The sequence below is a fragment of the Kribbella sp. NPDC002412 genome, from assembly GCF_053592935.1.
In genome coordinates, this window is the sequence record NZ_JBSFBL010000002.1 from 109,380 (window position 1) to 224,158 (window position 114,779).

Annotated in this window: 105 protein-coding genes (2 of these 105 cut by a window edge); 43 read left to right on the top strand and 62 right to left on the bottom strand. The window is 69.7% G+C overall.

What is annotated here, in order from left to right; translation table 11 throughout:
• Window positions 1-91: the 3' end of an O-methyltransferase gene (locus ACWCOV_RS02320; protein ID WP_449827402.1), read on the top strand. It extends 476 nt beyond the left edge of the window; only the last 91 of its 567 coding nucleotides appear in the window; the start codon falls outside the window, past its left edge; its stop codon occupies window positions 89-91.
• A 137-nt stretch (window positions 92-228) separates the two neighbouring features.
• On the opposite strand, the gene serA is transcribed toward ACWCOV_RS02320, so the two are convergent.
• The 6 genes from serA to ilvD form a co-directional block, all read right to left on the bottom strand.
• Entirely contained in the window at window positions 229-1,827 is a 1,599-nt protein-coding gene (gene serA, locus ACWCOV_RS02325; RefSeq protein WP_449827403.1) for a phosphoglycerate dehydrogenase, read from the bottom strand.
• A gap of 117 nt (window positions 1,828-1,944) precedes the next feature.
• Window positions 1,945-3,141, bottom strand: coding sequence for a S1 family peptidase (locus tag ACWCOV_RS02330; RefSeq protein ID WP_449827404.1), 1,197 nt, complete (start codon window positions 3,139-3,141; stop codon window positions 1,945-1,947).
• 105 nt (window positions 3,142-3,246) lie between these two features.
• Complete coding sequence (gene ilvC / locus ACWCOV_RS02335; protein WP_449827565.1) at window positions 3,247-4,266, bottom strand: ketol-acid reductoisomerase; 1,020 nt, start codon at window positions 4,264-4,266, stop codon at window positions 3,247-3,249.
• Window positions 4,267-4,321: 55 nt separating this feature from the next.
• Window positions 4,322-4,951 (bottom strand): acetolactate synthase small subunit, encoded by a 630-nt coding sequence (gene ilvN, locus ACWCOV_RS02340; RefSeq protein ID WP_449827405.1) that lies wholly within the window; start codon window positions 4,949-4,951, stop codon window positions 4,322-4,324.
• Between the two features lie 82 nt (window positions 4,952-5,033).
• Entirely contained in the window at window positions 5,034-6,782 is a 1,749-nt protein-coding gene (locus ACWCOV_RS02345) for an acetolactate synthase large subunit (protein ID WP_449827406.1), read from the bottom strand.
• 279 nt (window positions 6,783-7,061) lie between these two features.
• Window positions 7,062-8,729 carry a dihydroxy-acid dehydratase gene (gene ilvD / locus ACWCOV_RS02350; protein WP_449827407.1) on the bottom strand — a complete coding sequence of 556 codons (1,668 nt, stop codon included), beginning with the start codon at window positions 8,727-8,729 and terminating at the stop codon, window positions 7,062-7,064.
• On the opposite strand from ilvD, the gene ACWCOV_RS02355 reads away from it, so the two are divergent.
• Window positions 8,728-8,868 carry a hypothetical protein gene (locus ACWCOV_RS02355; protein WP_449827408.1) on the top strand — a complete coding sequence of 47 codons (141 nt, stop codon included), beginning with the start codon at window positions 8,728-8,730 and terminating at the stop codon, window positions 8,866-8,868. The genes ilvD and ACWCOV_RS02355 overlap by 2 nt on opposite strands.
• Here the strand turns inward: ACWCOV_RS02355 and ACWCOV_RS02360 are convergent.
• The 5 genes from ACWCOV_RS02360 to ACWCOV_RS02380 all read right to left on the bottom strand — a co-directional run bounded on the left by ACWCOV_RS02360 (window position 8,865) and on the right by ACWCOV_RS02380 (window position 12,765).
• Window positions 8,865-9,803, bottom strand: coding sequence for a hypothetical protein (locus ACWCOV_RS02360; RefSeq protein ID WP_449827409.1), 939 nt, complete (start codon window positions 9,801-9,803; stop codon window positions 8,865-8,867). The two genes, ACWCOV_RS02355 and ACWCOV_RS02360, sit on opposite strands and share 4 nt — an antisense overlap.
• A 63-nt stretch (window positions 9,804-9,866) precedes the next feature.
• Window positions 9,867-10,400, bottom strand: coding sequence for an AAA family ATPase (locus tag ACWCOV_RS02365; protein ID WP_449827410.1), 534 nt, complete (start codon window positions 10,398-10,400; stop codon window positions 9,867-9,869).
• A gap of 57 nt (window positions 10,401-10,457) precedes the next feature.
• On the bottom strand, window positions 10,458-10,724 hold the full coding sequence (locus tag ACWCOV_RS02370; protein ID WP_449827411.1) for a MoaD/ThiS family protein: 267 nt from the start codon (window positions 10,722-10,724) through the stop codon (window positions 10,458-10,460).
• A gap of 1 nt (window position 10,725) precedes the next feature.
• Entirely contained in the window at window positions 10,726-11,823 is a 1,098-nt protein-coding gene (locus ACWCOV_RS02375; RefSeq protein ID WP_449827412.1) for a WD40/YVTN/BNR-like repeat-containing protein, read from the bottom strand.
• Window positions 11,824-11,835: 12 nt separating this feature from the next.
• Complete coding sequence (locus ACWCOV_RS02380; protein WP_449827413.1) at window positions 11,836-12,765, bottom strand: 2-hydroxyacid dehydrogenase; 930 nt, start codon at window positions 12,763-12,765, stop codon at window positions 11,836-11,838.
• Between the two features lie 71 nt (window positions 12,766-12,836).
• On the opposite strand from ACWCOV_RS02380, the gene ACWCOV_RS02385 reads away from it, so the two are divergent.
• The 5 genes from ACWCOV_RS02385 (at window position 12,837) to ACWCOV_RS02405 (ending at window position 18,268) form a co-directional block, all read left to right on the top strand.
• Complete coding sequence (locus ACWCOV_RS02385; RefSeq protein ID WP_449827414.1) at window positions 12,837-14,216, top strand: FAD-binding oxidoreductase; 1,380 nt, start codon at window positions 12,837-12,839, stop codon at window positions 14,214-14,216.
• On the top strand, window positions 14,213-15,499 hold the full coding sequence (locus ACWCOV_RS02390) for a class I SAM-dependent methyltransferase (RefSeq protein ID WP_449827415.1): 1,287 nt from the start codon (window positions 14,213-14,215) through the stop codon (window positions 15,497-15,499). The genes ACWCOV_RS02385 and ACWCOV_RS02390 overlap by 4 nt, the downstream gene beginning before the upstream one ends.
• Before the next feature lie 72 nt (window positions 15,500-15,571).
• The gene (locus tag ACWCOV_RS02395) at window positions 15,572-16,474 is read left to right on the top strand and encodes an LLM class flavin-dependent oxidoreductase (protein ID WP_449827416.1); all 903 of its coding nucleotides are present in this window, start codon (window positions 15,572-15,574) and stop codon (window positions 16,472-16,474) included.
• Window positions 16,475-16,505: 31 nt separating this feature from the next.
• Window positions 16,506-17,654 (top strand): PQQ-dependent sugar dehydrogenase, encoded by a 1,149-nt coding sequence (locus tag ACWCOV_RS02400; protein ID WP_449827417.1) that lies wholly within the window; start codon window positions 16,506-16,508, stop codon window positions 17,652-17,654.
• A gap of 77 nt (window positions 17,655-17,731) precedes the next feature.
• The gene (locus ACWCOV_RS02405) at window positions 17,732-18,268 is read left to right on the top strand and encodes a general stress protein (protein ID WP_449827418.1); all 537 of its coding nucleotides are present in this window, start codon (window positions 17,732-17,734) and stop codon (window positions 18,266-18,268) included.
• Window positions 18,269-18,326: 58 nt separating this feature from the next.
• On the opposite strand, the gene gatB is transcribed toward ACWCOV_RS02405, so the two are convergent.
• The 3 genes from gatB to gatC are packed head-to-tail and all read right to left on the bottom strand — an operon-like array spanning window position 18,327 to window position 21,621.
• Window positions 18,327-19,823 carry an Asp-tRNA(Asn)/Glu-tRNA(Gln) amidotransferase subunit GatB gene (gene gatB / locus ACWCOV_RS02410; RefSeq protein ID WP_449827419.1) on the bottom strand — a complete coding sequence of 499 codons (1,497 nt, stop codon included), beginning with the start codon at window positions 19,821-19,823 and terminating at the stop codon, window positions 18,327-18,329.
• Complete coding sequence (gene gatA / locus ACWCOV_RS02415; RefSeq protein WP_449827420.1) at window positions 19,820-21,325, bottom strand: Asp-tRNA(Asn)/Glu-tRNA(Gln) amidotransferase subunit GatA; 1,506 nt, start codon at window positions 21,323-21,325, stop codon at window positions 19,820-19,822. Before gatA ends, gatB begins: the two co-directional genes overlap by 4 nt.
• Window positions 21,325-21,621 (bottom strand): Asp-tRNA(Asn)/Glu-tRNA(Gln) amidotransferase subunit GatC, encoded by a 297-nt coding sequence (gene gatC, locus ACWCOV_RS02420; RefSeq protein ID WP_360523932.1) that lies wholly within the window; start codon window positions 21,619-21,621, stop codon window positions 21,325-21,327. The genes gatA and gatC overlap by 1 nt, the downstream gene beginning before the upstream one ends.
• Window positions 21,622-21,820: 199 nt before the next feature.
• Between gatC and ACWCOV_RS02425 the strand changes: the two genes are divergently transcribed.
• A complete protein-coding gene (locus ACWCOV_RS02425; protein WP_449827421.1) occupies window positions 21,821-22,468 on the top strand; it encodes an ACT domain-containing protein in 648 nt (215 codons plus the stop codon).
• 63 nt (window positions 22,469-22,531) lie between these two features.
• Here the strand turns inward: ACWCOV_RS02425 and ACWCOV_RS02430 are convergent, their stop codons facing one another.
• A complete protein-coding gene (locus ACWCOV_RS02430) occupies window positions 22,532-22,756 on the bottom strand; it encodes a hypothetical protein (protein ID WP_449827422.1) in 225 nt (74 codons plus the stop codon).
• Between the two features lie 20 nt (window positions 22,757-22,776).
• Window positions 22,777-23,763, bottom strand: a complete 987-nt coding sequence (locus ACWCOV_RS02435; protein WP_449827423.1) for a hypothetical protein — start codon at window positions 23,761-23,763, stop codon at window positions 22,777-22,779.
• A gap of 84 nt (window positions 23,764-23,847) precedes the next feature.
• Between ACWCOV_RS02435 and ACWCOV_RS02440 the strand changes: the two genes are divergently transcribed.
• A complete protein-coding gene (locus ACWCOV_RS02440; RefSeq protein WP_449827424.1) occupies window positions 23,848-24,273 on the top strand; it encodes a hypothetical protein in 426 nt (141 codons plus the stop codon).
• A gap of 70 nt (window positions 24,274-24,343) precedes the next feature.
• Here the strand turns inward: ACWCOV_RS02440 and ligA are convergent, their stop codons facing one another.
• The 5 genes from ligA to ACWCOV_RS02465 all read right to left on the bottom strand — a co-directional run bounded on the left by ligA (window position 24,344) and on the right by ACWCOV_RS02465 (window position 32,605).
• Entirely contained in the window at window positions 24,344-26,476 is a 2,133-nt protein-coding gene (gene ligA, locus ACWCOV_RS02445; protein WP_449827425.1) for an NAD-dependent DNA ligase LigA, read from the bottom strand.
• A 197-nt stretch (window positions 26,477-26,673) separates the two neighbouring features.
• On the bottom strand, window positions 26,674-27,654 hold the full coding sequence (locus ACWCOV_RS02450) for a methionine synthase vitamin-B12 independent (protein ID WP_449827426.1): 981 nt from the start codon (window positions 27,652-27,654) through the stop codon (window positions 26,674-26,676).
• Complete coding sequence (mnmA, locus tag ACWCOV_RS02455; protein WP_449827427.1) at window positions 27,651-28,745, bottom strand: tRNA 2-thiouridine(34) synthase MnmA; 1,095 nt, start codon at window positions 28,743-28,745, stop codon at window positions 27,651-27,653. Before mnmA ends, ACWCOV_RS02450 begins: the two co-directional genes overlap by 4 nt.
• Complete coding sequence (locus tag ACWCOV_RS02460; protein ID WP_449827428.1) at window positions 28,745-29,947, bottom strand: cysteine desulfurase family protein; 1,203 nt, start codon at window positions 29,945-29,947, stop codon at window positions 28,745-28,747. Before ACWCOV_RS02460 ends, mnmA begins: the two co-directional genes overlap by 1 nt.
• Before the next feature lie 69 nt (window positions 29,948-30,016).
• A complete protein-coding gene (locus ACWCOV_RS02465; protein ID WP_449827429.1) occupies window positions 30,017-32,605 on the bottom strand; it encodes an ATP-binding protein in 2,589 nt (862 codons plus the stop codon).
• Between the two features lie 111 nt (window positions 32,606-32,716).
• Here ACWCOV_RS02465 and ACWCOV_RS02470 point away from each other — a divergent pair, with 111 nt between their 5' ends.
• Complete coding sequence (locus tag ACWCOV_RS02470; RefSeq protein WP_449827430.1) at window positions 32,717-33,193, top strand: pyridoxamine 5'-phosphate oxidase family protein; 477 nt, start codon at window positions 32,717-32,719, stop codon at window positions 33,191-33,193.
• A gap of 8 nt (window positions 33,194-33,201) precedes the next feature.
• On the opposite strand, the gene ACWCOV_RS02475 is transcribed toward ACWCOV_RS02470, so the two are convergent.
• From ACWCOV_RS02475 to ACWCOV_RS02485, 3 genes are all read right to left on the bottom strand, one after another.
• The gene (locus ACWCOV_RS02475) at window positions 33,202-34,116 is read right to left on the bottom strand and encodes an NAD-dependent epimerase/dehydratase family protein (protein WP_449827431.1); all 915 of its coding nucleotides are present in this window, start codon (window positions 34,114-34,116) and stop codon (window positions 33,202-33,204) included.
• Between the two features lie 337 nt (window positions 34,117-34,453).
• Complete coding sequence (locus ACWCOV_RS02480; RefSeq protein WP_449827432.1) at window positions 34,454-35,410, bottom strand: electron transfer flavoprotein subunit alpha/FixB family protein; 957 nt, start codon at window positions 35,408-35,410, stop codon at window positions 34,454-34,456.
• A 14-nt stretch (window positions 35,411-35,424) separates the two neighbouring features.
• The gene (locus ACWCOV_RS02485; RefSeq protein ID WP_396356495.1) at window positions 35,425-36,207 is read right to left on the bottom strand and encodes an electron transfer flavoprotein subunit beta/FixA family protein; all 783 of its coding nucleotides are present in this window, start codon (window positions 36,205-36,207) and stop codon (window positions 35,425-35,427) included.
• 168 nt (window positions 36,208-36,375) lie between these two features.
• On the opposite strand from ACWCOV_RS02485, the gene ACWCOV_RS02490 reads away from it, so the two are divergent.
• Window positions 36,376-37,116, top strand: a complete 741-nt coding sequence (locus ACWCOV_RS02490) for a class I SAM-dependent methyltransferase (protein WP_449827433.1) — start codon at window positions 36,376-36,378, stop codon at window positions 37,114-37,116.
• Here ACWCOV_RS02490 and ACWCOV_RS02495 read toward each other — a convergent pair.
• The 9 genes from ACWCOV_RS02495 to ACWCOV_RS02535 form a co-directional block, all read right to left on the bottom strand.
• Entirely contained in the window at window positions 37,091-38,134 is a 1,044-nt protein-coding gene (locus ACWCOV_RS02495) for a hypothetical protein (RefSeq protein WP_449827434.1), read from the bottom strand. The two genes, ACWCOV_RS02490 and ACWCOV_RS02495, sit on opposite strands and share 26 nt — an antisense overlap.
• Window positions 38,127-38,987: an acyltransferase gene (locus ACWCOV_RS02500; protein ID WP_449827435.1), complete on the bottom strand. Its 861-nt coding sequence runs from the start codon at window positions 38,985-38,987 to the stop codon at window positions 38,127-38,129. The genes ACWCOV_RS02495 and ACWCOV_RS02500 overlap by 8 nt, the downstream gene beginning before the upstream one ends.
• A gap of 9 nt (window positions 38,988-38,996) precedes the next feature.
• On the bottom strand, window positions 38,997-39,944 hold the full coding sequence (locus ACWCOV_RS02505; RefSeq protein WP_449827436.1) for a class I SAM-dependent methyltransferase: 948 nt from the start codon (window positions 39,942-39,944) through the stop codon (window positions 38,997-38,999).
• Window positions 39,944-40,723, bottom strand: coding sequence for an enoyl-CoA hydratase/isomerase family protein (locus ACWCOV_RS02510; protein WP_449827437.1), 780 nt, complete (start codon window positions 40,721-40,723; stop codon window positions 39,944-39,946). Before ACWCOV_RS02510 ends, ACWCOV_RS02505 begins: the two co-directional genes overlap by 1 nt.
• Before the next feature lie 88 nt (window positions 40,724-40,811).
• Window positions 40,812-41,849, bottom strand: a complete 1,038-nt coding sequence (locus ACWCOV_RS02515) for a Gfo/Idh/MocA family protein (protein ID WP_449827438.1) — start codon at window positions 41,847-41,849, stop codon at window positions 40,812-40,814.
• Window positions 41,846-42,868 carry a Gfo/Idh/MocA family protein gene (locus tag ACWCOV_RS02520; RefSeq protein ID WP_449827439.1) on the bottom strand — a complete coding sequence of 341 codons (1,023 nt, stop codon included), beginning with the start codon at window positions 42,866-42,868 and terminating at the stop codon, window positions 41,846-41,848. Before ACWCOV_RS02520 ends, ACWCOV_RS02515 begins: the two co-directional genes overlap by 4 nt.
• An 8-nt stretch (window positions 42,869-42,876) precedes the next feature.
• Window positions 42,877-43,707, bottom strand: coding sequence for a carbohydrate ABC transporter permease (locus ACWCOV_RS02525; RefSeq protein WP_449827440.1), 831 nt, complete (start codon window positions 43,705-43,707; stop codon window positions 42,877-42,879).
• Window positions 43,700-44,647 carry a carbohydrate ABC transporter permease gene (locus ACWCOV_RS02530; protein ID WP_449827441.1) on the bottom strand — a complete coding sequence of 316 codons (948 nt, stop codon included), beginning with the start codon at window positions 44,645-44,647 and terminating at the stop codon, window positions 43,700-43,702. The genes ACWCOV_RS02525 and ACWCOV_RS02530 overlap by 8 nt, the downstream gene beginning before the upstream one ends.
• On the bottom strand, window positions 44,644-45,921 hold the full coding sequence (locus ACWCOV_RS02535; protein ID WP_449827442.1) for an ABC transporter substrate-binding protein: 1,278 nt from the start codon (window positions 45,919-45,921) through the stop codon (window positions 44,644-44,646). Before ACWCOV_RS02535 ends, ACWCOV_RS02530 begins: the two co-directional genes overlap by 4 nt.
• Window positions 45,922-46,114: 193 nt before the next feature.
• Between ACWCOV_RS02535 and glgX the strand changes: the two genes are divergently transcribed.
• The 7 genes from glgX to ACWCOV_RS02570 all read left to right on the top strand — a co-directional run bounded on the left by glgX (window position 46,115) and on the right by ACWCOV_RS02570 (window position 52,372).
• A complete protein-coding gene (glgX, locus tag ACWCOV_RS02540; protein ID WP_449827443.1) occupies window positions 46,115-48,202 on the top strand; it encodes a glycogen debranching protein GlgX in 2,088 nt (695 codons plus the stop codon).
• 62 nt (window positions 48,203-48,264) lie between these two features.
• Window positions 48,265-49,035 (top strand): SGNH/GDSL hydrolase family protein, encoded by a 771-nt coding sequence (locus ACWCOV_RS02545; RefSeq protein ID WP_449827444.1) that lies wholly within the window; start codon window positions 48,265-48,267, stop codon window positions 49,033-49,035.
• A gap of 27 nt (window positions 49,036-49,062) precedes the next feature.
• Window positions 49,063-49,473, top strand: a complete 411-nt coding sequence (locus ACWCOV_RS02550; RefSeq protein ID WP_449827445.1) for a MarR family winged helix-turn-helix transcriptional regulator — start codon at window positions 49,063-49,065, stop codon at window positions 49,471-49,473.
• Complete coding sequence (locus ACWCOV_RS02555) at window positions 49,470-49,856, top strand: hypothetical protein (protein ID WP_449827446.1); 387 nt, start codon at window positions 49,470-49,472, stop codon at window positions 49,854-49,856. Before ACWCOV_RS02550 ends, ACWCOV_RS02555 begins: the two co-directional genes overlap by 4 nt.
• A 41-nt stretch (window positions 49,857-49,897) precedes the next feature.
• Complete coding sequence (locus tag ACWCOV_RS02560; RefSeq protein ID WP_449827447.1) at window positions 49,898-50,710, top strand: MerR family transcriptional regulator; 813 nt, start codon at window positions 49,898-49,900, stop codon at window positions 50,708-50,710.
• Between the two features lie 10 nt (window positions 50,711-50,720).
• Window positions 50,721-51,614, top strand: coding sequence for a transglutaminase domain-containing protein (locus ACWCOV_RS02565; protein WP_449827448.1), 894 nt, complete (start codon window positions 50,721-50,723; stop codon window positions 51,612-51,614).
• A 230-nt stretch (window positions 51,615-51,844) separates the two neighbouring features.
• Complete coding sequence (locus ACWCOV_RS02570) at window positions 51,845-52,372, top strand: hypothetical protein (protein ID WP_449827449.1); 528 nt, start codon at window positions 51,845-51,847, stop codon at window positions 52,370-52,372.
• Between the two features lie 209 nt (window positions 52,373-52,581).
• On the opposite strand, the gene glgP is transcribed toward ACWCOV_RS02570, so the two are convergent.
• Entirely contained in the window at window positions 52,582-55,179 is a 2,598-nt protein-coding gene (glgP, locus tag ACWCOV_RS02575) for an alpha-glucan family phosphorylase (RefSeq protein ID WP_449827450.1), read from the bottom strand.
• Between the two features lie 237 nt (window positions 55,180-55,416).
• Between glgP and ACWCOV_RS02580 the strand changes: the two genes are divergently transcribed.
• Both ACWCOV_RS02580 and ACWCOV_RS02585 read left to right on the top strand, forming a co-directional pair.
• The gene (locus ACWCOV_RS02580) at window positions 55,417-57,405 is read left to right on the top strand and encodes an alpha-1,4-glucan--maltose-1-phosphate maltosyltransferase (protein WP_449827451.1); all 1,989 of its coding nucleotides are present in this window, start codon (window positions 55,417-55,419) and stop codon (window positions 57,403-57,405) included.
• 105 nt (window positions 57,406-57,510) lie between these two features.
• Complete coding sequence (locus ACWCOV_RS02585; protein ID WP_449827452.1) at window positions 57,511-57,861, top strand: hypothetical protein; 351 nt, start codon at window positions 57,511-57,513, stop codon at window positions 57,859-57,861.
• Here ACWCOV_RS02585 and ACWCOV_RS02590 read toward each other — a convergent pair.
• Both ACWCOV_RS02590 and ACWCOV_RS02595 read right to left on the bottom strand, forming a co-directional pair.
• Window positions 57,833-58,990, bottom strand: a complete 1,158-nt coding sequence (locus ACWCOV_RS02590) for a threonine synthase (protein ID WP_449827453.1) — start codon at window positions 58,988-58,990, stop codon at window positions 57,833-57,835. The genes ACWCOV_RS02585 and ACWCOV_RS02590 overlap by 29 nt on opposite strands.
• Before the next feature lie 11 nt (window positions 58,991-59,001).
• Window positions 59,002-59,607, bottom strand: a complete 606-nt coding sequence (locus tag ACWCOV_RS02595) for a winged helix-turn-helix domain-containing protein (RefSeq protein ID WP_449827454.1) — start codon at window positions 59,605-59,607, stop codon at window positions 59,002-59,004.
• Window positions 59,608-59,954: 347 nt separating this feature from the next.
• Between ACWCOV_RS02595 and ACWCOV_RS02600 the strand changes: the two genes are divergently transcribed.
• Entirely contained in the window at window positions 59,955-64,307 is a 4,353-nt protein-coding gene (locus tag ACWCOV_RS02600; protein WP_449827455.1) for a S8 family serine peptidase, read from the top strand.
• A gap of 60 nt (window positions 64,308-64,367) precedes the next feature.
• Here ACWCOV_RS02600 and ACWCOV_RS02605 read toward each other — a convergent pair whose 3' ends face one another.
• Together ACWCOV_RS02605 and ACWCOV_RS02610 are read right to left on the bottom strand one after the other, a co-directional pair.
• Entirely contained in the window at window positions 64,368-64,946 is a 579-nt protein-coding gene (locus ACWCOV_RS02605) for a winged helix-turn-helix domain-containing protein (protein ID WP_449827456.1), read from the bottom strand.
• Between the two features lie 182 nt (window positions 64,947-65,128).
• Window positions 65,129-66,352 carry a glycoside hydrolase family 18 protein gene (locus ACWCOV_RS02610; RefSeq protein WP_449827457.1) on the bottom strand — a complete coding sequence of 408 codons (1,224 nt, stop codon included), beginning with the start codon at window positions 66,350-66,352 and terminating at the stop codon, window positions 65,129-65,131.
• Between the two features lie 194 nt (window positions 66,353-66,546).
• Here ACWCOV_RS02610 and arfA point away from each other — a divergent pair, with 194 nt between their 5' ends.
• The 9 genes from arfA (at window position 66,547) to ACWCOV_RS02655 (ending at window position 76,247) form a co-directional block, all read left to right on the top strand.
• On the top strand, window positions 66,547-67,641 hold the full coding sequence (arfA, locus tag ACWCOV_RS02615) for a channel-forming protein ArfA/OmpATb (RefSeq protein WP_449827458.1): 1,095 nt from the start codon (window positions 66,547-66,549) through the stop codon (window positions 67,639-67,641).
• A gap of 103 nt (window positions 67,642-67,744) precedes the next feature.
• Window positions 67,745-68,404, top strand: a complete 660-nt coding sequence (locus ACWCOV_RS02620; RefSeq protein WP_449827459.1) for a sunset domain-containing protein — start codon at window positions 67,745-67,747, stop codon at window positions 68,402-68,404.
• 108 nt (window positions 68,405-68,512) lie between these two features.
• Window positions 68,513-68,725 carry a hypothetical protein gene (locus ACWCOV_RS02625; protein ID WP_449827460.1) on the top strand — a complete coding sequence of 71 codons (213 nt, stop codon included), beginning with the start codon at window positions 68,513-68,515 and terminating at the stop codon, window positions 68,723-68,725.
• A 252-nt stretch (window positions 68,726-68,977) separates the two neighbouring features.
• On the top strand, window positions 68,978-69,187 hold the full coding sequence (locus ACWCOV_RS02630; protein WP_449827461.1) for a hypothetical protein: 210 nt from the start codon (window positions 68,978-68,980) through the stop codon (window positions 69,185-69,187).
• Entirely contained in the window at window positions 69,187-69,423 is a 237-nt protein-coding gene (locus tag ACWCOV_RS02635; RefSeq protein WP_449827462.1) for a hypothetical protein, read from the top strand. Before ACWCOV_RS02630 ends, ACWCOV_RS02635 begins: the two co-directional genes overlap by 1 nt.
• 291 nt (window positions 69,424-69,714) lie before the next feature.
• Window positions 69,715-71,436 (top strand): maltose alpha-D-glucosyltransferase, encoded by a 1,722-nt coding sequence (gene treS, locus ACWCOV_RS02640; protein WP_396387407.1) that lies wholly within the window; start codon window positions 69,715-69,717, stop codon window positions 71,434-71,436.
• Window positions 71,436-72,848, top strand: coding sequence for a maltokinase N-terminal cap-like domain-containing protein (locus tag ACWCOV_RS02645; protein ID WP_449827463.1), 1,413 nt, complete (start codon window positions 71,436-71,438; stop codon window positions 72,846-72,848). Before treS ends, ACWCOV_RS02645 begins: the two co-directional genes overlap by 1 nt.
• Before the next feature lie 249 nt (window positions 72,849-73,097).
• Window positions 73,098-75,350: a 1,4-alpha-glucan branching protein GlgB gene (gene glgB, locus ACWCOV_RS02650; protein ID WP_449827464.1), complete on the top strand. Its 2,253-nt coding sequence runs from the start codon at window positions 73,098-73,100 to the stop codon at window positions 75,348-75,350.
• A 9-nt stretch (window positions 75,351-75,359) separates the two neighbouring features.
• On the top strand, window positions 75,360-76,247 hold the full coding sequence (locus ACWCOV_RS02655; RefSeq protein ID WP_449827465.1) for an NUDIX hydrolase: 888 nt from the start codon (window positions 75,360-75,362) through the stop codon (window positions 76,245-76,247).
• Here the strand turns inward: ACWCOV_RS02655 and ACWCOV_RS02660 are convergent.
• On the bottom strand, window positions 76,228-77,058 hold the full coding sequence (locus ACWCOV_RS02660) for a phosphotransferase family protein (RefSeq protein WP_449827466.1): 831 nt from the start codon (window positions 77,056-77,058) through the stop codon (window positions 76,228-76,230). The two genes, ACWCOV_RS02655 and ACWCOV_RS02660, sit on opposite strands and share 20 nt — an antisense overlap.
• A 42-nt stretch (window positions 77,059-77,100) precedes the next feature.
• Complete coding sequence (locus ACWCOV_RS02665) at window positions 77,101-77,484, bottom strand: DUF4870 domain-containing protein (RefSeq protein WP_449827467.1); 384 nt, start codon at window positions 77,482-77,484, stop codon at window positions 77,101-77,103.
• Window positions 77,485-77,583: 99 nt separating this feature from the next.
• On the opposite strand from ACWCOV_RS02665, the gene ACWCOV_RS02670 reads away from it, so the two are divergent.
• Complete coding sequence (locus ACWCOV_RS02670; protein WP_449827468.1) at window positions 77,584-78,486, top strand: alpha/beta hydrolase; 903 nt, start codon at window positions 77,584-77,586, stop codon at window positions 78,484-78,486.
• The gene (locus tag ACWCOV_RS02675; RefSeq protein ID WP_449827469.1) at window positions 78,470-79,426 is read left to right on the top strand and encodes an RNA polymerase subunit sigma-70; all 957 of its coding nucleotides are present in this window, start codon (window positions 78,470-78,472) and stop codon (window positions 79,424-79,426) included. Before ACWCOV_RS02670 ends, ACWCOV_RS02675 begins: the two co-directional genes overlap by 17 nt.
• On the opposite strand, the gene ACWCOV_RS02680 is transcribed toward ACWCOV_RS02675, so the two are convergent.
• Window positions 79,408-80,844 (bottom strand): DHA2 family efflux MFS transporter permease subunit, encoded by a 1,437-nt coding sequence (locus tag ACWCOV_RS02680; protein ID WP_449827470.1) that lies wholly within the window; start codon window positions 80,842-80,844, stop codon window positions 79,408-79,410. The two genes, ACWCOV_RS02675 and ACWCOV_RS02680, sit on opposite strands and share 19 nt — an antisense overlap.
• Before the next feature lie 24 nt (window positions 80,845-80,868).
• Here ACWCOV_RS02680 and ACWCOV_RS02685 point away from each other — a divergent pair, with 24 nt between their 5' ends.
• Window positions 80,869-81,324 (top strand): MerR family transcriptional regulator, encoded by a 456-nt coding sequence (locus ACWCOV_RS02685; RefSeq protein ID WP_449827471.1) that lies wholly within the window; start codon window positions 80,869-80,871, stop codon window positions 81,322-81,324.
• Here the strand turns inward: ACWCOV_RS02685 and ACWCOV_RS02690 are convergent.
• Both ACWCOV_RS02690 and ACWCOV_RS02695 read right to left on the bottom strand, forming a co-directional pair.
• The gene (locus ACWCOV_RS02690) at window positions 81,293-82,567 is read right to left on the bottom strand and encodes an RNA polymerase sigma factor (protein ID WP_449827472.1); all 1,275 of its coding nucleotides are present in this window, start codon (window positions 82,565-82,567) and stop codon (window positions 81,293-81,295) included. The genes ACWCOV_RS02685 and ACWCOV_RS02690 overlap by 32 nt on opposite strands.
• 29 nt (window positions 82,568-82,596) lie before the next feature.
• A complete protein-coding gene (locus ACWCOV_RS02695) occupies window positions 82,597-82,968 on the bottom strand; it encodes a YciI family protein (RefSeq protein WP_449827473.1) in 372 nt (123 codons plus the stop codon).
• A gap of 148 nt (window positions 82,969-83,116) precedes the next feature.
• On the opposite strand from ACWCOV_RS02695, the gene ACWCOV_RS02700 reads away from it, so the two are divergent.
• Window positions 83,117-84,559 carry a flavin-containing monooxygenase gene (locus ACWCOV_RS02700; protein WP_449827474.1) on the top strand — a complete coding sequence of 481 codons (1,443 nt, stop codon included), beginning with the start codon at window positions 83,117-83,119 and terminating at the stop codon, window positions 84,557-84,559.
• A 73-nt stretch (window positions 84,560-84,632) separates the two neighbouring features.
• Here the strand turns inward: ACWCOV_RS02700 and ACWCOV_RS02705 are convergent, their stop codons facing one another.
• On the bottom strand, window positions 84,633-85,772 hold the full coding sequence (locus ACWCOV_RS02705; RefSeq protein WP_449827475.1) for a citrate/2-methylcitrate synthase: 1,140 nt from the start codon (window positions 85,770-85,772) through the stop codon (window positions 84,633-84,635).
• Between the two features lie 73 nt (window positions 85,773-85,845).
• Here ACWCOV_RS02705 and ACWCOV_RS02710 point away from each other — a divergent pair, with 73 nt between their 5' ends.
• Entirely contained in the window at window positions 85,846-87,045 is a 1,200-nt protein-coding gene (locus ACWCOV_RS02710) for a citrate/2-methylcitrate synthase (protein ID WP_449827476.1), read from the top strand.
• Here ACWCOV_RS02710 and ACWCOV_RS02715 read toward each other — a convergent pair.
• From ACWCOV_RS02715 to ACWCOV_RS02775, 13 genes are all read right to left on the bottom strand, one after another.
• Window positions 87,026-88,396, bottom strand: a complete 1,371-nt coding sequence (locus ACWCOV_RS02715) for a hypothetical protein (protein ID WP_449827477.1) — start codon at window positions 88,394-88,396, stop codon at window positions 87,026-87,028. The two genes, ACWCOV_RS02710 and ACWCOV_RS02715, sit on opposite strands and share 20 nt — an antisense overlap.
• 60 nt (window positions 88,397-88,456) lie before the next feature.
• Entirely contained in the window at window positions 88,457-89,341 is an 885-nt protein-coding gene (locus ACWCOV_RS02720) for a MurR/RpiR family transcriptional regulator (protein ID WP_449827478.1), read from the bottom strand.
• Between the two features lie 127 nt (window positions 89,342-89,468).
• Window positions 89,469-90,428: a co-chaperone YbbN gene (locus ACWCOV_RS02725; RefSeq protein ID WP_449827479.1), complete on the bottom strand. Its 960-nt coding sequence runs from the start codon at window positions 90,426-90,428 to the stop codon at window positions 89,469-89,471.
• A gap of 52 nt (window positions 90,429-90,480) precedes the next feature.
• Window positions 90,481-92,127 (bottom strand): NAD-binding protein, encoded by a 1,647-nt coding sequence (locus ACWCOV_RS02730; RefSeq protein ID WP_449827480.1) that lies wholly within the window; start codon window positions 92,125-92,127, stop codon window positions 90,481-90,483.
• A gap of 76 nt (window positions 92,128-92,203) precedes the next feature.
• Complete coding sequence (locus ACWCOV_RS02735; RefSeq protein WP_449827481.1) at window positions 92,204-93,877, bottom strand: acyl-CoA mutase large subunit family protein; 1,674 nt, start codon at window positions 93,875-93,877, stop codon at window positions 92,204-92,206.
• A 157-nt stretch (window positions 93,878-94,034) separates the two neighbouring features.
• Window positions 94,035-95,663, bottom strand: a complete 1,629-nt coding sequence (locus tag ACWCOV_RS02740; RefSeq protein WP_449827482.1) for a dipeptide ABC transporter ATP-binding protein — start codon at window positions 95,661-95,663, stop codon at window positions 94,035-94,037.
• Window positions 95,660-96,163: a GbsR/MarR family transcriptional regulator gene (locus ACWCOV_RS02745; protein ID WP_449827483.1), complete on the bottom strand. Its 504-nt coding sequence runs from the start codon at window positions 96,161-96,163 to the stop codon at window positions 95,660-95,662. Before ACWCOV_RS02745 ends, ACWCOV_RS02740 begins: the two co-directional genes overlap by 4 nt.
• Window positions 96,163-97,617, bottom strand: a complete 1,455-nt coding sequence (locus ACWCOV_RS02750) for a serine hydrolase domain-containing protein (protein ID WP_449827484.1) — start codon at window positions 97,615-97,617, stop codon at window positions 96,163-96,165. Before ACWCOV_RS02750 ends, ACWCOV_RS02745 begins: the two co-directional genes overlap by 1 nt.
• Entirely contained in the window at window positions 97,618-98,499 is an 882-nt protein-coding gene (locus tag ACWCOV_RS02755) for an ABC transporter permease (protein WP_449827485.1), read from the bottom strand.
• Window positions 98,492-99,418 (bottom strand): ABC transporter permease, encoded by a 927-nt coding sequence (locus tag ACWCOV_RS02760; protein ID WP_449827486.1) that lies wholly within the window; start codon window positions 99,416-99,418, stop codon window positions 98,492-98,494. The genes ACWCOV_RS02755 and ACWCOV_RS02760 overlap by 8 nt, the downstream gene beginning before the upstream one ends.
• Window positions 99,418-100,794, bottom strand: coding sequence for a M14 family zinc carboxypeptidase (locus ACWCOV_RS02765; protein ID WP_449827487.1), 1,377 nt, complete (start codon window positions 100,792-100,794; stop codon window positions 99,418-99,420). The genes ACWCOV_RS02760 and ACWCOV_RS02765 overlap by 1 nt, the downstream gene beginning before the upstream one ends.
• Window positions 100,794-102,380, bottom strand: coding sequence for a peptide ABC transporter substrate-binding protein (locus tag ACWCOV_RS02770; protein ID WP_449827488.1), 1,587 nt, complete (start codon window positions 102,378-102,380; stop codon window positions 100,794-100,796). Before ACWCOV_RS02770 ends, ACWCOV_RS02765 begins: the two co-directional genes overlap by 1 nt.
• A 160-nt stretch (window positions 102,381-102,540) precedes the next feature.
• A complete protein-coding gene (locus ACWCOV_RS02775; protein WP_449827489.1) occupies window positions 102,541-103,044 on the bottom strand; it encodes a MarR family winged helix-turn-helix transcriptional regulator in 504 nt (167 codons plus the stop codon).
• A 32-nt stretch (window positions 103,045-103,076) separates the two neighbouring features.
• Between ACWCOV_RS02775 and ACWCOV_RS02780 the strand changes: the two genes are divergently transcribed.
• The 4 genes from ACWCOV_RS02780 (at window position 103,077) to ACWCOV_RS02795 (ending at window position 105,965) form a co-directional block, all read left to right on the top strand.
• Window positions 103,077-103,535: a DUF4231 domain-containing protein gene (locus tag ACWCOV_RS02780; RefSeq protein WP_449827490.1), complete on the top strand. Its 459-nt coding sequence runs from the start codon at window positions 103,077-103,079 to the stop codon at window positions 103,533-103,535.
• A 33-nt stretch (window positions 103,536-103,568) separates the two neighbouring features.
• Complete coding sequence (locus ACWCOV_RS02785; RefSeq protein WP_449827491.1) at window positions 103,569-104,303, top strand: maleylpyruvate isomerase family mycothiol-dependent enzyme; 735 nt, start codon at window positions 103,569-103,571, stop codon at window positions 104,301-104,303.
• Window positions 104,304-104,380: 77 nt separating this feature from the next.
• Window positions 104,381-104,728, top strand: a complete 348-nt coding sequence (locus ACWCOV_RS02790) for a YciI family protein (protein WP_449827492.1) — start codon at window positions 104,381-104,383, stop codon at window positions 104,726-104,728.
• Window positions 104,729-104,735: 7 nt separating this feature from the next.
• Window positions 104,736-105,965, top strand: a complete 1,230-nt coding sequence (locus ACWCOV_RS02795; RefSeq protein ID WP_449827493.1) for an RNA polymerase sigma factor — start codon at window positions 104,736-104,738, stop codon at window positions 105,963-105,965.
• Here the strand turns inward: ACWCOV_RS02795 and ACWCOV_RS02800 are convergent.
• From ACWCOV_RS02800 to ACWCOV_RS02820, 5 genes are all read right to left on the bottom strand, one after another.
• Complete coding sequence (locus tag ACWCOV_RS02800) at window positions 105,962-106,681, bottom strand: PH domain-containing protein (protein ID WP_449827494.1); 720 nt, start codon at window positions 106,679-106,681, stop codon at window positions 105,962-105,964. The two genes, ACWCOV_RS02795 and ACWCOV_RS02800, sit on opposite strands and share 4 nt — an antisense overlap.
• Before the next feature lie 88 nt (window positions 106,682-106,769).
• Window positions 106,770-106,928 carry a hypothetical protein gene (locus ACWCOV_RS02805; protein WP_165949072.1) on the bottom strand — a complete coding sequence of 53 codons (159 nt, stop codon included), beginning with the start codon at window positions 106,926-106,928 and terminating at the stop codon, window positions 106,770-106,772.
• Between the two features lie 296 nt (window positions 106,929-107,224).
• Complete coding sequence (gene meaB / locus ACWCOV_RS02810; protein ID WP_449827495.1) at window positions 107,225-108,181, bottom strand: methylmalonyl Co-A mutase-associated GTPase MeaB; 957 nt, start codon at window positions 108,179-108,181, stop codon at window positions 107,225-107,227.
• The gene (locus ACWCOV_RS02815) at window positions 108,181-109,395 is read right to left on the bottom strand and encodes an acetyl-CoA C-acetyltransferase (RefSeq protein ID WP_449827496.1); all 1,215 of its coding nucleotides are present in this window, start codon (window positions 109,393-109,395) and stop codon (window positions 108,181-108,183) included. The genes meaB and ACWCOV_RS02815 overlap by 1 nt, the downstream gene beginning before the upstream one ends.
• Window positions 109,396-109,454: 59 nt before the next feature.
• Window positions 109,455-110,756, bottom strand: coding sequence for a class I adenylate-forming enzyme family protein (locus ACWCOV_RS02820; protein ID WP_449827497.1), 1,302 nt, complete (start codon window positions 110,754-110,756; stop codon window positions 109,455-109,457).
• 65 nt (window positions 110,757-110,821) lie between these two features.
• Between ACWCOV_RS02820 and mce the strand changes: the two genes are divergently transcribed.
• The 4 genes from mce to ACWCOV_RS02840 form a co-directional block, all read left to right on the top strand.
• Window positions 110,822-111,256, top strand: coding sequence for a methylmalonyl-CoA epimerase (gene mce / locus ACWCOV_RS02825; protein ID WP_449827498.1), 435 nt, complete (start codon window positions 110,822-110,824; stop codon window positions 111,254-111,256).
• A 138-nt stretch (window positions 111,257-111,394) separates the two neighbouring features.
• Window positions 111,395-112,297 (top strand): anti-sigma factor RsbA family regulatory protein, encoded by a 903-nt coding sequence (locus ACWCOV_RS02830; RefSeq protein WP_449827499.1) that lies wholly within the window; start codon window positions 111,395-111,397, stop codon window positions 112,295-112,297.
• A 136-nt stretch (window positions 112,298-112,433) separates the two neighbouring features.
• On the top strand, window positions 112,434-113,765 hold the full coding sequence (ccrA, locus tag ACWCOV_RS02835) for a crotonyl-CoA carboxylase/reductase (protein WP_449827500.1): 1,332 nt from the start codon (window positions 112,434-112,436) through the stop codon (window positions 113,763-113,765).
• Window positions 113,766-113,859: 94 nt separating this feature from the next.
• Window positions 113,860-114,779: the 5' portion of a transposase gene (locus ACWCOV_RS02840; RefSeq protein WP_449827501.1), read on the top strand. Its footprint extends 823 nt past the window's final position; only the first 920 of its 1,743 coding nucleotides appear in the window; it begins with the start codon at window positions 113,860-113,862; the stop codon falls past the right edge of the window.

A 114,779-nucleotide genomic window follows, 5' to 3' on the forward strand; every position in this document is an offset into this window, starting at 1 on the left:
GCGCCAGGAGTGGCTGATGGACAAGCGGTTCACCACCGTCGAGGTGATGGTCGCCGCGGACGCCGCCGTCCTGCTCGCCACCCGCCGCTGAGCTGCCACTCCGTCGCTGACATGCCACCCCGCCGCTGACATGAAGGCGGGCCCGAGTCATTGGACTCGGGCCCTGATCGGCCGCCATGCGCCTGCGGGCGGCTGACTACCTCCTAGTAAAGCAGTCGTTGTTTTGAATCAGTCGTCCAGGTCCACGGTCCGGGCGGTGTCGGCCTGGACCGCGGTGGCGATGTCGTCCAGTACGGCGGTCGGGATCGCGGAGTCGACGGCCAGCGCGACCAGCGCCTTGCCGCCCTTGCGGTCCCGGCTGACCTGCATGCCGGCGATGTTGACGTCCGCGTCGCCGAGGATGCGGCCGATCTGCCCGACGATGCCCGGCCGGTCCTCGTAGGTGAGGAAGGCCAGGTGCGCCGACAGCTCGATCTCGACGTCGAACCCGTCGATCTCGACCAGCCGCTCGGACTGCTTGACTCCGATCAGCGTGCCGCTGACCGAGACCTGGACACCGTCGGCGAGGGTGCCGCGCAGGGTGATCAGGTTGCGGTGCTCCGGGCTGTCGTGGTCGGTCACCAGGCGGACCTCGAGGCCACGCTCGGCCGCCAGCAGCGGCGCGTTCACGTACGAGACGTTGTCCTCGACCACGTCGGCGAACACGCCCTTGAGCGCGGCCAGCTCGAGCACCTTCACGTCGTACTGCGTGATCTCGCCGCGGACCTCGACGTCGAGTTGCTGCGCGACGCCGCCGGCCAGCGCGGTGAAGATCCGGCCGAGCTTCTCGGTCAGCGCGATGCCGGGCCGTACATCTTCTGCGATCACGCCGCCCTGGACGTTGACCGCGTCCGGGACCAGCTCACCCGACAGCGCCAGCCGGACCGACTTCGCGACCGCGATGCCGGCCTTCTCCTGCGCCTCGTCGGTGGAGGCGCCCAGGTGCGGGGTGGCGACCACGTTCTCGAACTCGAACAGCGGCGAGTCGGTGCACGGCTCGGTCGCGAACACGTCGAGGCCGGCGCCGGCCACCCGGCCCTCCTTGAGCGCGCTGTGCAGCGCCTGCTCGTCGACGATGCCGCCGCGGGCCGCGTTCACGATGATGACCTCGGGCTTGACCTTGTGCAGCTCCTCGTCGCCGATCAGGCCGATCGTCTCCGGGGTCTTCGGCAGGTGCACCGAGATGAAGTCGCTGACGGACAGCAGCTCGTCCAGCGTCGCGAGCCGGACGCCCATCTGCGCGGCCCGGCCGGCCTGCACGTACGGGTCGTAGGCGATCACGTTCATGCCGAAGGCGGCCAGCCGCTGCGCGACCAGGACGCCGATCTTGCCCAGGCCGACGATGCCGACGGTCTTCTCGAACAGCTCGACGCCGGAGTACTTGCTGCGCTTCCACTCGCCGTTCTTCAGCGACTGGTCGGCGGCCGGGACCCGGCGCGCGGCGGCCAGCAGCAGCGCGACCGCGAGCTCGGCGGCGGAGACGATGTTGGAGGTCGGCGCGTTGACCACCATCACGCCCGCCTGGGTGGCGGCCTTCACGTCCACGTTGTCCAGGCCGACACCGGCCCGGGCGACGACCTTGAGCCGCTTGGCCGCGGCCAGCGCCTCGGCGTCCACCTTGGTGGCGCTGCGGATCAGGATGGCGTCGACGTCGGCGATGGCCGGGATCAGCTCGGCGCGGTCGGCGCCGTTGGCGTGCCGGATCTCGAAGTCGGGACCGAGGGCCTCGACGGTGGCCGGGCTGAGCTCTTCGGCGATCAGGACGACGGGCCGGGTTACGTCAGTCATGGGAGAAGTCTCCTGCAGAAGCGGTAGGGGCTCGTGACATCAGAGCACCGCGCTGTGCCCGCTGTCACTGATAGTACCTTGTCGCCCCAACCACCCGCCTGGGCACCCAGGATCCGGTCAGTCGGAGTCGCAGCTCCGCGCGGGGACGACCTCCTTGCCCCCGCCGAGGCGGAGCCGGCCGCCCTCCCGGACGAGCCGGTAGCGCACGTCCAGCTGGTTGCAGGTCCCGCCGTTGGCGCCCTTGGCGTTCGGCGAGAACAGGACGTTGAAGGTCAACCGGACGTTCGCGCCGTCGGGGCCGAACCGGGTCACCTCGATGATCTTGGCGCCGAAGAAGTACGACGTCTGGTGGTTCTCGCGGTCTCTGTTCTCCGAGTAGCCACGAGCCATCGCTTCCGAGTACACCTGCTCCTGCAAGGCGGGGAAGTCGTGCCGATTCTCCAGGGTCAGGTAGTTGCCGAGCGCCTTCTGCGACTCCACCGCGAGCGGGGTCGCCGCGACCAGCAGCTCCGGGAGCATCGCGTTCTGCGGGCCGCGCGACCGCTCGCAGGTCCCCGGAGGTTCGGCGGTGAGGCCGACTGGCCTCGCCGCGACGTAGTCCTGCAGCTTGTCCAGCGGGACGATCGTGCTGGTGGTGATGGTGTCGCCGGTGACCAGGCCGACGACCTGGCCGGACTTGTCGACGACCGGGCCGCCGAGTTTGGCCGTGTTCAGCACCGAGCTGAGTGCCTGCGGCTGCTCCGTCGTACCGACCGATCGCGAGGTCAGCTGGCCCGCGGCGGTGTAACCGATGAGGGCCCGCTCGGCCTTCGGGTCGGGGTTCGCCGGCGCGAGCGGGACCGGCTCGACGTCCAGCCGCGTGATCATCTGCAGTACGGCGACCCCGTCCGCGCTGCTGCCGAGCTGGTTGGCCCGGCGGACCCGGCCGTCCTCGGTCTCGATCGCGATCGACAGCGGCTGCCTCAGCGCGGACGCGGCGGTCAGGATCTTGTTGTCACCGATCAGCACCCCGGTCGCCTCGCCGGTGCCCTCGCAGGTCGTGGCCAGGACGCGGACGACGCCGGGCTTGACCGAGTCGAGGACCTGCTCGGTGTCGAGGCGCAGGCTCTGGGCGCGGACGTACCAGCCGGCGCTCGCGCCGGCGCCCAGGATCAGCAGCACGATGACGAACCCGGCCAGGAACCGGCCGAACTTCCACGGCTGGCGCGGTGGCGGCTGCGGCGCCCGCGGCGTGCTGACCTGGAGCTGGGTGAGCGGCGGCGCGCCCGCGGGGACCCGCCGAGGCGGCCGCGGCAGCTGTCTGCCGTCCTCCACCACCGGTCACCTCCCCCACACCCGCATCGGACTCGTCACTGATTGTGCCAAAAGCACAGGTCCGGGCCACCCACCTGGGCGCCCCGGACCTGTGTTTGTCGCGCGTCAGCGGGCTGCGGTGCCCTCGACGTAGTCCTCGTCGTGCGACTTGACCCATGCCATCAGGCCGCGCAGCTCCTTGCCGACAGCCTCGATCGGGTGCGACTCGCTCTGCTTGCGGAACTCGGCGAACTCCGGCGCGCCGGCGTCCTGGTCGGCGATGAACCGGGCGGCGAAGGTGCCGTCGGTGATGTCCGCGAGCACCTCCTTCATCCGGGCCTTCACCGACGCGTCGATGATCCGCGGGCCGGACACGTAGTCGCCGTACTCGGCGGTGTCGGAGACCGACCAGCGCTGCTTGGCGATACCGCCTTCGTAGATCAGGTCGACGATCAGCTTGAGCTCGTGCAGGCACTCGAAGTACGCGACCTCGGGCTGGTAGCCGGCCTCGGTCAGCGTCTCGAAGCCGGCCTGGATCAGCGCCGACACACCACCGCAGAGGACGGCCTGCTCACCGAACAGGTCGGTCTCGGTCTCCTCGGTGAAGGTGGTCTTGATGCCGCCGGCCCGCAGGCCGCCGATGCCCTTGGCGTAGGAGAGCGCCAGGTCCCAGGCCTTGCCGCTGGCGTCCTGCTCGACCGCGACCAGCACCGGGACGCCGCGGCCCTCGGAGAACTCGCGGCGGACCAGGTGGCCCGGGCCCTTCGGGGCGACCATGAACACGTCCACACCGGCCGGCGGCTTGATGTAGCCGAACCGGATGTTGAAGCCGTGGCCGAAGACGAGCGCGTCGCCGTCGACCAGGTTCGGCTCGATCGCCTCGGTGTACAGCTTGCGCTGGGCCGGGTCCGGCGCGAGGACGACGATCACGTCGGCTTCCTCGCAGGCCTCGGCCGGGGTGACCACGCGCAGGCCCTGGGCCTCGGCCTTGGCCCGGCTCTTCGAACCCTCGGGCAGGCCGACCCGGACGTCGACGCCGGAGTCGCGCAGCGACAGCGCGTGGGCGTGGCCCTGGCTGCCGTACCCGAGTACGGCCACGTGGCGGCCCTGGATCACCGACAGGTCGGCGTTGTCGTCGTAGAACATTTCAGCTGCCACTTTGGGCTCTTCTCCTCTGTAGTGAAAATTCGGCGTGGTCGACTCAGCTGTGCCGGGCCACGGATCGGCCCGGCGGCGGCGCCGGGACCGGGTGCGATCGATCGGCGGCGGGCTGTGCCTGCACGTTCGGGGTGCCCGAAGCGACGTGCGGCGGTGGCACCGGGACCGGCCGCAGGGTGCGGTCGGAGATGGAGCGGCTGCCCCGTCCGATCGCCACCATGCCGGACTGCACCAGCTCGCGGACGCCGAAGGGTTCCAGCACCCGGAGCATGGCCTCGAGTTTGTCGGGATTACCGGTCGCCTCGATCGTGATCGCGTCCGGAGCCACGTCCACCACCTTCGCACGGAACAGCTGGACGGTCTCCAGCACCTGTCCCCTGGTCAGAGTGTCCGCCTTGACCTTCACCAGCAGCAGTTCGCGCTGCACCGTCTGGCTGGGCTCGAGTTCGACGATCTTGATCACGTTCACCAGCTTGTTCAGCTGCTTGGTGATCTGCTCCAAGGGCTGCTCGTCCACGCTGACCGCGATGGTCATCCGGGACACTTCCGGATGCTCGGTCGGGCCGACCGCGAGCGAGTCGATGTTGAACCCGCGCCGCGAGATCAGCGCCGCCACCCGGGCCAGCACCCCGTGCTTGTTCTCGACCAGGATGCTCAGTGTGTGCTTGCTCATCGACGTCCTCGCTTCGCTCCGGGCGCCGGCGCGCAAGCGGTTTGGCTCTGCTTTCTGATGCCTTCGCTTCGCTCAGTCATGTCTACAGCTCCTCGCTGTCCCAGGCCGGCGCCATGTCACGGGCGATCTGGATCTCGTCGTTGCTCATGCCGGCCGCGACCATCGGCCAGACCATCGCGTCGCGGTGCACGACGAAGTCGACCACGACCGGCGCGTCGTGGACCGCCATCGCCTTCTCGATCGTCGCGTCGACCGAGTCCCGGTCGGAGCAGCGCAGCCCGACCCCGCCCATCGCCTCGGCCAGCTTGGCGAAGTCCGGGATCCGGGCCGAGTGCAGGTCGGTGTTGGAGTAGCGCTGGTCGTAGAACAGCGTCTGCCACTGCCGGACCATGCCCAGCGACTGGTTGTTGATCACGGCAACCTTGATCGGGATGCCCTCCAGCGCGCAGGTGACCAGCTCCTGGTTGGTCATCTGGAAGCAGCCGTCGCCGTCGATCGCCCACACGGTCTTGTCCGGCCGGGCGACCTTGGCGCCCATCGCGGCCGGGACGGCGTACCCCATGGTGCCGAGGCCGCCGGAGTTCAGCCAGTGGCCGGGTTTCTCGAACGGCAGGTAGTGCGCGGCCCACATCTGGTGCTGACCGACGCCGGCGGTGTAGACGGCGTCCGGGCCGGCGATCTTGCCGATCCGCTCGATCACGTACTGCGGCGACAGCGTGCCGTCGTCGGGCTCGTCGTACGCGACCGGGTACTTCGCCCGGACCGCCTCGAGCTGCTTGCGCCAGCTGTCGTACGACGGGGTGCGGCCGGTGTTCGCGATCTCGGTCCGCAGGGCCGCGATCAGGTCGGTGATGACCTCCTTGCAGTCGCCCACGATCGGCACGTCGGCGGCCCGGTTCTTGCCGATCTCGGCCGGGTCGATGTCGGCGTGGATCACCTTCGCCTCGGGGGCGAACGAGTCGAGCTTGCCGGTCACCCGGTCGTCGAAGCGGGCGCCGAGGCAGATCAGCAGGTCGGACCGCTGCAGGGCGCCGACCGCGGACACCGAGCCGTGCATCCCCGGCATGCCGAAGTGCAGGTCGTGGGTGTCGGGCAGCGCGCCGCGGGCCATCAGCGTGGTGACCACCGGGATGCCGAGCAGCTCGGCGAGCTCCTTCAGCTCGGCGTCGGCCTGGGCCCGGATCACACCGCCGCCGACGTACAGCACCGGCTTCTCGGCGGCCGCGATCAGCCGGGCCGCCTCACGCACCTGCTTGGGGTGCGGGCGGGTCACCGGCCGGTAGCCGGGCAGCGAGAGCTCGGTCGGCCAGTGGAAGTCGACCCGGGCCTGCATCGCGTCCTTGGTCACGTCGACCAGCACCGGGCCGGGCCGGCCGGTGGCGGCGATGTGGAACGCCTCGGCGACCGTGGTGGCGATGTCGTTCGGGTCGTTGACCAGGAAGTTGTGCTTGGTGATCGGCATCGTGATGCCGCGGATGTCGGCCTCCTGGAAGGCGTCCGTGCCGATCGCGGCGCTGGCCACCTGGCCGGTGATCGCGACCAGCGGCACCGAGTCCATGTACGCGTCGGCGATCGGCGTCACCAGGTTGGTCGCGCCAGGGCCGGAGGTGGCCATGCAGACGCCGACCTTGCCGGACGCCGAGGCGTACCCCTGGGCGGCGTGGCCGGCGCCCTGCTCGTGACGTACCAGGATGTGGCGGATCTGGGTCGAGTCGAGCATCGGGTCGTACGCCGGGAGGATCGCGCCACCCGGGATGCCGAAGACGGTGTCCACTCCGGCATGTTCCAGTGCGCGGATCAGAGCCTGTGCCCCGGTCAGCTGCTCACTCATGAGTGCCTTCCTCTGTCCTGTCACGATTGGCTTGTCGCGACCGATCCATCCTCGCTCTTGCTTGTCGTCGTTGCGCATCTGGGTCGCAGATAGTCGCATTGGCAACAAAAAACCCCTTCCGCCGGGTTGGCTGAAGGGGCGCGCTCGACTCTGTGGTCGCGTCAGTCGGCGCGCCGCACAAGTACGAGGAGAATCGATCGCATGTAGGCAACATTCGCCGACACACCGCGACCGGGTCAAGTTCGACGGCTAACCGTCCCATGATCTGAGATGACTGTCTTAGATACAGACAGCGCCCTCAGAAGCTGAGCGGACCAGCCGGGTGTACTTGCCGAGGACGCCCTTGGTGATGTTCGGTGCTTTCGGGGTCCAGCCGGCCTTGCGCTGCTCGAGCTCCGCGGGGCCGACGTGGAGCTCGAGGGTGCGGTTCTTGACGTCGAGGGTGATCCGGTCGCCGTCGCGGACGAACGCGATCGGTCCGCCGTCCACGGCCTCCGGCGCGACGTGGCCGACGCAGAGTCCCGTCGTACCGCCGGAGAAGCGGCCGTCGGTGAGCAGCAGGACGTCCTTGCCGAGACCGGCGCCCTTGATGGCGCCCGTCACGGCGAGCATCTCGCGCATGCCGGGGCCGCCCTTCGGGCCTTCGTAGCGGATCACCACGACGTCGCCCGGCTTCAGGGAGGCGACGGCGTCCATCGCACCACGCTCGCCGTCGAAGACCCGCGCCGTACCCTCGAAGACGTCGGAGTCGAAGCCGGCGCTCTTCACCACCGCGCCCTCCGGCGCCAGCGAGCCGTGCAGGATGGTGATCCCGCCGGTGCCGTGGATCGGCTTGTCCAGGGCGCGGATGATCACGCCGTCGACGTCCGGCGGGGCGATGTCGGCGAGGTTCTCGGCCATCGTCTTCCCGGTCACGGTCAGGCAGTCGCCGTGCAGCAGGCCCGCGTCGAGCAGCGCCCGCATCACCACCGGGATGCCGCCGACCCGGTCGACGTCGGTCATCACGTAGCGGCCGAACGGCTTGAGGTCGCCCAGATGCGGCACCCGGTCGCCGATCCGGTTGAAGTCGGCCAGCGACAGGTCGACCTCGGCCTCCCGCGCGATCGCGAGCAGGTGCAGTACGGCGTTCGTCGAGCCACCCAGCGCCATCACGACGGCGATGGCGTTCTCGAAGGCTTCCTTGGTGAGGATCTGACGGGCCGTAATCCCCTTCTGCAGCAGGCCGACCACGGCCTCACCGGACTTGCGGGCGTACCCGTCGCGGCGCCGGTCGACCGCGGGCGGGGCGGCCGAGCCGGGCAGCGACATCCCGAGCGCCTCGGCGGCGGCGGCCATCGTGTTCGCCGTGTACATCCCGCCGCAGGCGCCTTCGCCGGGGCAGATCGCGCGTTCGACCGCGTCGACCTCGTCCTGCGTGATCAGGCCGCGCACGCAGGCCCCGACCGCCTCGAAGGCGTCGATGATCGTGACATCCTTGTCGCCGAGCCGGCCAGGCATGATCGACCCGGCGTACAGGAAGACCGACGCGAGGTCGAGCCGGGCCGCGGCCATCAGCATCCCGGGCAGCGACTTGTCGCAGCCGGCCAGCAGCACCGAGCCGTCGAGCCGCTCCGCCTCCATCACGGTCTCGACCGAGTCGGCGATGATCTCCCGGCTGACCAGGGAGTAGTGCATGCCGACGTGGCCCATCGAGATGCCGTCGGACACGCTGATCGTGCCGAACTCCAGCGGGTACCCGCCGGCGGCGTGCACGCCCTCCTTGACCGCCTTCGCGAGCCGGTCCAGGGACAGGTTGCACGGGGTGATCTCGTTCCAGCTCGATGCGACCCCGACCTGGGGCTTGGCCCAGTCGTCGTCACCCATCCCGACCGCCCGCAGCATCCCGCGGGACGCGGTCGCCTCGAGTCCATCGGTCACTGTCCGGCTGCGTGGCTTCACATCGACCATGGCCTCACTCTATGCAACAGCCGAGGAATGGATGCACGCGTGGTTCGCCTTGGCCCGGCTCGCGGACGGCCGGATCAGCTACCTGCGCGAGTACGCGACAACCGCCCCGCTGTACGACTGGACCGGCACCTGGCGTTAGGCCATTTGGCGGGTGACGGCGTTGGCGAAGGCGGTCAAGGGGTCGGGGTCGGCGGTGTAGCCCCAGGGGAGGGATTCGACGCGGCCTTGGGTGAGGGCTGCGTGTTCCATGGCGGCGGATCGCGCGCCGGCGACCTTGAGCGCGAAGGCCATCGCGCCGTGGGCGGAGACGTCGGCGGCTTCGGCGGGCCGGCCGCAGAGCAGCCATTTCTGGCGGGCCGCAAGGAGTTCCTCCCGGCGGTTGGCGACCTCGCGCGTCTCGACCCACACCTCGTTGACGACATGCGCGAACAGCGAGCAGAGCACGCTGCCGGGCTGCGCGTTCGTCACCACCTGACGGCCGAACCGGACGATCTGGGCGAGCTTCAGACCGGACCACTTCGGGGCCAGCGCCTGCACTCGCCCGCTGTGCGCCTGATAGCTGACCGGATTGCGTTCCATGGCCGAGCGGAAGATGTCGTTCTTGTCGTCGACTGACGCGTGCAGGCCGATCGCGACCCACTGCAGCACCTCCCACGGCACCGCGTCGTCCGGAGCCGACGCGATCGCGTAGTCCAGCACCTCGGCCGCCGTACGCAGTATGTCGTGGAAGGTCGCGATCCGCTGCTCGGAGACGTACTGCGCGAGTTGCCCGGTACGCACGCCCCACGCCTCGAAAACCAGGGTGTGACCGAGCCACACCAGCAGGTCCGGGTCGCCCGGAGCCGCTTCCAACCGCAGCTCGAGCTGCTCGCTGTGGCCGACCGCCGCCTTGCCGAGCCCCATCACCCGGATCGATCGCAGATCGGTGCTGTACGGCGTCGCGCTCAGCAAGGCGTGCCCGGCCGACAGATCCCCACCGCGCACCGCGGCGTACGCCGAGTCAAGCTCCGAGTCGGCCCAGGCTTGATCCAGCCGCAGCCCGTGCACCGCCTGCTTGCGCGAAAAGATCCCCATGGCCGCGATGGTAGGCCCGATTCCGCCCGCCGGAACGAGCTTTGCACCTTCGTGCAACGGGCTTCAGACGCGGTACGTGCCCGCGGCGACGGCCTCGCGGACGGCAGTGGCGGTTTGCTCGGCGGTCAGCTGAGTGGTGTCGAGGATGTGTCGTTCCAGGTCGCCCAGGTCCGTGAAGGCGGTGTAGAGGCCGGTGATGGCGTCCACGTCCTTCAGTTCGCTGGCGGCCCGGCCATGCGCACGGTTGAGCGTCGTCTCCAGGTCGGGCCGCAGGACGACGTACGACATCGTCCACTGCTCGTCGGCCGCGGCCTTCAGGAACGGCGGCAGGAACCACGGGCCGATGACGCCGTCGACCACCACGTCGTAGCCGCCGCGGGCGTAGACGGCCACCGCGGCGACGATGGCGTCCACGACCACGTCGTTCTGCCGCGCGGACTCCGGCAGGTACGGCGCGATGAAGCCGGTGCGGATGGCGCGGTAGAACTCGTCCGTCGTCACGTGCACGGTCGGCCGCTGGGCGTCGGTCGCGACGAGGCGGGCCACGGTCGTCTTGCCGGAGCCGGGTGAGCCGGTCAGGAGGAGTACGTCGGTCATGCCGCCCGACGCTAGCCAACCTGACCGGCGAACTGCAGTCCTTTCTTTCGGCCGCCGTCAGCCGCCCGCCACGCTCGGCAGGATCACGAGCTCGTCGCCGTCCTGGACCGCCGTGCCGAGGCCGTCCAGGTCGCGGATGTTGTCGTTGCCGAGGTAGATGTTCACGTGCCGCCGGACGGCGCCCTGCTCGTCGGTCAGCCGTCGCCGCAGGACCGGGTCCAGGGCGGCGACGACCTCGCCGACGGTCGCGCCGTTGGCCTCGACCCGCTCGGCGCCACCCGCGAACGGCCGCAGCACGGTCGGCAGCTTCACCGCGATCGCCATGTCAGCCGATCACCGCCGCGCGGACGGTGAGCACGTCCGGCAGGTGCCGGGCGACCTCGGTCCAGGTGTCGCCGGCGTCCGCGCTCGCGTACACGCAGCCGTCGCGCGTGCCGACGTACACCCCGGCCGGGTCGGCCGCATCCGTGGACATCGCGTCCCGCAGCACCGGCGCGTACGACGGCACGTCGGGCAGCCCCTCCGACAACGGCTCCCACGTGGATCCGGCGTCGCGGGACCGGAAGACCCGGCACTTGGCCTCGGTGGGGATCCGGTTCCCGTCGGCGACCAGCGGGAAGACGTACACCGTCTCCGGCTCGTGCGGGTGCACCGCGATCGGGAACCCGAAGTCCGACGGCAGCCCGTCCGCGATCGACTTCCAGACCGCCCCGCCGTCGTCGGACCGGTAGACGCCGTGGTGGTTCTGCGCGAACATCCGCTCCGGTACGTCGGGATGCGCGGCCAGCTTGTGGACACACTGCCCGAACTCCGGGTACGGGTCGGGGAAGAAGTACGCCTTGATGCCCTGGTTCGCCGGCTCCCACGACGCGCCGCCGTCCGTCGTCCGGTACACCCCGCCGGTCGACATCGCGACGCTGACCCGATCCGGATCGGTCGGGTGCGGCAGGACGGTGTGGATCGCCTGGCCGCCGAACCCGGCGCCCCACTCCTTGCGGTGCGGGTGGTCCCACAGCCCGCGGACCAGCTCGAACGTCACTCCCCCGTCGGTCGACTTCCACAGCGCCGACGGCTCCGTCCCGGCGTACACGACGCCCGGCTGCGCCGCGGGACCCGGCTGGATCTGCCAGACCCGCTCGAGTGAGGTCTCGGAGTCCTTGGGGAAGCCGATCGAACCCTCCGGCGGCTCGTCCCAGCTCGCGCCGAGGTCATCGCTGTGGAACACGGCCGGTCCCCAGTGCTCACTCGTCCCACCGGCGAACACGCGCGGCCGGTCGCCGCGGGTATCGATCCCGACCGCGTACACACCCTGCATCTCGAACTGCTTCACCGGACCGTCCAGCGTCCAGTCCTTGCGCGCAGCGTCACTGCGGCCGATCCAGAGCCCCTTCTTGGTCCCGATCAGCAGTACGGCCTCGGACATCGTTGTCCTCCTCTACCGCGGTGGACCCCCCACCACGTTGATCAATGGCTCGCCGGCCGCGTACCGCTCCAGCTGCGCGCGGACCAGGCGGGCGACACGCGGCGCGAACGCCGTCGAGGCGCCGCCGCGGTGCGGGTTGACGAGCACGTTCGGAGCTGACCACAGCGGGTGCCCGGCGGGCAACGGCTCGGGATCGGTCACGTCCAGCGCGGCGCGGATCCGGCCGCCCGCCAGCTCGGCCAGCAGCGCGTCGGTGTCCACGATGACACCGCGCGCGACGTTCACCAGCAGCGCGCCGTCCTTCAGCTGGGCCAGGAACTTGCCGTCCACCATCCCGCGGGTGTCGGCCGTCGCGGGGGTCAGCAGCACGACGACGTCGGCCAGCGGCAGCAGGTCGGGCAGCTCGCTGATCGGGTGCACACCCTCCCGCGGCCGCCGCGCGACCCGGATGATCTCGCACTCGAACCCGGTCAGCCGCCGCTCCAGCGCCTCCCCGATCGACCCGTACCCCAGGATCAGCACCGTCCGGTCCGCGAGCGAGTCGTCCATCTCGTCGTACGACGCCGGCCAGACCTGCTGGTCCTGGTTGCGCACAGCACGCGGCAGGCGACGGTACGACGCCAGGATCAGGCCGACCGCGAGCTCGGCGGTCGACGCGTCGTGGACACCCCGCGCATTGCACAAGGTGACGTCATCGGCCAGATGTGGCAGCACGTTCTCAAAACCGGCGGTCTGCAGCTGCACCACCTTCAGCGCGGGCATGTCGCGGACCACCTCGACCACGTCGGAGCCGCCCATGTACGCGGGCACGTAGAACTCCACCCGGTCCAGCGACTCCGGCCGGGCGCCGCCGGCGAACCACTCCACGTCGAAACCCGCGGGCACCCCGCCGAGGGTGGATTCCGCGTCCTCCCACGGCAACCACGCCTTCACATCAGCCATGTCCCCGAACCTACTCGCCCGGCCGGACATTTTTCATCCCGTCGTCCACAGGATCGTCGTACATTGGATCGGTGCCTTCGACATCGGATCTGGCCTCTACCCTCGATCACGATCAGGCCGTAGGGCGACTGCGTTCGTCGTACCAGCGCATCCCGCAGGGGGAGCCGGTCCGGCTGGCGAAGCGCAGCTCGAACCTGTTCCGGCCGCGGACCGAGGTCGACCGGCCCGGGCTCGACGTGTCCGGGCTGACCGGTGTGATCAGCGTCGATCCGGCCGCGAGGACCGCCGACGTGCAGGGAATGTGCACGTACGAGGACCTGGTCGCCGCGACCCTCCCGCACGGCCTGACGCCGATGGTCGTGCCGCAGCTGAAGACGATCACCCTGGGCGGCGCGGTCACCGGGCTCGGGATCGAGTCGTCGTCGTTCCGGGCCGGCCTGCCGCACGAGTCCGTGCTCGAGCTCGACATCCTCACCGGCGCCGGCGACATCGTCACCGCGCGGCCCGAGGGCGAGCACGCGGACCTGTTCCGCACGTTCCCGAACTCCTACGGCACGCTCGGGTACGCGACCCGGCTGCGGATCGAGCTCGACCGGATCTCGCCGTACGTCGCGCTCCGGCACGTCCGGGTCGGACTCGACCGGCTGGCCCCGGCGATCGAGGAGATCGTTGCCTCCGGCATGTATGAGGGCGAGCCGGTGCACTTCGTCGACGGCGTCGCGTTCAAGCCGACCGAGGCGTACCTGACGCTGGGCCGCAACAGCGACGCGGCCGTGAAGACGAGCGACTACACGGGGCAGCAGATCTACTACCGCTCGATCCAGCAGCGGCAGACGGACTTCCTCACCGCGCACGACTACCTGTGGCGCTGGGACACCGACTGGTTCTGGTGCTCGGCAGCCTTCGGCGCGCAGCAGCCAGTGGTACGGCGGCTGTGGCCGAAGCGCTGGCGGCGCAGCGACGTGTTCCACAAGATCGTCGGCTTCGAGAACCGGCACCAGATTGCCGCCCGCATCAACCGCCGCCGCGGCAAGCCCGATCGCGAGCGCGTCGTCCAGGACGTGGAGATCCCGGTCACCCGGCTGGCGGCGTTCCTGCGCTGGTTCGACGCCGAGGTCGGGATGCGCCCGGTGTGGCTGTGCCCGCTGCGGCTGCGCGGTACGACGGCCTGGCCGCTGTACCCGCTGACGCCGGCGACGACATACGTGAACGTCGGCTTCTGGGGCACGGTGCCGATTGCTCCGGGCGCGGCGGACGGCGACGTCAACCGCCGGATCGAGACAGCCGTCGCCGACTTCGACGGGCACAAGTCGCTGTACTCCGACGCTTACTACGACCGAGACACCTTCGACCGGCTCTACAACGTCCCGGCCCTGACAGAGGTCAAGAAACGCTACGACCCCGACGCCCGGCTCACCGGGCTCTACGAGAAGGCGGTGACACGCCGATGACCACCCTCGAAACCCGGGTCTCGATCGCCGAGGCGCTGACCGCTGTGACACCGGACGGGCTGCCGTTCCGGTTCACGGCGTACGACGGCAGCGCGACCGGGCCGGAAGACTCGCAGATCCACATGCATCTCGCGTCCGAACGCGGCCTGTCCTACATCCTGACCGCACCGGGCGACCTCGGCCTGGTTCGCGCGTACGTGATGGGCGACCTGGAGATCACCGGTGTGCACCCGGGCAACCCGTACGCCCTGATGCAGATGATGCTCAACCAGGTGCACTTCCACCGCCCGACGCCTGCCGAGGCGCTGCGGATCGTCCGCGGGCTGGGCTGGAGCCACCTGAAGCCGCCGCCTCCGCCGCCCCAGGAGCACCTGCCGCGGTGGCGCCGTACCTTCGAAGGCCTGCGGCACTCGCGGACCCGGGACCGCGCGGCCATCCACCACCACTACGACGTGTCGAACCGCTTCTACGAGTGGATCCTCGGGCCGTCGATGACCTACACCTGCGCCGTCTACCCGTCGCTCGACGCGACGCTGGAGCAGGCGCAGGCGGAGAAGTACGACCTGGTCGCTCGCAAACTCGATCTGCGCCCTGGGCAACGACTTCTCGACGTCGGCTGCGGCTGGGGCGGCATGGTCCGGCACGCGGCCCGCGAGTACGGCGTCAAGGCGCTCGGCGTCACGTTGTCGTCGGCGCAGGCGCAGTGGGCGACCGAGGCGATCAAGCGTGAGGGCCTCGAGGATCTGGCCGAGGTGCGGTTCCTGGACTACCGCGACGTCCCCGAACGGGACTTCGACGCGATCAGCTCGATCGGCCTGACCGAACACATCGGCGTGCGCAACTACCCGTCGTACTTCGGCTTCCTGCTCGACCGCTTGAAGCCGGGCGGCCGGCTGCTCAATCACAGCATCACCCGGCCGGACAACCGCTACCGCTCGGTGGGCGCGTTCATCGACCGCTACATCTTCCCCGACGGTGAGCTGATCGGCTCCGGCCGGATCATCGTCGAGGCCCAGGACGCCGGCTTCGAGGTCCGCCACGAGGAGAACCTCCGCGAGCACTACGCCCTCACCCTCGCGGCCTGGTCCGACAACCTCGAGGCGCACTGGGACGAGGCGGTCGCCGAAGTCGGCTACCCCACCGCCAAGATCTGGGGCCTCTACCTGGCCGCCTGCCGGGTCGGCTTCGAACGCAACAACACCCAGCTCCACCAGATCCTCGCCGTGAAGCTGGACCCCGACTCCAACGCCCACTTCCCACTCCGGCCGACCTGGCTGAGCTGATGCCGCCGGCGCATCAACTGTGCGCCGGATCGGCATTGGACGCCGTCGCGCGGGCGGGCGAGGGTGGGTTGGGTGATCGAGTTCGGCGTGTTGATGGATGTCCGGGAGGACGGGTACGGCGCGGACCGGGTCGCTGAGGTGGTAGTCGCCGATCGGCTGGGCTTCGACGCGGTGTGGTTGTCGGAGCATCACCTGACCGGCGACGGGATGCTGCCGTCGCCGCTGGTGATGGCCGGGGTGCTGGCGGCGCGGACCTCGCGGATCCGGGTGGGGACGAACATTCTGGTGTTGCCGCTGCACCACCCGTTGCGGCTCGCGGAGGACGCGGCCGTGGTGGACCAGGTGTCGAACGGGCGGATGATGCTCGGGGTCGGGCAGGGGTACTCGGAGCGGGAGTTCGCCGCGTTCGGGGTCGACCGGCGGCGGCGCGGGAAGCTGCTGGAAGAGGGTGTGCGGGTCATCCGGGACGCCTGGGCGGGTGCGGTGACGCCGAAACCTCTCGGCGAGCTCCCGATCTACGTGGCCGGGGTGACCGCGGCCGGGTTGCGGCGGGCGGTGCGGCTGGGTGACGGGGTGATCATCTACTGCGCCACGCCGGCCGACCTGATCGCCCGGCGGCAGTTGCTGGACGAGGTGGTCGCCAATCCACCGCCGCTGATCTGCACCGGGATCATGCACGTGGACGACGACGCCGACCGCGCCTGGTCCGACGCCGCGCCGGGAATCGCCTACCTGGAAGGCGAAATCGCGTCGTACGGCGGGACCGAACCGCCGCCACTGCGCCGCGAGGACTACCTCGTCGGCACGCCGGACGACATCGCCACCCGGTTGATCGCGCTGCACGAGGCGACCCGGTTCGCGCACTTCGCGCACTGGCTCCGGCTGCCGACGCTGCCGCACAAGGCCGCGATGCGGTCTCTCGAATTGGTTGCAGGTCGGGTGATTCCCGCCGTACGGGCTGGTGTGAGCCGCTAACTTGGGAGGCATATCGACCTGAGGAGACGGCGTGAAGGCTCGTGCTGCAGTGGTGGTGACCGCGCTCGCGCTCGTCGCCGGGTGCTCCGGGGACGACGGCGAGCCGTCCGGCTCGGGGACGACGGCAACCAGTCCCAGCACCACGACACCGGCGCCGACCAGCCCTGGTACGACGTCCGCCCCGCCACGGACCACCGCCACCGCGCAGGGGCCGGTGAAGCTGGCCGTCGCGTCGACCGTGGCGACCGGGATCGAGGTGCCGTGGGGCCTGGCGTTCCTGCCGGACCAGAGCGCGCTGGTGAGTGAGCGCGACTCGGCGAAGATCAAGCGGATCGCGGGCGGGCAGGTGAGCGAGGTCGGCGAGGTCGACGACGTGGACCCGTCGTCCGAGGGCGGCCTGCTCGGGCTGGCCGTCGACCCGCAGTACCCACGCCGCCCGTACATCTACGCCTACTACAGCGCCGGCGGCGACAACCGGATCGCCCGGATCACCTTCCAGAACAACCGGCTCAGCGACCAGCAGGTGATCCTGGACGGGATCCCGGAGGCGTCGATCCACAACGGCGGCCGGCTGCGGTTCGGCCCGGACGGATTCCTGTACGCCGGGACCGGCGACGGCGCCGACCGGCCCAACTCGCAGGACGACGGGTCGCTGGGCGGCAAGGTGCTGCGCATCACCACCGACGGCAAGGCCGCGCCGGGGAACCCGGGCGGGCGGCTCTGGTTCACCAAGGGCCACCGGAACGTGCAGGGCCTCGCCTTCGACGGAAACCAGCTGTACGCCGCCGAGTTCGGCCAGAACACCTGGGACGAGCTGAACACGATCACCTCCGGCGCGAACTACGGATGGCCGGCCGCGGAGGGCATCGAGAACCTGGACGGGATGACGAACCCGATCGCCCAGTGGCGGACGAGTGACGCGTCGCCCTCCGGGATCGCGTTCGCCCAGGGGCACGTGTTCATGGCCTCGCTGCGCGGTGAGCGGTTGTGGGCGATTCCGGTTGCCGGAGGCAAGCGAACGGGTGAGCCGCAGGCGTTCTTCGTCGGGCAGTACGGCCGGCTGCGCACGGTCGAGACAGCGCCGGACGGGTCGCTGTGGCTGACCACCTCGAACACCGACGGCCGCGGCGGCACCCGCGACGGCGACGACCGGATCCTCCGGGTCACGATCAGCCGCTGATCCCGCCAACCGTTTAGCGGCTTTGGTCGTCTGGTACTTGTGGAGGAAGCCCACAGGTCAGAGGAGGACTGATAGTCATGCGGCCCGACCAGGTGTCCGTCGTACCCAGCAGTGTGATCGCATCGGCGAGCAGCTTCGAGAATGCTCAGCGGACAGTGGATTACCTGCGAAGTTACGGGATGGACTCCGGGTCGATGAGTATCGTCGGCGCCGATCTCCGGCAGGCGCGACAGCGGCAGAGCGTCCCGGTGGTCAAGCTGACCGCGACCGGCGCGCTGCAGGGCGCCGTACTCGGGCTGCTGACCGGGGTCTTCGTCACGCTGGTCGCCGAGACGACGCTGACCGGGCTGGTGGTCGTGATCTGGGGACTCGTGTACGGCGGGTTGCTCGGGACGCTGTGGGGTCTGTTCCGCGGGCTGATCCGGAACCGTCCGGAGGCCGAGACCACCGAGGTGGTGCCGACCCGCTACGAGGTGCGCTGCCCGGTCGAGGAGCTCTCGGTCGCCCGGACGCTGCTGGCCGACGCCTCCGACGTCGACGACGACGGCCGGGTCGAGCGCGAGGTCATCGCCGACGCCCCGCAGGAAGACACCCAGCACAAGAACGCGGCCTGAAACACCCTGAGCACGACCTCGGGGCCGGCCAGGCGGCCGGCCCCGAGGTTCAGAGCGCTCAGATCCCGAGCTTGGCGTTCAGCAGTTCGCGGACCTTGGCCGCGTCCGCCTGACCGCGCATGTCCTTCATGACCGCGCCGATCAGCGCGCCCGCCGCGGCCGGCTTGCCCGAGTTGACCTTCTCGACCACGTCGGGGTTGGCGGCGATCGCCCGGTCGATGGCTTCGATCAGGGCGGAGTCGTCGGAGACGAGGGCCAGGCCGCGCTGCTCGATGATCTCGGCGGGCGTGCCCTCACCCTTGACCAGGCCGTCGAAGACCTGCCGGGCCAGCTTGTCGTTGAGCGAACCGTCGTCGACCAGCTTCTGCACCTCGGCGACCTCGGCCGGGCCGACGCCGAGCGCGTCGAGCTCCTGGCCCGACTCGTTCGCCGCCCGGGCCAGCTCACCCAGCCACCACTTTTTCGCCGCCGCCGGCGGCACCCCGAGCTCGACCGTCTTCACGATCGGCTCCAGCGCGTTGCCGTTCACGACGTCGCGCATCTCCAGGTCGGTGAAGCCCCACTCCTGCTGCAACCGGACCCGGCGCAGCGACGGCGCCTCCGGCAGCGTCGACCGGATCTCCTCGACCCACTCGCGGGACGGGGCGACCGGGACCAGGTCCGGCTCGGGGAAGTACCGGTAGTCCTCCGCGTCCGACTTCTCCCGGCCGGACGTGGTGATGCCGGTGTCCTCGTGCCAGTGCCGGGTCTCCTGCACGACCTTGCCGCCGGACGACAGGATCGCCGCCTGCCGGGTGATCTCGTACGTCACCGCGCGCTCGACCGAACGGAACGAGTTCACGTTCTTGGTCTCGGTGCGGGTGCCGAACACCGTCGACCCGGACGGCTTCAGCGAGACGTTCGCGTCGCAGCGCAGCGAGCCCTGGTCCATCCGGACGTCGGAGACGTCCAGCGCGAGCAGCAGGTCCCGCAGCATGCTCACGTACGCCCGCGCCACCGCGGCCGCCTTGTCACCGGGCACCTCGATCGTCTTGGTGACGATCTCGATCAGCGGGATGCCGGCCCGGTTGTAGTCGACCAGCGAGTGCGAGGCGCCGTGGATCCGGCCGGTCGCGCCACCGACGTGGGTGGACTTGCCGGTGTCCTCCTCCATGTGCGCGCGCTCGATCTCGATCCGGTACGTCTCGCCGTCGACGACGACCTCGGTCCAGCCGTTGTACGCGATCGGCTCGTCGTACTGGGAGGTCTGGAAGTTCTTCGGCATGTCCGGGTAGAAGTAGTTCTTCCGGGCGAACCGGCACCACTCGGCGATCTCGCAGTTCAGCGCCAGGCCGATCTTGATCGCGGACTCCACCGCGCGGGCGTTCACCACCGGCAGCGCACCCGGCAGGCCGAGGCAGACCGGGCAGGTCTGCGTGTTCGGCGGCGCGCCGAACTCGGTCGGGCAGCCGCAGAACATCTTCGACCTGGTGTTCAGCTCGACGTGGACCTCGAGGCCCATCACCGGGTCGTACTGCGCCAGCGCGTCGTCGATCTCGAGGACGTCTGCGGTCATCGGGTCACCTCCAGCTCCGGAGCCTTGGTCATCAGGACGCCACCCCACTGGTCGGCCAGCGCGGCCTCGAGCGCGGAGCCGACCTGGTACAGCAACTCGTCACGCATCACCGGGGCCATCACGTGGAAGCCGACCGGCATGTTGTCCTCGTCGGCCAGGCCGCACGGGAACGACGCGGCCGCGTTGCCGGCCAGGTTGACCGGAATCGTGCACAGGTCGTTCTTGTACATCGCGATCGGGTCGTCGGCGCGGTCGCCGATCGGGAACGCGGTGGTCGGCGTGGCCGGCGACACCAGCACGTCGACCTGCTCGTAGGCGTTGGCGAAGTCGCGCTGGATGAGCGTCCGCACCTTCTGCGCCTGGCCGTAGTAGGCGTCGTAGTACCCGCTGGACAGCGCGTGCGTGCCGAGCATGATGCGCCGCTTGACCTCGTCACCGAAGCCGGCCTCGCGGGTCATGCTCATCACCTTCTCGGCGCTGTTCTCGCCGTCGTCGCCGACCCGCAGGCCGTACCGCATCGCGTCGAACTTGGCCAGGTTGGACGAGGCTTCGCTCGGCAGGATCAGGTAGTACGCCGGCAGCGCGTACTCGAAGTGCGGGCAGGACACCTCGACGACCTCGGCGCCGAGCTTGGTGAGCAGCTCGACCGACTCGTGGAAGCGCGCCTCGACGCCCGGCTGGTAGCCCTCGCCGCCGAGCTCCTTGACCACGCCGATGCGCAGCCCGTTCACATCCGCGCGACGGGCCGCCTCGACCACCGGCGGGACCGGCTGGTTGATCGACGTCGAGTCCATCGGGTCGTACCCGGCGATCGCCTCGTGCAGCAGCGCGGTGTCGAGCGTCGTCCGCGCACACGGGCCGGGCGTGTCCAGGCTGGAGGCCAGCGCGATCAGGCCGTACCGCGACGTCCCGCCGTACGTCGGCTTGACCCCGACCGTCCCGGTGAACGCGCCGGGCTGCCGGATCGAGCCACCGGTGTCGGTGCCGATCGCGAGCGGCGCCTCGTACGACGAGATCGCCGCCGAGGACCCACCGCCGGAGCCGCCCGGGATGCGGCCCAGGTCCCACGGGTTGTGGGTGGTGCCGTACGCCGAGTTCTCCGTCGACGAGCCCATCGCGAACTCGTCCATGTTGGTCTTGCCGAGGATCACGATGCCGGCCGCCTTCAACCGCTTGACCACGGTCGAGTCGTACGGCGGCTTCCAGCCCTCGAGGATCTTCGAGCCGGCCGTGGTCGGCACACCCTCCTGGGTGAGCACGTCCTTCAGCGCCAGCGGGACACCGGCGAGCGGGCCGAGCTTCTCCCCCGCCGCGCGCTTCTTGTCCACCTCGGCGGCCTGCGCGAGCGCACCCTCGGTGTCGACGTGCAGGAACGCCTTGACGGCGCCGTCGACGGCGCCGATCCGGTCCAGGTGGGCCTGGGTGATCTCCACCGAGCTGGCCTGCCCGGACGTCATCAGCTCCGAGAGCTCGACCGCGGTCTTGCGGGTGAGGTCGCTCATCAGTCCTCCTCCAGAATCCGAGGCACCCGGAATCGCTGCTCCTCGGCGGCCGGCGCGCCGGACAGCGCCTGCTCCGGCGTGAGGCACGGCACGTTCTCGTCCTGGCGCATCACGTTGGTGATCGGCAGGGCGTGCGAGGTCGGCGGGATGTCGTCCGCGGCCACCTGGCTGACCTGCCCGACCAACGTGATGATCTGGTCGAGCTGAGGTGCGAGGTGGTCGAGCTCGGCGTCGGTGAGCTCGATCCGCGCCAGTCGCGCCAGGTGCGCGACCTCTTCGCGGGTAATCGATGGCATGAACTGATCCAATGGTTTCGCTGGACGCCCGGCTATTTCCGACCGGACCCGGCCATCCTAGTGGGCGGGTGTGACGCTGGTGTTGCCTCGGTCCTGACCGTCTGGTGGATGGGCCGGGCGTGTCCCCGTGCTTCGCTCTGTAACATTGGCCGCGACAAGGCGTTACGCGCATGGTGCTCGGCTGGGAGATGATCGTTCGGTGTTCCTGCTGCGATTGATCATCCCGGACCGTCCCGGTTCGCTGGGGACGGTGGCCACCGCCCTCGGTGAGGTGAACGCCGACATCCACGCGATCGAGATCGTCGAGCACCGGCGCGAGAACGGCACCGCCGTCGACGACATCGTGGTCGACCTGCCACCGGGCGTGCTGCCCGACCGCCTGGTCTCCGCCTGCAACGGCGTGCCGGGTGTCGAGGTCATCTGGTTCTCCCGGTACGGCGCCGGCGGCGGACTGCACATGGACCTGGAAGCCGTCGAGCAGATGACGTCGGCTCCGGCGGACGCGATCGACATCCTGGTCGAGCAGTCACCCGCCGTCCTGCACGCCGACTGGGCCGCGTTGCTGGACGGCACCGGCAGCGAGGTGAAGGTCGCGCTGGAGACGAGCGCCACCCCGGAGTTCGGCGACGTGGCCGACGGCTGGCTGCCGCTGGACAAGGCGACCACGATGGCCGCGCCGGACCAGCACAAGGGCCTGGCCGAGTCGGTGCTGGTCGCCGCCCCGCTGGAGTCCGGCCGTCGCATCCTGGTCATCGGCCGGCGCGGCGGGCCCGAGTTCCTCGGCTCCGAGGTCGCCCGGCTCAGCTACCTGGCCTCACTGGCCGTCACCATCCGCGCCACCGCGTAACCGCCGTACGCACGAAAAGGCCTCCCTCGCCACACCAGGTGGTGAGGGAGGCCTTTCAGCGCTCTAGCTGAACCGGAAGTAGGCGAAGACCCACAGACCGGCCAGGACCAGCAGTACGGCGACGCCGACCAGGATCACGATCAGCACCGACTGGCTGTTGCTCTCGCTGCGGTCCGGGAGGTCGAACTGGGTCGGGCCCCACGGACCGCCGCCGTCGACGCGCTGGAGCGCCTCGGGTGGTGGCGTGACCACCGTCCGCGACTCCCGCCTCTCCTTGGGGAACTTCATCCGACTCCCGACTCGCGTGCTCAGACGTAGAAGGTCTCGTAGCTGATCGAGATCCGCGAGGACGAGTAGGAGTCCTCGTTGTTGGCGATGATCTCGACCCGCCATCCGGCCACGTAAGAAGCGTACGACTTCCCGTCGCTGTGCGCCTGGACGTACGCCTTCAGCGCCGCGACGTCCTCGCCCTTCAGCGCGCCGAACGCGTCGTTCACCGCCGCCGGGAGCGCCTTCTTGACGTCCTCCGGGTCACCCGACGAGCTCATCTCCAGCGACCGGATGCCCTCGCCCTTGCTGGCGTAGGAGTAGATCCGCTGCGAGCCGTACTTGCCGACCTGCTTGCTGCAGGAGCTGGTGCAGACGTACTGCTTCGCCTTCAGCGCGGCGATCAGCTGGTCCTCGGTGGTGCTGAAGCTCTTCCGCGGCAGGTCGAACGAGTCCGACCCGGACTTGCCGCCGGACAGCTGGTACTGGTCACCGTCGTTGCGCAGCTCGAACTCGCCCCAGGTGCTGCCGACCTTCTGCGACTTCTGGCCGGTGCCGACCGCGTCCTGGATCTTCTTCACCTCGCTGCCGCCGAACGTGTCGTTGCCGATCGCCTGCAGCGCCGCGTCGAAGGTGACCTTGGCGTTGTTGACGTTGTCCTCGTTCTCCGACTTCACCAGCACGCCGATGATCGTGCCGTCCGGCGAGAACTGGAAGACCGCCTCGGCCTCGGTCGGGCCGTCGTACTTGAAGCAGCCGCGGTGCGCGCCCTGGCCGGTGTTGAACAGGTCACTGCACTGGAAGCCCTGGCCCTGCAGCTTCTCGGTCGCGTTCTTGGCCTGGCCGCTCGCGTTGCCGAGCGAGCCGTTGTCGCCGCCGTTGGACGGGTTGCCGGTCGGCTCACCGGTCTGCGAAGTGGTCGGGTTCGCCTCGGGCTCCTCGTCACCGCCGAGTGCCTTGATGCCGAGGAACACGAGCAGGCCGATCAGCACGATGCCGACGATGCCACCGCCGATCAGCAGCGGCATCTTGTCCTTGCCCGGTCCACCGGGACCCTGGTTGCCACCGCCGCCCGGCTGCCACTGCTGCTGCCCGGGCTGGCCCTGCTGCTGGTGCCAGCCACCCTGCTGCTGGGAGCCCTGCTGACTCCCCTGCTGACTCCATGGCTGCTGCTGGTAGGAGCCACCGCCCTGCTGCGGGGAACGCTGCCCCCAGCCGCCCTGACCGCCCTGCTGGCCCTGCCCCTGTCCGGGGCGCTGGTCCTGGGCCGGCTGGCCCGGCTGCGGCCGGCCAGGCTGCTGCTGACCCCAACCACCGCCGCCCTGCTGCGGCGGCTGCCCCTGCTGCGGCGGCTGCTGTGGCTGCTGCGGGCGTTGACCCCAACCGCCACCACCCTGGCCGGGAGGCTGCTGCTGTCCCCAGCCGCCCCCTTGACCGGGTTGGCCTCCCTGCCCCGCTTGCTGCCCGCCAGACTGGCCCCCCGGCTGCCCAGGACCCCACGGTCCCTGTGGCGGCGTCGTCATATTCGCTCCTTTTGACCCACGTTGAGACGTGCAAAGTTAACAGTCCGACGGCTCAGCGCAGCCGCCGGATCCACCAGGGTGTTCGTTATCCGTCGCCGGGCTCAGGGGTGCTGGCGACCTTGGCGGCGGCGTCGGCGCCCTCGGCGAGCAGAACCTGGAAGCCGGCCCCGTCCAGGATCGGTACGCCGAGCTGGACGGCCTTGTCGTACTTGGAGCCCGGCGAGTCGCCGACGACCACGAACGAGGTCTTCTTGGAGACCGAACTGGCGGCCTTGCCGCCGCGGGAGACGATCGCCTCGGTGGCCTCGTCCCGGCTGAACCCCTCGACCGTGCCGGTCACCACGATGGACAGGCCGCTCAGCGTCTGCGGCACGCTCGGCCCGGTGCGCTCCTGGCGCATCTGCACGCCGGCGGCCTTCCACTTGTCGACGATCGCCTGGTGCCAGTCGACGGCGAACCACTCGATCACCGCGTGCGCGATGGTCGGGCCGACACCTTCGATCTCGGACAGCTCCTCCTCACTCGCCGCCCGGACCGCCTCGATGTCGTCGTACACCGCGGCCAGCGCCTGCGCGGCGGTCGGGCCGACGTGCCGGATCGACAGCGCGACCAGGCCGCGGGCCAGCGGCTGGGTCTTGGCGGTCTCGAGGTTCGCGAGCAGGCGCTGGGCGTTCGCCGACAGCGCCCCGGCCTTGGTGGTGAAGAACGCGCTGCGGGACAGGTCCTCCTCGGTCAGCCCGAACAGGTCGCCCTCGTCGGTGATCAGGCCGTCGCCGATCAGCGCGTCCGCGGCCTTGAAGCCGAGCACCTCGATGTCGAACCCGGACCGCCCGGCCAGGTGGAAGATCCGCTCCCGCAGCTGCGCCGGGCAGGACTGCGAGTTCGGGCACCGGATGTCGACGTCGCCTTCCTTCATCGGGCGCAGCGCCGTACCGCAGGAGGGGCACTCGGTCGGCATCACGAACTCGCGGGCGTCGTCCGGGCGCAGCTCGACCACCGGGCCGAGGATCTCCGGGATCACGTCGCCGGCCTTGCGCAGCACGACGGTGTCGCCGATCCAGACGCCCTTGCGCTTCACTTCCTGCGCGTTGTGCAGGGTGGCGAACTCGACGGTCGACCCGGCCACCCGGACCGGCTCCATCTTCCCGTACGGCGTGACGCGGCCGGTGCGGCCGACGTTCACCTCGATGTCGAGGAGCTTGGTGGTGACCTCCTCCGGCGGGTACTTGTACGCGATCGCCCAGCGCGGCGCGCTCGACGTCGACCCCAGCGCGCGCTGCAGGTCGACCTCGTCCACCTTGACCACGACACCGTCGATCTCGTGGTCGACGGAGTGCCGGTTCTCGCCGTAGTACGCGATGAACTCGTTCACCTGGTCGAGCGTCTCGACCTTGCGGGCGCGGTCGCTGACCGGCAGGCCCCAGGCCTTGAGCTGCTCGTACGCCGACGACAGCCGGCCGACGTGGTAGCCGTCGACGCGGCCGAGACCGTGGACGACGAACCGGAGCGGGCGGCTCGCGGACACCCGCGGGTCCTTCTGCCGCAGCGAGCCGGCGGCGCTGTTGCGCGGGTTGGAGAACGGGTCCTTGCCCGCGCCGACCAGCTGCGCGTTCAGCTCCTCGAAGTCCTCGACCCGGAAGTAGACCTCGCCGCGGACCTCCAGGAAGGCCGGCAGGTCCTTGCCCTTCAGCTCGTTCGGGATGCTCTTGATGGTGCGGACGTTCAGCGTGACGTCCTCGCCGGTGCGGCCGTCGCCGCGGGTCGCGCCGCTGACCAGCTTGCCGTTCTCGTACACGAGGTCGAGGGCCAGGCCGTCCACCTTCAGCTCGCACAGGAAGCCGCTGTCGTGGATCTGCTGCAGGGTGACCTCGCGTTCGAGCCGCTTGGCCCAGGCCTCCATCTGCTCGGCGGAGAACGCGTTCGCCAGGCTCTCCATCCGGGTCGGGTGCTGCACCGGGGTGAACAGCGTGGAGATCGGCACGCCGACCTTCTGCGTCGGCGAGTCCGGCGTCCGGAGCTCGTTGTACTGCTCCTCGAGGTCCTGCAACTCGTGCATGAGCGCGTCGAAGTCGGCGTCCGAGATGGTCGAGGTGGCCAGGTAGTACCTGACCCGGTGCTCCTCGATCTCCTGGCTCAGCGCGGCATGCCGCGCCCGCACCTCAGCCGGCGCGGCCGGCTGCTCAGCAGCAGTAGTCTCGGGAATCTCCTCCGTGCTCATAGGCAAAACCTACAACCGAGCACCGACGTTCCGAGGGAAGAAAGACAGCCGCCTCCGGCGGCGCTGTGAGAGGACGACACCGACGTTCCGGGGCAGAGCACAGCCGCCTTCGGCGGCGCTGTGAGAGGACGACACCGACGTTCCGGGGCAGGGGACAGCCGCCTCCGGCGGTGCGGTGCGGGGTGCTCTACCGACGTTTAGGTGTTGTCGGCGGCCTCGGCGACTGCTTCTGCGGTGCGACGCAGGAGGTCGAGGCGACTGCGGGCATCTTGAGGTGACGGTGAGGCTGCGAGGCCGCAGGCGGGGGTGATGACGACCTTCTTCAGGAGCTCGGGGTCGAGGCCCAGCTCTCGCCAGCGGCGGATCAGCGGGCCTGCGGCCTGCTCGGGGTTGGGGAGTGGGCCTGTGGTGGCGACGAGGCCCGCGTAGATGGTGGTGCCGGCTTCGGCCGCCAGGGCCAACTGCTCCCAGCCGGGCTCCGTCAGGAGCGATACGTCGACGGCGACCCCGGTGGCACCGGCTTTGGTGAAGACCTCGATGGGCGGCCGGGCAGCGCAGCAGTGGACCACAGTGGATGCTGCACCCGTCACCAGGCTCAGCAGCTCCACAGCCCCCGGACCGTCCACCGACCGGTGCTTGCTCCACCCAGAGGCCGTAGGAACAGCACCAGCGAGTACGGCGGGCAGACCCGGCTCATCCACCTGTACGACGAGCTCAGCCCCAGGCACCCGCCGCCGTACCTCGGCCACATGGTCACCAAGCCCCAGCGCCAAGGCCTCAGCCAAGTCCCGCCGGGCGCCGTGATCCGCCAGCACCTTGTCGCCCCGCGGCAGCTCGACAGTCGCCGCCAGCGTCCACGGCCCAGTCAACTGCAACTTCAGTGGCCCGGTGTAACCGTCCGCTAGCTCTTCGAGCACATCCAGATCCTCGGCAAGCAGCGAACGCGCCCGCCGCTGGTCCAGACTGGCCCGCGGATCGCTCCCACCCGTCAGCCGCCACCCAGCCGGCTGCAGGTCAGCAGCCAGCTCGGTCAGTACGGCGATCGCCCGGCTCACCATGTCGCCGTACGGACGCACCGGAAGCTCAGCCAGGAACGGGATGTCCACAGCCTCGAGCAGCACCTTCGTCCACTCGCGAATGTCGTCCCCCGGCAGCGACCCGAGGCCCGTTGTCGTCATGCGTGTTGCGCCGCCACCCGTGAGACGGTGTCGATTGTCGCCGAGCCGATCACGCGCGTGCCGTCGTACAGGACGACCGCCTGACCGGGGGCGACCGCTGACGCCGGCTCGTCGAAGTCGACCACGACCTGGTCGCCCTCGACGCGCGCGGTGACCGCGACCTCCTCGCCGTGCGCTCGCAACTGCGCCTTCACGTGCAGCGTGGTGGTCGGCGCCGGGCCGCACCACCGCGGCTTGGAAGCAACGAGTCGGGATGCCGCGAGCTCCTCGCGCGATCCGACGGTCACCGTGCGGTCGACCGGGCTGATGTCCAGGACGAACCGCGGCTTGCCGTCGGCGGCCGGCGTACCGATCTTCAGGCCCTTGCGCTGCCCGACGGTGAACCCGTGCGTGCCCTTGTGCTCGCCCAGCTTGTTGCCCTGCGCGTCGACGATGTCACCGGGCGCCTCGCCGAGGTGCTTGCTGAGGAAGCCCGGAGTGTTGCCGTCGGCAATGAAGCAGATGTCGTGGCTGTCCGGCTTGGCCGCCACCGACAGCCCCAGTCGCTCGGCCTCGGCCCGGACCTCGGTCTTCGGCGTGTCCCCCAGCGGGAAGAACGCGTGCTGCAGCTGCTCCTGCGTGAGGACGCCGAGCACGTACGACTGGTCCTTGGCCGGGTCGACCGCCCGGTGCAGCTCGCGGGCGCCGTCCGGCGTGTCCACGATCCGCGCGTAGTGCCCGGTCGCGACCGCGTCGAAGTCCAGCGCCAGCGCCCGCTCCAGTACGGCGCTGAACTTGACCTTCTCGTTGCAGCGCAGGCACGGGTTCGGCGTGCGGCCGGCGGCGTACTCGCTGACGAAGTCCTCGACTACGTCGGCGTGGAACCGCTCGGCCAGGTCCCAGACGTAGAACGGGATGCCGATCACGTCCGCGGCCCGGCGGGCGTCCCGGGAGTCCTCGATCGTGCAACAGCCGCGGGCGCCGCTGCGGTACGACTGCGGGTTCCGGCTCAGGGCCAGGTGCACGCCGACCACGTCGTGCCCGGCCTCGGCCATCCGCGCCGCCGCGACGGCGGAGTCGACTCCGCCGGACATGGCTGCGAGTACCCGCATCAGGTGTTCCTTCCCACGTTCTGCAGCCCGGCGGACTTGGCCCGCTCCACGACCGGCACGATGTTCTCCAGTACGGCGTCGATGTCCGCCCGGGTGCTGGTGTGCCCCAGGGTGAACCGAAGCGAGCCGCGCGCCCGCTGGTCGTCGTACCCCATCGCCAGCAGGACATGACTCGGCTCGGCGACGCCGGCGTTGCACGCGGACCCGGTGGAGACCTCGATGCCGCGTGCGTCGAGCAGCAGCAACAGCGAGTCGCCCTCGCAGCCGCTGAAGGACAAGTGTGCATTGTTGGGCAAGCGGTCCGTCGGATCACCGGACAGCTGCGCACCCTCGACGGCGCTCACGACGCCGCCGATCAGGGCGTCCCGGAGCTCGGTCAGCCGGCTGGCCTCGTCGGCCTGGTGCTTGATCGCGTGCTCCGCCGCGACCGCGAACCCGGCCGTCGCGGGCGCGTCGAGCGTGCCCGACCGCACATCGCGCTCCTGGCCGCCACCGTGCAGCACCGGGGTCAGCTTCGTCTCCTTGTGGACCACGAGCGCGCCGATGCCGTAGGGGCCGCCGAGCTTGTGGGCGGACACGGTCATCGCGTCGACGCCGAGCTCGGCGAAGTCAACCGGCACCTGCCCGATCGCCTGCACCGCGTCGGTGTGCACGGGGATCTCGTACTCACCGGCCAGCGCGGCGATCTCGCGGACCGGCTGGATCGTTCCGACCTCGTTGTTCGCCATCATCAACGTGACGAAAGACACGCTCTCCGGGTCCTGCTCGACGGCCCGCCGTACGTCGTCCGGCTGCACCCGGCCGAGCTCGTCGACCGGCAGCCACTCGATCTGGGCGCCCTCGTGCCGCGCCAGCCAGATGGCCGGGTCCAGCACGGCGTGGTGCTCGATGCCACTGAGCAGGATCCGGCGGCGGCGCGGGTCCTCGGCCAGGCGGGCCCACCACAGGCCCTTCAGGGCGAGGTTGTCGGCCTCCGTGCCACCTGACGTGAACACGACCTCGCTGGGCTGCGCGCCGAGCGCGGCGGCGATCGTCTCGCGGGACTCCTCGACCGTCCGGCGGGCAGCGCGACCGGAGCCGTGCAGGGACGACGCATTGCCGGTCCGCGCGAGGTGATGGCTCATCGCCTCGATCGCCGCCGGCAACATCGGAGTCGTCGCCGCGTGGTCCAGGTACACCGTGCGACGGTCGGAAGCAGTCATATCGGATTCAAGGGTATGTCCGCGGCGGTTGTTCCCGCTCCTCGGGCCTCAGCGGTGGGACGGCAGCCGTCAGCGGCGGGACAGCAGTTCCAGCGTGTGGGCGTGCTCGAACCGCGCCCCGATCCGCTCGAACCGCTCGGCCGCCTGCTCCAGCGGCGCCCGCTCACCGGTCAGTCGCCCCCTGGCCCGCAGCAGTACGGCGTCCGACCAGGCGTTCTCGCTCACGGCCCGCTCGAGGTACTGATCGGCGTCCGGGTAGCGGAGTGCAGCCGCCAGCTCCGCCCCGGAGGCCCACGCGTACGGCGCCCACCACGGCTCAGGAAAGTCCGCGAACGCCTGCTCGACCGATGCGGCCAACGTGGCCGTCAACTGCCCGGCGTCGAGCCGGTGCAGGGCCAGCCGGGCGTCGACGAAGGCCGCACTCGCCATGAGGCTTGGCGAATCGGATGCAGTAGAGACCTGGGCGATCTCCAGGGCGCGGGCCTGCCAGACGCCGTCCTGGCCGGTGCCAAGCAGCCCGTGGGCCAAGGCTGCACAGGTAGCGGCTGAGGCCATCCACGCCCGAGGCGGGCAACCCGCCGCGTTCCAACCGTTCCACATGACGTCCGCGGCCTGCACTGCCTCGTTGAACAGGCCGCTGAGGGCGAAGGCACGGATCTTGCGCGGGGCGGTGATGTACGGGTGCCCGTGCACGGGGTCGTCCGTCAGCCGGGCGAGCCGGACGGCCTCCGGCAGGTCGCCGACCGCTACGGCCGTCGTGGACGCGACATGGAACGCGTCGGTGATCTCCGCGACCGCCCGCGGCTCGTGGTCCGGCAGTGTGGCGGCGAGCTCGAGCCGCTCCTCGGCGGATCGCCGTGCATCGCCGAGGCGGCCTGCGGTCGCGACTGCGACGCCGTACGCGTCCAGTGCGTTCATCAGGTCGAGCGGATCGCCGGCCTTGCGCGCTGCGTCGAGTGCTGCCTCTGCTGGGCCGACCTCCTGGTTGGACGCCCACGCCCGTGCGATCAGGACTGGCACGGTGTCCGCATTCGTTGGGAGCAGGCCGACCCCGCGGTCCGGTGGGAGCGGCAGTGCCTCGTAGCGGTTGAGGATGGTGACTGCGTAGGCCAGTGCGTCCTGGTGGTTGTTCTCCGCGGCCGACCGCATCATCAGCTGGTAGGCGTGTGCACCGTCGGCCACAGCCAGTGCGGCGTCGGCTGCGTCGCGGAGGTCGTCGTACAGCTGAGTGGCATCAGAGGCGTGCGCTGCGGCGGTCAGGTAGTGCTCGCGGGCCTCGACGAACCGCTTGCGGGCAAAGGTCAGGTGCGCGAGTCGGCGCGCCAACCGCCGTACGTCGGTGTCGGACCGGCTCACCGCTGCCCGCAGGTCGGCGGTCACCTGGTCGAACTCACCCTGCCAGTCCTCGTGGTGCTCCAGCCGCTCCTCCAGCCGGGCGGCGGCGCTGTCGGCCCAAGCAAGGTGCAGTACGGCGACGGCGTCGTACTCACCGCATCCCTTGAGCTCGTCCAGCGCGAAGGCGCGGACCGTCTCGAGCATGCGCCACCTGCTCGTGCCGGCGAGCTGACTGCGGTGCAGCAGGCTCTTGTCGGTCAACCGACCGAGCAGATCACTGACCGCACCGCGACTGCTGCCCGGACTGATCGCTTCTGCCGCGCTGAGGTCGAAGCCGCCAACGAAGACGCCCAACCGTCGGAAGAGCGCTCTTTCGGCATCGTCGAGGAGGTCGTAGCTCCACCCGATGACCTGCGCCAGCGAGTGATGCCGCTCGTTAGGCCCGCGTCCGCCCGCCGCCAGCCTCAGCCGGTCGTCCAGCGCGGCCAGCAACCCGTCCGGGCCCAGCGAGCCGGCACGGGCGGCAGCAAGCTCAATGGCCAGCGGTACGCCGTCCAGACCAGCGCACAGCTGCGCCGCCACCTCGTCGTCGACGGCGAACTCCGGCGCCACTCGATCCCGGAACAGCTGCTCTGCCTCGGACCCGAGCGCCAGCGGCCCCAACTGCACCGAACGCTCCCCCGTCACCCCGATCCGCTCCCGACTGGTCACCAGTACGGCGGTCGGCGGCGCCTGAGCCAGGATGCGGGCGACCAGGTCGCCGACGTCCAGCACCAGGTGCTCGCAGTTGTCGAGGACGAGCAGAGTCCGCCCGCGCCGCAGTCGGTCGAGCAGTGCGTCGAGGAGGGTGTGCGGAGGTTGCTCACGTACGCCGAGCGCCTCGGCGACCGCCGCCACGACGAAACCCGGCCGGACCGGGACCAGGTCGACGAAGGCACCGCCGTACGGATAGTTGCCGGCGGCGTCGGCTGCGACGCGCAGGGCCAGCCGCGTCTTGCCGACACCACCTGGGCCCAGCAGGCTGACCAATCTGTTGGTCTCCAGCGCAGCCAGCAGATCGGCCTGCTCCTGCTCACGGCCGACGAACGTGGTCCCCGGACCGGCCAGGGTGGTGAACTCGCGGCTCTCCTCCGCCAGCTCGGCAAGACCCGCCAGCTCGTGGCGATCGGACACGCCGTACTTGCGCAGCAACGAGGAGACGTGGCTCTCGACCGTGCGGACGCTGATGTGGAGCTGCCGCGCGATCTGGGCGTTCGAGCGACCGCCGGCGAGCGCGGCCAGCACCTCGGCCTCGCGGGCGGACACCTCTGGCGCACGGGTCACGGGCCCATCATGCCCGCTGCCCGGCCCGTCAGTGGTGGTTCCGTGGCGAGCACGGATGACATTCGGTGCGGGGAGCTCGCAGGCTGGACGACGTACCCGAAAGGAGCTGACATGGCACAGGAGATCCTCGACCAGCGCGCGACCGCGGTCATCGAAGCGAACAAGTACATGACGCTGGCAACCGTCGACGCGGACGGCCGGCCGTGGGTGACGCCGGTGTACTTCACCCCGGACGGGCACACCGACTTCTACTGGGTGTCGTCACCGGAGGCCGAGCACTCGCTGAACATCGCGCGGAATCCGGACGTGAGTATCGCCATCTACGACTCGAGCGTCGCGGTCGGCCAGGCGTCGGCTGTCTATCTGCGCGCCAGCGCCGAACTCGTCCCCGACGACGAGCTCGAGCACTACGCGTCGTTCTACTCGGGCCGCCTCGCCGGGTTGCGCAGCTTCACCGCCGACGAGCTCCGTGCGCCCGCCGACCTGCGCCTCTACCGAGCCCGCGCCACCGACCACTGGCTCCTGATCCGAGGCCGTGACCCCGAGTACGGCACCGGCATCGACTCCCGCCGCCCGGTCTGGATCTGATCCGCCTGCTACTCAGGCCGATCGTTGTTTGTCGGCTGCTCGCGCCAGCGGCTGTGGTGGGTCCAGCCGATGACGTCCGCGGCTCGGCGGGAGTTGTAGAGGCAGGCGGTCGCGGGGAGGTCGGTGCGGATCTCGGTGTCGGGGAGGTACTGGGCGAGGAGGTCGGTGGTGGGCTGGAGCATGCCGGTGTCCTCGGCTGCGATCAGCAACGCGGCGTAGCGCTCGGACTCCGGGCGGGGGTTGAGGGACAGTACGCAGGCACGGGCCGCCTCGGCGAGGTCGACGTACCCCCAAAGGTTGCGGCGGTTGTCCTCGGGTGGCGCGCTGGTGATGTAGCGGCGTACTTCGTCGGGTGTGAGGATCCAGTGGAAGCGCAAGGCGGTGACCTGCATGCCGCGGCGGGCGTACATCTCGCCGGTGCGCTCCAGGACATCCTTCGTCAGCGCGTAGGGATCGACGTACCGCAGTGGAGTCTCCTCGTCGATCGGCACGGCCGGCACGGGCAGCTCCTCCGGCGACCAAGCCGTCCCGTAGATCGACCCGCTGGACGCGAGCACCGCGGTCCGGATCCCCTGCTTCCACGCCTCCTCCAGCGCGTTGAACGTGGTGATCGCGTTGATCCGCAGCAACTCCGCCGGCTCGATGTTCTCCGGACTGGCGATCCCCGCACAGTGCACGACCGCGTCCACCCCACCCAACGACCCCGCCACAACCTCCCGATCCAGCAAATCAACGGGACCCGCCCCACCCGCGTGAGCGGACCCCGACCCACTCGCGTCAGCTCGCGATCGCGGCGTCGGCGTCACCGGCCCCGATCCCGGCTCGACGACGTCGGCTTCGACGACCTCGTGTCCGGCAGTAGACAGCTGCCGGCAGACCTCGCTGCCGAGCTTGCCTCTCGCACCACTCACCCAGATCCGCACCCCGCGGATGCTAGCCGCCGGCGGCCGAACCTCGGCGCGGTACGGCGCAGATGGCCGGACGCGCCGGCACGCGCGTCGGCCCGGCTCGGGAGGGGATCCGAGCCGGGCCGTTGCGAGTCCCGGAGGTCGAGGGGTTACCTCCGGGCGTGACCGGCTCCCAGGAGGAAGGCTCCGGTCAGGCGACCAGCTCCCAAGGGCTCCGGTCAGGCGACCAGCTCCCAGGGGCTCCGGTCAGGCGACCGGCTCCCAGGAGGAAGGCTCCGGTCGGGTGACCGGGTCCTGGTGAGGGGCTGGTCGGGGTGGCTGGGTCCCCCGGGGGTGGGGACCCAGCGCAGGGTCAGGACTTGCGGGTGGTGATTTCTTGGGTGGCTGCGGGGAGGACCTTGTGGAGGTCGCCGACCACGCCGAAGTCGACCAGCTCGAAGATCGGGGCTTCCTCGTCCTTGTTGACGGCCACGATCGTCTTCGAGGTCTGCATACCGGCCCGGTGCTGGATCGCACCGGAGATACCGGCCGCCACGTACAGCTGGGGCGACACGGTCTTGCCGGTCTGGCCCACCTGGTAGGCGTGCGGGTACCAGCCCGAGTCCACCGCCGCACGGGACGCACCCACCGCGGCGCCAAGCGAGTCAGCGAACGCCTCGACCGGACCGAAGTCACCACCGGTCCCACGACCACCCGACACGATGATCGCGGCCTCGGTCAGCTCCGGACGACCGGTCGCCTCCCGCGGCTTGGACTCGGTGATCCGCGCGGTCTTCGCGGCGTCGGAGATCGACACGTCGAATTCCTCGACCTCCGGCGAAGTCTCGGCCGCCTCCGGGGTGGCCGCATTCGGCTTGACCGTGATGATCGGCGTGCCGTGGGTGACCTTGGCCTGCACCGAGAAGTTGCCTGCGAACACCGACTGCGTGGTCACCGGACCACCGTCGCCGGCGGTCACGTCGACGGCGTCGGTGATCAGGCCGGAGTCGAGCTTGACCGCCAGCCGGGCGGCGATCTCCTTGCCCTCGGCATTCGACGAGATCAGGATCGCGGACGGCTCGATCTTGGCCGCGACCTGCTGCAGCGCCTCAGCCTTCGGGGCCACCAGGAACTGGGTCAGCTCCGGGTTGGACAGTGCGATCACCTTGGTCGCGCCGTACTGCCCCAGCGCCGGCAGCGCGTCCTGCACGCCGTCGCCGACGTAGACCGCGACCGGCTCGCCGAGGCGGCGGGCGATGGTGAGGAGCTCAGCCGTGGTCTTGCGGACCTTGCCGGCGGTGTGGTCGACGAGAACCAGAACGTTGGACATGAACTGATCGCCCCTCAGAGGAACTTGTTGGTGGACAGGAACTCGACGAGCTGGGTAGCGCCGCTACCGTCCTCGTCGGTGACGATCGTGCCGGCGGTGCGCGGCGGACGGGCGGTCACCTCGACCACCTCGGTCCAGGCCGCGGAGCCGCCCACCTGGTCCGCCGAGAGCTCCAGGTCGGCCAGCGACCAGGTCTGCACCGGCTTCTTCTTCGCGGCCATGATGCCCTTGAACGACGGGTACCGCGGCTCGTTGGCCTGGTCGGACACGCTCAGCACCAGGGGCAGCGTGCCCTCGATCGTGTCGCTCGCGGTGTCGCCGTCGCGGCGGATCCGCACGGTCTGACCGTCGACGGTGACCTCGGAGCCCAGCGTCACGGCCGGCAGCCCGAGCCGCTCCGACACCATCGCCGGCACCACACCCATCGACCCGTCGGTCGAGCCCATCCCGAACACGACCAGGTCGGCCTCGAGCTTGGCCAGCGCCTTCGACAAGATCAGCGAGGTGGCCACCGCGTCGGAACCGTGGATCGCGTCGTCGAGCACGTGGACGCCGGCGTCGGCGCCCATCTGCAGACCCTTCTTGACCGCGTCGGCGGCCTGCTCCGGGCCGACCGTGAGAACGGTCACCTCGGCGTCACCGGCTTCCTTCACGGTCAGCGCGGTCTCGACGGCATATTCGTCCAGCTCGGACAGCAGCCCGTCGACACCGGCGCGGTCCACCGTGTTGTCCTCCGGGCGGAAGCGGCGGTCCGCGGTGGCATCCGGCACGAACTTCGCGCAGACGACGATCTTCATAGCGTGTGGGACCCCTTCTGGTTAACGGTCTCTCCCAAGCCTGCCACGGATGTTACTCACGAGAAACATAATCCCGTGCGAGTCCCATCACACCGTGCTTATCCGAGCCCGGGGCACAGGACAAGTGGACACGGCTGTGACGTGGAAACAGACACTAGGCTGACTCAGGTGACCGAGACGTTACCGCTCACCGGCGAGAGAACAGCGCCCGGGATCTGGCACGAGAACTACTGGTTCGCGCGCCACGACACCGCCTACCGCTGGATCACGGCCAACCTGTCGGCGACCGGTCGCGTCCTCGACGCCGGCTGCGGCGAGGGCTACGGCGCGGAGTTGCTCCGTCTGGCGGGTGCGGACTCCGTGACCGGTCTCGACTATGAAGATACGACTCTTCGGCACGTCCGCCGGGTTTATCCACAGATCAATGTGGTGCGGGGCAACCTCGTCCAGACCGGCTTCACCGACGCCACCTTCGACCTCATCACGTCGCTGCAGACGATCGAGCACCTGTGGGAGCAGCCGCGGTTCGTCACCGAGTGCGCGCGCATCCTGAAGCCGACCGGCGTCCTGGTCCTGAGTACGCCGAACCGGCTGACGTTCCCGAGCGGGAACTGGTACCACACCCGCGAGCTGACGGCCGCAGAGTTCACCGAGCTGCTCGAGCCGCACTTCGAGATCACGCACGCGCTCGGACTTCACCACGGCGCCACGCTGCGCGAGTGGGAGCAGCAGCACGGCCCGTGCGTCGACGCACAACTGGCCACCGGGCACGACGATTGGGCACCGGACCTGAAGCACCTGGTGACCAGCACCACGCACGAGGATTTCGAGATTCGCCCAGGGGACCTGGACGAATCTCTCGATCTGGTGCTTGTCGCGAAAGCTAAGGGCGCACGAAGCGTTCGATGATCTTGCCGGCGATCAGGTAGACCAGCGCCGCGATCCCCCAGTTCACCAGCAGGGTGTTCTTGGCGGTCTCCAGCCGGAACAGGTCCTTGAACGGGCCCACCAGGTCGTGCCCGCGCTCCAGCACCCAGCGCACGATCTCGTTGCTCTGGTTCGTCTGATCCAAGGCCGTGAACAGCGCGCCGAGCGCCAGTACGGCGGCCGCGAGCACCGCTGCCAGCCAGATCAGCGAGGCGATCAGGTTCCGCAGCCTCCGCACTCCGGAGCCCACCGAGCTCAGCGCCTGCTTGCCCTTACCTGAAGAGGAAGCCGCTTTGTTGCCCGCAGCACCAGTCTTGGCCGGAGCCGAGGCGGAAGCGGCGGTCGCAGCCGGAACCTTCGTCACCGGGCTGGTCACAGCGGTCTCCGCCGGATCCTTGGCGCCGGCGTCCTGCTCGGCGGCACTCTCGGCCGCAGCCTTCTCCCGGGCCCGCTGCTCGGCGACGATCTCCGCCGCGGTCTTCGGCCGGGCCGGCTTGGTCGCCGTCGCGGTCGACCCGCGGCCACTCGCCTCGCCGGCGTCGCCGCTGCTGCCCGCTGCGTCCTCCGGCGGTTTCACCGCCTTCTCCGCGTCCGCCGCCTTCTCGTCGTGCGTACCCACGTCGTCCATCTCCTCAGCCGGGGTCGGTTCCTCGTCCGCCGCCGTCGCGGTCGTCGTGGCCGGCGGTCTCCTGCGCCGGCTGACCGGGACCGGGCGGGGCGACAGCCTGCGCCGGGCGCCCGCGAGCGGGGCCGGTGCCGCCGTCCTGCCGTCCACTGCCTGCACTTCCGGGTCCAGCCTTCGGTTCACACCCACGTCCCGAACCGCCGCCGGCGATCCAGCGCTCGTTTCAAGCGCTGGTTCCAACGTAGCGCTGCCGGGTTCCGCCACGATCGGCACCGGGTCGACGGCGCGGGTGCGCGCCCGCGTGATCGAGTCGTCGGCGGCCGCCTGGTCGAGCAGCGACGGCGCCGGCTGCCCGCTCCCGGTCTGGTCAGCCACGCTGAATCTCCTCTCCGACGGTCAACCGGTCGGCCTCCGGCCGAACGTGGGGGACATAGTGCCCGACTGGTGAGTAACTTGAGAACCCCTCGTCGCCAACTCCCTCACCAGCCGCACCGTCGCCATCACCCTCAGCTTCCCCCGGTACGCCGTTCCTACTCGGCGGCACCGGATCGCCGCCGGCGAGCAACCGGGCCGCGGTGCGGTCGTTCGCCGCGGCCAGCCCGGCCAGGTAGGCCCGGCGGGCCGCGTCGGCGGCGTACCGGGCGGTGCGGTCGGCGACCACCACGGCCGGCACCCCGGCGGCGACGGCGTACGAAGGAATGTTGCCACGGGCAACGCTGTTCGCGCCGATCACCACGCCGCGGCCGATGTCGGTTCCGCGGGTCACGGTGACCTTGGTGGCCAGCCAGCAGTCCGGGCCGATCCGGACCGGCGACTTCACCAGGCCCTGGTCCTTGATCGGCAGGTGCAGGTCCTCGGTCTTGTGGTCGAAGTCGCAGATGTAGGTCCAGTCCGCGATCAGCGTGGACGCGCCGATCTCGACGTCCAGGTAGCAGTTCACCGTGACCTCGCGGGCGAACACCACCTTGTCGCCGATCCGCAGCGTGCCCTCGTGCGCGCGCAGCCGGGTCTCGTCACCCAGGTGCACCCACTTGCCGAGGATGATCCGGCCGTGCCCGGGCCGCGCCACGATCTCCAGCTTCTTGCCCAGGAAGACGAATCCCTCGGTGATCACGCCGGGGTGACGCAGCTTGAACCAGGCGAACCGCAAGTAGCGCTTCAGGTAGTACGGCGTCCAAGCCCGATGGCGCACCACCCAGCGCAGATTCGCCGCGGTCAGCAACCGCATCCAGTCACCCTACTGCGCGCGTCCAGTGATCGAGACGTTGTAGTACAGCTCGTCAGGCACGACCGCCGACAGCGCCTTGTCCACCTTCGACAGCTGCAGCCACGACTTGTACGCGAACATCCGCCACCCGAACCCGAGCTTCTGCTCCGGTACGGCGGCCTCGAACGTCCGGATCGGCCACCCGACCCATGCCGCCAGCAGCTCCTCGGTGACCGTTCGTACGTCGGCAGCGCCCGCACGGGACGCCATCCGGGCCAGCGTGTCCGGGTCGAACGTGTGCAGGTCGACCACTGCCTCCAGCGCGGCGGCCCGAGAGGACTCGTCGAGCTCCGACTGCGGCCGGCGCCACTCGGCCAGGGCCGGCAGCTTGGTCAGGTTCGTGGTCGCCCACCAGGTGAAGCGCGACAACCGCCGGGCCACGTAGTCGCCGTACCGGGTGGGTTCGCCGCAGATGACGAACCGGCCGCCCGGCTTGAGTACGCGCAGCATCTCGCGGAAGGCGAGCTCGACGTCCGGGATGTGGTGGATGACCGCGTGCCCGATGACCAGGTCGAAGGTGTCGTCGTCGTACGGCAGCTTCTCGGCGTCGGCGACCTTGCCCTCGATCGCGAACCCGAGCGTCTTCGCGTTCTTCTTGGCCGCCTCGACCATGCCCGGCGACAGGTCGGTCACGTGCGCCTCGTCCAGGACGCCGGCCAGCTTGAGGTTCAGCGTGAAGAAGCCGGTGCCGGCGCCGATCTCGAGCGTCTTGCCGTACGGCCAGCCGTCCGGTCCGGCGATCGCGACGAAGCGGTCGCGGGCGTAGCTGACGCAGCGTTCGTCGTACGAGATCGACCACTTCTCGTCGTACGTCGACGCCTCCCAGTCGTGGTAGAGCACCTGGGCGAGCTTGTTGTCGTTCCAGGCCGCCTCCACCTCTTCGGCGGTGGCGGCGGGCTTCTCAGCGGAGGTGGTCATCAGATTCCCTTGAACTCGGCCTTGCCCGGGCCGTTCTCGACGAAGGACTTCATCCCGATGGAGCGGTCCTCGGTGCCGAACAGCGCGGCGAACTGCTGCCGCTCGATCTCCAGCCCGGTGTGCAGGTCGACCCCGAGCCCGGCGTCGATCGCCTCCTTGGCGGCCCGCAGCGCCAGCGCGGCGCCGTTGGCGAACTGCGACGCCCACGCGACCGCCGCGTCGTACACCTCGGCCGCCGGGACGACCTTGTCGACCAGGCCGATCGCCAGCGACTCGGCGGCGTCCACGAACCGGCCGGTGTAGATCAGGTCCTTGGCCTTGGACGGGCCGACCAGCCGGGACAGCCGCTGCGTGCCGCCGGCGCCGGGGATGATGCCGAGCAGGATCTCCGGCTGGCCGAGCTTGGCATCCTCGGCGGCGATCCGGTAGTCCGCGCACAGCGCCAGCTCGCAGCCACCACCGAGGGCGTACCCGGTGATGGCCGCGACCGTCGGCTTCGGGATGGCGGCGACCGCGGACAGCGAGGACTGCAGCGGACCGGAGCGCTTGACCATGTCGGCGTACGACATGTCGGCCATCTCCTTGATGTCCGCGCCGGCCGCGAACACCCGTTCGCCGCCGTAGATCACCACCGCGCGTACCTCGTCGGACGCCGTGGCCTCCAGCGCCGCGGCCCGGATCTCCTCCTGGACCTGGACGTTCAGCGCGTTCATCTTCGGCCGGTCCAGCCGGATCGTGCCGACACCGTCACTGACGGTGAGGTTGACGAACTCGCCCATCGTCTCGCTCCTAACATCCAGGTCCTACCCGCCGGTCACATCCCCGGAACCGTACCGGACCACCGCGCGCACTTGTACTGCGGGGAGGCTACAGATCGACCGGTTGACCCGAGACCGCGGACCGCCGCGCGGCGTCGACGATCCGCAGTGTCCGCAGGCCGACCGCGCCGTCGGGCTGCGGTACGACGGCCGGCGTCGCACCCCGCACCGCCGGGCCCGACTCGCGGACCGCGTGCAGGAACGTATGCAGCATCGACTCGTCCAGGTTGGTGCCGATCGGCAGGAACACCTCACCCGACGCGTCCGTCCCGCCGACGTGCGGGAGGAACGGCTCGATCTCCACCGACCCGTTGGTCCCGGTCACCTGCAACGACACACCACCCCAGGTCGGACCGTTGTCCGGCACGCTCCAGGAGCAGTCGATCGTTGCCAGGAGCCCGTTGTCGTAGGTGATCGTGACCAGACCACCCGTCTCCACCTTGACGCCCTTGTCCTGGTGCAGGACGTGGTTCGCGGCCGCGTAGACCCGGGTGGCGGACGCACCACCGGTCAGCCCGTCGATCAGGTCCGCACAGTGCACGGTGTGGTCGACCAGCGCTCCCCCACCGGCCAGCTCGGCGTCGGTGAACCACTGCCGCTGGTCATACGGGATCTTCCCGTTGTTCGTCCCCAGTACGGCGAACACGTCGCCGAGCAGCCCGGCCTCGACCGAGGCACGCAGCCGCAGGTACGACGGCGCGAAGCGGACCGGGTACGCGATCATCAGGATCACCCCGGCCTCGGAGCACGCGGCCAGCATCGCCTCACCGTCGGCGACCTCAGTGGCCAGTGGCTTCTCGCAGAGCACGTGCGCGCCGACGGCCGCGGCGCGCTCGACCAGCTCGCGGTGGTAGGCGTTCTCGCTGGTCACCACGACGGCATCGGGGCCCCAGGCGAACAGTTCGTCGTACGAGTCGACGTACGCGACTCCGTGCTTCTCGGCGAACTCCGCGCCACGCGGTCCGGCGTCCGGTGCGGACGCGCCGTCCGGGTCGGCCGTCAGTACGTCGACGTCCGGCATCGCACCGAGCAAGGACGCGTACGACGAGGCGTGCGTGTGCGCGAACGAGGCGATAGCGACCTTCATGCCACTGCTCCCGAGGGGTCGAAGGTTGTCATGTCGATGGTGCGGCCGGTCGCCATGGACGAGCGGGCCGCCTCGGCCAGGTAGACCGCGGTCGCGCCGTCAGAGGCCAGCACGCGAGGCTCCGGTCCGCCGCGCAGCCCCACAGCGAGCTCGCGAAGCTGTGTCAGGTACGGGCTCTCCCCCAGCGTCGACGCCGGGATCAGCAGGTCGCCACCGATGGCGCCGTCCTGCAGTTCCTCGGCGTAGCCGGAGTCGGCCTCGGACGTGTACTTCAGTACGCCGGTCGAGCCCGCCACCTGGAACCCGGACTGGAACTTGGTCCCGGTCGCACCCCAGGTCGCACGGCAGTGGCTGATCGAACCGCTCTCGTGGGTGAGGGTGACGTGCGCGGCCACGTTGACCGGGCTGATCCCGTCCACGGTCGGCGGGTTCTGTACGGCGTACACGCTGGTGACCTCGCCGCACAGCCAACGGGCCTGGTCGAGGTCGTGGACCATCAGGTCCATGATCACGCCGCCGGAGCGGGCCACGTCGCGGTACCAGCCCGCACCGGCCGGCGACGACGCCTGGCGGAAGAACCGGGCCACCGCGACGGCACCGATCCGGCCGGCGCGGACCGCGTCGTACGCCGCGCTGTAGGCCGGGAAGTACCGCACGACGTGGGCCGGGTAGACCTTCACGCCGGCCGCGGCAGCGGCCGCGATCACCTCGTGCGAGTCAGCCGCGGTCAGGGTCAGCGGCTTCTCGCAGATCACGTTCCGGCCGGCCTTGATCGCGGCCAGCGCGATCTCCTTGTGCGTCGGCGACGGTGTCACGATGTCGACGAACTCGACCTGCTGCAGCACGCTGTCCAGCGACGGCGCGACCTCCAGCCCGTACTGCTCGGCGAGCTCGGCCGCACCGGCCTCGGAGTACACCAGGACGCGTGCGCCGAGTGCCTTCCAGGCCGACACGTGCACGTGCGCGATGTTGCCCGCGCCGATCAGGCCGACGGTCAGATCGGCCAACTGTTCCGACATGAGGTCCCTTACTTGAGTCCGGAGAATGCGATGCCTTCGACCACGCGACGCTGCAGGAGGACGAAGATGATCAGGACAGGTGCCATCGCCATCAGCGCCGCTGCCATCATCACACCAGGCGAAATACTGCCTTGGTAGCCGCTGAGCGTGGCCAGGCCGACCGCGAGCGGCATCTCCTCGGGCGAGGAGGTGACCACCAGCGGCCAGAGCAGGTCCGCCCACGAGGTCAGCACGGTGATGATCGCCAGCGAGATCAGGCCCGGCTTGGCGACCGGCAGCACGACCCTCCAGAAGGTCTGCCACGGGTTGCAGCCGTCCAGCCGGGCGGCCTCCTCGAGCTCGGCCGGGATCGAGCGGAAGAACTGCATCATCAGGAACGTGCCGAACGCACTGAAGATGCCGGGGGCAACGATGCCGTGGATGGAGTTCAGCCAGCCGAGCTGCTGGATGATCTGGTACTGCGGGATCAGGTAGACCTGGCTGGGCACCATCAGGATGGACAGGATCAGCGCCAGCAGCACGCCCTTGCCCGGGAACCGCATCCGGGCGAACGCGTAGCCGGCCATCGAGCACAGCACCAGCTGCCCGGCCGTGCGGCCGACGGTGACCGCCACCGACACCCAGAACTGGTCCAGGAACGGCAGCCGCTGGAACACCTCGGTGAAGTTGCGCCACTCCAGGCCCTTCGGCAGCAGGTCCGGCGGGATCGCCTGGATCTCGGCCTGCGTCGAGACCGCCATCTTGAGCTGCCACAGGAACGGGAACATCATCACCAGGCTGCCCAGCGCGAGCACCACGTGCGCGACCCGGTTGCTTCCCACTCGAGCGTTCTTAGTCATAGTTCACCCACCGGCGCTGCAGACGGAACTGGACGACGGTCAGCAGGCCGACGATCGCGAGGATCAGGACCGCGATGGCCGCGCCGTACCCGCGCTCGTTGTCGACGAACGCGGCGTCGTAGAACAGGAAGACCAGCGACTGCGTCTTCGGCATCACCGGGTTCGTCGGGCCGAGCAGCGCGTACAGCTGGTCGAACAGCTGGAACCCGGCGATCGTGGTGATCACGGACAGGAAGAAGATCGACGGCGTCAGCAGCGGCACGGTGATCGAGCGGAACTGCTGCACCGAGCCGGCGCCGTCGAGCGACGCCGCCTCGTACAGCTCGCCCGGGATGCCCTTCAGGCCGGCCGACAGCACGATCATGTTGAACCCGATCGACAGCCACAGGCCGAGCAGCGCCACCGCCACGAGCGCGAACCACGGCTCGGTGATCCACGACGGCCCGTCGATCCCGATCACGCCGAGCGCCTGGTTCAGGACGCCGTAGTCCTTGTTGTAGATCAGCCGCCAGACCAGCGAGATCGCGGTCGGCATCGCGACGTACGGCAGGAAGAACAGCGTCCGGTAGACCATCGCGCCGCGCAGGCCGGGACGGTTCAGCAAGCTGGCGAACAGCACCGCGAGCGGGATGCCGAGCAGCACGATCCCGGTGTAGACGACGGTGTTCAGGATCGCCCGGTAGACCTCGCCGTCCCCGACCAGAGTGCTGTAGTTCTCCGCGCCGACCCAGGTGCTGCCGCCGAACGGGCCGGTCTCGGTGAAGCTGTCGTACAGCGTCTTGACCAGCGGCCACAGGTAGAAGACCAGGACGCCGAGGAACGTCGGCAGCACGAACACCCAGGGCCAGCCGCCGTCACCCGGCCGGCGCCGCCGCGGGCTCACCGCCGGCCCGGGACGCTCGGTCCCGGGCCGGCGCTGCGTTGTGGTCGCCGAGCTCACTGCTCTTTGCCCAGCGCCTCGTCCATCTTGGTCGCGACGTCCTTGGCGACGTCCGCGATCGGTTTGTCACCGCCGATCGCCGGGGTGAGCTCGTTGATCTCGAGGTTGTTCCAGACCGCGGTGTCCTTCGACACCGGGTACGGCTCGGAGTACTGCTCGGCCGCCTCGATGTAGGTCTTCAGGTTGTACTGCGGCGCCGAGTTCACGAAGTCGGTCTGGGTGCCGGTGAAGGCCGGGTTGGCCGCCCCGAGCTTGGCCTGGATCAGCGCGGCGTCCTTGGTGCCGAGGAAGGCCAGGAACGCGGCCGCGGCCTGCGGGTTCTTGGTCTTCGCGCTCATCACGTTGCCGATGCCGTGGATCACGGTCTTGCGCTCGCCGTTCGGCGCCTTCGGGATCGGCACCACGGTGAAGTCGTTCTTGTACGGCGACTTCAGCGCCGCCGACACCACCCAGTTGCCGTTCCACATCATCGCGGCCTTGCCGTCGAAGAACCGGTCCTGGCTCTTGGTCTCGGCGTTCTGCGCCGCGGTCGGGGTGTAGCCGTTCTTCACCATGTCGGACCAGAACTGCAGCGCCTCGACCGACTTCGGGTCGCCGTACCCGGACTTGCCGTCCTTGACCACGTAGCCGCCGTTGCTGAGCATCGCCGGGTAGAAGTCGGCCTGGGTGCCGAGGGTGTCACCGGTGGCCCAGATGTTCTTCGGGCCGAGCGCGGCCTTCAGCTTGACCGCGGCGGCCTTGTAGTCGTCCCAGGTCCAGTCCGCGGTCGGCGGCGCCACCTTGGCCTCGGTGAACAGGCGCTTGTTGTACCACAGCGCGATCGTGTCGAAGTCCTTCGGAATGCCGTACTGCTTGCCGTCCAGCGAGTACAGCTCGTTCAGCGCCTTCGGGTAGTTGGCCGGGTCGACCTGCTTCGCCTCGGTGAGGCCCTCCAGGGTCGCGAGCTGCTTGTTCGCGGCGAACAGCTGGAAGTTCGGGCCGTTCATCCAGAACACGTCCGGCAGGTTGTCCGAGGAGCCCTGCGTCTTCAGCTTGGTGAAGTACTGGTCGAAGGTGGCCAGCGAGATCGAGACCTTGACGTTCGGGTACTTCTGGTTGAACGCCTTGACGATCTCCTGCATCGCGGGCTGCTGGTTGACGTCCCAGATCGCGTAGGTGATGTCGCCCTGCACCTGCGCCGGGTCGTCGGGGACCTTCGCGTCGGATCCGGCACCGGATCCTCCGTTGTCTCCACAGGCGGCCAACGAGGTGGCCAGTACGGCGGCGGCCAGCACGCCGGCCAGGAGTGGGGGCCGGCCACCGAATCACCTGCAGAGGGTTTCGTCAGGTAACTTAGTAACGGTTCTTGCGTTTGTATCATTGCGCAGAGTCGTTCGCAACTACCCTCTCATGAGCACAACCAACATTGTTATCGATAACTCACCCCGCACCCGCGACGGTTTGAGAGGTCTTGTGCAGAATGTGCCGGTGACCGAAGCGACCGCCGCCCCGAGTGCTCTCGACACCGGGCTCCAGCTGGGGGCAGTGGTCCAGACCGATGGCACGACCTTCACCCTGTGGGCCCCCGCCGCCGAGCGCGTCGAGCTGGCGCTGATCGCCGACGACGGCAGCCAGCGGAACCTGGATCTGGCCCATACCGGTGAGTTCTGGACCGGCTTCGTGCCCGGAGTGGGCCATGGGCAACGGTACGGCTACCGGGTGCACGGTCCGTTCGACCCGTCCCACGGGCTGCGGTTCAACCCGTCCAAGCTGCTGCTCGACCCGTACGCGCGGGCCATCGACGGATCGCTCGACTACTCCAGTCCGCTGATCTACGACTCCTCCGACGGCGACTCGGCCGGCCACGTCCCGGTCGGCGTGGTCGTTGCCGGGTCGGAGCCGCCGCCGCCGATCAGCCGACCGGTGCACTGGGGCGAGACGGTCATCTACGAGCTGCACACCAAGGGGTTCACGAAGCTGCACCCCGACGTACCCGAGCACCAGCGCGGCACGTACGCCGGGCTCGCGCATCCGTCCGTGATCGCGTACCTCACCGACCTCGGGGTCACGTCGGTCGAGTTGCTGCCGATCCACCACTTCCTCACCGAGCCGGCGATCGCGGCCCGCGGGCTGCCGAACTACTGGGGGTACAACAGCCTCGGGTACTTCGCGCCGCACGCGCCGTACTCGTCGTCCGGAACCCGCGGTGAGCAGGTCGCGGAGTTCAAGGCGATGGTGGCCGCGTTCCATGCCGCCGGCATCGAAGTGATCCTCGACGTGGTCTACAACCACACCGCCGAGGGCGGTTTCGACGGGCCGACGCTGAGCTTCCGCGGGATCGACAACCGGGCGTACTACCGGCTCGGGCACGGCGGGACGATGTACGACGTCACCGGCACCGGCAACTCGGTCGACACCTCGCACCCGCAGGTCCGGCGGCTGATGATGGACTCGCTGCGGTACTGGGTCGAGGAGATGGGCGTCGACGGGTTCCGGTTCGACCTGGCGGTGACGCTGATCCGCAACGAGCGGCACGAGGTGGACACTGTCGACCATCCCTTTCTGGCCGAGGTCGCGGCGGATCCGGTGCTCGGCCGGGTCAAGCTGATCTCCGAGCCTTGGGACATCGGCCCGTTCGGCTACCAGGTCGGCAACTTCGGCACGCCGTGGTCGGAGTGGAACGGCAAGTTCCGCGACAGCGTGCGCGACGTCTGGCGGAACACTTCCGACGGCGTCAAGGACCTCGCGTACCGGCTGTCCGGATCCAGCGACCTGTACGGCGACGACGGGCGCTACCCGTACGCGTCGATCAACTTCATCACCGCCCACGACGGCTTCACCCTGCGCGACCTGGTCAGCTACGACCACAAGCACAACGAGGCCAACCACGAGGACAACCGGGACGGCACCGACGACAACCGGTCCTGGAACTGCGGGGTCGAGGGCGAGACCGCGGACCGGGCCGTGATCGCGTTGCGCAAGCGGCAGATGGCGAACCTGATGTCCACGCTGATCCTGTCGACCGGCGTGCCGATGCTGACCGCCGGTGACGAGTGCGGGCGGACGCAGCACGGCAACAACAACGCGTACTGCCAGGACAACGAGCTCTCCTGGTTCGACTGGTCCTTGCCTGAGACCTGGTCCGACCACCTCGAGCTGACGAAGAAGCTGATCGCGTTGCGGGCGGCGCATCCGGTGCTGCGGCAATGGCACTACTTCTCCGGGCAGCCGGTGATGGAGGGCGGCGGCCGCAAGGACCTGTCCTGGATCGCACCGCACGGCGGCGAGATGACCGAGGCCGACTGGTACGACGGCAACCTCCGGACGATCGGGATGTTCCTGGCCGGCGACGCCCTCCGCGCCACCGACGCCGCAGGCAACGCGCTGACCGACAACTCGTTCCTCCTCGCCCTGAACGCGACCCCCGAGACCCGGCAGGTCGTCGTGCCGGATGCTTCCTGGGCCCCGGCGTACGAGGTCGTCCTCGACACCAGCAACTCGATGGTGACCGAGGTGGAAGCCGGCGCCACCGTCCCCCTGGCCCCTCGCTGCCTGGTGCTGCTGCGCGCGCTCTGAGGGTCGTTAACCTTCCTCCAGTACATTCGTTGGTCACCTTCTGTTCACGTCTGGGGGGACCGATGTTTTTGCTGCGTCGTGGGCCGGTTCGCGAACGGACGACGCCGATCGGCGTGCTGCATCGAGCCGTGACTCGGTGGGGCGAGGCCGAGCGGACGAGCTCGCGCTACGCCTTTCAGAAGTGGGTCGACGGGGTGGCGCTGCTCGACGTGCAGGCGCGGACCTACGCGGACTTCTGGCGGCGGCAGAACGAGCAGGCCCTCGCAGCCGACGGGCCGCTGTGGGTCGTGCTCGGCGACTCGACCGCACAGGGGCTCGGCGCGTCGTCGCCACTGCACGGGTACGTCGGGCAGGTGCTCAACGCACTGCGCCGGACGGGCAGTCCGTGGCGCGTGGTCAACCTGTCGCGATCGGGTGCGCAGACTCGGCACGTGCTGGATGACCAGCTCCCGCTGATCGAAGGGCTGCGCGCCGATCTGGTCACCTGTGGGATCGGGAACAACGACATCCTCGCCACGCCGCCGCGGCGGTTCCGGACGCATCTGCGCTCGGTGATCGACCGGCTGCCGTCGTCGTCGGTGGTGATGGACCTGACGGTGCCGGACCGGTTCTGGCGGGTCGGCGGGGTGTGCAGCCCGTACGTCACCGGGATCAACCAGTTCATCAGCACCACCGCCACCGGGCGCGGCCTGCGCGTTGCCGAGGTCTCCCGGCACGCGCGTCCGCCGTGGCGCGGCCTGCTGGCCGCGGACAGCTTCCACCCCAACAACCTCGGCTACCGCCGGCACGCCGACGCCCTGCTCGCTGCCCTGCCCGCGAACACACTTGGCTAATACTACGGATCCGGATAATCTGGATCCGTGGAAGATGCGTTGTTGCTGGTGTTGCTGCAGCGGGCCACGCACGTGACGCTGCAGGTGCTGGGGACGGAGCTGGCGGACCTGGGACTGACGGCTTCCGAGGTGAACGTGCTGGCGAACCTGGCCGACGGTCGCGGGCGGACCGTGACGGAGCTGGGCGCTGCTGCCGGAGTGCGGCCGACGACGCTGACCGGCGTACTGGATCGGCTGGAGCAGAAGGGGCACATCCAGCGAGCGCCGCGGCCGGGTGACCGGCGGGCGGTGGAGATCTCGCTGACCTCGGTCGGTGTGGAGAGCGCGGGGCGGGTGCAGCAGGCCTTCGCGGAGTTGGAGGAACGGGCGCTGGCTGGGGTCGCGACCGGTTCGGTGAAACAGGCACGGCGGGTGCTGACGGCATTGGGGGCGGTATGAGCGAGTTCGACGAGTTGATGGGTGAAGTGATGGCCGGCGCGGAGCGCTTCGGTCACCGGGAGCACGTGCAGCTGACGTGGCTCGCCGTACGGCGGTGTGGGACCGCGGCTGCGGTCGCGCTGATCAGCGATGGGATCCAGCAGACGGCGCGGTATGCCGGGGTGCCGCAGAAGTACAACGCCACAGTGAGCCGCGCTTGGGTCGAACTGACGGCCTACCACATGGCCGAAGCCCCGGGCGAGTCCTTCGACCAACTGTTGACCCGCAACCCCGGTCTGCTGGACAAACGCCTACTGACCCGCTTCTACCACTCCCGCACCCTGGCCTCACCCGCCGCACGCCGCGGCTGGGTCGAGCCGGACTTGCACGCATTCCCCACCTGATTTCTTTACTTTGCCCCTGGGGCAGGGGGTTTGATGGGCGCGTGTTGACGATCAGCGAGTTCGGGCGCCGTACCGGGCTGTCTCACAAGGCCCTGCGGTTGTACGACGTGTCCGGGCTGCTGCCACCCGCGCAGGTCGACCCGTCCAACGGGTATCGGCTGTACAGCGTGGAGCAGCTCGAGCGGGCACGCCGGATCAGCGTGCTGCGGCAGCTCGACATGCCGCTCACCACGATCGCCGAAGTACTCGCGGGATCGGACGAGGAAGGCCTGATCCGCCTGGACCGCTGGTGGGCGGCCGAGGAGGCGACCACCGCAGCCCGGCGCGCCACGCTCGAGTACATCCGGGATCGTCTCGCGCGGTCGGGTTCGCCCGGTCTGTCACCCCGGCCGGTGCTGACCCGCGCCGTACCGGAGACGAAGATCGCGACAATCCGGGACGACACCGACCAGCAGTCGCTGATCGGCGTGATCGTCACCTCGACCGACACCATCCGCCGGTACCTCACCGACGCCGGCGCGACGCTGACCGGCGGGTCGTGGGTGATCTACCACGGCGCGGTGACACCGGAGGCCGAGGCGACCGTCGAGGTGTGCGTGCCGTTCGAGGGGCTCGTGGATCCGTCCGGGTCGATCGCGATCCGGGTCGAGCCGGCCCATCGGGAGGCGTACTGCACGATCACCATGGACGAGTGCGCGTACCCGCGGATCATGCTCGCCTACGACCTGGTCACCGACTGGGTCCGTACGTCGCGGGCCGCGACCGCCGGTCCGCCGCGTGAGGTGTACCGGCCCGACTGCCACCTGATTCCGCGCGACCAGCCGGCCGTCGACATCGCCCAGCCCATTCTCTGAGGGAGCTTTGATGGACTACGCCGTACAGACCTCGTACAGCGACCCGGGTGCGCACGCGCACCTGTACGACGCTTTGCCGGACGACGTCGCCGGGATCGCCGCGGTGGTCCGCAACCTGGTGATCCACTACCGCGGCAGCGGGATCGAGTTCACCGGCGAGCGGCTCGCCGAGATCGACCACCGGTGGGTCTCGTCGATGCTGACCACCGACCAGAAGCGCAACGGCACCGCGCTCGCCGAGCCGCGCGAGCCGTTCGACCGGATCGTCGGCTGCTGCCGCGACTTCACCCTGCTGACCGTGTCGGCCCTTCGGCACAAGGGGATTCCGGCCCGCAGCCGCATCGGGTTCGGGGACTACTTCCGCGACGGCTACCACCACGACCACGTCGTGGCCGAGTACTGGAACGGCGACCGCTGGGTGATGATCGACGCCCAGCTCGACCCGGCCGGCGACCACACGTTCGACCTGCAGGACATGCCGCGCGGCCCGTTCCTGAAGGAGCCACGCGGGCCGTTCCTGTCCGCCGCGGAGGTGTGGCTCGGGGTGCGCTCCGGCGACCTCGACGACTCGCTGTTCGGCATCGGCCCGGAATCGCCCATCGGCGGCGGCTGGTTCGTCCGCAACTACGTCCACTACCAACTGGCCCACCTGCAAGGCGACGAGCTCCTGCTCTGGGACAACTGGGGCACGATGACCGACACACTCGACGGCGCCGACGTCGCCCTCACCGACCAGATCGCCACCCTCTTGATTGCCTCCGACAACGGGGACGAATCCGCCACCAAGGAGTTGGCCGAGCGCTACCAAGCCGACCCGGACCTGCGCCCCACCGGCCGCTCCTACATCACCTCCCCCACCGGCGCCCCACACGCGTGGGTCGACCTGGTACGCCCAGCGGCGTAGGTCCGGGGGCCGCTGGGACGACGGTCGGGAGTGACCACCTTCTGGGGACCGGAGACAGGTTGTGACCTGTTCGGTCACCCCAGTAGGTGTTCAAGCCCACGCCTGATGACCTGCACCTCGGTGGCAGTACGTCGTCTGTCGTACGCCGGATGCCTCCGCCGAGCCGACGCGCGGTGTGGGCCCTGTCGCTCAGGATCTAGGTAAGTGATCCGAGCTGACGGGAGAGGGAGATGAGTAGCGCGACGTTGCAGGGCTCGACTGCGGCGATGCAGCCGTGGCGATTGGGCGGCAGGACCCGAAAGGCCGTGCTGGTGCTGCACATCGCGTCTGTCGGGTCATGGCTGGGCATCGACGTGGTGATGGCAGTCCTGACCTTCACCGCCCTCGGCACCGATGACGAGAGCACGAAGGTTCTGTGCTTCCGGGTGCTGGAACTGGTGACGGTGTGGCCGATGACGGTGTCCGGGCTGACGTGTCTGGTGACCGGGGTGCTGCTGGCGGTCGGCAGCAAGTACGGCCTGACGAAGTACTGGTGGGTCGTCGTGAAGCTGTTCCTCAACTTGCTTCTGAGCACGCTGGTGCTGGTCTCACTACGCCCAGGCGTGGCGGAGATCGCCGACCGCGCGGAGGCAGGCGACGTCGGCATCCCACTCGGCGACATGATCTACCCACCGATCGTCTCGCCGACGTTGCTGATGGTCGCGGTAGTCCTGTCAGTCTTCAAACCGTGGGGGCTGTTGCGAAAGAAGAGCAAATAGCAGGCAAGCACACCTGGTACGGCGGCCGCCCCGGAGCACCTCGCCCACGGGGCGCTCCGGGACAACCAAGTGGCACGACCAGCGTGCCCAAGCGGAACCGCCCGCTCCTCACAGTGCAGCAGTCGCGAGCACGCGACGTAGGAGCGGGCGTAGCTGTGCGTGGGAAAGAAACAGGCCCCGCCTGGTGAGGCAGGCGGGGCCCTTGGGGGTTAGAACTCGGAGCCGGCGGGCAGGTCCGGGGTGGAGGGGTCTTCCGGGTCGGAGGGGCCGGCGGCGAGGCCTAGTTCGGCTGGGCTTGCCAGTCCCTTGTGCTTCGGGACGACGCGGACCGTGTAGCCGAACGGCCCGGTGCGGTCCAGCTTCAGCTCGCCTTCGTAGCGGTGCCGGTTGCCGTCGTACGTCTCCGCGAGCGAGAGCGAGGCCCGGACCGGGTCCTTGATCTCGTCGTTGGAGTCGACCCGGCCGTGCAGCACCTCGACGTCGATGTCCTCCGGCGCCAGGTCACCCAACGCGGCGAAGGCGCGGATCCCGACGGTCGTCCCGAGCTGCGGTACGTCGCCCAGGCCCTGCAGCTCCACGTGGTCGACGCGGATCTGCGGCCAGGCGGTCCGGACCTTCTTCTTCCACGCCGCCAGCTCGCGCGCACCGTCGTACGTCGCGTTCAGCGAGCGCGAGGACAGCGCGGACGGGACGTACAGCCGCTCGACGTAGTCGCGGACCATCCGGGTGGCGAGCACCTTCGGGCCGAGCTCCTTGATCGTATGCCGCAGCATCTCGATCCAGCGGCTCGGCACGTCGCCGTCGTAGAAGCGCGGCGCGACCTGCTTCTCGATCAGGTCGTACAGCGCGTGCGCCTCGAGGTCGTCACGCCGGTCGGTGTCCTCGATCCCCTCGGCGGACGGGATCGCCCAGCCGAACTCGTCGTCGTACCACTCGTCCCACCACCCGTCGCGGATCGACAGGTTCAGGGCGCCGTTCAGCGCCGCCTTCATGCCGGACGTGCCGCACGCCTCGTACGGGCGGAGCGGGTTGTTCAGCCAGACGTCGCAACCCGGGTACATCGGCTGGGCCAGCGCGATGTCGTAGTCGGGCACGAACACGATCCGGTGCCGGACCTCCGGGTCGTCGGCGAACCGGACCATCTCCTGGATGAGCTTCTTGCCGCCCTCGTCGTGCGGGTGCGCCTTGCCCGCGATGACGATCTGGATCGGCCGCTCCGGGTGCGTCAGCAGCGCCTTCAGCCGGGCCGGGTCGCTCAGCATCAGCGTCAGCCGCTTGTACGACGGAACGCGCCGCGCGAACCCGACGGTCAGCACGTCGGGGTCGAGGATCGAGTCGACCCAGCCGAGCTCGGCCTCGGAGGCGCCGCGGTTCAGCCAGGACTGCCGGACCCGGGCCCGGGTGTCGTCGATGAACCGCTGCCGCAGCAGCCGCTTGGTCTCCCAGATCTGCGCGTCGGTGGTCTTGTCCAGCCCGGCGAAGATCCCGTCGGTGTCCGCGGTGTCGGTGGTCGCCAGCGTGAGGTCGTTGATCTCGCGCGCCACCCAGGTCGGCGCGTGCACGCCGTTGGTGATCGAGGTGATCGGTACGTCGGACGCGTCGAAGCTCGGCCACAGTCCGGCGAACATCCCCCGGCTGACCACGCCGTGCAGCTTGGACACGCCGTTGGCGCGCTGGGCGAGCCGCAGGCCCATGATCGCCATGTTGAAGACGCCGGAGTCGCCGCCCTCGAAGTCCTCGGCGCCGAGCTCGAGGATCCGCTCGACCGGGACTCCCTCGCCGAACGCGTCCGGCGAGAAGTGCTGCTGGATCAGCTCGACCGGGAACCGGTCGATACCGGCCGGCACCGGGGTGTGGGTGGTGAACACGGTGCCGCCGCGGGCCACCTCGAGCGCGGTGTCGAAGTCGAGGCCCTCGTTGGCGGCGAGCTCGCGGATCCGCTCGATGCCGAGGAAGCCGGCGTGGCCCTCGTTGGTGTGGAACACCTCGGGCGCCGGGTGGCCGGTGATCCGGCAGAAGGTGCGGACGGCGCGGACACCGCCGACGCCGAGGAGCAGCTCCTGGAGCAGCCGGTGCTCGGTCGTGCCGCCGTACAGCCGGTCGGTCACCTCGCGCTCGGCGGGCTCGTTCTCCTCCATGTCGGAGTCGAGCATCAGCAGCGGCACCCGGCCGACCTGGGCCACCCAGATCTGGGCGTGCAGCTGCCGGTTGCCGGGCAGGGTCAGGGTGACGGTCGCGGGCGCGTCACCGTCGCGGAGCAGGCTGATCGGCAGCCCGTCCGGGTCCACCAGCGGGTACCGCTCCTGCTGCCAGCCCTCGCGGTTCAGCGACTGGGCGAAGTACCCGTGCCGGTAGAGCAGGCCGACACCGATCAGCGGCACGGCGAGGTCGCTGGCCGCCTTGAGGTGGTCACCGGCCAGGATGCCGAGGCCGCCGGAGTACTGCGGCAGCACGTGGGTGATGCCGAACTCCGGGGAGAAGTAGGCCACCGAGCTGACCGGGGAGCCGGCTTCGGTCTGGAACCAGCGGTCGTCGGTCACGTAGCCGTTCAGGTCGGCTACGGCCAGCTCCAGCCGGCGCAGGAAGGCGTTGTCGTTGGCCAGCTCGTCGAGCCGGGCCGCCGGGACCTCACCGAGAAGCTTGACCGGGTCACCGCCGGTGCTCCGCCACAGCTGCGGGTCGACGGCCTCGAAGACGTCCTGCGTCTCCGGGTGCCAGGCCCAGCGGAGGTTGTTCACCAGGGTGCCCAGCCCGGTCAGCGGCTCGGGCAGGACAGGGCGGACGGAGAATCGTCGTATCGCTCGCACCGGGACACCGTACAAGCCCTGCGCCGGCACGGCACGTCCGGCATGCATCGATCTTGCAACGCGAGCAAGATTTTGCAGACGCTTTTCAAAGGCTGGTCACTCAGGTTCCACGCTGTGGACCGAACCGTGACCACTACATGTCACAGAGTTGGGTACGGAGCAGATAACGTTCCTCAGGTACGCCGCCTCACCCACCCACCGAATCCGCACATCGGAAAGCGAAGGTTCGTCAACGCCATGACTGGGCGCATCCCGATCACCGACGTCACCCCGACCGTCGACGCCGGAGCGTATCCGGCCAAGGCAGCGGTAGGCGAGACGTTCACCATCGCGGCAACGGTCTTCCGCGAGGGCCATGACGCGGTGAACGCGAACGTCGTGCTGACCTCGCCGAGTGGGCAGACCAGACGGATGCTGATGACCCCGGTCGGCCAGGGCAGCGACCGCTGGACCGTCGACGTGACGCTGCAGGAGCAGGGCGCGTGGACGTTCGCGGTCGAGGGCTGGAGCGACCCGTACGGGACCTGGCGGCACAACGCCGAGATCAAGGTGCCGGCCGGTCTGGACGTCGACCTGATGTTCGCCGAGGGAGCCGCGTTCTTCGACCGGGCGGCCGCCGGCGTGCCCCCCGCCGTACGCGCCGACCGGGCCACGCTGGGCGACGCCGCGCAGGCCCTGGCCAACGGCGCGTTGCCGCCGGAGGCGCGGCTGGCCGCGGGTATCTCGCCGCAGGTCCGGGCCGCGCTCGGGCGCTACCCGGTGCGTGAGCTGATCACCTCGTCGGAGACGTTCCCGGTGTGGGTCGACCGGCAGCGCGCGCTGTTCGGCAGCTGGTACGAGTTCTTCCCGCGGTCGGAGGGAGCGACGTACAACGAGGAGACCGGGCAGTGGAGGTCCGGCACCTTCCGTACGGCGGCCAAGCGGCTGGACGCGGTCGCCGGGATGGGCTTCGACATCCTCTACGTGCCGCCGATCCACCCGATCGGCCACTCGTTCCGCAAGGGCCCGAACAACACCCTCGACCCCAAGCCGGGTGACCCCGGCTCGCCGTGGGCGATCGGCTCCGAGGAGGGCGGCCACGACGCGATCCACCCCGAGCTCGGCACCTTCGAGGACTTCGAGTACTTCGTCGGCCGGGCCCGCGAGGTCGGTCTCGAGGTCGCTATCGACCTGGCCCTGCAGGCCTCGCCGGACCACCCGTGGGTGAAGGACCACCCGAAGTGGTTCAGCGTCCGCGCCGACGGCTCGATCGCGTACGCCGAGAACCCGCCGAAGAAGTACCAGGACATCTACCCGATCAACTTCGACAACGACCCCGAAGGCATCTACGCCGAGGTGCTGCGGATCGTGAAGCTGTGGATCTCCCACGGCGTGACGGTGTTCCGGGTCGACAACCCGCACACCAAGCCGGTCAACTTCTGGGAGTACCTGCTCGGCGAGATCCGCAAGACCGACCCGGACGTGGTGTTCCTGTCCGAGGCGTTCACTCGGCGGCCGATGATGCGCGAGCTGGCCAAGGTCGGCTTCCACCAGTCCTACACCTACTTCACCTGGCGCAACGAGAAGTGGGAGCTGGAGGAGTACCTGCAGGAGCTGACCCAGGAGACCGCGCACTACCTGCGGCCGAACTTCTTCGTCAACACGCCGGACATCCTCACTGCCTACCTGCAGTACGGCGGCCCGGGCGCGTTCAAGATCCGGGCGGCGATCGCGGCGACGTCGTCACCGACCTGGGGTGTGTACGCCGGCTTCGAGCTGTTCGAGCACGTCGCGCTGCGGCCGGGCTCGGAGGAGTACCTGGACACCGAGAAGTTCCAGCTCCGGCCGCGGGACTGGGACGCCGCTGCCGCCGAGGGGCGCACGCTGGCGCCGTACCTGACCCTGCTGAACAACATCCGCCGCCGGCACCCGGCCCTGCAGCAACTGCGCAACCTGTCGCTGCACTCGGTCGAGGACGACGCGATCATGTGCTACTCCAAGCGGGTCACCGCGCCGGACGGGCACAGCGACACGGTCATCGTGGTGGTGAACACCGACCCGCACTCGGTCCGCGAGTCCATGGTCCACCTCGACATGGCCGCCCTCGGCATGCGCCCCGAGGACACCTTCACCGTGTACGACGAGATCAGCGGCGCCACCTGGCGCTGGGGCCAGCAGAACTACATCAAGCTGGACCCCAACGGCGAGCCAGCCCACATCCTCGCCGTCCGCCGCGGCCAGGCCTGATCCACCTGGTGTGAGATCCTCGCCCCGACAACGAAGGGGGCGAGGATGTCGGTTCTGGACCGGGTAACGGCGGAAACCCGCCGCAGGACAGGGTGGATCCTGCCGGTGGCCATCAGCGCGCTGGTCAGCGCGCTGCTACCGGAAACCGCGGAGCGGGCGATCAGCCAGTCGGAGCGGCTCTGGACAGGCGGGATGGCGTTGGCCGGGTTCGCGGCCGGGCTGCTGTGGCAGTGGTACAGCCCGCGAGACCTCGTCGAGCGCCTCCGCTATCCGGCCGCCGGAGCGATGGCACTCGCCGTGATCTTGATGGTGCCCGGAGAGTGGTCCAGCGACTCGCCGGCTTTCGGGCTCTGGTTTCCGCTCGGCATCATCGCCGGGCTGGTGGTCATGACGTCGGTGCAACGCGACCGCGCCGCGGACGACGAGGTCACAGCGGGACGGTCTCCGGGTACTTGATGCCGGTGCCGGTGTTGAGGGCAACGACCTGGTCGTCCTCCTGGATCCAGCCTGAGGCGCGGAGGTGGCGTACGGCGGCGAAGGTGGCGGCGCCTTCGGGGCAGATGAAGGCGCCTTCGAGCCGGGCGAGGCGGTGCTGCTCGGCCAGGATGGACTCGTCGTCGACGGCAACGGCACAGCCGCCGGTGTCCGCGATCGCTTGCAGGACGAGGAAATCGCCGAGCGCCTTCGGGACGGTGATGCCAAAGGCAATGGTCTGCGCGTCCGGCCACGGCTCGCTCTCGGGCAGACCTTTCTCGAAGGCTTGGACGATCGGCGCACAGCCCGTCGACTGTACGGCGACCAGCCGCGGCAACGGCCCGTCCACCCAGCCGAGCTCGCGAAGCTCGACCAGCGCCTTCCAGATGCCGATGATGCCGACCCCGCCACCGGTCGGGTACAGGATGACGTCGGGCATCCGCCAGCCGAGCTGCTCGGCGATCTCCAGGCCCATCGTCTTCTTGCCCTCGATCCGGTAAGGCTCCTTCAGCGTCGAGACGTCGAAGTACCCCTCCTGCTCGCGGATGTACGCCGCCGCGTCCCCGATCAGCCCGTCGACCAGGTGCAGCCGCGCGCCGACCACCTTCACCTCGCGCCGGCAGATCTCGGGAGCCGCGACCGGCATCGCGATCAACGCCTCCATCCCCGCGCGAGCGGCGTACGCGGCCCACGACGAGCCCGCGTTCCCGTTGGTCGGCATCGCGATCCGCCGTACGCCGACCTCGTACGCGCGAGACACACCAACCGCCGCGCCACGCGCCTTGAAGGTGCCGGTCGGGATCAGCCCCTCGTCCTTCATCAGCAACCGGTCGACGCCGACCTCGCGCCCGTACCGCGGCAGCGGCAGCAGCGGCGTCATCCCCTCCCCCAGGGTCACCACGTTCTCCGGCGCCCGCACCGGAAGCAGCTCGTGGTACCGCCACAGATCCGGCGGCCGCGCGGCCAGCTCGTCCTTGGTCAGCGTCACCGCAGGTACGTCGTACCGCGCCAGCAAAGGTGATCCGCACGGGCACAGCCCGATCACCTGGTCGGCGTCGTGCACGGTTCCGCATCGCGGGCATTCGAGGTGGCTCAGCGCTGAGAACGTCACAGCTGCAGAAACTACCCCGCCCGCAGGTTGGTGACCGTCGGCCGCTGGTGATCGGTGAGCCGGAACCCGATCCCGCGGACCGCGTCGATGGTGACCGTGGTCCCGAGCTCGTCGAGCTTGCGGCGCAGCCGCTTCACCACCGAGTGGATGTCGGCGGTCCCGCGCAGGTGCCGGTTCCGCCACACGGTCTGGTGCAGGGCGTCGTACGTCCAGACCCGCAGCGGCGCCGACATCAGCCGGCTGAGCAGGTCGTGCTCGAGCTCGGTGAGCTGCACCTCCTGGTCGCGCCACCGGGCGACCGAGCGCAGCCGGTCGATGGTCAGCACGTCGGCGTCGGGATCGCCGTCCGTCGCCTTGGCGGATGTCGAGTCGACCTCGGCGGGCTCCGGCGGTTCGGGTTGCTCGGGGGCGGGCGGTGGTTGCCGGCCGGGGACCAGCAGCCGGCGCAGTTCGTCCAGGCTGGACACGAGGAGCAGCGGCGCGACGTCGTCGACACGTTCGGCGAGCCGGACACGGTCCTCCGGTGAGGCCGCCACCGCGATCAGCAGTGGGAACGCCTTCCGGTCGGTCGTGGTCAGATCGACGTCCGCTGGGGCGGGGACACGGGCGGTGACCATCTGATCACGATGTCAACCTCTGCCTTGGATCGTCAACGAACTGCCAACGTTTGACCACTTTGCCCGGATCGGTGCGACGGCTAGTCACATGTTGCTCACGAAGTGTGCTTGTTACCACGTTGTTCTGACACATAAGGTCCACGTCAGGCTCTCGGTGTCACATGCCGCGACCTGGGGGGCACGCAGCGTTCGCACCACGGACCAACCGCCCGTGTGGACCCGCCTGCACCTCTGCACCAGATGACTCGGGGGAGTCAACTCGGGGTCGTTACCAGTGAGGGGCTGCAGAGATGTCACATCAACGAAGAAGGGGCCTTGCCAGATCCCTGGTGGGCGCCCTGGCGACGGTGGCCGTCGTCGCGACCGGGATGGCCGCCGCCGGCCAGGCCCAGGCCGCACCGCCCACCAAGCCCGAACAAGCGGCGAGCAAGATCAAGCCGGACCTGATGGCCAAGCTGGACGGCAAGGACGCCAAGGCCGCGACCGACTACTGGGTCCGGTTCGCCGCCAAGGCCGACCTGACCGCCGCCAGCCGGATCACCGACTGGAACGAGCGCGGCACCGCAGTCGCGGCGGCGCTGAAGAAGACCGCGGCCGACAGCCAGGTCAAGGTTCGCGCCGAGCTGGACGCGCAGAAGGTCAAGTACCAGTCGTTCTGGGGCACCAACGCGATCCGGATCAACAGCGGCACGCTCGAGCTGGCCCAGAAGCTGGCCGGCCACGCCGAGGTCGAGGGTCTGTACAACCCGGTCGCCATCGAGGTGCCGCCGGTCACGCCGGGCCAGCAGAACCACGAGATCAACGCGGTCGAGTGGGGTATCGCCAACATCAACGCCGACGACGTCTGGTCGCAGTACGGCGACAAGGGCGCGGGCATCGTCATCGCCAACATCGACACCGGGGTGCAGTACGACCACCCGGCGCTGGTGAACAGCTACCGCGGCAAGAAGGCCGACGGGACGTTCGACCACAACTACAACTGGTTCGACGCGGCCGGCACCTCGCCGACCGCACCGTCGGACGGCAACGGCCACGGCACCCACACGATGGGCACCATGGTCGGCGACGACGGCGCGAGCAACCAGATCGGCGTCGCTCCGGCGGTCAAGTGGATCGCCGCGAACGGCTGCTGCCCGAGCGACGCGGCCCTGATCAACTCCGGTCAGTGGATGCTCGAGCCGACCGACCTGAACGGGCAGAACCCGGACGCGAGCAAGCGGCCGGACATCATCAACAACTCGTGGGGTTCGCAGCTGCCCTCCAACGACCCGTTCATGGAGGACATCACCAACGCCTGGAAGGCGTCCGGCATCTTCGGCGCGTGGGCGAACGGCAACAGCGGTTCGCTCGGCTGCCAGAGCAGCGGGTCGCCGGGCTCCCTGGCCAGCAACTACTCGGTCGGGGCCTACGACATCAACAACAACATCGCGTCGTTCTCCGGCCGTGGTGTCGGCCAGAACAACACGATCAAGCCGAACATCTCGGCCCCGGGTGTGAACGTCCGGTCCAGCCTGCCGGGCAGCACCTACGGCAACTTCAACGGCACGTCGATGGCCACTCCGCACCTCGCGGGCGCCGTTGCCCTGCTGTGGTCGGCCGCGCCGGCGCTGAAGAGCGACGTCGACGCGACCCGCGCGTTGCTGAACAGCACCGCGATCGACAAGGCCGACGCCCAGTGCGGTGGCACGGCGGAGAACAACAACGTCTACGGCCAAGGCCGTCTGGACGCGCTGGCTCTGCTGAACGCCGCTCCGATCGGTGACACCGGCACCCTGGCCGGCACGGTCACCGCGGCGACCGGCGGCTCCCCGCTGGCCGGCGCGAGTGTGACGGTGAAGGCGGACGGCCAGCCCGACCGCGTCCTCACCACCAGCAGCACCGGCGCCTTCTCGTCGGTTCTTCCGGCCGGCAGCTACAACCTGACCGTGGCGTCGTTCGGGTACGTGACCCAGACCGACACCGCCACGATCACCACCGGCGCCACCACCACGAAGAACTACGCCCTGGCCAGCGCTCCGCAGGTCAACGTCGGCGGCACCATCTCGGACGGCTCCGGCCACGGCTGGCCGCTGTACGCGAAGGTGAGCGTCGAGGGTCCGGGCGGAGTGTTCGACTACACCACCCCGACCAACGGCCGCTTCAGCCTGAAGGTGCCGTCCAGCGCGGCGTACACGCTGAAGGTCGAGGCGCAGTACCCCGGTTACCAGACGGTCAGTGAGCCGATCACGGTCGGCACCGGCAACCTGACCAAGAACATCGCGGTCCCGGTCCGCACCGACGCCTGCAGCACGGCGCCCGGCTACCGGTACGGCTCCGACGGCGTCTACGAGACGTTCGAGTCCGGCGCCGCGCCGAGTGGCTGGACCGTCGTCGACAACAAGGGCAACGGCCAGGTCTGGAAGTTCGACGACCCGGGCAACCGGGGCAACCTGTCCGGCGGCAGCGGCAAGTTCGCGGTCGTCGACAGCGACGAGTACGGCGGCGGTGGCCAGCAGGACACCTCGCTGGTCAGCCCGGTCGTGGACCTGACCTCGGTCACCGCTCCGGTGATCCGGTTCAACCAGGACCTGAACTACCTCAGTGGCGAGAAGGCCGACGTCGACCTGTCGATCGACGGTGGCGCCACCTGGACCAACGTGCTCGCCCAGGCCGCGGACCTCCGCGGTGTCAAGGAGATCGCGATTCCGCAGGCGGCCGGCAAGTCCGCCGTGCAGGTCCGGTTCCACTACTACGACGCGCAGTACGAGTGGTGGTGGATCGTCGACAACGTGCTGATCGGCAGCCAGATCACCTGTGAGCCGACCGGCGGCGGCATCGTCGTCGGCAACGTGAAGGACGCCAACACCAACGGCGCCGTGAACGGTGCGGTCGTCACCCGCGACGGCAACGCCGCGGAGACCGCCACCACCGTGGCGACGCCGGAGGACACGGGCCTGGCCGACGGCTTCTACTGGCTGTACTCCTCGGAGTCCGGCGCGCAGGGCTTCACCGCCAAGGCCGGCAACTACGTCAGCTCGCAGCAGAGCGTGGACGTGGAGGCCGACTGGACCACCGCGGCCGACTACACGCTGGCAGCCGGCAAGCTCTCCGTCGCTCCGGGCAGCATCAGCGGCAACCTGAAGCTGCCGACCGGCAAGGTGACCAAGTCGTTCACCGTCACCAACACCGGCGGCGCGCCGGTCGAGGTGAAGTTCGGTGAGCGCGACGGCGGCTTCGTGCTGCAGAACGCGAACGGCACCACCACCAGCAAGACCCAGGTGCTGAACAGCACCGGCGCCCCGCTGCAGCGGCTCGAGGTCCCGACCTCGTTCGGCAGCAGGCTGTCGGGCAAGATGGCCGGCTCGCCGGCTGTCGCGAAGCCGCTCGCGGCTCCGTGGACCGACATCGCCGACTACCCGTCGACCGTGATGGACAACCGGGTGGTCAACCTCGAGGGCAAGATCTACTCGATTGCCGGTGGCAACGGTAGTGCGTCGACCGGGAACAGCTACGTGTACGACCCGGCCACGCTCGCCTGGACCGCCATCGCCCCGCTGCCGGGTGCTCGCAACGCCATCACCGTCGGCGTCGTGGGCGGCAAGATCATCGCCAGCTCCGGCTGGGGCGCCTCCGGTCCGGCCGCGGACACCTGGTCGTACGACCCGGGCGCCAACGCCTGGACCGCAGTCGCTCCGAACCCGGCTCCGCGGGCCGCGGCCGGTCAGGCTGTCGTCGACGGCAAGCTGTACGCCGTCGGTGGCTGCACGACCTCCGGCTGCCTCCCGATGAGCAACAGCGTCGTGCGGTACGACGCGACGGCGAACAGCTGGGAGACGCTGCCGAACTACCCGAAGTCGGTCGCCTTCGCGTCCTGTGGCGCCATCGACGGCAAGCTGTACTGCGCCGGCGGCAACGACGGCACCACCTCGGAGAAGTCGGCGTACGTCTACGACCCGGGCACCAACGCCTGGTCCCCGATCGCCCAGGCCCCGGCTGACCACTGGGCGGCGTCGTACGCCGTCGCCGGTGGCAAGCTGCTGGTCGTCGGCGGTGTCCAGGCCGGCGCGGTGACCAACGCCGGTATGGCGTACGACCCGGCGGCCGACGCCTGGTCGGCGCTGCCGAACTCCAACCTGCCGCGGTACCGCGGTGGCGCGGCGTGCGGCTTCTACAAGGTCGGCGGTTCCTCCGGTGGCTTCACCGCCACGGTGGACAGCGAGGCTCTGCCGGGTCTCGAGGACTGCGCCGAGTCGTCGGCGGACGTGAGCTGGCTGTCCATCGACAAGACCGAGGCCACGCTGGCCCCGGGCGCGTCGACGACGGTCAAGGTCACGCTCACCGCGAGTGTCGACCAGCCGGGTACCTACAGCGGGTCGGTCACAATCGGCGAGAACACGCCGTACCAGGTCGCCCCGGTGGGCGTGACGATGAACGTCACCCCGCCGACCACCTGGAGCAAGCTGCAGGGCACCGTCACGGGCGTCAGCTCGACCGGTGTCACGGCTCCGCTCCCGGGGGCGATCGTGCAGGTCGACTCGTGGGCCCAGTCCTACACCTTCATCACCGATGACGACGGCAAGTACGCCTACTGGCTGGACCGTCGCAACAACCCGCTCACCCTGATCGCCGCCAAGGACGGCTACAAGCCCCAAACCCGCACCACCCGCCTGCTCGCAGGCGAGCCGGTGACGGAGGACTTCGCGCTGAAGTCCATCAGGTAGTCCGGTAACGCAAGGACCGGCCCCACCCGGAAGTTCCGGGTGGGGCCGGTTCTTTGTGCCTCAGGTGGTGGGGAGGAGGTGGAAGCCGACGCCACGGACGGCGTGGATGGTGACGGTGGCGCCCAGGTTGGCCAGCTTCTGGCGGAGGCGCTTGACGACCGAGTGGATGTGGGAGCCGTGGCCCAGGTGCTCGTTGCCCCAGACGGCGTGGTGCAGGCGCTGGTAGGTCCAGACCCGGCCGGGCTCCTCGACCAGGCAGTGCAGGAAGTCGTGCTCCAGCCGGGTCAGCGGCACCTCCCGGTCCTTCCACCGCACGACCCGCCGGTCCACGTCCAGGTACAGCTCGGTCTCGGCCGCAGCCGGGCGCACTGCCTCGATCTGGGCAACGGAGGCAGTCGCAGAGACAGGCACTGAGACAGGCACGGCTGCCGGCTCGGCTCCGGGCAGCACAGCCGGAGTCAGTACGACGGGTCCCGCGGGTGACTCGAGCGCGGTGAGCTCGAGGAACGCCCGCGCCTGGTCCGCGCTCGACACCAGCAACAACGCCTCCGCACCCCCGAGCAGCCGGACGAGTTGCACCCGCTCGGCCGTGGACGTGGCCACCCCGATGATCAACGACGAATCCGACGACCTCTCCATCAGAGTCCCCTCCTGGTCAAACGCCAGGCACAAGTACCTTTTACGACGCGAAGTAAGTCAAGGGATTCCCCGCACCCTGGGCTGGCACAAATGCGACCTGTCCGAGACAGGACAAACGCAAGAGTGCGTCCGGGGCCGCCGCGGGGAACGGCGCGGCGGACCCGGACGCAGTACTGGGAGGGTCAGCCGACCGTCTTGACCGCGCTGATCAGGGTGCCGTTCGAGGTGTCACCGGACAGCTCCCAGAAGAAGGCGCCGCCCAGTCCCTGCTGGTTCGCGTACGTCATCTTGCTGCGGATCGTGGCGGGGGTGTCGTACCCCCACCACTGGCCGTTGCAGAACGCGTACGCCGTACCGCCGACGGTCCCGGTCGACGGGCAGCGGGTCGAGATCAGCTTGTAGTCCTCGATGCCGGCCTCGTACTTCCCCGGCGCCGCGCCGGTGGCCCGGCCGCCTGGTGCGGCCTGGGTGACCCCGGTCCAGCCGCGGCCGTAGAACCCGATCCCGAGCAGCAGCTTCGAGGCCGGGATGCCCTTCGACTTCAGCTTCTGGATCGCCGCGTCGCTGTGGAACCCGGCGGTCGGGATCCCGTTGTACGACGTCAGCGGCGAGTGCGGCGCGGTCGGGCCCTGCGGGCTGAAGGCGCCGAAGTAGTCGTACGTCATCGGCATCAGCCAGTCGAGCTTGCCGGCCGCGGCGGCGTAGTTCGTCGCGTCGATCTTGCCGCCGTTGGTGCCGTCGGCGGTGATCGCCGCGGTGACCAGGGCGGACGAGCCGAACCGGTTGCGCAGCGCGGTGACCACGTTGTTGAACGCGTTCGGCCCGGACGTGTCGCAGGTCAGTCCACAAGCGTTCGGGTACTCCCAGTCGATGTCGATCCCGTCGAACACGTCGGCCCAGCGCGGGTCCTCGACCAGGCTGTGGCAGGAGTTGGCGAACGCGGCCGGGTTCTTGGCCGCCTCGGTGAACCCGCCGGACCAGGTCCAGCCGCCGAACGACCAGACCACCTTGATGTTCGGGAACTCGCGCTTCAGCTTGCGCAACTGGTTGAAGTTGCCGCGCAGCGCGCCGGTGTCCCAGGTGTCGGCCACGCCGTCGACCGACGACGCCGCGTCGTAGAACTTGTCGTACGCCGCGTACGAGTCGCCGACCGCGCACCGGCCGCCGGCGGTGTTGCCGAACGCGTACACGATCGTGGTCAGCTTGGCCGCCGACCCGCTCGTCCTGATGTTCTTCACGTGGTAGTTGCGGTCGTAGACACCCCACTCGGTGAAGTAGCCGACCACGCGCTTGCCGGCCGTCACGGCCTGGGTGTCACTCGGTGCGGACGACCGGGCGGCGGCCGGCACGGCGCCCGCGCCCAGCAGGGCCATCGCGGCGGCGACGGCCAGGATCCGGATTCTCATGTGCGTGCCTCCATGGGGGCGGAAGAGGAACTGTCCGCACACTACCGAGCACGTCGGGTTAAGAAAAGAAGAAACCTGAATAAAAATGATCCCGTGATCATCACGACGCTCCCTGGACCGGCGTGCAGACTGCGCGCCGCGCGGAGTAATGTCCTCGCGCACGGTCATTCTTGACCGCATCCGACGGAGGAACAGTGCCCGGACTCGTTCGGCGGCCGATCGTCGTCTGGCTGCTCGCGGCCCTCGCCGTACCCGTGCTGCTGACAGCTGTGCTCATTCCGGCCAAGGCGGGCACCACCGAGGACGACCTCCGGGACCGGTCGGTCGCGGCGCTGCAGGCGCGCGGGATCAACGGCGCCGAGGTCGACGTGGACGGCCGGGACGCGACGGTCGCCGTACCGGCCGGTGTCGATCCGGGGCTGGTCGAGCAAGTGGTCGGAAGCGTCGAGGGCGTCCGCGCCGTCCGGGTCGAGGGTGGTACGCCGTCGCCGTCGCCAACGGCCACCGAGGCGCCGGTCGAGGAGTCCGCGGTGGGGCCGTTCGAGGTGGGCCGGACCGACAACTCGATCCGGGTCCGGGCCGCGGTCAAGGACCAGAACGTCAAGGACGCGATCGCCGCGCAGGTCGACAAGGTACTCGGCGCGGACCGCGAGTTCGACGACCGGACCACGATCGACCCGGCGACCGGGCTCGCCGACGCAACCGCGCTGGGGGCGCTCATCCACGCGCTCGCGATCGGGACCGGCGACGCGTCCGTGCGGTACGACGGCACCACGATCACGCTGACCGGGAAGGTGCCGGACCAGGCCACCAAGGCCACCGTCGCGCGGGCGGCGGCGAAAGCGGTCCCGGGTGCGGTGATCGCGAACCAGCTGCAGACGCCGGCGCCGCCGAAGACCGAGCTCAGCGAAGCGTGCCGGACGTTCCAGAGCCGGCTGTCGGAGTTCGGCCGGCAGCACACGATCATCTTCCTGTCCGGGACGTCGATCGTGAACAACGCCTCCAAGCCGACGGTCGTCAAGGCCGCTGCGCTGCTGAAGTCCTGTCCGACCGCGCGGGTCGAGATCGCCGGCCACACCGACAACCTCGGCTCCCCCGCCAGCAGCCTGCCGCTGTCCGAGCGGCGCGCGGCGGCGGTCAAGGCGACGCTGGTGCGACTTGGGGTCCCCCAGCGCCGGCTGCTCGCGCACGGGTACGGCGAGGCCTTCCCGGTCGCCTCCAACAGCACCCCGGACGGCCGGATCGCCAACCGCCGGGTGGAGCTACGAGTACTGCAAGGGAACTCATGAGTTGGCTGATCGCACAGACCTGGATCCTGCTGCTGGTCGCGTTCGTGCTCGGCAGCGCGAGCGCGTGGCTCCTGCACCGCCTGGTCTCGAGAGGGGCGCGCTGATGAGCTGGCTGCTGCGCCACAACTGGCTGTGGTCCCTGCTCGCCTTCCTGCTCGGCGCGGCGATCACCTGGTTCCTGCTGGTACGGCGCGAGCAACCTGCGCCGGCCGTGGTCGAGGAGCCGGCGGAGGAGAAGGAAGAGGTCTTGGTCGGCGCGAGCGTCGGCGCGGACACGGCGGCGGACACCAGGCCGGACACCAGGTCGGGCACCGCGTCGGACACCAGGTCGGGCACCGCGTCGGACACCAGGCCGGGCACCGCGTCGGACACCGTGTCGGATACCGGGTCGGCGCCCGTTGCCGACGTACGGCCCGAACCGGGGCCCACGTTCAGCCGGCGGATGGACGCCGAGCGGGTGGCCGAGCCGACTCTGTTCGACGACGAGCCGGCCGACACAGACGCGACCGAGCCGCAGCTGCCGGACGCCGTACCGCCTGGACGGTACGGTGAGGGCTCGGCCGATGCGGTGCCGCACCAGGGGCCGCCGGACGGGTTCACCATCAAGGGCAACGCCCAGTCGATGCTGTTCCACACCCCCGACTCGCCGTACTACGGCCGGACCAAACCCCAGGTCTGGTTCCGCACCGAGTCCGACGCCGAACGCGCCGGCTTCACCAAATACACCCGCCGCCCCCGCAAGTCAGCCAACCCCCACGACTGACCCCTGAGGAGACGCGCCGCCCGGCTTCACGTCCCGTCCGTGGTCGAGCAGGACGAGGACCCCGAGCGTGACTACGATCGCCCGAACACAGAGTAACCAGGAGGCGTGGTGCAGCGCGATATCACAGTTCCTTTCGTCATCACAGAGGACACCGTCGACGGCGGCTGGACCGCCTCCGCGGCGCTGACGCCGGATGCGTTCGCCAACGGTGAAGGTGAGACCCGAGAGGCGGCCATCGAGGACCTCAAGGCCGCGATTGCCTTGCTGGCCGAAGAGGTCGGCGTGCCCGAACAGCTCGTCGTGACTGTCGAGGTCCCGTAGTGGCGAAGAAGTTCCGCGACGCCGAAAGAGAGTCGAAGAAGGCAGGATTCAGGCCGGCCTGAACAACCCCAGCAGGACAGTGCGCAGCAGGCGCGGCGGCTGGCCAACGAAGGCGTAGCCCGCCCGGGCGGCGGGCAAGGCCGCAGCGGCTCCGGCGCACAAAACCGCCAGTCCGGCAAACAACAATCCCGAGGCAGACGCACCGGCCGAGACGGCCGAAGCTGACTGCCCGACGAAGAGGAGTACCGGCCAGTGCAGCAGGACGTAACCGTCCCCTACACCGTCGAGCAGGACGAGAACGGCGTCTGGTGCGCGTATGCCCTGCTGAAGCACGACGCCGGGGCGAACGGTGAGGGCGCGACGCCGGACGAGGCCGTGGACGATCTCCGCGAGGCGCTGACCGGGCTGATCGAGGTCGTCGGCGTCCCCGAGACGATCACCGTCACCGTCGAGACGCCCTGATGGGATCCGAAGGGGCGCTCGAGGGCGGCGAGGACAGTCGCCCGCAGTCGGCCGAGGACGTGCAGAAGAAGTCGCCGGCGCCGGCCGCTGACCTGGAGAAAAGCGTCGACGCCGCCCGGACCGGGATGGCTGACGCGCGCGGGGCGACAGGCGCGAGAGGGGTCCGCGGACGGGCTGGTGGGCGGCGGCGTGCGACGTCTGCTGCCCGGGAGAACAAGGGGCGGACGCCGCGCTGACGCGGCGGCTCGGGCAGTGCCGGATAGGGCGATGAGGCCCCTATTTGCTTGTACTGGCAAACGGGCGTCAGACTGAGCGCAACGCCTGGCCGGAGCCGCCCACCCCATGGCGTCACCACATCACCCGGACGACAACCGGACACATCGTGCGGTCCTCCCAATTCGACTGCGACCGAGTACGAACCCCGAGACGGGGTATGGGAGACCAGTGCACGCCCGGGAAAGTCCACCCACGCTGCCGCCACGGTCCGTGGCGGCAGGCCGCAGTACCGCTAGGTTTGGAGACACCCGATGGAGGTGAGCGTGACCGACATGCTGCCGGAGCAGCACCACGGACTGACGAAGAGTGACCCGCTGTGGTTCAAGCGGGCCGTCTTCTACGAGGTCCTCGTGCGGTCCTTCAAGGACTCGAACGCCGACGGCATCGGCGACCTGCAGGGCCTGACCGAGAAACTCGACTACCTCGAGTGGCTCGGTGTGGACTGTCTCTGGTTACCCCCGTTCTACCCGTCGCCGCTGCGCGACGGCGGCTACGACATCTCCGACTACACCGGAGTGATGCCCGAGGTCGGCACGATCGCCGACTTCGCCGCGTTCATGGAGGCCGCGCACGCGCGCGGGATCCGGATCATCGTCGACTTCGTGATGAACCACACCTCCGACCAGCACCCCTGGTTCCAGGCCTCCCGGGAGGACCCGGACGGCCCGTACGGCGACTTCTACGTGTGGTCCGACACCGACGACAAGTACTCCGACGCCCGGATCATCTTCGTCGACACCGAGTCGTCGAACTGGACCTGGGACCCGGTCCGCGGCCAGTACTTCTGGCACCGGTTCTACTCCAACCAGCCCGACCTGAACTTCGAGAACCCGGCCGTCGGCGACGCGATGATCGAGGCGCTGAAGTTCTGGCTCGACCTCGGCGTGGACGGCTTCCGGCTGGACGCGGTGCCGTACCTGTTCGAGACCGAGGGCACCAACTGCGAGAACCTGCCGCGCACCCACGAGTTCCTCAAGCGGGTCCGCAAGGAGGTGGACGCGAACTACACCGACCGCGTCCTGCTCTGCGAGGCGAACCAGTGGCCGGCCGACGTGGTGGAGTACTTCGGGGACCGGTCCTCCGGCGGTGACGAGTGCCAGATGGCGTTTCACTTCCCGGTGATGCCGCGCATCTTCATGGGGGTACGGCGCGAGTCGCGGTTCCCGATCTCGGAGATCCTGGCCCAGACCCCGGAGATCCCGGACACCTGCCAGTGGGGCATCTTCCTGCGCAACCACGACGAGCTCACGCTCGAGATGGTCAGCGACGAGGACCGCGACTACATGTGGGGCGAGTACGCGCAGGACCCGCGGATGAAGGCCAACATCGGCATCCGCCGCCGGCTGGCCCCGCTGCTGGACAACGACGTGAACAAGATGGAGCTGTTCACCGCGCTGCTGCTCAGCCTGCCCGGCTCGCCGATCCTGTACTACGGCGACGAGATCGGGATGGGCGACAACATCTGGCTCGGCGACCGCGACGGCGTCCGGACCCCGATGCAGTGGTCGCCGGACCGCAACGCGTCGTTCTCCACCGCGACGCCGGGCAAGCTCAGCCTGCCGGTCATCATGGACCCGGTCTACGGCTACCAGGCGGTCAACGTCGAGGCCGAGATGGAGAACGCCTCGTCGCTGCTGCACTGGACCCGGCGGATGATCCAGACCCGCAAGCAGCACCCGTGTTTCGGCATGGGTACCTTCACAGACCTGGGGGGCTCCAACCCCAGCGTGCTGTCGTACGTCCGCGAGTTCGGTGACGACGTGGTGCTGTGCGTGAACAATCTGTCGAGGTTCCCGCAGCCGATCGAGCTGGACCTGCGGCAGTGGCAGGGCGTGGAGCCGGTCGAGCTGCTCGGCGGGGTGCACTTCCCGACCATCGGGGAGTTGCCCTACCTTTTGACGCTCGGAGCGCACGGTTTCTACTGGTTCCGGCTGCCGGTGCACAAGCCGGCTGACCACGAGGAGAGCATGTAGTGACTTCCCATCTGGACCAGGTCCAGTCCTTCTGCGCGAGCCAGCGGTGGTTCGGTGAGAAGGGACACGACGTCCATGTCGACGCGATGGCCACCTCGGTGTGGCTGTCCGCCGAGGACGCCTGGCCCGCGGTCCGGATCGGTTTCGTCTACTGTTCCGGTCCGCCCGGGTCGGACATCCCGATCCGGGTGTACCAGCTGCCGCTCAGCTACCACCGCGAACCGGTCGAGAACCTCGGCCACGCGCTGGTCGGCGAGTGGGTCGAGCAGGACCTCGGCGACGCCGAGGTCTGGGTGTACGACGCCCTGCACGACAAGGAGGCCACGCCGTACTGGCTGGAGGGTCTCACGCACGGACGGCAGCTGGACGGGCTGGAGTTCCATCCCGTCCACGCTCCGGAGCACGCGACCGTCGTTCCGGAGGACGCGCGGTCGCTGGTGCTGACGGTGGAGCAGAGCAACACGTCGCTGGTGTTCGGCGACGTGGCGCTGCTGAAGGTGTTCCGCCGGCTCGAGCCGGGCAGCAACCCCGGGGTCGAGATCGAGTCGGCGCTCACCGAGGCGGGGTCGGAGCTCGTCCCGGAGGTGCTCGGGTCCGCGCGGGGCAGCTGGCCGCGTGCGGGCGGCGGGACCGACTCCGGCGAGCTGGCGATGATGACGGCGTTCCAGAAGAACGCGACCGACGGCTGGTCGTTCGCGACCTCGTCGGTGCGGGACCTGTACGCCGAGGCGGACCTGCACGCCGAGGAGGTCGGCGGTGACTTCGCGGCCGAGTCGCACCGGCTCGGCGCGAGCACGGCGCAGGTGCACTCGGAGCTGGCCAAGGCGCTCGGGACCGACATCTGGGAGCCCGCGAAGCTGGTCGAGCACGCCGCGGCGATGCGGCGCCGGCTCGACGCGGCGGCCGCGGCGATCCCTGAGCTGACGCCGTACGCGCCTGGTCTGGCCCGGGCGTTCGACGCGCTCGCGGCGTACGACCAGCCGGTCACGGTGCAGCGGATCCACGGTGACTTCCACCTGGGCCAGGTGCTGCGCACGATCGACGGCTGGAAGCTGATCGACTTCGAGGGTGAACCGGCCAAGTCGCTGGTCGAGCGGAGGGCGCTGGACACCCCGATCAAGGACATCTCCGGAATGCTGCGGTCGTTCGACTACGCGGCCCGGTCGCTGCTGGCCGACCACATGGGCGACCAGCAGATCGCGTACCGGGCAGCCGAGTGGGCGAGCCGGAACCAGCAGGCCTTCTGCGACGGGTACGCCGAGGTCGCGGGCACGGATCCGCGGCAGCAAGGGGTGCTGCTGAGCGCGTTCCTGGCCGACAAGCTGGTCTACGAAACGCTGTACGAGGCCCGCAACCGGCCGTCCTGGCTGCCGATCCCCCTGGCCGCGGCCGCGCAGCTGGCCGAACAGTGATACCCCCGCTGCGCTGAGAGTTACAGAGCGTGGGCGAGCGACGACTGCAACACTTGCCGGTCTGGACACCGCGGCGATGGAGCTGCGGCGGCTCCGGCAGGACCCGAACTTGTTGCTCCCGGCCCCTTCCTCGACCCCGCCCGCTCCGCAGCCGTCCGGACAGCGCTCACGGGCTGACTTTGTGTACGTCGGGCATCGACGGGTACGGGGGTGCGGTAGATGGCCGAGTGATCGGGCAGGATGGGGTTCATGGGATCGAGTGAGCGGAATGCCGGACCGGCGGTGGAAGCTTTCGAGCAGCCGGTGGTCGCGGCGGACAAGCCTGTGGTGACAGCGGTTCCGGTCGATCGGGCCGCGCTGGAGCGGCTGGTCGGCGGGACGTTCCACGATCCGCACCAGGTGCTCGGGCCGCATCTCGGCGAGAGCGGTGTCACAGTCCGGGTGCTGCGGCCGTTCGCCCAGTCCGTCACTGTGCTGTACGACGACCAGCGCCAGGAGCTGCGGCACGAGTTCGAGGGCGTCTGGGTCGGCGTGCTCGACCTCGACAAGGTGCCCGACTACCGCCTCGAGGTGCGCTACACCGACGGCCCGGCGATCGAGCTCGACGACCCGTACCGCTACCTGCCGTCGCTCGGCGAGGTCGACCTGCACCTGATCGGCGAAGGCCGGCACGAGCAGCTGTGGACCGTGCTCGGCGCGCACGTTCGCCGGTACGAAGGCCCGTCCGGCGCCATCACGGGGACGTCGTTCGCCGTCTGGGCGCCGAACGCGCAAGGCATCCGGCTCACCGCGGACTTCAACTTCTGGGACGGCCGGGCGCATCCGCTGCGGTCGCTGGGTTCGTCCGGCGTGTGGGAGCTGTTCGTGCCGGGCGTCGGCCCGGGCACGCGGTACAAGTTCGACATCTGCGGCCGTGACGGCGTCTGGCGGCAGAAGGCCGACCCGATGGCGAACCTGGCCGAGACTCCCCCGGCGAACGCGTCCGTCGTGCACGAGTCGTCGTACGAGTGGGACGACGCCGCGTGGATCGAGCGGCGCGCCGCCTCGCACGCCTACGCCGAGCCGATGAGCGTCTACGAGGTGCACCTCGGCTCCTGGCGCAAGGGCAGGTCCTACCGGGAGCTGGCCGACGAGCTCGTTGCCTACGTCAACGAGATGGGTTTCACCCACGTCGAGCTGATGCCGGTGATGGAGCACCCGTTCGGCGGCTCGTGGGGCTACCAGGTGACGTCGTACTTCGCCCCGACCTCGCGGTTCGGCGACCCGGACGAGTTCCGCTTCCTGGTCGACAAGCTGCACCAGGCCGGGATCGGCGTGATCGTCGACTGGGTGCCGGCGCACTTCCCGAAGGACGCCTGGGCGCTGGCCCGCTTCGACGGCACCCCGCTGTACGAGCACCCGGACCCGCGGCGCGGCGAGCAGCCGGACTGGGGCACGCTGGTGTTCGACTTCGGCCGGCCGCAGGTGCGCAACTTCCTGGTCGCGAACGCGATCTACTGGGCCGAGGAGTTCCACATCGACGGCCTCCGGGTGGACGCGGTCGCGTCGATGCTCTACCTCGACTACTCCCGCAACGAGGGCGAGTGGGTGCCGAACCAGTACGGCGGCCGCGAGAACCTGGAGGCGGTCTCGTTCCTCCAGGAGATGAACGCGACGCTGTACAAGCGGGTCCCCGGCGTGATCACGGTGGCCGAGGAGTCCACCTCGTGGCCCGGTGTCACCCGCGCGACGCACCTGGGCGGGCTCGGCTTCGGGTTCAAGTGGAACATGGGCTGGATGAACGACTCGCTGCGCTACCTCGAGCACGAGCCGATCCACCGGCAGTACCACCACCACGAGCTGACGTTCTCGATGATGTACGCCTACTCGGAGAACTTCGTGCTCCCGCTGTCGCACGACGAAGTTGTCCACGGCAAGGGTTCGCTGCTGCGGAAGATGCCCGGCGACCGCTGGCAGCAGCTGGCGAACCTGCGCGCGTACCTGGCGATGATGTGGGCGCACCCGGGCAAGCAGCTGCTGTTCATGGGCTGTGAGTTCGGCCAGGAGTCGGAATGGTCCGAGAAGGGCGAGCTCGACTGGTGGCTGCTGGACCACGCCGACCACCGCGGCCTGCAGCAGCTGGTCCGCGACCTGAACGGCGTCTACCGCGACACCGCGGCGCTGTGGCGCACCGACCACGCGCCGGAGAAGTTCACCTGGATCGACGCCAACGACGCCGGCAACAACGTGTTCTCCTTCGTCCGGTACGGCGACGAGGGCGAGCCGACGATCGCGTGCGTCGCCAACTTCTCCGCGGTCCCGCACCACGGCTACCGCCTGGGCCTCCCGTACGGCGGCGAGTGGCAGGAGGCGGTGAACACCGACGCCGACGTGTACGGCGGTTCCGGGGTCGGCAACTTCGGCAGCGTCACCGCCGACGGGCCCAGCTGGCACGGCATGGAGACCAGCACCGAGCTGACCGTCCCACCCCTGGCGACGGTGTACTTGCGCCACACCGGGTAGCGTTCAGGGGTGACCGCCGTTTCCCCACTGACCGATGGTGAGTTGACGCTGCGCGTGTCGCGGCAGAACCAGCAGACGGTGACCTTCGACGTCGAGCACGACGGCCCGGTGGGCACTGTCGAGGTACGGCGGACTACGCAGGGTGTCGGCCTGGTCACCTGGGCGATGGACGGCGGCCCCGAGACCGCCCAGCGCGCGGTCCGGCTGGTGTCCGAGTACGCCTTCGACGAGCTCGGCCTGGAGCGGTTGCAGGTCGAGGTGGATCCGGAGATCCACGCGTCGGCGCGGGTCGCGATCCGGTCCGGCTTCCGGCGCGAGGGGATCCTGCGCGGCGCCGCCCTGGTCGAGGACGAGCGCCGCGACGTGGCCGTCTACGGGATGCGCAAGGACGACCCGCGCCCGGACACGCTGACCGGCTGGACGGCTCTGATGGACTCCGCGCTGCCGAAGAAGCGGGTCATCGCGCATGTGGTCGTGCGGGACACCGCCGGCCGGGTGCTGCTGTGCCAGGTCAGCTACAAGAAGGACCTGGAGCTGCCCGGTGGTGTGGTCGAGCCGGACGAGGATCCGGCGACCGGGGCGTTGCGGGAGATGGAGGAGGAGGTCGGAGTCGCGCTGCCGCTGGTCGGCGTACTCGCGATCGACTGGCTGCCGCGCTGGGAGGGCTGGGGCGACGCCATCGAGATCCTGTACGACGGCGGCGTCCACGACCCGTCGCTGATCGACACCCTGCAGCCGGACGGCTTCGAGATCCGCAGCGTGGCCTGGCACGAGCCGGACGCCCTGGCAGGGCTGGTGTCCCCGCTGAACGCGCGCCGGCTGCCGCTCGTCCTCGCCAAGCCGACGATCCTGCACAACCTGCGCGACGGGAACCCGATCAGCCAGCCAGCCGGTTGAGGTTGCCGACGCACCAGGCGTAGTGGCCGTCGCCGGCGTCGGCGTCGTAGATGGTCGCGGTGGTGATGGCGTACGCCGCCCGGTACAGGTACATCCGTTCCCGGTCGTGCCCGAGTGCCTCGAAGCGGTCGAGCAGCAGGTTGTCGAGCCGCTGCGCGTCCGGGCCGTACATGTCGAAGAACCCGGCGGCCAGCGCGGCGTCGAAGGTGTTGTCACCGGCCGTCGAGTAGAAGCCCCAGTCCAGTACGGCGGCTGTCCGCGGACCGTCCATCAGCAGGTTCGGCGGGCAGATGTCACCGTGGACGACACTCAGCCGATCCGGCTCGATCGTTGCCAGGCGGGTCGTGAGGCGTTCCAGACGCTCGTCGAAGTCGGGGACGTCGCGCTTGAGGTGGTGGTGAGACTCGGCGGCGCGACGCCGTACCAGAGCTGCCAGCGCCTCGCCCCAGGACAGGTCGGCGCGCCAGAACGGCTGGTTGAGCACGGGCAGCGCCTTGCTCGCCGGGCCGGCTGTGGTCGTGCCGAGCGCCTCGACCACGGCGACGAACGCGTCGAGCGCCTGCTGCTCGGTGAGTCCGGCGTCCTGGAGCGCCGTACCGGTCAGCTTGTCCTCGACGCTGACGGCCAGCCCCTCGTCGTCCGCGCTGATCTCGCGGAGCCGCGGCGTACGGAACGGGAGCGGCGGCAACTCGTCGAGAAACGCCTGCAGCGGGCGTACGTCGTCCGGCCGCCGGTCGAACCAGGTCTTGCGCACCCGTCCGTCACCGAGGTCGTAGACGGCGCCTTCCATCCCCTGGCCGATCAGCTCCACCTGGGGCACTCTGCCAAACCCGAGGCGGCCGGGCCAACTGGATTAGCGCACCAGGCGGATCGTCAGCGGGTAGCGGTACTCCCGTCCGCTGGACGCGGCCATGGTGGCCAGGACGATCACCACCAGCGCCGCGACCGCGCCGATCAGCACCAGCGGGATGATGATCAGCACGCCCAGGCCGAACGTGATCAGGATCAGCACCACCGCGACCGCGGTGTAGATCAGCAACGACAGCTGGAAGTTCAGCGACTCCAGCGCGTGCCGCCGGACGAAGTCGGACCGGTACCGGTACACCAGCCAGATCACCAGCGGGCACAGGAATCCCATCGCGAACCAGGCCGCGACCAACACCCCGACGTGGGCCACCATCCCCCACGTCCGCTCTTCCGAGGCCGACAGCGGCGGCCCGGCTCCAGGCGCACTCATACTCCAGTCAAACACGCCTGACAACGCCGGTCACCGATTCCTTTCCGGCCGCACGCCGGTCTGTATGCCGAACGGTTTGTCGACGGAAGGGCGGCGAGGATGCCGAGCAAGGAGTCGGAAGCGGTACGGCGGCACTGGGAGGCGGCCCGCGTCACGCAGGCGTCGGACCGGGAGGCGGGCGACCACGCGTGGGCGGGCCTGACCAGCGAGCCGCCGGGGGTGGACTACCTCGCGGTGGACGACCTGCCTGCGCTGTGGGCCGTGCCGAAGGACGCACCACCGGACCGGGTGCTGCTGTGCATGCACGGCGGCGGGTTCGTCGGCGGGTCTCGGTACTCGCACCGGAAGCTGTTCGGGCACCTGGCTCGGGCGGTCGGGGCGCGGGCGCTGGTCTTCGACTACCGGCTGGCGCCTGAGCACGTGCATCCGGCGCAGGTCGAGGATGCGGTCGCTGCGTATCAGTGGCTGCTGGAGCAGGGCGTCGAGGCGGTCGCGTTCTGCGGCGACTCGTGCGGTGGCGGCCTGGCGATCACCACGCAACTGCGAGCCCGGGAGCTCGGGCTGCCACTGCCGGTTGCCACGCTGGCGATCTCTCCGTGGGTGGACATGGAGGTGAGTGGTTCGTCGTACGACGCCAACCGGGAGCGGGACGCGTTCTTCCACCGGGAGCTCGTGCTGGGGCTGGTGGACACGTTCCTCGGGCCGGACGGGGATCCGCGGGATCCGCTGGCCAACCCGCTGTACGGGAAGCTGGCCGGGTTCGGGCCGATCTACATCCAGGTGGGCGGGGACGAGGTGCTGGTGGACGATGCTCGGCTGCTTGCCTCGCACGCCCGCGCGGCCGGGGTCGACGTACGGCTGGATGTGTTTCCGGACATGCAGCACACCTTCCAGATGGCGGCCGGGCGGGCGCCGGAGGCCGACGACGCGATTCACCGGCTGGCCGAGTGGGTTCGGCCGCGCTTGCTGTACACAGGGAAGCGTGATGACGGGCAGGTCTGAGTTCGAGCGCCGTACCGAGCCGTTCCGGAAGGAGCTGCTGGCGCACTGCTACCGGATGCTCGCGTCGGTCGACGAGGCCGAGGATCTCGTCCAGGAGACCTATCTGCGCGCGTGGCGCTCGTACTCGTCCTTCGAGGGGCGGTCGTCGCTGCGGGTCTGGCTGTACCGGATCGCGACCAACGCCTGCCTGACCGCGCTCGAGCAGCGCGGCAGGCGGGCGCTCCCGTCCGGCCTCGGGGCGCCGGGTCACGACCCCACCGGTCCCGCGTCGCCGACGGACGTCGCGTGGGTCGATCCGCTTCCGGACTCGCTGGCGTCCCTTGATCCCGAGACCGTCGTGACCACGCGGGAGAGCCTCCGGCTGGCACTCATCGCGGCGCTGCAACACCTCGCGCCGAAGCAGCGCGCCGTACTGATCCTGCGCGAGGTGCTCGCCTTCCCGGCCGCGGAGGTCGCGGTCATGCTCGACACCACGGTCGCGGCCGTGAAGAGCACCCTGCAACGAGCCCGCGCCCGCCTGGACGAGGCCGCACCGGACCGCTCGTCGGTCATCGAGCCCACCGACCCGCGGGCCCGTGCGCTGCTCGACACCTACATCGAGGGCTTCGAGAAGGCCGATGTCGCCGCGCTTGAACGCGCCCTCCGCGTGGACGCAGCCATCGAGCTGGTCGGCACCAGCACCTGGTTCGCCGGCCGCGTAACCTGCCTGCGCTTGCTGGAACAGGCAGTCGGCTCCCCCGGCGACTGGCGCATGATCGGTACGACGGCCAACGGCCAGCCGGCCGCGGCTGCCTATGTCCGGGACGCCGATGGGGTCCATCAGGCCTTCGGTCTCGCCGTCCTCACACCCACGCCCACGGGTCTGACGCACATCTACGTCTTCAGCGCGCCTGAACTCGTGACCAGGTTCGGCCTGCCGCTTCAGCTGTCGTCGGCGTGAGTGAGGACAGTCGACTGCGCCCAGGAGGTCGTGCTGAGGATGGCCAGGGCAAGGATTGCGAGACCTAGGACTGCGACCGGCCACCAGACCCGGTGTTCGGCCATCGTGAATGCTTGCGGGCCGGCCGAGGCCGTGGAGCCGATGATCGCGCCCGCGACTGCTACGCCGAAGGTAGTGCCGGTCTGGCGGGCCGCCGAGGCGACGGAGGCGGCCAGGCCGACCATCGAGGTGGGCATGCCGGAGACTGCCGAGTTGGTGATCGGTGGATTGACCGTGCCGAGGAAGATGCCGAAGAGCAGGTAGACGGCGAGCACGATCGGCAGCGGAGTCGTCGCGCCGATCCAGAGCGAGGCGCCGGCGCCGAGGGCGAGCGCCGTACCGGCCACTGCGAGCGGAAGCCGAGGACCTCGGCTGCCCACGATGCGGCCGGTGAACGGCGAGAGCACCATGATCAGCGCTCCGACCGGGAGCAGGCAAAGCCCGGCGGTGAGGGCCGGCAATCCGCGGATGTTCTGCAGGTAAAGCGTGGTGACGAACAGGAACGCGCCGAAACCGCAGAGCGCGAACAGCGCCATCAGGATCGCCGAGCTGAACGGGACACTGCGGAACAGCCGCAACTCCAGCAACGGATCAGCTCTGCGCGCTTCGTAGCCGAGCAGGCTCACCGCCGCGAGTACGGCGAGGCACAGCAGGCCGATGATCACCGGGGACGTCCAGCCCAGACTGCCTGCCTCGATGATCGCGTACACGACGCTGCCAAGGAGCAGTATCACCAGCAACTGGCCGATCGGATCGACGCGGCGTGCGCGGGTCGCGCGGGACTCCGGCACGAACAGGGCGGTGGAGACGATCGCCGCCGCGACGATCGGCAGATTCACCCAGAACACCGCCCGCCACCCGAACCCGTCGACCAGCGCACCACCGAGAATCGGACCCAACGCCAGTGCCAGCCCGGACATCGCGCCGAACACCCCGATCGCCCGAGCCCGCTCCACCCGGTCCGGGAACGTCGTGGCCACGATCGCCATCGCCACCGGATTCAGCATCGTGCCGCCGATCGCCTGCAGCGCCCGTGCCCCGATCAGCCACCCGATCCCCGGCGCCAGCCCACACACCAGCGACCCCAGCCCGAACAACGCCAGCCCGGTCAGGAACACCCGACGCCGCCCGACCCGGTCGGCGGTGGACCCGGCCAGCAACAGAAAGCTCGCCAGCACCAGCGTGTAGGCGTCCACCGTCCACTGCAGCCCGGACATCGAGGCGCCCAGATCACTCCGGATCGACGGCAACGCCACGTTGACGATGGAAATGTCCATCACCACCACGACGATGCTGGCGCAGCAGATCGCCAGCACGCCCCGCCGGCGCCGCCGACTCAGCTCACCGGACGCCGCCAGTTGGACCGCTGGAGCACTCATATCCACGACGCTAGGATTTGGAGCGTGCTCGAAGTCAACCGATCCACATCATCCGAAGCCGGCGTGAGTATTGCCGAGGCGGCTCGGCGGACCGGGGTGAGCGTGCACACCCTGCGGTACTACGAGCGCGCCGGGCTGGTCGTCACCACCGTGGACCGGACGGCCGGCAACCGCCGCCGCTACCGGCAACTCGACCTGGACTGGATCAACGTCTGCACCCGCCTGCGCGCCACCGGCATGCCGATCCGAACGATCCGCGCGTACGCCGACCTCGTGTCCGCCGGCCGGGGCAACGAGAAGGACCGGCTGGAGCTCCTCGAGACCCACCGCGCCGAGGTCCTCGCGAAACTCGCCGAGCTCCAGGACAACCTCGAGCTCATCGACCACAAGATCGACGTCTACCGGGGCCGCCTGCAAGCCGGCACCGCCGACATGCTCTGGGCGGGTCTCAGTCCGGAAGACCAGCCAAGCGGTGGCTGAGGAAGCGCCGTTCAGTCTCGTTCGCCGTCAGCGTGATCGCCAAGTGGTACGCGTCGGCCGCTTCGGCCACCCGGCCGAGGCGAGCGAGGACATCGGCTCGCGCCGCGGGCAGGTACGCGTAGGACTTCAGCGCAGACTCGTTGCTGAGAGCATCTAGCTCGGCCAGGACCTGGTCGAGGTCGGCCCCCGGGACGAGACTGCGCGCGGCAGCCCGGTTGAGCGCGACGATGGGCGTCGGCCAGCTGATCATCATCGCGTCGTACATCCGCACGACCTGGCCCCAGTCCGTCTTCTCCCACGACGGCGCGGTCACGTGCAGTCCCGCCACAGCTGCCTGCAGCGCGAACCTCCCCTGTCCCCGCTCCAGCGCGGCCGTCGCCCGGGACACACCTTCGGCCAGCATCCGGATGTCCCACCGCGACCGGTCCTGGTCCGCCAGCAGCACCAGCTCCCCGTCCTCGCTCACCCGCGCGTCCCCCCGCGCCTCCGTCATCAACAGCAAACCCAGCAACGCCTGCGGCTCCGCCTCGTTCGGCATCAACCGCACCAGCATCCGTGCCAGCTCCACCGCCCGCCCGGTCAGGTCCGTCCGCGTCAACTCGGACCCAGCCGCCACATGCCCAGCCGTGTAGACCAGATGCACCACCGTCAGTACGGCGTCCAGCCGCGCCGGCAACTCCTCGTCGGCCGGGATCCGGTACGGGATCGAGGCCGCCGCGATCTTCTTCTTCGCCCGGGTGATCCGCGCAGCCGCCGTCGGCTCGCTGATCAGCAGGCCGGCCGCCACCTCGCGCGTGGTCAGGCCGCAGATCAGCCGCAACGTCAACGCCACCTGCGAGTCCCGCGCCAGCGCCGGGTGGCAGCAGGTGAACACCAGCCGCAGCGGGTCCGTCGGCTGCTCCACGTCGTCCGGCGCGACCGGATCCTCGACCAGCAACGGAAGCTTCCGCCGCAGGTTCGTCTCCCGCCGCATCCGGTCCAGGGCGAGCCGCCGCGCGACCGTGGTCAGCCAGCCACCTGGGTTGGCGGGGATGCCGTCCGGCCAGGTCCGCAATGCTTGGACGAACGCGTCCTGCGTGCAGTCCTCGGCCAGGTCCAGGTCCCGCGTCAGCCGCACCACCGACACGAGCACCGTGGACCAGCTCTCCCGATGCGCCCGGTCGACTACTCGGGCCACCTCGACCGGCGCAGGCGGGTACGCCGACGGTGGAAGGTCCGTCGGGGCACCCGGCTGCTGCGCCATGTCAGGCCGGTTCTGTCAGGCCGGCGGGGTCAGGCCGGGGGCTCGGCGTCGCCCGAGGTGGGCATCACGGGGCGGACCTCGACGTTCCCCGACGGGCAGATCTTGGCGAGCTCGAGCGCCTGGTCGAGGTCGCGCGCCTCGATCACGTAGAAGCCGCCGAGCGCCTCCTTGGTCTCGATGAACGGCCCGTCGGTGACCAGCGGCTCGGCGCCCTCGCGCTGCCGCACCGTGCTCGCGGTGCTCGACCGCTCCAGCGCCTCGCCACCGAGGATCCGCGCCCCGGCCTTCTCCACTGCCTCGGTGAACGCGCCGTGCAGCTTCATCGCCTGCTGCCAATCCTCCGGCGTGATGTTGTCGTACCACTCTTCGCTGTCGAACAGCAGGAACATGTACTGCGCCATCTCCGGCTCCCTCGTCTAGGGCTTGTACTGAACATCTTGCTGACGATCGGCACCCGGCGGAATCGACAACACCCGACAGGACTTTTCCAATCCTGCCCTTCCCGTACTGTTGACTGGGTACTCAACACGGTGACTCAGGAGGCGGCTCGTGGAGCATCTGGATGTGCTTGTCGTCGGTGCCGGGCTGTCCGGGATCGGGGCCGGGTACCGGATCCAGACGCAGAGTCCGGAGCGCTCGTACGCGATCCTCGAGGCGCGGGACAGCATCGGCGGCACCTGGGACCTGTTCCGCTACCCCGGCGTCCGGTCGGACTCCGACATGTTCACGCTCGGCTTCCCGTTCCACCCCTGGAAGGCGGCCAAGGCGATCGCGGACGGTCCGGCGATCCTCGACTACCTGCACGAGACCGCGGCCGCCTACGGCATCGACAAGCACATCCGGTTCGGCGAGCGCGTCGTACGGGCGTCGTGGTCGTCAGCGGATGCGCGGTGGACCGTGGAGACGACCAAAGCGTCGTACACCTGCTCGTTCCTGTATGTGTGCAGCGGGTACTACGACTACGACTCGGGCTACGTGGTCGACTTCCCCGGGCAGAATGAGTTCCAGGGCCAGGTGGTGCATCCGCAGCACTGGCCGGAGGACCTGGACTACTCGGGGAAGCGAGTAGTCGTGATCGGCAGCGGCGCGACGGCTGTGACACTCGTACCCGCCATGGCGAGTACGGCGGAGCACGTCACGATGCTGCAGCGCTCGCCGAGCTACGTCGCGTCGAGGCCTGCCCATGACGCGTTGTCCGACCGGCTGCGCGCCGTACTGCCGGAGAAGCTTGCGCACCGGCTGATCCGGGGCAAGAACGTTGCCTTCAGCTCAGCGGTCTACAGCGCGTTCCGGCGGTGGCCGGCGCATGCTGCGTGGTTCCTGAACAGCACAGTGGCCAAGCAACTGCCCGCCTCGATCCCAGCGGATCCGCACTTCACCCCGCGCTACAAGCCGTGGGACCAGCGGCTGTGCCTGGTCCCGGACGCCGATCTGTTCAAGGTACTGCGCAAGGGCTCGGCCACTGTGGTCACTGACGAGATCGAGACGTTCACGCCGACCGGTCTGCGACTGCGGTCCGGCCAGGAGCTGGCGGCCGACGTGGTCGTCACCGCGACCGGACTGCGCATGGTTGCCCTGGGCAAGATCCAGCTGACGGTCGACGGTCGCGCTGTGGATCCGCACGACACGTTCGTCTACAAAGGCATGATGCTGAGCGGCGTACCCAACCTTGCTTGGTGCATCGGCTACACCAACAACTCCTGGACGCTCCGCTCGGACCTGACGTCGCAGTACGTCTGCCGTCTGCTCAACCACCTCACCGCCACCGGCACCAGCATCTGTGTGCCCGAGATCGACCAGTCCGAGTACGACGCTCCACGCCGACCGGTCGTCGATCTGTCCTCCGGCTACATCCAGCGCGCCGCGTCGATTCTTCCCCGCCAAGGCGCCCGCGGCCCGTGGCGCCTCCGCCAGAACTACCCCCGCGACCTCGTCCTCCTGCGCTTCGGCCCGATCACCGACGAGGCCATGCGCTTCAAGCCGGCTGCCTGACCGGGGTGGTGCGGCCGCTGGACGACCGCACCAGGCCGGCTACGGCAGCGGATGGGTTACGGGACCGGGCAGGCTACGGGACCGGGGCCGGAGGCTGCGGGCCGACGTACGTGGCGATCGGCCGGATGATCTTGGGGTCGGTGGACTGCTCGAGGATGTTGGCGGACCAGCCGATGACACGGCTGACGGCGAAGGTGGGGGTGAACATCGCGCGCGGCAGGCCGCAGAGCTCCATCACCACGCCGGCGTAGAACTCCACGTTGGCGTAGAGGTTGCGACCCGGCTTGAGCTCGGCGAGTACGTCGACGATTCGCTGCTCGACCGTGGTGGCGAAGTCCACCAGGTCCCCGCCCAGGCCGCGGGCGATGTCCCGCAGCATCAGCGACCGCGGGTCCTCGGTCCGGTAGACCGCGTGCCCGAACCCCATGATCCGGTCCCCCGCCGACACCTTTGCGCGAACCCACGCGTCGATCCGGTCCGGAGTGCCGATCTCGTCCAGGCTGGCCAGGGCCCGGTCCGGTGCGCCGCCGTGCAGCGGACCGGAGAACGCCCCGATCGCACCCGCGATGGCGGATACCACGTCGGCGCCGGTCGACGCGATCACCCGCGCAGTGAACGTCGACGCGTTGAACCCGTGGTCAACGGTGGCGACGAGGTAGTGCTCGATCGCGGCGGCCTGTACGGCGGTGGGCTCGGCGCCGGTCACCAGGTAGAGCCAGTTCGCCGCGGCAGTCAGGTCGGCGCGTGGCTCCAGCGGCTCCTGCCCCTCGCGGAGGCGGTACAGCGCGGCCAGGATTGTCGGCGTCACCGCGCACACCAGCATCGCGTCGGCCTTCCGGCGTACCGGATCCGCGTCCCACAGCGGCGGGAGACGCCGGACGGCGGCCAGGAGCGACAGGGCAGTGCGGAGACCGGCGAGCGGGTTGAACACCGGGCCGGCGGTCGCGATCGCGGGCAGCACGGCGCGGACCTCGTCCGGGAGCACCCGCAGCCGCGCCAGCTCGGCAACGAAGCGGTCCCGCTCGGCCGTGGTCGGGAGCCGGCCCTCGAACATCAGGAACCAGACGTCTTCGAGCGTCTTCGACTTGGCGAGGTCGATCGCCGAGTACTCGCGGTAGTGGTAGAACCCCTCGTCACCGCGGACGTCGCCGAGGGTCGTCTCGGTGACGACGACGTTGCGCAGACCAGGCGGCACATTGATCGTGGTTGACATATCTTCAGAGTTGACAGGCGATCAATGATTGTCAATATTGATCCAGTCAACATGGAGCTCGGAGGAGCGCTGGATGGGCCCGCAGAGTGACGAGAATTACCTGACGACGGCGGAGGTCGCGCGGCGGCTGAAGGTCAAGCCGGAGACGATTTACGCGTACGTGAGCCGCGGTTTGCTGACGAGTGTGCGGGCTCGGGGGCGGCGCGGCAGCTTGTTCGCGGCGGCCGAGGTCGAGCGGCTGGCGAGCAAGTCCGTCGAGCACTCCGGGGTGGTCGAGCAGATCGAGACCGAGCTGACGCTGCTGAACGACGACGAGCTGTACTACCGCGGGCATTCGGTGCGCGAGCTCGCGACCAGCCGGACGGTCGAGTCGGTGGCGCACCTGCTGTGGACCGGTGAGCTTGCCGACCAGCAGCCGTTTCCCGTCACACGCGCCTCCGTCCAGCTGGCCAGGTCGGCGATGAACGTCCTTCCTGACTCTGCACGGCTGACGGACCGTCTCCGGGTCGCGGTCACCGCCCTGGGAGCGGCTGATCCGATGCGGTTCGACCTGACGCCGCAGTCGGTGGTCCTGGCCGCGGAGAACCTGATCGGCGTCCTGGTGGCCGCACTACCCGGGCCCGTAGTAGCCGAGCGGTCGCTCGGCGCCCGGCTGTGGCCGAAGCTGTCACGGCAACCCGACCGGGCCGAGCAGGCCGGCCAGCGGCCGATCGACGGCGCCAGGGTGCTCGAGGCGGCGTTGGTTCTGTTGGCTGATCATGGGCTGGCGGTGTCGACGGTTGCGGCTCGGGTGGCGGCGAGTGCGCGGGCGAACCTGTACGCCGTGGTGTCGGCGGGACTCGGCGCCTTGGACGGGCAGTACCACGGCGCCGCGCCGACGCTGGCGTACGAGTTCCTCGAGAAGGCCCAGAGGGATCCGCTGCAGGCGTTGTCCGACCAGCTCCGGTCGGGCGAGCCGGTGCCCGGCTTCGGCCACCGGATCTACAAAGACCGCGATCCACGCGCCGAGGTGTTGCTCGACCTCCTCGCCGACCACCCGATCGTGGAGACAGTGAAGGTGCTCAGCGCGCGGATGCCGGCCTTCCCGAACAGCGACCTGGCCGTGGCCGCGATGATGCATGCCTTCGAGTTCCGGGCAGATGCCGGCGACGCGTTGTTCGCGCTCGCGCGGATCGTCGGATGGACCGCGCACGCGCTGGAGGAGTACGCGGCGCCGGCTCTGCGGTTCCGGGCTCTCGGCGTCTACACCGGGGTCAGCGGGCTTGAAGCTTGAGCAGGGTGGCGGCGCCGGGTGCCAGCTTGAGCGGGATCGGCGTGACGCCGCGGCCGGCGTAGGTCTGCGTGCGAGGGTCGAAGACGCCGACCGAGGCGACGCCGCCCGGGTTCGGCGTGACCGTGGTTCGAGCTTCGAGAGAGTGCGACCGGTTGGCGACCAGCACCCACCGATCGGCCGAGCCGTCCCGGGCAGCGAAGGTCCCCAGCACGGCAGCTGATCCGGAGACGCCGGAGATCAAGGCAGTCGGCGTGAAGCCCACCGTCCCGTTCGGGAGCGGTGTCTCATTGGCGTGTACGACGGACTCCGACACGAGCGGCTTGAGCTCACGGCCGACCTGGTGCAGCCAGGTGGTGTTGATCGTGCGCGCAGCGGCGTACCGAGGTGTACGGCGGCCGTCGACCGTGATCAACGCCGGCCCGAAGCCCTCACCGCGGGCCGCCTCCGGAGTCCAGTAGGTGAAGTACTGGATGCCCTTCGCGCCGTAGGCCAGGCTGATGTTGACCTGCCAGAGCAGCTCGGCCGCGGTCGGCTCCCGATGGTTGTCGTAGGCAAGGGTCTGGATGAACACCCAGGCCGGGATGTCGCCGTGCAGGGCCGCGTCCCGGACGATCGCCCAGTTGTGGAAGTAGTTCCCGTCCTCACGCCCCTCGGACAGCAGCGGGTACCGGTCGAACGAGATCAGCGACGGCTTCACCACGTCGACGAAGCTGCGGTAGTACGCCGGGTCGTTGGACGGGAACAGGTTGATGTAGGGCAACAGCTGCGGAGCCAGCTCGCGGGACACCGCGACCGCGCGGGCCAGCGTCCCGAACCAGCCGGCGCCCGGCTCGTCGTACAGGTTGAAGCCGGCCAGTGACGAGAACGGTCCGTAGGCGTCCCGGGCGCGGATGTAGAGCGCTCGCGCCTCGTCCGGCGTGACGCTGAGGAAGTCGGCCGGGTTGTCCGAGATCGAGAACCAGCGGGACATGTTCCGGATCTGGATGTCGTCAGAGATCAGCATCTGCAGCCCGGCGGTGCGGGCCAGGCCGAGCTGGTACTGGAAGATGTTGCCGTCGCCGGCGTAGTTGCCGGAGATGATGAAGTCGAAGCCGGCCGCCTTGATCTCGGCGTACCGCTCGGCAGTGCTCGCGTACGGGTGTGGCGGCCAGAACAACCCGATCGGGAACTCCGGCCCACCGGTCAACGGCAGGTCGTCCGGCGACGGCGCCGCAACGGCGGACGTCGAAGCACCAGACACCGAAGCGGCCACAGCCGAGGTGGTCGAGGTGGCGGCGGTCAAGGCGGTGGCCCCGGCGCCGAGCAGCAAGGCGCGACGGCTGGGACCAAGGATGCGGTGGGGGCTCTGCATGATTCTCCTCACGGGCGGGTGGACGGAGCCGGCCGAAGAGCACGGGGCCGGTCAGAAAGCTCAGGGCCGTTTGCGGTGCGACGCGACCGCCTCGGCGGTCGCGTCGAAGGCCTGTTCGGCCAGCGGGTAGTCGCGTTGCGCAACCCCGAGATAGAGGGCGTCGAGCACGAGCATCTGCACATGGCGCGCCGACATCCCGCCGGTGCGGAAGGTGACGTCCCGAGCAGCGGTCAGCAGTACGACGTCCGCGCACAACGCCAGCGGCGACCGCGGATAGTTGGTCACGGCAACGGTCGTCGCACCACCACGACCCGCGCGCTGCAACGGCTCCAGCACCTCGACCGTCTCCCCGCTGTGCGAGATGCCGATCGCAACATCACCGGGCCCGAGCAGCGCCGCGCTCGTCAACGCGTTGTGTACGTCGCTCCACGTGCTGGCCGCGCGGTCGATCCGGTGCAGCCGCAACCGCAGGTCCTCGGCGACCGACGCCGACCCCGACACGGCGTACATGTCGATCCGCCGCGCGTCGGAGATCGCCTGCACCGCCCGGCCGAGGGCGCTCACGTCGATCGACGCGACCGTGTCCTCGAGCGCGCGGGTGTCGGCCTGCAGCAGCGTGCGCAGGACGTCGTCGAGCGAGTCGTCCGGCCCGACCTCGGCACCGGTCCCGCGCTCCCAGCTGCTGCTGGTCCGTCCGGTCTCGGCCGCGAGCGCCAGCCGGAGCTCGGCGTACCCGGACAGTCCTAGGGCCAGGCAGAACCGGGTGACGCTCGGCAGTGAGGTCCCGCAGCGGGCGGCGAGCTGGCCGATCGTGGACGACGCGACGCCGGCCGGGTCCCGCAGTACCTCGGTCGCGATCCGGGCCTGGGCCGGGCTGAGCGCCGGCAGCAGCCCGTTGATCCGGGCTTCCAGGCTGGGTGACGCGACGACCACACTCATGCTCATGTGAATAATTCTCAAACCTGGAGAGCAAGAATTGCAAGAGTTCACACCCGGCCGGGACCGGACACACGAAAAGACCCCCTCGGCCACCAGTTCACCGGGCCGAGGGGGTCGAAAGCGCGTCAGGACCTCAGAAAAGCGCCGCCATCAACCGCCGGCGGGCCTTGACCACGCGCTCGTCGTCGGCGCCGACGACCTCGAAGAGCTCCAGCAGGTGCAGCCGGACGGCGTTGCGCTCGTCGCCGGCGGTCACCTGGATGGTCTTGATCAGCCGGTTGAAGGCGTCCTCGACGTGGCCGCCCATCAGGTCGACGTCGGCGACCAACTGCTGCGCCTCGACGTCCTCGGGGTTGTCGGCCGCGCGGGTCCGCACGTCCGCGGGGACGTCCTGGGTCCGCTTGACCAGCTGGACCCGGGCCAGGCCGGACTTGGCCTCGGCGTCGTTCGGGGTCTCCTTCAGCAACTCTTCGTACGCCGCGATCGCGCCGTCCAGGTCACCGGCGCCGACCGCGTTCTCCGCCTTCTCGTACCGCGGGTTCGGCGCCGGCTCTTCCTCCTCCGGCGCCTCCGCGGCCGGGCCGACCGGCTCGGCGCGCCCGGTGATGCCGTTCGCGACCGCCACTTGGAGCAGCTGGTCGAAGTACTGCCGCACCTCCGCCTCCGCGGGCGCGCCCTGGAACAGCGGGACCACCTGACCCCGCAGTACGGCGATCACCAGCGGAACCGACTGCACACCGACCGCCTGGGCCAGCTGCGGGTTCGCGTCGATGTCGATCCGGGCCAGCAGGAACTTGCCGGCGTACTCGGTGGAGAGCCGGGCCAGCACCTGGCTGAGCGCGGTCGAGCCCTGGGACCGCGGCGACCAGAACTCGACCACCACCGGGACCTGCAGCGACCGCTCGATCACGTCGGCCTGGAAGGTCGGCTCGCTCACGTTCAGCACGTACGAGCCCGCGGCGCCGCCGGCGGGCGGCGCGCCGGCCGGAGCACCGGGCGCGGCGGGAGCCCCGGCGGGACCACCCGGCGCCGGAGGCCTGCGCAGGGACGACAGATCGATCGCCCCGGGACGGGAGAAGTTCGACTGACTCACGACTGCCCTCGCATTCCGTTCACGTTCACGGGTCCATCCTCCCCGACGCGGGTCAGGCGTGGTGTGCCCGGGTCGCCAGGAGCAACCTTGCCAGGCCGCTGCGGGTGCCGGCGACGGCGATTCGGTCGCCTGGGCGGAGCACCTCGCCCTTCACTGCTGGGGACCAGTCCCAAGTGGTCCCGTCCTGGCGGGCCAGTACCCGCAGGCCGCCCGCCTCGTCCAGCTCGCCCAGCCGGAGCCCGCCCGCGACCGACCCCGGCTCGACGGTGACCTCGGTGAGCAGCAGGACCCGGCGACCGGCCGGCACGGTGACCTGGCTGCGCCGGTTGGCGACCGCCGCCGCGATCGCCGGCGCGACCAGCATCGACACCGACCGGCTGTGCCCGAGTCCGAGCCGTCGCTCGACCCGCTGGGCCAGGTCGTGGTCGAACATCCGCATCGTGATCCGCGCCTCCGGGTTCAGGTCGCGGACGACCATCGCGGACTCCAGGTTGGTGATGTCACCGTTGGTGATCGCGAGCACCGACTGCGCCCGCTGGACGCCAGCCGACCGCAGCGTCTCCTCGTTGCTGCTGTCTCCGATCACCACCGGGATCCGCAACCGGTGCGCGGTCTGTACGCCGGGGGCGTCCTCGTCGTGCTCGACCCCGACCACCGCGACGCCACGCTCGGCCAGGATCTCGAGCACGCGCGCACCGACCGTACCGAGACCGCAGACGACGACATGGTTGCGCGGCCGGCCGCGCACGCCACCGATCACCCGCGACAGCCTGGCCCCGATCAACGAGTCGACGACTACCGCGGTCAGCAGCGCCATCAGCACGATGCCGGTCAGCTGCACCAGGACCGCGGCCACCTTGGCCCACGGCTCCGCGCTGGAGAACGCGTCGTCCTCGATCCCGGCCGACGTGACGGCGCCGGCGGCGAGGTACAGCGCACGCCACCAGTCGATGTTCGGGTTCGCGATGTAGTGGGTCAGCACCGTCCCGCTGATCACCAGGAACGCCATCACCGCGGCGATCCGCCGCACCCGGCGATCGAAGACGTCGCGCATCGCCATCAGCCAGCCGGCCCGCCGTACGTCCTTGGTCCGCCAGACGCTGCGGACGCCGGTGCCGAGCACGATGTCGCCGGTCGGGTCGTCGCTGAAGGCCGGCAGCAACTCCGGAGTGGCCGACGAGGTCGTGTCGGCCAGTACGGCGAGATGCGGATCCCGAATCAGATCCGCCTGACCCGCGACCAGCCGACGGCCGCCGAGGTCGAGCCAAGTGAGCTCGTCGTCCTCCAGCGCGTCCGACACGAACGCCGGCGCCGCCAGCGACGGCCCCGAGATCACCACGCAGTCCCCGAGCAGGCTGTGCAACTGCGCACCCAACCGCGGATTGACCATCTGTACGACGATGCGCAGATCCGGATCCATGTCCCGCGCGGTCAGCGCAGTGTGGACGTTGTGGACGTCGTCGTTGTCCAGCAGCACCAGGGCACGCGCGGTCGACGGCTTCCCGTCCTTCGCATCGACACCAGCCCGCCGGAGCAGCGCCTCGCTGATCACGCGGACGCCCAGCACGTTCGCGCCGAGCTCACCGATCCGTTCGTAGTGCCGGGACGCGGGGTTGACGATCGCGGTCACCTGCTCGCCGGAGCCGACCAGTTCGGTGACGACCCGCAGCATGGTGCGGTCCGAACCGCAGACGACCACGCTCCGCTCGTCGAGCGAGGCAGGCGCGGTCGTTGCGGTCGGCTGCGGATCGGTAGTGGATTCTGCCGGTGCCTCGTCAGAAGCGGGCGGGCTCTCGGTACTCGCCCCAGAGTTCCCGAAGAACGTGACAGATTTCCCCCATCGTGGCCTCCGCACGCGCCGCCTCCAGCATGGGTTCGATGAGGTTGCCGGTCCCTCTGGCCGCCTCGACCAGCGCGGCTAGCGTACGACGGACGCGGTCCTCGTCGCGGTGCGCCTTGCGCGCCGCCAGCACCCGGCACTGCTCGATCTCGACCTCGTGGCTGACCCGGAGGATGGACAGCTCACCGGAGACCGTGTCGGTCAGGGTGTTCACCCCGACGATCTTCTTCTCGCCCTTCTCCAGCTTCTGCTGGTACTCGAACGCGGCGTCGGCGATCTCGGCCATGAACCAGCCGTCCTCGATACCGCGCAGGATGCCGCCGGTCATCGAGCCGTCCGGGCTCATCTCCTTGATCCGGGCAAAGATCTCCTCGGCCTCGGCCTCGATCGCGTCGGTGAGCGCCTCGACGTACCAGGAGCCGCCGAGCGGGTCGGCGACGTTGGTGACCCCGATCTCTTCCATCAGCACCGACTGGGTGCGCAACGCGATCTCGGCCGACTCCTCGGTCGGCAGCGCGAGCGTCTCGTCGAGCGCGTTGGTGTGCAGCGAGTTCGTCCCACCCAGCACGGCGGCGAGCGCCTCGACCGCTGTCCGTACGACGTTGTTGTACGGCTGCTGGGCGGTCAGTGACACGCCCGCGGTCTGGGTGTGGAAGCGCAACGACTGCGCCTTCTCGGTGCGCGCGCCGTACACGTCACGCAGCCAGCGGGCCCAGATCCGCCGGGCCGCGCGGAACTTCGCGATCTCCTCGAAGAAGTCCAGGTGGCTGTCGAAGAAGAACGACAGGCCGGGCGCGAACACGTCGACGTCGAGCCCTCGCGACAGGCCGAGCTCGACGTACCCGAACCCGTCGGCGAGCGTGTAGGCCAGCTCCTGCGCGGCCGTCGAGCCGGCCTCGCGGATGTGGTAGCCGGAGACGCTGAGCGGCTTGTACGCCGGGATCGTCGTCGCGCAGTACTCCATCAGGTCGCCGATCAGGCGCAGGTGCGGTTCCGGCGGGAACAGCCACTCCTTCTGCGCGATGTACTCCTTGAAGATGTCGGTCTGCAGCGTCCCGTTCAGCTTGGTCAGGTCGGCGCCCTGCCGCTCGGCCGCGACCAGGTACATCACGAACGCCGGCACGGCGGGGCCGGAGATCGTCATCGAGGTGGTGACGTCCTGCAGCGGGATGTCCTTGAACAGCCGGTCCATGTCGGCGGCGGAGTCGATCGCGACCCCGCAGTGGCCGACCTCGCCGAGCGACTTCGGGTCGTCGGAGTCGCGGCCCATCAGCGTCGGCATGTCGAAGGCGACCGACAGACCGCCGCCACCGCCGTTCAGGATCATCTTGTACCGCTCGTTGGTCTGCTCGGCGTTGCCGAAGCCGGCGAACTGGCGGATCGTCCAGGTCCGGCCGCGGTAGCCGGTCGGGTACAGGCCGCGGGTGAACGGGAACTCCCCCGGCCAGCCGATCCGCTCCATCCGCGGGTCGTCGACCCCCTCGGGCGGTCCGTAGACGGGCGCGACCTCGGTGCCGGAGAGCGTGGTGAAGTCCGCCTCCCGCTTGCGTGCCGCGTCGTACCGCTGCTGCCACCGGCTCCGGCCGGCGGCGATCTGCTCGGCATCCATCAGTCAGACCTCCTCGGGAACTGGTCCCAAAATACTAGGACGTCCAACTATTTCCAACTGCTGCCGGCCGTCCAGGCCATCACAATCGTGCGCCAGGGGCGCACCGCCACGTGACCAGCTGCGCAGCCGGGTTTTGTGATGGCCTGGAGGTCCGGGGTCAACCAGCCAACCGCAGCCCCCGCCGCTGCGCCTGCACCCGCGGGTCCGGGACCGGCGCGGCCTGGAGGAGGCGGGTCGTGTAGGGGTCCTGGGGGCTGCGCAGGACGGACTCCCGGTCGCCCTGCTCGACGAGCGTGCCGCGGCTCATCACGGCGACGCGGTCGCAGACCTGGTCGACCACGGCGAGGTCGTGGCTGATGAACAGGCAGGCGAAGTGCAGACGCTCCTGGATCGAGCGGAACAGCTCCAGCACAGTCGCCTGGACGGAGACGTCGAGCGCCGAGGTCGGCTCGTCGGCGATCAGCAGCGCCGGGTCCAGCGAGATCGCCCGGGCGATCGAGACCCGCTGCCGCTGACCGCCGGACAGCTCGTGCGGGTACCGGCCGGCCCACGCCCGTGGCAGCTCCACACTGTCCAGCAACTCCTCGACCCGACCGCGCAGCTCCGCGCCCCGGACGCCGCGATGGACGGCCAGCGGCTCACCGATCGACTGCCCGATCGTGGCCCGCGGGTTCAGCGACCCGGCCGGGTTCTGGAACACGACCCCGATCCGCGACCGCGTTTGCCGCAGTACGGCGGAAGACGCCGACGACAGCGCCTGCCCGGCAACCCTGACCTCGCCGCTCGTGATCGGAGCGAGTCCGAGCACCGACTTGCCGAGCGTGGACTTCCCCGACCCCGACTCGCCCACCAGGCCGGTGATCTCGCCGGGCGTCAGGACGAGATCCACGTGGTCGACGGCGCGGACCGTGCGGCCCCGGCGACCGCGGTACTCGACGACGAGATCCTCGATCACCAGCGCGGGTACGTCGCGGACGACGTCGACCGGCTTGGCGTCGTCGCGGACCCCGCCCCGCGGGACCGCGTCGAGCAGGGCGCGGGTGTACGGCTGCGCCGGCCGGTCGAACAACTCGTGCACGCCCGCGGTCTCGACCACCGAACCCTTGCGCAGGACAACGACCCGGTCGGCCACGTCGGCGACCACGCCCATGTCGTGGGTGATGATCATGATCGAGCCGGAGATCTTCGACCGCATCGCGAGCAACACGTCGAGCACCTCCTGCTGCACGGTCACATCGAGCGCCGTGGTCGGCTCGTCCGCGATCAGCAGCTCCGGATCGCAGGCGACCGCGATCGCGATCATCACCCGCTGACACTGCCCGCCGGACAGCTGGTGCGGGTAGTACTTCATCCGCGACTCGGGAATCTCGACCAGCTGCAGCAACTCGACGGCCCGCTCACGTGCCTGCGCGCGGGACAACTCCGGCTGGTGTGCCCGGATCATCTCGACCAGCTGCGACCCGATCGTGAACACCGGGTCGAGCGCGCCGACCGGGTCCTGGAAGATCATCGCGATCCGCCGCCCGCGCAACGCGGTCAGCTCGGCCCGCGACATCGACAGCACGTCCTCGCCGCCGAACACGATCCGCCCGCCGACCGTCGCGTTCGACGGCAGCAGCCCGAGCGCGGCCAGCGACGTGACGCTCTTGCCCGACCCCGACTCCCCGACGACCGCGAGCACCTCGCCCGGCCGGACCTCGAAGCTCACCCGGTCCACCGCGCGTTGCGTCGTACCGCCGACGGTGAAGTCGACAGTCAGATCCTCGAAGCGCAAGACGTCATTCACTCGCCCTCCTCCGCGTCCAGCTTGTCGCGGTATTCCTGCCAGTCGGCGAGCATCTTGCGGTGGTACGACGTCAGCCACTCGAAGTAGTTCCGCGCGTACCGCAGCCGCTTCCGCGGACCCGGCATGTCGTCGGGCAGCTCGTCCAGCATGTCCGCGAACAGCTGTTGCTGCTTGCCCAGCGACCGCCGCTCGCCGGCCAGGAAGCTGCCCCAGATGTCGTCCTCGACCTTGAAGTAGTGGTTCCGGTCCCCGGGTACGGCGTGCCGCGCGATGAACCCGAGGTCGATCAGCCGGCGCGTCGTGCTCGAGATCGAGCCGGCGCTCGCCGCCAGCGCCCGGGCCAGCTCGGCCGACGACACGTACGGCTTGTTGCTCACCATCAGGTAGCCGAGCACGCGGCCCTCCATCCGCGGCGAGCCCGCGAGCTCCCGGATCAGGGCGAACTGCTCGACGAAGTCGACCCGCCGCGAGTCCTCTTCCCACGCATCGTCGTCGACCATCACGACCTCCTCGCCAGCTCGTGCACGTCGGCCGCCGCGATCTGCGCCGACCGCCGCGCCCGGAACGCCTCGACCGGCCAGCGGGACACCCCGCCGTACCGGACGTGCGACGGCTGCCCGTCGCTGTCCCAGGTGTACTCCACCTTCTCGCCACTCGAGCCGAAACCGGCGGCAGGCACGACGGCCAGCGTGTTCTCGTCGACGACCTGGAGCTCCTCGTAGCTCTCGACCGGGTCCGGCGCGGCCGGGAAGAACGCGACCAGCCGCCCGCCGAGCAGCGCGATGCTGACCACCCCCATCAGGCTCGCGAACGTCCCGCAGAACCGGCGCCCGTCGATGTCGCTCGGGACCGTCGTGCCCGCCGGAGCCTTCACCGCCAGGTTGAGCAGCTTCACCACGCCGGTCGCGAGCGTTCCGGCCGGTCCGCCGATGCAGTTGGTCAGCACCGACACGACGAGCTGGTCGACCGGATCGATGAACGTGCGGGTGATGTGGCCCGGGTACCCGCCGCTGTGGCCGACCAGCCGCCGGTCGCCGACCTTGACGATGTCCATGCCCAGCCCGTAGCGCCCGAGCTCGTTGCCGTAGGCGTTGATCAGGCTCTCGTCGCGCTGCACCAGCCGCTTGCTCGCGTCGGTCAGCAACTGCTCGGCGCCGAAGTAGTGCGCGGCGCCGTACGTCGTCAGGTCCTCGGCGGTGGAGTAGAAGCCGGTGGCGGCGGCCATAGCGCGGGTGTCGACGTGCGGGATGGTCTCGCGTACGTCGACGCCGTCGAGCAGACCGGTGTGGCCGGCTGCATACTCACTCGCGCGTTGTGGGTCCCACTCGGCGCCGGTGTTGGTCAGGCCGAGCCGGCTGGTGATGTTGGCGTCGACGTAATCGCCGTACGACAGACCGCTCGCGGACTCGATCACCAGGCCGAGCAGCGAGTAGCCGATGTTGGTGTACTTGAAGTGCTCGTTCCGCTCGAACACCTGCCCGTCGGACAGGCACAGAGCGATCAGCGCCTCCCGGTCCGGGAAGTGGTCCATCAGCTGCCAGTAGTCCTTGTCCACGCCGTCGCGGATCACGCCGCCCTGGTGGCCGAGCAGTTCCCGTACGGTGACCGGGCCGAGTGGGCTGCCGGCGAGCTCCGCGACGTACGAGTCGACCGGATCGTCCAGCCGGACCTTGCCCTGCTCGACGAGCTGCAGGATCGAGGTCGCGGTGAAGGTCTTCGAGTGCGAGGCGATCCGGAACAGGTGGTCGGTGCGCAGCGGCGTCCCGGCGACCTCGTCGCTGAAGCCGAGCGCGGTCGACAGCACCACCTCGTTGCCGACGCGGACGGCGGCCTGCACGCCGGGCGTCCGGAGGTAGCGGCGCTGGAACTCGAGCCAGCTCTGCAGAGCAGGTGCCGCTTCGCGGGCGGTGTCGATAGGGAACAAGGCGGCGTCCGTTCTGTGGTGGGTGGTCATTCAGGAGCGTCCCTTCGGGTTCACCGCGTCGCGAAGCACGTCGCCGAGGGTGATCAGGCTCAGTACGGTCGCGGCGAGGAAGATGCCCGGGTAGATCAAAGTGTGCGGTGCCTGCTGGAACCGCGACTGCGCGGTGGCGAGTTGCAGGCCCCAAGAGATCGACGGCGCCCGCAGTCCGAGGCCGAGGAAGGTCAGCGTGGACTCGGCGACGATGACACCGCCCACGGTCAGCGTGGCGACCGCGAGCACCGGGCCGATCGAGTTCGGCAGCACGTAGTGGGTGAGGATCCGGGTGACCGGGAACCCCATTGCCTTCGCGGCCTGGACGTACTCCGCGTCGCGGGTCGCGCGGACCGTCGTACGGACCATCCGGGCCAGCGCCGGCCAGGAGAACAACGCGAGGACGAGCGAGACCGACAGCACCGAGCGCTCGCCCAGACTGTTCAGTACGACGATCGCGCCGAGCAGGAACGGGAATCCGAGGAACACGTCGGTGAGCCGGGCGAGCACCGAGTCCGTCCAGCCACCGACGTACCCGGCGACGGTCCCGATCAGCACGGCGATGACGAGCGCGATCAGCGTGCAGAACAGGCCGACGGCCAACGAGGCGCGGGCGCCATGGACGACGTTCGCATACACGTCGCAACCCTGCAGGTCTTGGCCGAACAGGTGTCCCGGCGACGACGGACGCGCGCTCGCGGAGATGTCGCACGCCCGCGGATCCAGGTGGCTGAACCAGCCGGGGAACAGCGCGAGCAGGATAAGTACGACGAGCACCGTCAGCGGCAGCCAGAACAGCACCCGGCGGCGGACGGTCGCCCAGACGCCGCGACCGGCCAGCGCGTCCTCCTCGACGGTCTGCGCGAGCACCTGGTCAGTCATGGCGGATCCTCGGGTCGAGCAGCGAGTTGAGCAGGTCGACGACCACGCTGGTGACCAGGAAGATCAGGATCAGCGCGGTCGCGATCCCGACCACGGTCGGGCCCTCGTGCACCCGGATCGACTGGAACAACAGCTGGCCGACTCCGGGCAGGTTGAAGATCCCCTCGGTCACCACGGCACCACCGAGCAAGGCGCCGAGGTCGATGGCGAGGTAGGTCAGCACCGGGATCGACGAGTTCCGCAGGACGTGCACACCGATGACACGGCGCCGGGTCAGTCCCTTCGCCCACAGCGCCCGGACGAAGTCCGAGCTCATCGTGTCGACCACGCTCCCCCGGGTCAGCCGGGCGACCGCGGCCAGTCCGTAGATCGCGAGAACCGTTGCCGGCAGCAAGTAGGACCCGGGCCAGCCGTCGTTGACCCCCGCGATCGGGAACAGCGACAGCCGCACGCCGAAGACGAGTTGCGCCGTCACCGCCATCACGAAGATCGGCACCGAGGTGATCAGGATCGTCATGATCAGCACGCCGCGGTCGATCCAGGTGTTCTTCCGCAGCCCGGCGAGCAGCCCGAGGCCGACCCCGAGCACCACCTGGATCACCCACGCGGTCAGCGCCAGCCGGATCGTCACCGGCCAGCGTTCCGCGAGCCGCTCGGCCACCGAGCGGCCGCGGAAGTCGACCCCGAGATCGCCGGTCACCAGGTTGCCGAGGTAGCGCAGGTACTGCGACCAGAGCGGATCGTTCAGGTGGTACAGCTCCCGGATCCGCTCGACCACCGCCGGCGATAACGGCTGGTCGCCACCGAGACTCGAGATCGGGTCACCGGGCAACGCGAAGACGGCGGCGTAGATGGCGAACGTGACGCCGAAGAACACCAGCACGAGCTCGACGAGCCGCCGGACCGTGAAGCGAAGCATCAGCCCGCCTCTCGCCGTACGGCGTTCAGCAGGGCGAGCGTGGCCGCGTACTGAACCCCGACGAGGTGGTTGATCGGGACGGTCCGCAGGTCCTGGTCGAGCGTCGCGGCCTCGTCCTGCCACTCACGGTAGAACTCCCGCAGTCGCCGGCCCAACGGATGCAGCGCCGCGTGCGCACTGCCCCGCGCGATCTCACCGTCGATGGCTCGAACGAGCATCCCGCCGTACCGCAGCCGGAAGGAGCGGTTGACGTCGAACAGGCCGAACACCTCGGCGACGGTCGCGCGCCGTGCCCGGTCGATGTCCTCGGCCCGGCGCCGTTCGCGCTCCGGTCGCTTGAGCAGGTACGGCATGAACGCCGCCACCGCCCGGACCAGCTGGGAGTCGTCCGAGAGGTACGGCCGCGCCGCCTGGAAGACCTCGTCGATCACCAGCAGGTTCTTCTCCAGCTCATCCGCCGCCGCCACGAGCACCTGCTGGTACGGCGAGTCCGTCTGCGTCTCGTCGTCGACCGCCGGGTGCGTCCAGTACGGCAGCTCAGCGACCAGGCTCACCGTGCCGTGGCGTTCCGCGTAGGCGGCCGACGAGCTACCCGACTCGTTCGGCGTCGGCAGCCCCAACTGCTCGGCATAGTCGTACGACGCCTTGGCGGAGATCATCTCGTACACCGCCGGGCCGAGCGGGCGGGCGACCGGGGTCTCGGGCTCGCCCAGGTTGAGGGGCAGGTCGAAGGACGCGGCGATGGCGTGCAACTCGTCGACGAAGCCCTCGAGCTCCCTGGTGACGTAGTAGTACACGCCGCCGAGCTCGGTGTTGTGCAGCGAGGCCGCGATCACCGGTTTCAGCTCGTCGATCACCCGCATCAGCGCGAACGCCTCGGGCATCACCTGGTCGAAGTACGCGTCCTTGTACTGGAACGGGAACGACCACTCGACCTGCTCGGCCGGCGCCGGGCGGTAGAAGTGCTCGCCGTAGTGCACGCGGTTGAACGGACCGTCGAACCAGCCCTCGTTCAGCCGGGTGCCGTCGGGGTCGATGCAGCCGATGATGTTCCAGCGGCACCCGCCGCGCAGGTCCGAGTCGGCGACCAGGTCCTCGGCCAGCTGGATCGCGGTCCAGAAGCCGATCGGCTCGTTCGGGTGCACGCCGGCGTAGACGAGCGCCTGGTCGGCTCCGTCGCCGATCGAGTACATCGTGATCGGCTCGCCGAGTCGCGACGTACCGATCCTGCGCCTGGTCACGAGGTCCGGGTGGTTGCCGGTCAGCTCGTCCAGGCGGTCCGCGATCTCGTCGGCGCCCGGGAAGTGGTCGAGGTCGGGGACGCGGTGGGCCCGCTCCAGGATCTCCTGGAGCGGGCCGCCGTCGGTTGCTGTCATCAACTGTCCGCCAGCGTGGTGTTCTCGAGCTCCACGGCGCCCGCGCCCTCGGCCAGCTTCGCGATCCGGTCCGAGGTGGCGTACGCGTACTTCTCGAAGAACATCGGCGGCGCCGGGAAGTCCTTCAGGATCGCCTTCTGCACCTCGACGTACCCCTCGATCGCCTTCTGCTGGTCGACCTGCGCGTCGGCCTTCGCGAGCAGCTGCTCGACCTCCGGGGTGTAGTACGGGATGCAGTTCGTGCAGCCGCCGGCCTTGGTGTAGAAGGACCGCAGGGTGTTCTGCTGGCTGGCGTAGAGGGCGCCCCAGCGGGAGAAGTACGGGCCGCTGAGCTTCTTCTCGGTGCGCAGCTTCTGGAACTCGGGGAAGTCGGTCGTCGGGGTCGCGGTGACGTCCTTGATCCCGAGGTTCTGCCGGAGCTGGTTCGCGTAGGCGTTGTAGAGGTCGTCGAGGCCGGCGCCGCCCGGGTAGCGGATCTCCATCTTTCCGGAGAAGCCGCCGGCGTCGGCCAGGAGTTGCTTGGCCTTGGCGGGGTTGAAGGTGCACAGCTCACCGCAGAGGCCGGTCGGCGTGCCCGGCTCGCCCGGCGGGGTGAGTGCCGTGGCCGGTTCCCAGATGCCGCCGTAGATCACGTCGCTGACGGCCTTGCGGTCGATCGCCATCGAGATCGCCTGCCGGACCCGGATGTCGGCGTAGCGCTTGTCGTACAGCGGCAGGCCGAGGTAGTTCATGCCGAGGCCCTGGAAGACGTACGCGCGGTCGCCGAAGTCCTTCTTCACCTGCGCCATCCGGCTGGCCGGCACGAACAGGATGTCGGTGTTGCCGGCCTGCACGTCGGTGTAGGCGGTGGTCATGTCGGTGTAGGGCTTGAAGGAGATCTCGTCGACGCTCGGCTTCGGACCCTGGTAGTTCGCGTATGCCTTGACCGTCACCGGCTCGTTCTCCCGGTAGCTGTCCACGATCTCGAACGGGCCGTTGCCGATCGGCTTCTTCCCGAACCCGTCGAGGTCGGTGTACGCCGCCTCGGGCAGCGGGAAGAACCCGGTCTGCGCCTGCGACAGCTGGGTCGGGAACTGGCCGTCGGGGCCCTTCAGCGTGACGGTGAAGGTCAGCTCGTCGACGACCTTCAGGCCGGACAGCTGGGTGGTCGTGGGCTTGCCGCCGGCCGGGTTGAGGGCGTCGTACCCGGCGATGTTGACCAGCTGACCGCTGTTCTCCCAGGCGTTCGGGCCGTAGGCGACTGTGCTCCAGGCCTTCACGTAGCTCTCGGCGGTCACCTTCTCGCCGTTGTGGAAGGTCCAGCCGGGACGCAGCTTGATGGTCCAGTGCACCGCGTCGGTGGACTTCACCGACTCGGCGTTCAGGTAGGTCAGCGAACCGTCGGCCTTGACGAAGGTGAGGCTCGAGAACAGCGCCCTGACCTGCGGGAACGCGATCGTCTGCCGGCCCGGGTTCAGGGTCACCGGGTCGTCGACGGCGTACGAGATCGCTCGGGTCCCGCTCTCGGCCGACCCGCCGGACCCGCCTCCGGAGCAGCCGGTGACCGCGAGGGCGCCGGCGAGCAGAACGGCAGCAGCACGCTTCATGGGGTCCTCCAGGGGACTTCGCGGCCGAGGGGGCCGGCCGGGTTCTCCCGATCCTGGGACACGAAGTGGATGCCTGGCAATAGGGAAGCTTGGGAAGTTTCAGTATCGAATGAACTTTTAGCATGCGCGTAACACAAGGTGTCCGCGGAGTGGACAGCTGTCAGGTGAAGTCGCCGGCGTTGTGGCGCAGCGGCTCGAGGACGGACCAGAGCATCTTGAGCTGCTCGTCGGTCAGGCCGGACAAGGCGAAGTCGGCGGCGACCAGGTCCGCGGTGGCGCGTTCGACCAACTCGCGGCCCTCGGGCGTGATCTCGCACAGCACCGCGCGGCCGTCGTCGGGGTGCGGTTCGCGGGTCACCAGTCCGGCGGCCTCCAGCCGCCGTACGATCGAGGTCACCGAGGTCGGGTGCACCTGCAGCCGCTCGCCCATCTTGCCCAGCGGCAACGACCCGCGCCGGGAGAACGTCAGCAGCACCAGCGCCTCGAACCGGGCGAACGTCAGCCCGTGCTTGCGGAGGATGTCGTCGAGCTCACCGATGACGATCTGCTGGGCCCGCATCAGCGACGTGACGGCCCGCATCTGCTCGACCGCACCCCACCGCCGGCCCCACTGCCGCGACGCCTCGTCAATCGGATCGAACGGCAACGCCCTCTTCCTCGCCATGAGCCGAAGATTAGCTGGACACTAGGCGGACCATGGCGAATCTCAGGGCGAAACTCAGGCATTCGGACTTCCCCGACCTCGGCAACGACTCCCCCGCCGAGCAGCTGATCAGCGTGCGGTTCAACTGGTACTTCCAGCACGCGCGGCAGGCCCGGGTCGCCTACCGCGCACTCGGCACCCTGCAGTTGCTCGCGGCCCTCGTGATCGCGATCTCGGTCGCCATCTCGGCCCCGACCTGGCTGGCACCGGCCCTCGGCGGTCTGATCGCTCTCGCCGAGGGCATCCGCACCTTGTTCGGCTACCGCGACAGCTACCCGACCTACACCCGCACCGCACAGCAACTCCGCAACGAAGCCTGGCTCTACGCCCAGCGCGCCGGCCGGTACGCCAAGACCGAGGACCCGGTCCGGCTGCTCGCCGAGCGCGTGGTCGAGATCAGCCAGGAGGAGACCGCCGACTGGGAGGCCGCGTTCAAGACCCGCACCATCTGATTTCTGTCCGCGGTCGGTGTCATGCTCTGGCGTATGGCATCGGCGGAGTTCTACCTCGAGCAGTTGCGGGCCGAGTCGGCGCGACTCGGTGAGGTCGCGCGGATGGGGCTGGACGCCACGGTGCCGAGTTGCCCGGGATGGACGGTCGAGTCGGTGGTGCGGCACGTCGCCATGGTGTACCTGCACAAGGTGGAGGTGCTGCGCCTCGGTGCGCTGCCGGACCCGTGGCCGCCCGACCTCGGTGCGCGTGACGCGCTCGAGCTGTACGACGAAGCACGCGTGGCGATCGTGGACGCGCTGCTGGCGGCCGGGACCGGGCGGGAGACGTGGACGTTCAACCCAAACGACAAGACCTCCGGGTTCTGGTTCCGGCGGATGGCGCTGGAGAGCGTGGTGCACCGGATCGACGTCGAGCAGGCGCACGACGTGGTCACGCCGATCGACGCCGCGCTGGCGCTCGACGGGATCGACGAGGTGCTCTACCCCAACCTCGGTGGGCCGTGGTGGGAGGAGGGCGACACCGAGCACCCGGTCGATGCCGCCGTACGGATCACTGCCGACGGACGGTCGTGGACGGTGCGCGCGGATGCCACGAGCGTGGCGGTGAGCCAGGACGCCGAGGGTGAGGTGGCGGCTGAGATCTTCGGGACGGCCGATGCCGTGTTCCTGTGGTTGTGGGGGCGGGTGGACGAGTCCGTGATCCGGTCTGCCGGGGATGAAGGCGTCGTCCGCGAGCTCCGGGCCCGGGTCGCGGAGTGCACCACCTGAGCGATGTCCTGTGCCGGGGGTGGCTGTTCGTTCTTTGGGTGAGGGACCAGAGTGGTCCTAGGTGAAGGAGGCCTCCGATGGCGCAGTACCTGGCACTGACCTACACACCGGACGTCGACTGGTGGGCGCCCGAGCAAGCGAGTGAGCTGGCGGAGTATCGGCAGTTCGGCGTGGACCACGAGGGCAGCATCAAGGCGAGTGCCGTGCTGCACCCGACGCCGACGGCAACCGTCGTACGGGTGGAGGGCGCCCGCGGCGGGAAGGTCGTCACGACGGACGGGCCGTACGCCGAGACCAAGGAAGCGCTGACCGGGTACTACCTGATCGAGGCCGACGACCTGGAGCAGGCAGTCGCGATCGCGGCGCAGATCCCGGCCGCGTGGAACGGCGCCGTCGAGGTCCGGCCGGTCATCGCCGCCAAGTAGTTCGGCTGTGTCCGACGACGCGCTCGCCGAGACGATCCGGATCGAGGGCACGCGGATCCTCGCGACCCTGATCCGGACGGTCGGCGACGTCCAGCTCGCCGAGGACGCCGTCCAGGAAGCGACCCTGGCGGCCCTCGGCGCCTGGCCGGTGACCGGCGTGCCGCCCGAGCCGCGCGCCTGGCTGACCGTGACCGCGCGCCGGAAGGCGATCGACATGATCCGCCGCGAGCGAGCCCGTCCCGGCAAGGAACGCGACGGCTTGGAGCTGATGGAGCTCAGCCAGTCGGACGGGTTCGTGCCCGACAGCGTGGTCCAGGACGACCTGCTCCGGCTGATCTTCACCTGCTGCCACCCGACGCTCTCGCCGCCGACCCGAGTCGCCCTCGCCCTGCGCACACTCTGCGGCCTGACGCCCGCGCAGATCGCCGGCGTCCTGCTGACCACCGATGTCGCCACGACCAAGCGCCTCACCCGCGCCCGGCAGAAGATCGCGGCCGCCCGGATCCCGTACCGCGTGCCATCGGAACGCGAGCTACCCGACCGCCTGCCGGCCGTCTGCGCGGTGATCCACAGCCTCTACACCGCCGGCCACGCACCGATCGAGGGCGAGACCGCGTACGACGTCGACGTCTGCGCCGAGGCGATCCGGCTGGCCGAACTGCTGCACGAGCTATTGCCCGAGCAGCCGATGCCCACCGCCGTCCTGGCGCTGCTGCTCCTCACCGAGGCCCGCCGCCCGGCCCGGCTCGACGAGGACGGCGAAGTCGTCACGCTCGACCAGCAGGACCGCACCCGATGGGACAGGGAACTGATCGCTCGCGGCGTCGCGCTGCTCAACGACTCGCTGGAGCGGTCGAACCGCCAGGCCGATCCCTACCAGTTGCAGGCCGCGATCGCCGCCGAGCACGACCGCGTCCCGAGCTACGCGGCCACCGACTGGCGCGAGATCCTCAGGCTCTACGACCTGCTCGTGTCGATCGCTCCGAGCACGTCCGCGCATCTCGCCCAGGCGGTCGCGGCCGCCGAGGCGGACGGCACCGCGGCCGGGCTCGCGATGCTCGACGTACTCCCGCCGAGCCCGCGCTGGCACGCCGTACGCGCCGAGCTCCTCGCTCGCGATCACCGGTACGCCGAAGCCGCTGCAGAGCTCACGCGAGCACTGGAGAGCCCGGCGACGGACCCCGAACGCGCACACCGCGAGCGGCGGCGGCAGATCTTCCTGCGGAAATCCGGCTAGTCGCGGTCCTCGTCGGTCCAGTTGCCGCGCTCGCTGTTGAAGATCGACTTGCTCCCGGAGCCGGCCACTGGACGGGACTGGGACTGATGGGCCGGCGTGGGGGCCACCGTGGTGGTGACCTCCTGCGCGGAGTCCATCCCGATCGGGCCGGTGCCGTCGTCGTCGGAGTCGTCGTCGCCCTGCACCACGTCGACGCTCGCCGACGCGCGCAGACCGGTGCGCTGGATGACTCGCTGGATGGTCAGGTCCCGGTCGTCGGGACGGCTGACCCAGCGGATCTCACGGAAGCCCTGGTCCTGCGCCGCGGACTCGAAGACGAAGTGGCCGTAGCCGAAGATCCGCCCGACGATCGGCTTCTGCAGGGTGATGTCGAGGACTCGCGCGATCGGCGTGGTCGCGACCGTCTGGGAGAAGACGCCGCGGATCCGCATCACCCGCATGTTGGTGACCACGAACCGGTCCCGGTGGTGGGTGAGGAACTGCCAGAAGGCGTGCATGAGCAGGATCAGCACGATCGCCAGCAGCACCTGGGTGCCGCCGATCGAGTTGGTCACCAGCGCCACCAGCAGGGCGGTCGCCAGCACCACCTCGAGCATGGGCACCGTGAAGACCACCCAGTGCTGCCGGACCTCGTCGATGACGACTTCGCCCTCGTCCGAGATCAGATGGCGCCGGACCTTCGGGTCGAAGATCCGGAACAGGCCTATTCCGGCCATCCGCTCACTCCCCTGTCACGCTGTTGTGTGACCCCGTACAGCCAAGTGTCCCGCACGATCGCTCGGCACGGGACACTTGGTCAGCAGATCAGTTGAACAGCGCGGTCAGGAACGTGATCACGCTCCCGAACGCGTCGCCGACGGCTGAGAACGCGCCTCCCACCGCGTCGGCGGCGTTCGCCGGCTGAGTGAACAGATAGAAGCCGGCAAAGGCGATGACCGACCAGATCAACAGCTTCTTCGGCATGTCACCACTCCTCGTTCGCAACCACTCGGTCGACTGTGTTTGGATTTGTATCACGGACCGTCACCAATTGTCACTGACTGAACACAGCCCACCGCACAATGCTCACCAGCTACAAGTCCCATTCTGTAACGGATTCGGGGGCATGGCAGCAACCGGCGCGCCGCCGTGAGACGCGGATCGCGCCGTTGCGGGGAAATCTCCCCGGATCTGCCCGATTTCGGAACTGATGTCACTCCTACCACACCCGACGACACAATGTGACAGAGTGTGGTCGAGTGTTGCAGCTCGCACCCTGATCAGAGCGCCGCGATCAGCTCGTCGGCGGCCGTGTACGGGTCGGTGTTGCCCTCGGCCACCTTCGCGGCCAGCACGTCGAGCCGGGCGTCGCCGTGCAGGTGCGCGAACCGGGACCGCAGGGCCGTCATCGCGATCGCCTCGATCTCGTCCCGGGCCCGGCTCCGGCGGCGCTCGTCCAGGACGCCGTTGGACGCCATCCAGGCCAGCCGGTCCTCGATCGCCGCCACCACCTCGGCGACCCCCTCGTTGCGTGAGGCAACCGTCTTCAGGATCGGCGGCGACCACGCGCCCTCCGGCCGTTCGGCCAGCGCCAGCATCGCCCGCAGGTCGCGGGTGACGGCCTGCACGCCGTCCCGATCGGCCTTGTTCACAACGTAGATGTCGCCGACCTCGAGGATGCCGGCCTTCGCGGCCTGGATGCCGTCACCCATGCCCGGCGCCAGCAGGATCACCGTCGTGTCGGCCATCCCGGCGATCTCCACCTCGGACTGGCCGACCCCGACGGTCTCCACCAGGACGACGTCGAACCCGGCCGCGTCGAGCACTCGCAACGCCTGCGGAGTCGACCACGCCAGCCCGCCGAGATGCCCGCGGGACGCCATCGACCGGATGAACACCCCGGCGTCCGTCGCGTGGTCCTGCATCCGCACCCGGTCGCCCAGCAACGCGCCGCCGGAGAACGGCGACGACGGGTCGACCGCCAGCACGCCGACCCGCTTCCCGGTCTCCCGGTACGCCGACACCAGCGCGGACGTCGACGTGGACTTGCCGACCCCCGGAGAGCCGGTGATCCCGACGATGTGCGCGTTCCCGGCGTACGGCGACAGCGCCGCCATCACCTCGCGGAGCAGCGGCGACTCGTCCTCGACCAGCGAGATCAGCCGGGCGACGGCCCGGGAGTCACCCTCCCGGGCTCGTTCGACCAGCTCGCCGACGGGCGCGGTGCGGCGCGGCATCAGCTCTTCGGTACCCGAACGATCAGTGCGTCACCTTGGCCGCCACCACCGCACAGGGCCGCGGCTCCCACGCCGCCGCCACGGCGCCCGAGCTCCAGCGCCAGGTGCAGCACCAGGCGGGCGCCGGACATGCCGATCGGGTGGCCGAGGGCGATCGCGCCGCCGTTCACGTTGACCTTGTCGACGTCGACCTGGAGCTCGCGCGCGGACGCGATGCCGACCGCCGCGAAGGCCTCGTTGATCTCGATCAGGTCGAGCGCGGACGGCTCGATGCCTTCCTTCTGGCAGGCCTTCACGATCGCGTTCGCCGGCTGGCTCTGCAGCGACGAGTCCGGTCCCGCGACCGAACCGTGCGCGCCGATCTCGGCGATCCAGCTCAGCCCGAGCTCCTCGGCCTTCGCCTTGCTCATCACGACCACGGCACAGCCGCCGTCGGAGATCTGCGAGGCCGAGCCGGCGGTGATCGTGCCGTCCTTGCCGAAGGCCGGCCGCAGCTTGGCCAGCGACTCGACCGAGGTGTCGCTGCGGACACCCTCGTCGCTGTCGACCACGATCGGGTCGCCCTTGCGCTGCGGCACCTCGACCGGGACCACCTCGTCGGCGAACACGCCGTTCTTCCAGCCGGCCGCGGCCAGCTGGTGCGAGCGGGCGCTGAACTCGTCCTGCTCCTCCCGGCTGAGCTTCAGGCCTTCGTTGTTCGCCTGGTCGGTGAGGGCGCCCATCGCCTGGTCGGTGAACGCGTCCCACAGGCCGTCGAACGCCATCGAGTCGACCAGCGGCACATCGCCGTACTTGAAGCCCTCGCGGGACTTCGGCAGCAGGTGCGGGGAGTTCGTCATCGACTCCATGCCGCCGGCCACGACGACCTCGTACTCACCGGCCCGGATCAGCTGGTCGGCCAGGGCGATCGCGTTCAGCCCGGACAGGCAGACCTTGTTGATCGTGATGGCCGGGATGTTCATCGGGATGCCGGCCTTGACCGCTGCCTGGCGGGCGGTGATCTGGCCGCCGCCGGCCTGCAGCACCTGGCCCATGATCACGTACTCGACCTGGTCCGGCGCGACGCCGGCCTTCTCCAGTGCGCCCTTGATCGCGAACCCGCCGAGCTCGGCGCCGGTGAAGCCCTTGAGGCCACCCAGCAGCCGCCCGATCGGGGTCCGCGCGCCGGCGACTATGACGGTTTGGTTCTGCGAGCTGCGAGTGGCGTCAGACATGTTTGTCACGATACCTGCGACGGCACTGGTACGCCCCTGGTCCGACCCTGTCGATCAGGTCACACACGCGGCGCGGGTTTACCGGTCGACGTGATCGGCAGCGTTCGCACGAAGACGATCCGGCGCGGCACCTTCGGCGGGGTCAGCCGGGTGCGCGCGTGGGCCAGCAGTTCCGCCTCCGCCACCGGGTCCTTCCGGACCACGTTGGCTTGCAGCACCGCGCCGTACTCGTCGTGGGGTACGGCGTAGACGCGCGCCTCCGCGACCGCGGGGTGGCTGAGGAGCGCGTCCTCCACCTCGATCGGGAACACGTTCTCCCCGCCCGTGACGATGAGGTCGTCGGCCCGGCCGTCGACGAAGTACCGGCCGGCCGAGTCGCGGTGGCCGAGGTCGCCGGAGTCGGCCATCGACCCCGCCAGCCGGCCGCCGACGCACAGATGACCGACCTCCCCGGCTCCTAGCGGCCTGCCGTCGTCGTCGAGGATCTCGAGGTGTACGCCGGCCGCCGGACGACCGATCGTGCCCGGCGCCTCGCGCAGGTCGGCCGGCGTCGCGAGCGTCGACCACCCCAGCTCGCTCGACCCGTAGAGGTTGAACAGCACCGGCCCGAAGGCTCTCGTCAGGCGGTCCGCTACGACTGGCTGCAACGGCCCGGCGCCACTCACCACTGCTCTTGCCGAGACCACCACCCCGGTCCACGCAACCTTCGCCAGGACTGGAGGTACGCCGGTCAGCACGGCACCCGGGTGGTCGCGCAGGAACGCCGCCACCTCGTCCGCGTCGAAGTGCCGCCCTACGACGACCGGCATGCCGAAGGCCAGCCCCAGCGCGAGGAAGCCCACGCCGAAGCCGTGGAACAGCGGTTGTGTGACGACCAGCGGAACCCCGTGCTGCAAGGGCAAACGCCGTACCAGGGTCGCTACCGGGACGGCCTGAGCGACGGTCACCTTCCGCTCGACGACCTTCGGCGTACCCGTGCTGCCCGACGTCATCACGACCACCTGACCGCGGCGCGCGGCTCGGTGCTTTCCGGCATCGACGGACGGTCCGCGGGGATCGGCCAGGACGACATCCGCGTTGGCTCGCAGGCCGGAGACGACGGCGGCGACGAACGACCGGCCGTTGGGCTCGCGGACCACGATGCGTTCGCCGTCCGTGGGCTCATGGGTCAGTTGTTCGAGCTCGGCGTACGTGAGCGCGCCCTCGTCGTCGATCAGTGCGACATCGCCGGGATGGTTGCGGGCGGCAAGCTTCGTCAGGGTGGCCAGAGTCAGGCCGTGGGCGTGGAAGGCACCGGGCGCGCGCCAGGGCCGCACGGCCGCCAGCAGCCGGCCGAGACCGATGACCGCGTCCCCCGCCACAGCTTCAGTGTCGCATCGGCCACTTTTGGTTGGAATCGCGTGACCGGCTGGGCCACGCTGGCGCTATGGACCACCTCGCCGCCACCAAGACCCTGTTCGAAGCGATCGACCACGTGGGCATCGCCGTGGCCGACTTCGACGAGGCCGTCCGGTACTACGCCGACGTCTTCGGGATGACCGTCGCGCACGAAGAGGTCAACGAGGAGCAGGGCGTCCGCGAGGCGATGCTGTCGGTCGGCGACTCCGGGTCGTCGATCCAGCTGCTGGCGCCGCTGTCGGAGACCTCGCCGATCGCGAAGTTCCTCGACCAGCGCGGGCCGGGCATCCAGCAGCTGGCCTACCGGGTGCGCGACCTCGACGCGGTGTCGGCGACGCTGCGGGAGCGCGGCGCGCGGCTGCTGTACGACGAGCCGAAGCGGGGCACGGCCGGGTCGCGGGTGAACTTCATCCACCCGAAGTCGGCCGGCGGCGTCCTGGTCGAGCTGGTCGAGCCCGCCTGAGGCTTTCCGTCACCACGGCGGCGCTCTCGGTGGTGCCCGGCAAAGCTGAGGAAACCTCACCGTTACCGCTCTTCCACACCGGGTGACGGCGCGCGCCGACACCCTGCCGAGTGGCGTTTCGCGGACTACGCTGTTCGGGTGCTGAGGGACAGCGCCACCGACTCTCTGGACGGTGTGCCGACGGGGTTCCAGCACGGCGCCTTCGTCTACACGACTGACGAGGAGTTCGTGCGGCTCGCGACACCTTTCGTCCGCGACGGCCTGGCAACGGGTGAGGCGATCGTCGCTGCCCTGCCGCCTGCCCGGATCGCCTTGCTGCGCGCGGCGCTCGGGCCCGAGGGCGAGCAGGTCGGCTTCGTCGACATGACCGAGGCCGGCCGCAACCCGGCCCGGCTGATCCCGCTGTGGCGCGACGCGCTGGAGCGGAACCCGGGCCGCCCGGTCCGCGGCCTCGGCGAGCCGGCCTACGCCGGCCGGACCGAGGAGGAGTACGACGAGGCCGTGCTGCACGAGGCGCTGCTGGACGTCGCCTTCGCCGCCGACAAGGGCTTCCGGCTGCTCTGTCCCTACGAAACGTCGGTCGGCATCGACCCCACTGCCACCCACTCGGGCGCGGAAGCCCTTGCGGAGAAGACGTTCCGCACGGCGCTGAGCGACGTACCGGATCGGGCCGAGCGCTGGGAGTTCGGGCTGGCCGACCTCGGGGAGGTCCGGCAGTGGGTGAACGCGCAGGCGTCGTCGTACGGGGTGTCGCGGGACCGGCTGGACGACCTGGCGCTCGCGCTGCACGAGATCTGCACGAACAGCATCCGGTTCGGCGGCGGGCGCGGGACGCTGTCGGTGTGGACCGCGGACGGCACGCTGATCTGCGACGTGGCCGACCGCGGCCGGATCGACGACCTGCTGGTCGGACGGGTGCTGCCGCCGCTCGACGGGCTCGGCGGACGCGGTGTCTGGCTGGCGAACCAGCTCTGCGACCTGGTCCAGTTGCGGTCCGGCGACGATTTCACGCAGGTGCGGCTGCACACGCGTCTTCGGTGATAAGACCACTGACAACGGTGGACTGGAAAAGTGACGGTCGTCTCAACCGTCCCGTCCTGTGTTACACGGCACAGCCAGACGTGCATACTCAGCGGTAAGTTCCGCTCACCCAGACCGCCGCTGCAGGAGGTACGACGTGAAGCAGATCCTCGAAGCGATTCTGTCCGGTGACACCGCTGCCGTCGGCGCGCTCGACGTGCCGGACCATTACCGCGGCATCACCGTGCACGCCGACGAGGCGACCATGTTCGAGGGTCTGGACAGCAAGGAGAAGGACCCGCGCAAGAGCCTGCACCTCGACGACGTGCCGACCCCCGAGCTGGGCCCGGGTGAGGCGCTGGTCGCGGTGATGGCGAGCGCGATCAACTACAACACGGTCTGGACCTCGATCTTCGAGCCGGTCTCGACGTTCTCGTTCCTGAAGCGGTACGGGAAGCTGTCGCCGCTGACCGCCCGGCACGACCTGCCGTACCACGTGGTCGGCTCCGACCTGGCCGGCGTCGTCCTGCGGACCGGGCCTGGCGTGAACGCCTGGAAGCCCGGCGACGAGGTGGTGGCGCACTGCCTGTCGGTCGAGCTGGAGTCGCCGGACGGGCACAACGACACGATGCTCGACTCCGAGCAGCGGATCTGGGGCTTCGAGACCAACTTCGGCGGGCTGGCCGAGCTCGCGCTGGTGAAGTCGAACCAGCTGATGCCGAAGCCGGACCACCTGACCTGGGAGGAGGCCGCGTCCCCGGGGCTGGTGAACAGCACGGCGTACCGGCAACTGGTCTCCTCGAACGGCGCGAACATGAAGCAGGGCGACGTCGTGCTGATCTGGGGCGCGTCCGGCGGGCTCGGCTCCTACGCGACCCAGTTCGCACTGAACGGCGGCGCGATCCCGGTCTGCGTGGTGTCGTCGCCGGAGAAGGCGGAGATCTGCCGCGCGATGGGCGCGTCGCTGATCATCGACCGCTCGGCCGAGGGGTACCGGTTCTGGTCGGACCCGACCACGCAGGACCAGAAGGAGTGGAAGCGGTTCGGGGCCCGGATCCGGGAGCTGACCGGTGGCGACGACCCGGACATCGTGTTCGAGCACCCGGGACGGGAGACGTTCGGGGCGTCGGTGTACGTCGCCCGGCGCGGCGGCACGATCGTCACCTGCGCGTCGACGTCGGGGTTCATGCACGAGTACGACAACCGGTATTTGTGGATGAACCTGAAACGGATCATCGGCTCCCATTTCGCCAACTACCGCGAGGCCTGGGAGGCCAACCGGTTGATTGCCAAGGGCATGGTCCATCCGACCGTCAGCAAGGTGTACCCGCTGGAGGAGACCGCCCAGGCGGCGTACGACGTGCACCGCAACCTGCACCAGGGCAAGGTCGGCGTCCTCACGCTGGCCCCGTCCGAGGGCCTCGGCGTCCGGGACCCGGAACTGCGCGAGAAGCACGCGGCGGCCATTAATCGCTTCCGCAACAGGTAGTTCTGCACAGGCCCCGATTGGCTGGTTACGTCCTTGTTCTGACAGGCTTAAGGTGGGGGATTCACGCTGAGCCGCCAGAAGGGAATCTCGGGAAATGCCTGACGAGTCGAGCCTGCCGTTCTTCGACCGTACGGCGACCGCGGCCGGGGGCTTCCCGGTCAGCCGTCGCGGGTACGACAAGCAGGCCGTGGACGACTACGTCCGCGCGCTGGAAATGCAACTCGTCGAGGCACGCAACCGGGCCGACCAGCTCCAGGCCAGCGTCGCTCCGATGCAACGTCAGCTCGAGGAGACCCGGCGGCAGCTGGAGGCGAGCGCCAACCCGTCGTACGCCGGTCTCGGCGACCGGGCGGCGCAGATCCTCCGGCTCGCCCAGGACCAGGCGTCCGAGGCGCTCGAGGAGGCTCGCCGGGAGGCCGACGAGCTGCGGGCGACCGCGGCCAAGGAGGCGGCGTCGGCCCGGGCGACCGGCGAGCGCGAGGCCGAGGACATCCGCTCCGTGGCGCTGAACGAGGCGGACAGCATGCGCCGGACCGCCGAGGGTGACGCGGCGGAGCTGCGCCGTACCGCGGAGACCGAGGGCGCCGAGGTGCTGCAGACCGCGCGGCGCAAGGCCGAGCAGCTGATGCTGACCGCCGAGTCGCAGGCCAGCACGCTGAAGAACGGCGCCCTGCACGAGGCGGAGAAGATCCGGACCGCGATCCAGCGCGAGTCCGCCGCGCTGCGGGCCCGGCTGGCCGACGAGCGTGAGCAGCAGGCCAAGGAGCTGGCCGACAAGCACCAGCAGATCGCGGCCGACACCGAGAACCTGACCACCCAGATGCGCGAGGCCGCCGAGGCGTCCGAGCGGCGCGTCGCGGAGGCGACCGAGCAGGCCCGCAAGATCCGCGCCGAGGCCGAGGAGTCGGCCGAGCGCACCCTCAGCCGCGCCCGCCGGGAGGCCGAGCAGCTGCTCACCACCGCGCGGACCAGGTCCGAGGCCGAGCTGGCCAACGCCGCCGACGAGGCCGAGCG

Coding starts and splice junctions, on each gene's coding strand:
- serA (WP_449827403.1), bottom strand. CDS start 1,827: ATGACTGACGTAACCCGGCCCGTCGTCCTGATCGCCGAAGAGCTCAGC.
- ilvC (WP_449827565.1), bottom strand. CDS start 4,266: ATGTTCTACGACGACAACGCCGACCTGTCGGTGATCCAGGGCCGCCAC.
- ilvN (WP_449827405.1), bottom strand. CDS start 4,951: ATGAGCAAGCACACACTGAGCATCCTGGTCGAGAACAAGCACGGGGTG.
- ACWCOV_RS02345 (WP_449827406.1), bottom strand. CDS start 6,782: ATGAGTGAGCAGCTGACCGGGGCACAGGCTCTGATCCGCGCACTGGAA.
- ACWCOV_RS02355 (WP_449827408.1), top strand. CDS start 8,728: ATGGCCTCACTCTATGCAACAGCCGAGGAATGGATGCACGCGTGGTTC.
- ilvD (WP_449827407.1), bottom strand. CDS start 8,729: ATGGTCGATGTGAAGCCACGCAGCCGGACAGTGACCGATGGACTCGAG.
- ACWCOV_RS02360 (WP_449827409.1), bottom strand. CDS start 9,803: ATGGGGATCTTTTCGCGCAAGCAGGCGGTGCACGGGCTGCGGCTGGAT.
- ACWCOV_RS02365 (WP_449827410.1), bottom strand. CDS start 10,400: ATGACCGACGTACTCCTCCTGACCGGCTCACCCGGCTCCGGCAAGACG.
- ACWCOV_RS02370 (WP_449827411.1), bottom strand. CDS start 10,724: ATGGCGATCGCGGTGAAGCTGCCGACCGTGCTGCGGCCGTTCGCGGGT.
- ACWCOV_RS02375 (WP_449827412.1), bottom strand. CDS start 11,823: ATGTCCGAGGCCGTACTGCTGATCGGGACCAAGAAGGGGCTCTGGATC.
- ACWCOV_RS02380 (WP_449827413.1), bottom strand. CDS start 12,765: ATGGCTGATGTGAAGGCGTGGTTGCCGTGGGAGGACGCGGAATCCACC.
- ACWCOV_RS02390 (WP_449827415.1), top strand. CDS start 14,213: ATGACCACCCTCGAAACCCGGGTCTCGATCGCCGAGGCGCTGACCGCT.
- ACWCOV_RS02405 (WP_449827418.1), top strand. CDS start 17,732: ATGCGGCCCGACCAGGTGTCCGTCGTACCCAGCAGTGTGATCGCATCG.
- gatB (WP_449827419.1), bottom strand. CDS start 19,823: ATGACCGCAGACGTCCTCGAGATCGACGACGCGCTGGCGCAGTACGAC.
- gatA (WP_449827420.1), bottom strand. CDS start 21,325: ATGAGCGACCTCACCCGCAAGACCGCGGTCGAGCTCTCGGAGCTGATG.
- gatC (WP_360523932.1), bottom strand. CDS start 21,621: ATGCCATCGATTACCCGCGAAGAGGTCGCGCACCTGGCGCGACTGGCG.
- ACWCOV_RS02430 (WP_449827422.1), bottom strand. CDS start 22,756: ATGAAGTTCCCCAAGGAGAGGCGGGAGTCGCGGACGGTGGTCACGCCA.
- ACWCOV_RS02435 (WP_449827423.1), bottom strand. CDS start 23,763: ATGCCGCTGCTGATCGGCGGTGGCATCGTCGGCATCGTGCTGATCGGC.
- ligA (WP_449827425.1), bottom strand. CDS start 26,476: ATGAGCACGGAGGAGATTCCCGAGACTACTGCTGCTGAGCAGCCGGCC.
- ACWCOV_RS02450 (WP_449827426.1), bottom strand. CDS start 27,654: ATGACGACAACGGGCCTCGGGTCGCTGCCGGGGGACGACATTCGCGAG.
- mnmA (WP_449827427.1), bottom strand. CDS start 28,745: ATGCGGGTACTCGCAGCCATGTCCGGCGGAGTCGACTCCGCCGTCGCG.
- ACWCOV_RS02460 (WP_449827428.1), bottom strand. CDS start 29,947: ATGACTGCTTCCGACCGTCGCACGGTGTACCTGGACCACGCGGCGACG.
- ACWCOV_RS02470 (WP_449827430.1), top strand. CDS start 32,717: ATGGCACAGGAGATCCTCGACCAGCGCGCGACCGCGGTCATCGAAGCG.
- ACWCOV_RS02480 (WP_449827432.1), bottom strand. CDS start 35,410: ATGTCCAACGTTCTGGTTCTCGTCGACCACACCGCCGGCAAGGTCCGC.
- ACWCOV_RS02485 (WP_396356495.1), bottom strand. CDS start 36,207: ATGAAGATCGTCGTCTGCGCGAAGTTCGTGCCGGATGCCACCGCGGAC.
- ACWCOV_RS02500 (WP_449827435.1), bottom strand. CDS start 38,987: ATGCGGTTGCTGACCGCGGCGAATCTGCGCTGGGTGGTGCGCCATCGG.
- ACWCOV_RS02505 (WP_449827436.1), bottom strand. CDS start 39,944: ATGACCACCTCCGCTGAGAAGCCCGCCGCCACCGCCGAAGAGGTGGAG.
- ACWCOV_RS02510 (WP_449827437.1), bottom strand. CDS start 40,723: ATGGGCGAGTTCGTCAACCTCACCGTCAGTGACGGTGTCGGCACGATC.
- ACWCOV_RS02515 (WP_449827438.1), bottom strand. CDS start 41,849: ATGAAGGTCGCTATCGCCTCGTTCGCGCACACGCACGCCTCGTCGTAC.
- ACWCOV_RS02520 (WP_449827439.1), bottom strand. CDS start 42,868: ATGTCGGAACAGTTGGCCGATCTGACCGTCGGCCTGATCGGCGCGGGC.
- ACWCOV_RS02525 (WP_449827440.1), bottom strand. CDS start 43,707: ATGACTAAGAACGCTCGAGTGGGAAGCAACCGGGTCGCGCACGTGGTG.
- ACWCOV_RS02545 (WP_449827444.1), top strand. CDS start 48,265: ATGTTTTTGCTGCGTCGTGGGCCGGTTCGCGAACGGACGACGCCGATC.
- ACWCOV_RS02555 (WP_449827446.1), top strand. CDS start 49,470: ATGAGCGAGTTCGACGAGTTGATGGGTGAAGTGATGGCCGGCGCGGAG.
- ACWCOV_RS02565 (WP_449827448.1), top strand. CDS start 50,721: ATGGACTACGCCGTACAGACCTCGTACAGCGACCCGGGTGCGCACGCG.
- ACWCOV_RS02570 (WP_449827449.1), top strand. CDS start 51,845: ATGAGTAGCGCGACGTTGCAGGGCTCGACTGCGGCGATGCAGCCGTGG.
- ACWCOV_RS02580 (WP_449827451.1), top strand. CDS start 55,417: ATGACTGGGCGCATCCCGATCACCGACGTCACCCCGACCGTCGACGCC.
- ACWCOV_RS02595 (WP_449827454.1), bottom strand. CDS start 59,607: ATGGTCACCGCCCGTGTCCCCGCCCCAGCGGACGTCGATCTGACCACG.
- ACWCOV_RS02605 (WP_449827456.1), bottom strand. CDS start 64,946: ATGGAGAGGTCGTCGGATTCGTCGTTGATCATCGGGGTGGCCACGTCC.
- ACWCOV_RS02610 (WP_449827457.1), bottom strand. CDS start 66,352: ATGAGAATCCGGATCCTGGCCGTCGCCGCCGCGATGGCCCTGCTGGGC.
- ACWCOV_RS02620 (WP_449827459.1), top strand. CDS start 67,745: ATGAGCTGGCTGCTGCGCCACAACTGGCTGTGGTCCCTGCTCGCCTTC.
- ACWCOV_RS02635 (WP_449827462.1), top strand. CDS start 69,187: ATGGGATCCGAAGGGGCGCTCGAGGGCGGCGAGGACAGTCGCCCGCAG.
- treS (WP_396387407.1), top strand. CDS start 69,715: ATGGAGGTGAGCGTGACCGACATGCTGCCGGAGCAGCACCACGGACTG.
- glgB (WP_449827464.1), top strand. CDS start 73,098: ATGGGATCGAGTGAGCGGAATGCCGGACCGGCGGTGGAAGCTTTCGAG.
- ACWCOV_RS02665 (WP_449827467.1), bottom strand. CDS start 77,484: ATGAGTGCGCCTGGAGCCGGGCCGCCGCTGTCGGCCTCGGAAGAGCGG.
- ACWCOV_RS02670 (WP_449827468.1), top strand. CDS start 77,584: ATGCCGAGCAAGGAGTCGGAAGCGGTACGGCGGCACTGGGAGGCGGCC.
- ACWCOV_RS02675 (WP_449827469.1), top strand. CDS start 78,470: ATGACGGGCAGGTCTGAGTTCGAGCGCCGTACCGAGCCGTTCCGGAAG.
- ACWCOV_RS02680 (WP_449827470.1), bottom strand. CDS start 80,844: ATGAGTGCTCCAGCGGTCCAACTGGCGGCGTCCGGTGAGCTGAGTCGG.
- ACWCOV_RS02690 (WP_449827472.1), bottom strand. CDS start 82,567: ATGGCGCAGCAGCCGGGTGCCCCGACGGACCTTCCACCGTCGGCGTAC.
- ACWCOV_RS02695 (WP_449827473.1), bottom strand. CDS start 82,968: ATGGCGCAGTACATGTTCCTGCTGTTCGACAGCGAAGAGTGGTACGAC.
- ACWCOV_RS02705 (WP_449827475.1), bottom strand. CDS start 85,772: ATGTCAACCACGATCAATGTGCCGCCTGGTCTGCGCAACGTCGTCGTC.
- ACWCOV_RS02710 (WP_449827476.1), top strand. CDS start 85,846: ATGGGCCCGCAGAGTGACGAGAATTACCTGACGACGGCGGAGGTCGCG.
- ACWCOV_RS02715 (WP_449827477.1), bottom strand. CDS start 88,396: ATGCAGAGCCCCCACCGCATCCTTGGTCCCAGCCGTCGCGCCTTGCTG.
- ACWCOV_RS02720 (WP_449827478.1), bottom strand. CDS start 89,341: ATGAGCATGAGTGTGGTCGTCGCGTCACCCAGCCTGGAAGCCCGGATC.
- ACWCOV_RS02735 (WP_449827481.1), bottom strand. CDS start 93,877: ATGGATGCCGAGCAGATCGCCGCCGGCCGGAGCCGGTGGCAGCAGCGG.
- ACWCOV_RS02745 (WP_449827483.1), bottom strand. CDS start 96,163: ATGGTCGACGACGATGCGTGGGAAGAGGACTCGCGGCGGGTCGACTTC.
- ACWCOV_RS02750 (WP_449827484.1), bottom strand. CDS start 97,617: ATGACCACCCACCACAGAACGGACGCCGCCTTGTTCCCTATCGACACC.
- ACWCOV_RS02755 (WP_449827485.1), bottom strand. CDS start 98,499: ATGACTGACCAGGTGCTCGCGCAGACCGTCGAGGAGGACGCGCTGGCC.
- ACWCOV_RS02760 (WP_449827486.1), bottom strand. CDS start 99,418: ATGCTTCGCTTCACGGTCCGGCGGCTCGTCGAGCTCGTGCTGGTGTTC.
- ACWCOV_RS02765 (WP_449827487.1), bottom strand. CDS start 100,794: ATGACAGCAACCGACGGCGGCCCGCTCCAGGAGATCCTGGAGCGGGCC.
- ACWCOV_RS02770 (WP_449827488.1), bottom strand. CDS start 102,380: ATGAAGCGTGCTGCTGCCGTTCTGCTCGCCGGCGCCCTCGCGGTCACC.
- ACWCOV_RS02775 (WP_449827489.1), bottom strand. CDS start 103,044: ATGGCGAGGAAGAGGGCGTTGCCGTTCGATCCGATTGACGAGGCGTCG.
- ACWCOV_RS02780 (WP_449827490.1), top strand. CDS start 103,077: ATGGCGAATCTCAGGGCGAAACTCAGGCATTCGGACTTCCCCGACCTC.
- ACWCOV_RS02785 (WP_449827491.1), top strand. CDS start 103,569: ATGGCATCGGCGGAGTTCTACCTCGAGCAGTTGCGGGCCGAGTCGGCG.
- ACWCOV_RS02790 (WP_449827492.1), top strand. CDS start 104,381: ATGGCGCAGTACCTGGCACTGACCTACACACCGGACGTCGACTGGTGG.
- ACWCOV_RS02800 (WP_449827494.1), bottom strand. CDS start 106,681: ATGGCCGGAATAGGCCTGTTCCGGATCTTCGACCCGAAGGTCCGGCGC.
- ACWCOV_RS02805 (WP_165949072.1), bottom strand. CDS start 106,928: ATGCCGAAGAAGCTGTTGATCTGGTCGGTCATCGCCTTTGCCGGCTTC.
- meaB (WP_449827495.1), bottom strand. CDS start 108,181: ATGCCGCGCCGCACCGCGCCCGTCGGCGAGCTGGTCGAACGAGCCCGG.
- ACWCOV_RS02815 (WP_449827496.1), bottom strand. CDS start 109,395: ATGTCTGACGCCACTCGCAGCTCGCAGAACCAAACCGTCATAGTCGCC.
- mce (WP_449827498.1), top strand. CDS start 110,822: ATGGACCACCTCGCCGCCACCAAGACCCTGTTCGAAGCGATCGACCAC.